The sequence below is a fragment of the Stenotrophomonas sp. YJH_SMC_21 genome, from assembly GCF_059369555.1.
In genome coordinates this window covers 1-110460 of sequence record NZ_JCAFSU010000008.1, presented here as the reverse complement: position 1 = coordinate 110460, position 110460 = coordinate 1, and the positions used below count along the sequence as shown (strand labels likewise).

108 protein-coding genes, 1 tRNA gene and 1 riboswitch (1 of these 110 only partly in view) are annotated in these 110460 nt (G+C 67.2%); of the genes, 51 read left to right on the top strand and 58 right to left on the bottom strand.

All coding sequences use genetic code 11. The features are described from left to right. Positions 1–189: the 3' portion of a hypothetical protein gene (locus AC5P67_RS12690; protein ID WP_227833029.1), read on the top strand. The gene continues 69 nt to the left of window position 1, outside the view; the window shows 189 of its 258 coding nt (coding positions 70–258); the start codon falls outside the window, past its left edge; it ends in the stop codon at positions 187–189. Positions 190–228: 39 nt separating this feature from the next. Here the strand turns inward: AC5P67_RS12690 and AC5P67_RS12685 are convergent, their stop codons facing one another. After that, positions 229–864, bottom strand: coding sequence for a LysE family translocator (locus tag AC5P67_RS12685; protein WP_005407671.1), 636 nt, complete (start codon positions 862–864; stop codon positions 229–231). 152 nt (positions 865–1016) lie between these two features. On the opposite strand from AC5P67_RS12685, the gene AC5P67_RS12680 reads away from it, so the two are divergent. From AC5P67_RS12680 to AC5P67_RS12670, 3 genes are all read left to right on the top strand, one after another. Further along, positions 1017–1418, top strand: a complete 402-nt coding sequence (locus tag AC5P67_RS12680; RefSeq protein ID WP_005407672.1) for an acyl-CoA thioesterase — start codon at positions 1017–1019, stop codon at positions 1416–1418. 55 nt (positions 1419–1473) lie between these two features. After that, positions 1474–2289, top strand: coding sequence for an NAD-dependent protein deacetylase (locus tag AC5P67_RS12675; protein ID WP_111193630.1), 816 nt, complete (start codon positions 1474–1476; stop codon positions 2287–2289). Between the two features lie 121 nt (positions 2290–2410). Further along, the gene (locus AC5P67_RS12670) at positions 2411–3511 is read left to right on the top strand and encodes an NADH:flavin oxidoreductase/NADH oxidase (RefSeq protein WP_080353069.1); all 1101 of its coding nucleotides are present in this window, start codon (positions 2411–2413) and stop codon (positions 3509–3511) included. A gap of 3 nt (positions 3512–3514) precedes the next feature. On the opposite strand, the gene AC5P67_RS12665 is transcribed toward AC5P67_RS12670, so the two are convergent. Further along, positions 3515–4426: a LysR family transcriptional regulator gene (locus AC5P67_RS12665; RefSeq protein ID WP_005407675.1), complete on the bottom strand. Its 912-nt coding sequence runs from the start codon at positions 4424–4426 to the stop codon at positions 3515–3517. 114 nt (positions 4427–4540) lie between these two features. On the opposite strand from AC5P67_RS12665, the gene purU reads away from it, so the two are divergent. Next, the gene (gene purU / locus AC5P67_RS12660; RefSeq protein ID WP_005411937.1) at positions 4541–5392 is read left to right on the top strand and encodes a formyltetrahydrofolate deformylase; all 852 of its coding nucleotides are present in this window, start codon (positions 4541–4543) and stop codon (positions 5390–5392) included. A 288-nt stretch (positions 5393–5680) separates the two neighbouring features. Here purU and pncA read toward each other — a convergent pair whose 3' ends face one another. From pncA to AC5P67_RS12640, 4 genes are all read right to left on the bottom strand, one after another. Then, complete coding sequence (gene pncA / locus AC5P67_RS12655; protein ID WP_495214745.1) at positions 5681–6307, bottom strand: bifunctional nicotinamidase/pyrazinamidase; 627 nt, start codon at positions 6305–6307, stop codon at positions 5681–5683. A 55-nt stretch (positions 6308–6362) separates the two neighbouring features. Next, complete coding sequence (locus AC5P67_RS12650) at positions 6363–7049, bottom strand: epoxyqueuosine reductase QueH (protein ID WP_005407678.1); 687 nt, start codon at positions 7047–7049, stop codon at positions 6363–6365. Positions 7050–7210: 161 nt separating this feature from the next. Then, positions 7211–7440, bottom strand: a riboswitch (cobalamin riboswitch). Between the two features lie 133 nt (positions 7441–7573). Further along, positions 7574–8983 (bottom strand): nicotinate phosphoribosyltransferase, encoded by a 1410-nt coding sequence (locus AC5P67_RS12645; RefSeq protein WP_060380900.1) that lies wholly within the window; start codon positions 8981–8983, stop codon positions 7574–7576. Between the two features lie 64 nt (positions 8984–9047). Next, on the bottom strand, positions 9048–10097 hold the full coding sequence (locus AC5P67_RS12640; protein ID WP_049403797.1) for a bifunctional nicotinamide-nucleotide adenylyltransferase/Nudix hydroxylase: 1050 nt from the start codon (positions 10095–10097) through the stop codon (positions 9048–9050). Between the two features lie 193 nt (positions 10098–10290). Here AC5P67_RS12640 and AC5P67_RS12635 point away from each other — a divergent pair, with 193 nt between their 5' ends. Further along, complete coding sequence (locus tag AC5P67_RS12635) at positions 10291–12183, top strand: patatin-like phospholipase family protein (protein ID WP_495214744.1); 1893 nt, start codon at positions 10291–10293, stop codon at positions 12181–12183. Here AC5P67_RS12635 and AC5P67_RS12630 read toward each other — a convergent pair. Next, positions 12177–12359, bottom strand: coding sequence for a hypothetical protein (locus AC5P67_RS12630; protein WP_495214743.1), 183 nt, complete (start codon positions 12357–12359; stop codon positions 12177–12179). The genes AC5P67_RS12635 and AC5P67_RS12630 overlap by 7 nt on opposite strands. A 219-nt stretch (positions 12360–12578) precedes the next feature. Next, on the bottom strand, positions 12579–13946 hold the full coding sequence (locus AC5P67_RS12625; RefSeq protein ID WP_049459385.1) for a helix-turn-helix domain-containing protein: 1368 nt from the start codon (positions 13944–13946) through the stop codon (positions 12579–12581). Positions 13947–14061: 115 nt separating this feature from the next. Here AC5P67_RS12625 and AC5P67_RS12620 point away from each other — a divergent pair, with 115 nt between their 5' ends. The 5 genes from AC5P67_RS12620 to mmsB are packed head-to-tail and all read left to right on the top strand — an operon-like array spanning position 14062 to position 19601. Then, the gene (locus tag AC5P67_RS12620; protein WP_012478809.1) at positions 14062–15567 is read left to right on the top strand and encodes a CoA-acylating methylmalonate-semialdehyde dehydrogenase; all 1506 of its coding nucleotides are present in this window, start codon (positions 14062–14064) and stop codon (positions 15565–15567) included. Positions 15568–15581: 14 nt separating this feature from the next. Further along, positions 15582–16748 (top strand): acyl-CoA dehydrogenase family protein, encoded by a 1167-nt coding sequence (locus AC5P67_RS12615; protein ID WP_111189346.1) that lies wholly within the window; start codon positions 15582–15584, stop codon positions 16746–16748. Next, positions 16745–17542: an enoyl-CoA hydratase gene (locus tag AC5P67_RS12610; RefSeq protein ID WP_005411946.1), complete on the top strand. Its 798-nt coding sequence runs from the start codon at positions 16745–16747 to the stop codon at positions 17540–17542. Before AC5P67_RS12615 ends, AC5P67_RS12610 begins: the two co-directional genes overlap by 4 nt. Continuing rightward, on the top strand, positions 17539–18714 hold the full coding sequence (locus AC5P67_RS12605) for an enoyl-CoA hydratase/isomerase family protein (protein ID WP_227416057.1): 1176 nt from the start codon (positions 17539–17541) through the stop codon (positions 18712–18714). Before AC5P67_RS12610 ends, AC5P67_RS12605 begins: the two co-directional genes overlap by 4 nt. After that, the gene (gene mmsB, locus AC5P67_RS12600; RefSeq protein ID WP_005407687.1) at positions 18711–19601 is read left to right on the top strand and encodes a 3-hydroxyisobutyrate dehydrogenase; all 891 of its coding nucleotides are present in this window, start codon (positions 18711–18713) and stop codon (positions 19599–19601) included. Before AC5P67_RS12605 ends, mmsB begins: the two co-directional genes overlap by 4 nt. Before the next feature lie 148 nt (positions 19602–19749). Here mmsB and AC5P67_RS12595 read toward each other — a convergent pair whose 3' ends face one another. Both AC5P67_RS12595 and AC5P67_RS12590 read right to left on the bottom strand, forming a co-directional pair. Further along, entirely contained in the window at positions 19750–20175 is a 426-nt protein-coding gene (locus AC5P67_RS12595) for an organic hydroperoxide resistance protein (RefSeq protein WP_004153735.1), read from the bottom strand. A 111-nt stretch (positions 20176–20286) separates the two neighbouring features. Continuing rightward, positions 20287–21267 carry a cation diffusion facilitator family transporter gene (locus AC5P67_RS12590; RefSeq protein WP_005407688.1) on the bottom strand — a complete coding sequence of 327 codons (981 nt, stop codon included), beginning with the start codon at positions 21265–21267 and terminating at the stop codon, positions 20287–20289. 104 nt (positions 21268–21371) lie between these two features. Here AC5P67_RS12590 and AC5P67_RS12585 point away from each other — a divergent pair, with 104 nt between their 5' ends. Next, on the top strand, positions 21372–21551 hold the full coding sequence (locus AC5P67_RS12585) for a sulfate transporter (RefSeq protein WP_099527615.1): 180 nt from the start codon (positions 21372–21374) through the stop codon (positions 21549–21551). Positions 21552–21844: 293 nt separating this feature from the next. Here the strand turns inward: AC5P67_RS12585 and AC5P67_RS12580 are convergent, their stop codons facing one another. Together AC5P67_RS12580 and AC5P67_RS12575 are read right to left on the bottom strand one after the other, a co-directional pair. Beyond that, complete coding sequence (locus AC5P67_RS12580) at positions 21845–23626, bottom strand: peptidoglycan-binding domain-containing protein (protein WP_049459382.1); 1782 nt, start codon at positions 23624–23626, stop codon at positions 21845–21847. Positions 23627–23668: 42 nt separating this feature from the next. Then, positions 23669–24088 (bottom strand): lysozyme inhibitor LprI family protein, encoded by a 420-nt coding sequence (locus AC5P67_RS12575; RefSeq protein WP_225792009.1) that lies wholly within the window; start codon positions 24086–24088, stop codon positions 23669–23671. A gap of 220 nt (positions 24089–24308) precedes the next feature. Here AC5P67_RS12575 and dusA point away from each other — a divergent pair, with 220 nt between their 5' ends. The 4 genes from dusA to AC5P67_RS12555 all read left to right on the top strand — a co-directional run bounded on the left by dusA (position 24309) and on the right by AC5P67_RS12555 (position 28135). Next, on the top strand, positions 24309–25340 hold the full coding sequence (dusA, locus tag AC5P67_RS12570) for a tRNA dihydrouridine(20/20a) synthase DusA (protein ID WP_111189349.1): 1032 nt from the start codon (positions 24309–24311) through the stop codon (positions 25338–25340). A gap of 213 nt (positions 25341–25553) precedes the next feature. After that, on the top strand, positions 25554–25928 hold the full coding sequence (locus AC5P67_RS12565) for a hypothetical protein (RefSeq protein WP_005407693.1): 375 nt from the start codon (positions 25554–25556) through the stop codon (positions 25926–25928). A 73-nt stretch (positions 25929–26001) separates the two neighbouring features. Continuing rightward, positions 26002–26685 carry a response regulator transcription factor gene (locus AC5P67_RS12560; protein WP_004136763.1) on the top strand — a complete coding sequence of 228 codons (684 nt, stop codon included), beginning with the start codon at positions 26002–26004 and terminating at the stop codon, positions 26683–26685. 25 nt (positions 26686–26710) lie between these two features. Beyond that, entirely contained in the window at positions 26711–28135 is a 1425-nt protein-coding gene (locus AC5P67_RS12555) for an ATP-binding protein (protein WP_032953760.1), read from the top strand. Positions 28136–29082: 947 nt separating this feature from the next. On the opposite strand, the gene AC5P67_RS12550 is transcribed toward AC5P67_RS12555, so the two are convergent. Then, on the bottom strand, positions 29083–29874 hold the full coding sequence (locus AC5P67_RS12550; RefSeq protein WP_181453215.1) for a M90 family metallopeptidase: 792 nt from the start codon (positions 29872–29874) through the stop codon (positions 29083–29085). Further along, complete coding sequence (locus tag AC5P67_RS12545) at positions 29841–30119, bottom strand: hypothetical protein (protein WP_005411956.1); 279 nt, start codon at positions 30117–30119, stop codon at positions 29841–29843. Before AC5P67_RS12545 ends, AC5P67_RS12550 begins: the two co-directional genes overlap by 34 nt. Before the next feature lie 144 nt (positions 30120–30263). Between AC5P67_RS12545 and birA the strand changes: the two genes are divergently transcribed. The 6 genes from birA (at position 30264) to AC5P67_RS12515 (ending at position 33777) form a co-directional block, all read left to right on the top strand. Next, entirely contained in the window at positions 30264–31229 is a 966-nt protein-coding gene (birA, locus tag AC5P67_RS12540; protein WP_043035430.1) for a bifunctional biotin--[acetyl-CoA-carboxylase] ligase/biotin operon repressor BirA, read from the top strand. After that, positions 31226–31957: a type III pantothenate kinase gene (locus tag AC5P67_RS12535; protein ID WP_005407698.1), complete on the top strand. Its 732-nt coding sequence runs from the start codon at positions 31226–31228 to the stop codon at positions 31955–31957. The genes birA and AC5P67_RS12535 overlap by 4 nt, the downstream gene beginning before the upstream one ends. Before the next feature lie 9 nt (positions 31958–31966). After that, complete coding sequence (locus AC5P67_RS12530) at positions 31967–32821, top strand: SPOR domain-containing protein (protein ID WP_005411958.1); 855 nt, start codon at positions 31967–31969, stop codon at positions 32819–32821. 40 nt (positions 32822–32861) lie between these two features. Further along, a tRNA-Thr gene (locus AC5P67_RS12525) sits at positions 32862–32937 on the top strand. Positions 32938–33128: 191 nt separating this feature from the next. Beyond that, positions 33129–33434, top strand: a complete 306-nt coding sequence (locus AC5P67_RS12520; protein ID WP_005407702.1) for a type II toxin-antitoxin system RelE/ParE family toxin — start codon at positions 33129–33131, stop codon at positions 33432–33434. A 40-nt stretch (positions 33435–33474) separates the two neighbouring features. Then, positions 33475–33777: an addiction module antidote protein gene (locus AC5P67_RS12515; RefSeq protein WP_005407703.1), complete on the top strand. Its 303-nt coding sequence runs from the start codon at positions 33475–33477 to the stop codon at positions 33775–33777. Between the two features lie 257 nt (positions 33778–34034). Here the strand turns inward: AC5P67_RS12515 and AC5P67_RS12510 are convergent, their stop codons facing one another. Continuing rightward, complete coding sequence (locus AC5P67_RS12510; protein WP_005407704.1) at positions 34035–34334, bottom strand: hypothetical protein; 300 nt, start codon at positions 34332–34334, stop codon at positions 34035–34037. An 80-nt stretch (positions 34335–34414) separates the two neighbouring features. Continuing rightward, complete coding sequence (locus AC5P67_RS12505) at positions 34415–34822, bottom strand: hypothetical protein (protein WP_005407705.1); 408 nt, start codon at positions 34820–34822, stop codon at positions 34415–34417. 594 nt (positions 34823–35416) lie between these two features. On the opposite strand from AC5P67_RS12505, the gene AC5P67_RS12500 reads away from it, so the two are divergent. Further along, positions 35417–36187 carry a DUF3011 domain-containing protein gene (locus AC5P67_RS12500; protein ID WP_005411960.1) on the top strand — a complete coding sequence of 257 codons (771 nt, stop codon included), beginning with the start codon at positions 35417–35419 and terminating at the stop codon, positions 36185–36187. A gap of 24 nt (positions 36188–36211) precedes the next feature. On the opposite strand, the gene AC5P67_RS12495 is transcribed toward AC5P67_RS12500, so the two are convergent. Next, positions 36212–36559, bottom strand: a complete 348-nt coding sequence (locus tag AC5P67_RS12495) for a hypothetical protein (protein WP_005411961.1) — start codon at positions 36557–36559, stop codon at positions 36212–36214. A 130-nt stretch (positions 36560–36689) separates the two neighbouring features. Here AC5P67_RS12495 and rocF point away from each other — a divergent pair, with 130 nt between their 5' ends. The 3 genes from rocF (at position 36690) to AC5P67_RS12480 (ending at position 38336) form a co-directional block, all read left to right on the top strand. Further along, on the top strand, positions 36690–37610 hold the full coding sequence (gene rocF / locus AC5P67_RS12490) for an arginase (protein WP_005407709.1): 921 nt from the start codon (positions 36690–36692) through the stop codon (positions 37608–37610). A 160-nt stretch (positions 37611–37770) separates the two neighbouring features. Next, a complete protein-coding gene (locus AC5P67_RS12485; protein WP_005407710.1) occupies positions 37771–37908 on the top strand; it encodes an entericidin A/B family lipoprotein in 138 nt (45 codons plus the stop codon). A gap of 206 nt (positions 37909–38114) precedes the next feature. Continuing rightward, positions 38115–38336 carry a CsbD family protein gene (locus AC5P67_RS12480; RefSeq protein ID WP_004153772.1) on the top strand — a complete coding sequence of 74 codons (222 nt, stop codon included), beginning with the start codon at positions 38115–38117 and terminating at the stop codon, positions 38334–38336. 73 nt (positions 38337–38409) lie between these two features. Here AC5P67_RS12480 and AC5P67_RS12475 read toward each other — a convergent pair whose 3' ends face one another. Further along, positions 38410–39219 (bottom strand): hypothetical protein, encoded by an 810-nt coding sequence (locus AC5P67_RS12475; protein ID WP_111118130.1) that lies wholly within the window; start codon positions 39217–39219, stop codon positions 38410–38412. Positions 39220–39327: 108 nt separating this feature from the next. Between AC5P67_RS12475 and AC5P67_RS12470 the strand changes: the two genes are divergently transcribed. From AC5P67_RS12470 to AC5P67_RS12455, 4 genes are all read left to right on the top strand, one after another. Then, positions 39328–40620, top strand: coding sequence for a tryptophan--tRNA ligase (locus AC5P67_RS12470; RefSeq protein WP_049395252.1), 1293 nt, complete (start codon positions 39328–39330; stop codon positions 40618–40620). 124 nt (positions 40621–40744) lie between these two features. Beyond that, positions 40745–41041 carry a hypothetical protein gene (locus AC5P67_RS12465; RefSeq protein WP_043035191.1) on the top strand — a complete coding sequence of 99 codons (297 nt, stop codon included), beginning with the start codon at positions 40745–40747 and terminating at the stop codon, positions 41039–41041. Positions 41042–41283: 242 nt separating this feature from the next. Further along, positions 41284–42216: an MBL fold metallo-hydrolase gene (locus tag AC5P67_RS12460; RefSeq protein WP_111118131.1), complete on the top strand. Its 933-nt coding sequence runs from the start codon at positions 41284–41286 to the stop codon at positions 42214–42216. A gap of 105 nt (positions 42217–42321) precedes the next feature. Then, a complete protein-coding gene (locus tag AC5P67_RS12455; protein ID WP_111193885.1) occupies positions 42322–43974 on the top strand; it encodes a M28 family metallopeptidase in 1653 nt (550 codons plus the stop codon). Between the two features lie 162 nt (positions 43975–44136). Here AC5P67_RS12455 and AC5P67_RS12450 read toward each other — a convergent pair whose 3' ends face one another. The 6 genes from AC5P67_RS12450 to AC5P67_RS12425 form a co-directional block, all read right to left on the bottom strand. Next, positions 44137–44436 carry a hypothetical protein gene (locus tag AC5P67_RS12450; RefSeq protein ID WP_109337525.1) on the bottom strand — a complete coding sequence of 100 codons (300 nt, stop codon included), beginning with the start codon at positions 44434–44436 and terminating at the stop codon, positions 44137–44139. 67 nt (positions 44437–44503) lie between these two features. Beyond that, entirely contained in the window at positions 44504–45838 is a 1335-nt protein-coding gene (locus AC5P67_RS12445) for an MFS transporter (RefSeq protein WP_099523346.1), read from the bottom strand. Positions 45839–46059: 221 nt separating this feature from the next. Next, entirely contained in the window at positions 46060–47166 is a 1107-nt protein-coding gene (locus AC5P67_RS12440) for an ABC transporter permease (protein ID WP_225792006.1), read from the bottom strand. Between the two features lie 11 nt (positions 47167–47177). After that, entirely contained in the window at positions 47178–47915 is a 738-nt protein-coding gene (locus tag AC5P67_RS12435; protein WP_024956154.1) for an ABC transporter ATP-binding protein, read from the bottom strand. Beyond that, the gene (locus AC5P67_RS12430; protein WP_111193883.1) at positions 47902–48828 is read right to left on the bottom strand and encodes a transposase; all 927 of its coding nucleotides are present in this window, start codon (positions 48826–48828) and stop codon (positions 47902–47904) included. Before AC5P67_RS12430 ends, AC5P67_RS12435 begins: the two co-directional genes overlap by 14 nt. 6 nt (positions 48829–48834) lie before the next feature. After that, entirely contained in the window at positions 48835–49785 is a 951-nt protein-coding gene (locus AC5P67_RS12425) for a HEAT repeat domain-containing protein (RefSeq protein ID WP_225792005.1), read from the bottom strand. A gap of 619 nt (positions 49786–50404) precedes the next feature. Here AC5P67_RS12425 and yedA point away from each other — a divergent pair. Both yedA and rarD read left to right on the top strand, forming a co-directional pair. Then, on the top strand, positions 50405–51310 hold the full coding sequence (gene yedA / locus AC5P67_RS12420; protein WP_005407723.1) for a drug/metabolite exporter YedA: 906 nt from the start codon (positions 50405–50407) through the stop codon (positions 51308–51310). After that, on the top strand, positions 51307–52203 hold the full coding sequence (gene rarD, locus AC5P67_RS12415; RefSeq protein ID WP_012478888.1) for an EamA family transporter RarD: 897 nt from the start codon (positions 51307–51309) through the stop codon (positions 52201–52203). Before yedA ends, rarD begins: the two co-directional genes overlap by 4 nt. Before the next feature lie 207 nt (positions 52204–52410). On the opposite strand, the gene AC5P67_RS12410 is transcribed toward rarD, so the two are convergent. The 5 genes from AC5P67_RS12410 to AC5P67_RS12390 form a co-directional block, all read right to left on the bottom strand. Beyond that, positions 52411–55269, bottom strand: coding sequence for a TonB-dependent receptor plug domain-containing protein (locus AC5P67_RS12410; RefSeq protein WP_005407725.1), 2859 nt, complete (start codon positions 55267–55269; stop codon positions 52411–52413). Between the two features lie 392 nt (positions 55270–55661). After that, positions 55662–56984, bottom strand: coding sequence for an ABC transporter permease (locus AC5P67_RS12405; RefSeq protein WP_088436368.1), 1323 nt, complete (start codon positions 56982–56984; stop codon positions 55662–55664). 13 nt (positions 56985–56997) lie between these two features. Next, a complete protein-coding gene (locus AC5P67_RS12400; RefSeq protein WP_005407727.1) occupies positions 56998–58155 on the bottom strand; it encodes an ABC transporter permease in 1158 nt (385 codons plus the stop codon). A gap of 14 nt (positions 58156–58169) precedes the next feature. Next, the gene (locus AC5P67_RS12395; RefSeq protein ID WP_004137569.1) at positions 58170–58859 is read right to left on the bottom strand and encodes an ABC transporter ATP-binding protein; all 690 of its coding nucleotides are present in this window, start codon (positions 58857–58859) and stop codon (positions 58170–58172) included. Positions 58860–58961: 102 nt separating this feature from the next. Continuing rightward, positions 58962–60215 carry an efflux RND transporter periplasmic adaptor subunit gene (locus AC5P67_RS12390; protein WP_062605999.1) on the bottom strand — a complete coding sequence of 418 codons (1254 nt, stop codon included), beginning with the start codon at positions 60213–60215 and terminating at the stop codon, positions 58962–58964. A gap of 202 nt (positions 60216–60417) precedes the next feature. On the opposite strand from AC5P67_RS12390, the gene AC5P67_RS12385 reads away from it, so the two are divergent. From AC5P67_RS12385 to AC5P67_RS12370, 4 genes are read left to right on the top strand one after another with little or no spacing between them, the layout of a single operon-like run. Continuing rightward, positions 60418–61314: an ABC transporter ATP-binding protein gene (locus AC5P67_RS12385; protein ID WP_111118135.1), complete on the top strand. Its 897-nt coding sequence runs from the start codon at positions 60418–60420 to the stop codon at positions 61312–61314. After that, positions 61311–62093 (top strand): ABC transporter permease, encoded by a 783-nt coding sequence (locus AC5P67_RS12380; protein ID WP_111118136.1) that lies wholly within the window; start codon positions 61311–61313, stop codon positions 62091–62093. The genes AC5P67_RS12385 and AC5P67_RS12380 overlap by 4 nt, the downstream gene beginning before the upstream one ends. A gap of 6 nt (positions 62094–62099) precedes the next feature. Continuing rightward, positions 62100–63314, top strand: coding sequence for a sensor histidine kinase (locus AC5P67_RS12375; RefSeq protein ID WP_111118137.1), 1215 nt, complete (start codon positions 62100–62102; stop codon positions 63312–63314). Continuing rightward, on the top strand, positions 63311–63913 hold the full coding sequence (locus AC5P67_RS12370) for a response regulator transcription factor (protein ID WP_005407733.1): 603 nt from the start codon (positions 63311–63313) through the stop codon (positions 63911–63913). The genes AC5P67_RS12375 and AC5P67_RS12370 overlap by 4 nt, the downstream gene beginning before the upstream one ends. A gap of 576 nt (positions 63914–64489) precedes the next feature. Here AC5P67_RS12370 and AC5P67_RS12365 read toward each other — a convergent pair. The 10 genes from AC5P67_RS12365 to AC5P67_RS12320 all read right to left on the bottom strand — a co-directional run bounded on the left by AC5P67_RS12365 (position 64490) and on the right by AC5P67_RS12320 (position 73001). After that, entirely contained in the window at positions 64490–65026 is a 537-nt protein-coding gene (locus tag AC5P67_RS12365; RefSeq protein WP_012478898.1) for a cytochrome b, read from the bottom strand. After that, the gene (locus tag AC5P67_RS12360) at positions 65023–66126 is read right to left on the bottom strand and encodes a catalase family peroxidase (RefSeq protein WP_012478899.1); all 1104 of its coding nucleotides are present in this window, start codon (positions 66124–66126) and stop codon (positions 65023–65025) included. The genes AC5P67_RS12365 and AC5P67_RS12360 overlap by 4 nt, the downstream gene beginning before the upstream one ends. A 136-nt stretch (positions 66127–66262) precedes the next feature. Beyond that, on the bottom strand, positions 66263–67630 hold the full coding sequence (locus tag AC5P67_RS12355) for a leucyl aminopeptidase family protein (RefSeq protein ID WP_495214742.1): 1368 nt from the start codon (positions 67628–67630) through the stop codon (positions 66263–66265). A 3-nt stretch (positions 67631–67633) separates the two neighbouring features. Next, positions 67634–68353: an HAD family hydrolase gene (locus tag AC5P67_RS12350; protein WP_414489571.1), complete on the bottom strand. Its 720-nt coding sequence runs from the start codon at positions 68351–68353 to the stop codon at positions 67634–67636. A gap of 74 nt (positions 68354–68427) precedes the next feature. Continuing rightward, positions 68428–68895, bottom strand: a complete 468-nt coding sequence (locus AC5P67_RS12345; protein ID WP_005407738.1) for a hypothetical protein — start codon at positions 68893–68895, stop codon at positions 68428–68430. A gap of 91 nt (positions 68896–68986) precedes the next feature. After that, a complete protein-coding gene (locus AC5P67_RS12340; RefSeq protein ID WP_076739067.1) occupies positions 68987–70096 on the bottom strand; it encodes an AI-2E family transporter in 1110 nt (369 codons plus the stop codon). A gap of 67 nt (positions 70097–70163) precedes the next feature. Then, the gene (locus tag AC5P67_RS12335; RefSeq protein WP_005411983.1) at positions 70164–70625 is read right to left on the bottom strand and encodes a hypothetical protein; all 462 of its coding nucleotides are present in this window, start codon (positions 70623–70625) and stop codon (positions 70164–70166) included. Then, on the bottom strand, positions 70622–71092 hold the full coding sequence (locus AC5P67_RS12330) for a phage holin family protein (protein ID WP_005407741.1): 471 nt from the start codon (positions 71090–71092) through the stop codon (positions 70622–70624). The genes AC5P67_RS12335 and AC5P67_RS12330 overlap by 4 nt, the downstream gene beginning before the upstream one ends. 8 nt (positions 71093–71100) lie before the next feature. Further along, entirely contained in the window at positions 71101–71466 is a 366-nt protein-coding gene (locus AC5P67_RS12325; protein WP_004153835.1) for a hypothetical protein, read from the bottom strand. 101 nt (positions 71467–71567) lie between these two features. After that, positions 71568–73001: a Do family serine endopeptidase gene (locus tag AC5P67_RS12320; protein WP_012478904.1), complete on the bottom strand. Its 1434-nt coding sequence runs from the start codon at positions 72999–73001 to the stop codon at positions 71568–71570. 491 nt (positions 73002–73492) lie between these two features. Between AC5P67_RS12320 and AC5P67_RS12315 the strand changes: the two genes are divergently transcribed. Next, positions 73493–74386, top strand: coding sequence for a hypothetical protein (locus AC5P67_RS12315; RefSeq protein ID WP_049450901.1), 894 nt, complete (start codon positions 73493–73495; stop codon positions 74384–74386). Between the two features lie 107 nt (positions 74387–74493). Next, on the top strand, positions 74494–75177 hold the full coding sequence (locus AC5P67_RS12310) for a hypothetical protein (RefSeq protein ID WP_005407744.1): 684 nt from the start codon (positions 74494–74496) through the stop codon (positions 75175–75177). Between the two features lie 15 nt (positions 75178–75192). On the opposite strand, the gene AC5P67_RS12305 is transcribed toward AC5P67_RS12310, so the two are convergent. Together AC5P67_RS12305 and AC5P67_RS12300 are read right to left on the bottom strand one after the other, a co-directional pair. Beyond that, the gene (locus AC5P67_RS12305) at positions 75193–75552 is read right to left on the bottom strand and encodes a DUF1428 domain-containing protein (RefSeq protein WP_005407745.1); all 360 of its coding nucleotides are present in this window, start codon (positions 75550–75552) and stop codon (positions 75193–75195) included. A 91-nt stretch (positions 75553–75643) separates the two neighbouring features. Beyond that, positions 75644–78046: a S9 family peptidase gene (locus AC5P67_RS12300; protein WP_495214739.1), complete on the bottom strand. Its 2403-nt coding sequence runs from the start codon at positions 78044–78046 to the stop codon at positions 75644–75646. 210 nt (positions 78047–78256) lie between these two features. Between AC5P67_RS12300 and AC5P67_RS12295 the strand changes: the two genes are divergently transcribed. Both AC5P67_RS12295 and AC5P67_RS12290 read left to right on the top strand, forming a co-directional pair. Then, positions 78257–78829 (top strand): OmpO family porin, encoded by a 573-nt coding sequence (locus AC5P67_RS12295; RefSeq protein WP_005407747.1) that lies wholly within the window; start codon positions 78257–78259, stop codon positions 78827–78829. 190 nt (positions 78830–79019) lie between these two features. Further along, the gene (locus AC5P67_RS12290; RefSeq protein WP_005407749.1) at positions 79020–79691 is read left to right on the top strand and encodes a response regulator transcription factor; all 672 of its coding nucleotides are present in this window, start codon (positions 79020–79022) and stop codon (positions 79689–79691) included. Between the two features lie 7 nt (positions 79692–79698). Here AC5P67_RS12290 and AC5P67_RS12285 read toward each other — a convergent pair whose 3' ends face one another. Further along, positions 79699–80136: a DUF6165 family protein gene (locus tag AC5P67_RS12285; RefSeq protein ID WP_043035177.1), complete on the bottom strand. Its 438-nt coding sequence runs from the start codon at positions 80134–80136 to the stop codon at positions 79699–79701. A 129-nt stretch (positions 80137–80265) separates the two neighbouring features. Here AC5P67_RS12285 and AC5P67_RS12280 point away from each other — a divergent pair, with 129 nt between their 5' ends. Next, on the top strand, positions 80266–80964 hold the full coding sequence (locus AC5P67_RS12280; protein WP_032967099.1) for a TorF family putative porin: 699 nt from the start codon (positions 80266–80268) through the stop codon (positions 80962–80964). Here AC5P67_RS12280 and AC5P67_RS12275 read toward each other — a convergent pair. Continuing rightward, positions 80961–82109 carry an MFS transporter gene (locus AC5P67_RS12275; protein WP_329762175.1) on the bottom strand — a complete coding sequence of 383 codons (1149 nt, stop codon included), beginning with the start codon at positions 82107–82109 and terminating at the stop codon, positions 80961–80963. The genes AC5P67_RS12280 and AC5P67_RS12275 overlap by 4 nt on opposite strands. Positions 82110–82252: 143 nt before the next feature. On the opposite strand from AC5P67_RS12275, the gene AC5P67_RS12270 reads away from it, so the two are divergent. After that, entirely contained in the window at positions 82253–83140 is an 888-nt protein-coding gene (locus AC5P67_RS12270; protein ID WP_005407753.1) for a LysR family transcriptional regulator, read from the top strand. Here the strand turns inward: AC5P67_RS12270 and AC5P67_RS12265 are convergent. Continuing rightward, positions 83109–83576, bottom strand: coding sequence for a YehS family protein (locus AC5P67_RS12265; RefSeq protein WP_005411992.1), 468 nt, complete (start codon positions 83574–83576; stop codon positions 83109–83111). The genes AC5P67_RS12270 and AC5P67_RS12265 overlap by 32 nt on opposite strands. An 83-nt stretch (positions 83577–83659) precedes the next feature. Here AC5P67_RS12265 and AC5P67_RS12260 point away from each other — a divergent pair, with 83 nt between their 5' ends. Next, positions 83660–84145, top strand: coding sequence for a hypothetical protein (locus AC5P67_RS12260; RefSeq protein ID WP_111118140.1), 486 nt, complete (start codon positions 83660–83662; stop codon positions 84143–84145). 87 nt (positions 84146–84232) lie between these two features. Next, positions 84233–84985: an SDR family NAD(P)-dependent oxidoreductase gene (locus AC5P67_RS12255; RefSeq protein ID WP_005411994.1), complete on the top strand. Its 753-nt coding sequence runs from the start codon at positions 84233–84235 to the stop codon at positions 84983–84985. A gap of 89 nt (positions 84986–85074) precedes the next feature. Here AC5P67_RS12255 and AC5P67_RS12250 read toward each other — a convergent pair whose 3' ends face one another. From AC5P67_RS12250 to AC5P67_RS12235, 4 genes are all read right to left on the bottom strand, one after another. Further along, positions 85075–85974 (bottom strand): SPOR domain-containing protein, encoded by a 900-nt coding sequence (locus AC5P67_RS12250; RefSeq protein ID WP_099523321.1) that lies wholly within the window; start codon positions 85972–85974, stop codon positions 85075–85077. 21 nt (positions 85975–85995) lie between these two features. Further along, positions 85996–87684, bottom strand: coding sequence for an arginine--tRNA ligase (gene argS / locus AC5P67_RS12245; RefSeq protein WP_005407758.1), 1689 nt, complete (start codon positions 87682–87684; stop codon positions 85996–85998). 113 nt (positions 87685–87797) lie between these two features. After that, positions 87798–88502, bottom strand: coding sequence for a RadC family protein (gene radC, locus AC5P67_RS12240; protein WP_005407759.1), 705 nt, complete (start codon positions 88500–88502; stop codon positions 87798–87800). A 69-nt stretch (positions 88503–88571) separates the two neighbouring features. After that, the gene (locus AC5P67_RS12235) at positions 88572–89198 is read right to left on the bottom strand and encodes a response regulator (RefSeq protein WP_033834997.1); all 627 of its coding nucleotides are present in this window, start codon (positions 89196–89198) and stop codon (positions 88572–88574) included. Between the two features lie 228 nt (positions 89199–89426). On the opposite strand from AC5P67_RS12235, the gene coaBC reads away from it, so the two are divergent. Genes coaBC through AC5P67_RS12220 form a run of 3 tightly spaced genes read left to right on the top strand, consistent with a single transcriptional unit; the run spans position 89427 to position 93514 of the window. Next, positions 89427–90689, top strand: a complete 1263-nt coding sequence (gene coaBC / locus AC5P67_RS12230) for a bifunctional phosphopantothenoylcysteine decarboxylase/phosphopantothenate--cysteine ligase CoaBC (protein WP_049449536.1) — start codon at positions 89427–89429, stop codon at positions 90687–90689. Then, positions 90686–91159, top strand: coding sequence for a dUTP diphosphatase (gene dut, locus AC5P67_RS12225; RefSeq protein ID WP_005407763.1), 474 nt, complete (start codon positions 90686–90688; stop codon positions 91157–91159). The genes coaBC and dut overlap by 4 nt, the downstream gene beginning before the upstream one ends. A 12-nt stretch (positions 91160–91171) precedes the next feature. Then, a complete protein-coding gene (locus AC5P67_RS12220) occupies positions 91172–93514 on the top strand; it encodes a phosphomannomutase/phosphoglucomutase (protein WP_049418412.1) in 2343 nt (780 codons plus the stop codon). A gap of 316 nt (positions 93515–93830) precedes the next feature. Here the strand turns inward: AC5P67_RS12220 and AC5P67_RS12215 are convergent, their stop codons facing one another. The 8 genes from AC5P67_RS12215 to pyrE all read right to left on the bottom strand — a co-directional run bounded on the left by AC5P67_RS12215 (position 93831) and on the right by pyrE (position 103270). Further along, entirely contained in the window at positions 93831–94544 is a 714-nt protein-coding gene (locus AC5P67_RS12215; protein WP_005412001.1) for a response regulator transcription factor, read from the bottom strand. Continuing rightward, positions 94525–97185 carry an ATP-binding protein gene (locus tag AC5P67_RS12210; RefSeq protein ID WP_012478919.1) on the bottom strand — a complete coding sequence of 887 codons (2661 nt, stop codon included), beginning with the start codon at positions 97183–97185 and terminating at the stop codon, positions 94525–94527. The genes AC5P67_RS12215 and AC5P67_RS12210 overlap by 20 nt, the downstream gene beginning before the upstream one ends. A 36-nt stretch (positions 97186–97221) precedes the next feature. Further along, a complete protein-coding gene (kdpC, locus tag AC5P67_RS12205) occupies positions 97222–97872 on the bottom strand; it encodes a potassium-transporting ATPase subunit KdpC (RefSeq protein ID WP_049459891.1) in 651 nt (216 codons plus the stop codon). Continuing rightward, positions 97869–99926 carry a potassium-transporting ATPase subunit KdpB gene (gene kdpB / locus AC5P67_RS12200; protein WP_005412004.1) on the bottom strand — a complete coding sequence of 686 codons (2058 nt, stop codon included), beginning with the start codon at positions 99924–99926 and terminating at the stop codon, positions 97869–97871. Before kdpB ends, kdpC begins: the two co-directional genes overlap by 4 nt. Before the next feature lie 10 nt (positions 99927–99936). Beyond that, positions 99937–101646 carry a potassium-transporting ATPase subunit KdpA gene (kdpA, locus tag AC5P67_RS12195; protein WP_012478921.1) on the bottom strand — a complete coding sequence of 570 codons (1710 nt, stop codon included), beginning with the start codon at positions 101644–101646 and terminating at the stop codon, positions 99937–99939. A 12-nt stretch (positions 101647–101658) separates the two neighbouring features. Continuing rightward, on the bottom strand, positions 101659–101751 hold the full coding sequence (locus AC5P67_RS12190) for a potassium-transporting ATPase subunit F (RefSeq protein ID WP_005407770.1): 93 nt from the start codon (positions 101749–101751) through the stop codon (positions 101659–101661). 174 nt (positions 101752–101925) lie between these two features. Further along, positions 101926–102591 carry a hypothetical protein gene (locus tag AC5P67_RS12185; RefSeq protein ID WP_049418611.1) on the bottom strand — a complete coding sequence of 222 codons (666 nt, stop codon included), beginning with the start codon at positions 102589–102591 and terminating at the stop codon, positions 101926–101928. A 19-nt stretch (positions 102592–102610) separates the two neighbouring features. Next, positions 102611–103270 carry an orotate phosphoribosyltransferase gene (pyrE, locus tag AC5P67_RS12180; RefSeq protein WP_005407772.1) on the bottom strand — a complete coding sequence of 220 codons (660 nt, stop codon included), beginning with the start codon at positions 103268–103270 and terminating at the stop codon, positions 102611–102613. 162 nt (positions 103271–103432) lie between these two features. Between pyrE and AC5P67_RS12175 the strand changes: the two genes are divergently transcribed. The 3 genes from AC5P67_RS12175 (at position 103433) to AC5P67_RS12165 (ending at position 105911) form a co-directional block, all read left to right on the top strand. Then, positions 103433–104233 carry an exodeoxyribonuclease III gene (locus AC5P67_RS12175; RefSeq protein WP_024956358.1) on the top strand — a complete coding sequence of 267 codons (801 nt, stop codon included), beginning with the start codon at positions 103433–103435 and terminating at the stop codon, positions 104231–104233. Then, entirely contained in the window at positions 104230–105603 is a 1374-nt protein-coding gene (locus AC5P67_RS12170; protein ID WP_043035169.1) for an AmpG family muropeptide MFS transporter, read from the top strand. Before AC5P67_RS12175 ends, AC5P67_RS12170 begins: the two co-directional genes overlap by 4 nt. A gap of 77 nt (positions 105604–105680) precedes the next feature. Then, a complete protein-coding gene (locus tag AC5P67_RS12165; RefSeq protein ID WP_005407775.1) occupies positions 105681–105911 on the top strand; it encodes a hypothetical protein in 231 nt (76 codons plus the stop codon). Positions 105912–105990: 79 nt separating this feature from the next. On the opposite strand, the gene AC5P67_RS12160 is transcribed toward AC5P67_RS12165, so the two are convergent. Continuing rightward, the gene (locus tag AC5P67_RS12160; RefSeq protein ID WP_235643448.1) at positions 105991–107118 is read right to left on the bottom strand and encodes an anhydro-N-acetylmuramic acid kinase; all 1128 of its coding nucleotides are present in this window, start codon (positions 107116–107118) and stop codon (positions 105991–105993) included. Between the two features lie 65 nt (positions 107119–107183). Further along, positions 107184–108656 (bottom strand): M23 family metallopeptidase, encoded by a 1473-nt coding sequence (locus tag AC5P67_RS12155; RefSeq protein ID WP_005407777.1) that lies wholly within the window; start codon positions 108654–108656, stop codon positions 107184–107186. A 167-nt stretch (positions 108657–108823) separates the two neighbouring features. Between AC5P67_RS12155 and tyrS the strand changes: the two genes are divergently transcribed. After that, the gene (tyrS, locus tag AC5P67_RS12150; protein WP_005407778.1) at positions 108824–110035 is read left to right on the top strand and encodes a tyrosine--tRNA ligase; all 1212 of its coding nucleotides are present in this window, start codon (positions 108824–108826) and stop codon (positions 110033–110035) included. The last annotated feature ends 425 nt before the right edge of the window (positions 110036–110460 follow it).

Sequence of the window (110460 nt, the reverse complement as noted above, 5' to 3'; positions counted from 1 at the left end):
GTCTGCAACATCGTCAGCAAAGGCGACTTCAGCATGCCGCCCGAGGTCTGCAAGGCAACCTACGCCATGCTGATGAGCGCGAAGGTCTCCGCCATGCCCATCCGCCTGTACTACACCAGCGTGCCGCAATGTGGCGATATCAAGGCCTGGTCGGCACAACCGAGCTTCTACCACGCTGAACTGTTCTGATTACGGGGCCGGGCGTATCGCCTGGAGGGCACGCCGCGATCAGCGCCGCCCTTCCACCGCCATGCGCACCGCCAGTCCGGCCAGCACCGTGCCCATCAACCAGCGCTGCACCATCTGCCAGGTCGGGCGTGCGGCCAGGAAGCCGGCGATGCTGCCGGCGGTCAGCGCGATCATGCCGTTCACGCTGACGCTGACCAGGATCTGGGTCGAGCCCAGCACGATCGACTGCATCAGCACGCTGCCTTCGCTGTCCGGGTGCAGGAACTGCGGCAGCAGCGACAGGTACATCACCGCCACTTTCGGGTTCAGCAGATTGGTCAGGAATCCCATCGTGAACAGCTTGCGCGGGCTGTCCTGCGGCAGTTCGCGCACCGCGAACGGCGAACGGCCACCGGGCTTGAGCGCCTGCCAGGCCAGGTACAGCAGGTACAGCGCGCCACCGATGCGCAGCGCGTCGTAGGCGAACGGTACCGTCATCAGCAGGGCGGTGATGCCCAATGCCGCGCACAGCATGTAGAACACGAAGCCCAGTGCCACCCCGCCCAGCGAGATCAGTCCCGCCATCGGCCCCTGGCAGATCGAGCGCGAGATGACGTAGATCATGTTCGGCCCGGGCGTGAGCACCATGGCCAGCGAAACCAGCGCAAAGGCCAGCAGGTCGGAAGTGGCGGGCATGGGAGGTCCTGGCAGTGGGCGTGGCGCAGTGTAACGCCTGCTGCAGGCGCGGCCTGCGCAGGCACCGCTGCCGGGTGACCGTTGCACGTGCATTCCGATGGCCGTCACGCCGGTCGCTTAGAATCCGCAGCACCCCACACCGAAGCTCCCCCATGACCCCGATCCCCGAGACCGTGCCGCCCATCGAAGTGCGCATGGCCGAAATCGTCTTCCCCAACCACACCAACCACCTCGGCACCCTGTTCGGTGGCCAGGCACTGGCGTGGATGGACAAGGCCGCGTTCCTGGCCGCCGCCCGCTACTCGCGCCGTACCGTGGTGACCGCGCGCAGCGACCAGGTCGACTTCAAGCTGCCGATCCGCATCGGCCAGATGGTGGAAACCATCGGCCGCATCGTTGAAGTCGGCCGCAGCTCGATGAAGGTGGAGGTGGAACTGGTCGCCGAAGACCTGCACAGCGGCGAGCGCAAGCTGTGCACCCGCGGCCACTTCGTGATGATCGCGCTGGACGAGGAAGGCCACCCGATCGCGGTGCCGCCGCTGCCGGCGGCCTGACCCGGACAACCGACCGGCGCTTGCGGGGGCGCTGCGGCGCCCCCATCTGGCAGCCATGACCCCGCCACTGACCGACTTCATCGACCGCGCCCAGCGCCTGTTCGTGCTGACCGGCGCCGGCTGCAGCACCGCCTCGGGCATTCCCGATTACCGCGACAGCGACGGCCAGTGGAAACGCACGCCACCGGTGACCTACCAGGCCTTCATGGGCGAGGCCGCTACCCGCCAGCGCTACTGGGCGCGCAGCCTGCTGGGCTGGCCGCGCTTCGGCCTGGCCCGGCCCAATGGTACCCACCAGGCCCTGGCCGCACTGGAAAGCCGTGGCAAGCTGCAGGTGCTGCTGACCCAGAACGTGGACGGCCTGCACCAGCGCGCCGGCAGCCGTAACGTGATCGACCTGCATGGCCGCCTGGATCGGGTGCGCTGCATGGGCTGCGAGCGCCGTAGCGGCCGCGAGGACTTCCAGCAGCGCCTGCTGGACGCCAACCCCGGCTGGGATGCGCTGGAGGCCGGCGTCGCGCCTGATGGCGACGCCGACCTGGAGACCGATTTCTCCAGCTTCGTGGTACCCGTGTGCCCGCACTGCGGCGGGGTGTTGAAGCCGGACGTGGTGTTTTTCGGCGAAAACGTGCCCCGCGAGCGGGTGGAGGCGGTGCACGAGCACCTGCAGCAGGCCGACGCCGTGCTGGTGGTGGGCTCGTCGCTGATGGTCTATTCCGGCTTCCGCTTCGTGCAGGCGGCGGCCAAAGCAGGACTGCCGGTGGCGGCGCTGAACCGTGGCCGCACCCGTGCCGACGACCTGCTGCAGTTCAAGGATGAACGCGATTGTGCTGAGGCGCTGGCGTCGGTTATCGAACCATCGGCCGGGTAGAGTCGACTGTCAGTCGACTCTACAGGCCACCCGCCGCCGCGAAACAGCGATCCATCCAGATGGTTGATCCCGGAGCCGTGCGGCGGTGCAATACGCATCCCCTACGTCGTCCATCACTGTCTTGAGCCAGCTGTTTTCGCCGATCTCGTTCGGCCCCCTGACCCTGTCCAACCGCATCGTCGTCGCGCCGATGTGCCAGTACTCCGCCGAAGACGGCCGCGCCAGCGACTGGCATGCCATGCACCTGGGCAACCTCGCGCAATCCGGCGCCGGCCTGCTGATCCTGGAAGCCACCGCGGTCGAGCCGCGTGGCCGCATCAGCTGGGCCGACCTGGGCCTTTGGGATGACGGCACCGAGGCCGCGTTGGCACAGGTACTGGCCAGCGTCCGCCGCTGGTCGCCGATGCCGCTGGGCATCCAGCTCGGCCATGCCGGTCGCAAGGCCTCGGTGAACCGCCCTTGGGACGGCGGTGGCCAGCTGCCGGCCGACGATGCGCGTGGCTGGGCCACCGTGGCGCCGTCGCCGCTGCCGTTCCACGCCGCCGATCCGGCACCGCAGGAACTGGACGAGGCCGGCATCGCCGAGGTCATCGCCGCCTTCGCCGCCAGTGCGGTGCGTGCCGAGCGCCTCGGCTTCGAGCTGATCGAGCTGCATGCCGCCCACGGCTACCTGCTGCACCAGTTCCTGTCGCCGCTGAGCAACCGTCGCACTGATGGCTACGGTGGCTCATTGCCGAACCGCCTGCGCCTGCTGGTGGAAGTGTTCGACGCCGTGCGTGCGGCGGTATCGGACAAGATCGCCGTGGGCGTGCGCATCTCCGCCAGCGACTGGGTCGATGGCGGCTGGGATCTGGTGCAGAGCGAAGCGCTGGCCCAGGTGCTGGACGCGCGCGGCTGCAATTTCCTGCATGTCTCCAGCGGTGGCCTGGACGAACGACAGAAGATCACCGTCGGTCCGGGCTACCAGGTGCCGTTCGCGGCAGCGATCAAGGCCAAGGTGCGCATGCCGGTCATCGCCGTGGGCATGATCACCGAGCCCGAGCAGGCCGAATCGATCCTGCGCCATCGCCACGCCGATGCCGTGGCCCTGGCGCGCGGCATCCTCTACGACCCGCGCTGGCCGTGGCATGCCGCTGCCGCATTGCGCGACAGCGTGGAACCGGCGCCACAGTACCTGCGCTGCGAGCCGCGCGATGCGCGCGGCGTGTTCAAGACGCGCTGAGGCTCACACCCGCCAGGCCGGCGCGATGCCGGCCTGAAGGTGTTCGAACAGCGCGCGGATCTTGGCGGTGAAATCGCGGCGGTCGCTGACGCAGAAGTAGACCTCCATCGGTTCCGGGCGCCACGCGGTGTCGGCGTCGAACACCGCCTGCAGGCGGCCCTCGCGCAGGTACGGCTCGGCCACGAATGCGGCCAGCCGGGTGATGCCGGCACCGGCCGCCGCCAGCGTCGCCAGCGCATCGATGTCATCGCAGACCATGCTCGGTGGCAGCGCGGCGTCCACGCGCTGGCCGTCCTTCAGCAGGCCCCAGCGCAATGGTCGGCCATCGGTGGGGAAGCGGTGCAGCAACCCGCGATGACCGCCCAGATCGGAAGGCTGTTGCGGGGTACCGTGCGCCTTCAGGTAGGCCGGCGAGGCACAGAACACGAACGGAACACGCGCCAGCTGCCGCGCGACCACGCCGTCCTCCAGCTGCGCCCCGATGCGGATGCTGGCATCCACCGCTTCCGGCCCATGCTGCACGGCGCGGTCGGTCAGGCGCAGCTCCAGCTGCAGTTGTGGGTAGCGCTGCTGCAGTGAAGGCAACAAGGGGGCAAGCACGTGGCGACCGAAGGCGCTGCTGCTGGCGATGCGCAGCGGTCCGGCCGGTTCGATGTCACCGGCGGTGACCATCGCCTGCGCGCGCGCCAGGTCGGCTTCGATGTGGCGCACCTGCGCCAGGTACAGCGCGCCGGCCTCGCTGAGGGCCAGCTGCCGCGTACTCCGGTTCAGCAACCGTACGCCCAGATGGGCCTCCAGCCGGTTGATGTTCTGGCCGACCGCGGTGGCGCTGATGCCAAGGATGCGGGCCGCGGCGGCAATGCTGCCGGTCTCTGCGGTGCGGGTGAAGCTGCGGATCAGTTGCAACAGGTTCATGACCGACCAGCTTGCCACGGGAAGGTCCAAGTATCGCTTGGTACTGAACCAAGCAGGTCGGTTGCACCCGTGATCATCCGGCCGCTGGGCAGGGCGCTGCCCTACACTGTAGCGATGCGCCCCGATTCCATTCTTACCCTGTCCTGCCCCGACCGCACCGGCATCGTCTACCGCGTGTCCGGCCTGCTGTTCGACCACGGCTGCAACATCCTCGACGCCCAGCAGTTCGGCGATGAGGAGAGTGGCCGCTTCTTCCTGCGCGTGCACTTCGACCGCGATGCCGGCCTGCCGCTGGAGACCGTGCACGCGGCCATGGCCACGCTTGCCGAAGGTTTCGGCATGGACTGGCAGCTGCACGATGGCCGACGCCGCGCGCGGCTGCTGGTGCTGGTCAGCAAACAGGGGCATTGCCTCAACGACCTGCTGTTCCGCGCCCACAGCGGCCAGCTGAAGGTGGACATCGCAGCAGTGGCGTCCAACCACGCCGACTTCGCGCCGCTGGCGGCGTCCTACCAGGTGCCGTTCCACCACCTGCCGGTGACCGCCGATACACGCGCGGTGCAGGAGCAGCAGATCATCGACCTGGTCGAGCGCGAACGCATCGACCTGGTGGTGCTGGCGCGCTACATGCAGATCCTGTCACCCACGCTGTGCCGCGCGCTGGCCGGCCGTGCGATCAACATCCACCACAGCTTCCTGCCCAGCTTCAAGGGCGCGCAGCCGTACCACCAGGCACACGCGCGTGGGGTCAAGATCATCGGCGCCACCGCGCACTATGTCACCGAGGACCTGGACGAAGGCCCGATCATCGAGCAGGACGTGGCCCGCGTGGACCATGCGATGGCACCGCGTGAACTGGTGCGGCTGGGCAGCGATACCGAATCGCTGGTACTGGCACGCGCGGTTCGCCGCCATGTGGAGCACCGCATCCTGCTCAATGGGCATCGCACGGTGGTGTTCCGGTAATCGCCCATCCCGCGTCCGCCGGGCATGGCCCGGCGCTACCACGGGTGCTATCCGGTAGTGCTGGCCGCTGGCCGGCAACTGCAGAGATCCCGAGGTTGCCGGCCAGCGGCCGGCACTACCGAATCCTGATTTCATCCAATGAAAAGCCCCCGGTTCGGCCGTCCCGCGATCTATAGGGGGGGCGTAGTTAGGGGGCTGGATGAATCGATTGTGTTGTTGTGGGCAGGAGCGCGCAAGCGGCATAAGCGGCGTGCGCGGTAGCGCCGGGCCATGCCCGGCGGTCACGCCTCAGACGATCGCAATCCCCGCCTTGCCCAGCGCCTCGCGCACCATCACGTCGTTGGCTTCGGTCACCGGCTTGGTCAGCTCCCACAGGAACTTCACCCGGAAGCCGGACTTCACCGCGTCCTGCGCGCTCCACAGCACGCAGTAGTCACGGGCCAGGCCGCATACGTGCACTTCGCGGATGCGGCGTTCATGCAGCCAGCCGGCCAGGCCGGTGGCCGGGCGCTCGCCATCGGGGCCGTGGTTCTCGCGGAAGGCGCTGTACGAATCCACCTGTTGGCGCGTGCCCTTGCGCAGGATCAGGTCGGCCACGGTCCAGTCCACGCCCGGGTGCAGGGCGGCACCGGCGCTGCCCTGCACGCAGTGGTCCGGCCACAGGGTCTGCGGCTGCGCGTGCAGCAGGATGGTCTCGAACGGGCGTTGGCCGGGGTGCTGGCTGGCGAACGAGGCATGGTCGGCCGGGTGCCAGTCCTGTGTTGCCACCACGGTGCGGTAGCGGCGCTGCACCAGCAGATCGGCAATGGGTGCCACCAGCGCATCGCCCTGGTCGCAGGCCAAGGCGCCACCGGGCATGAAGTCCGACTGCAGGTCGATCACCAGCAGGGCGACATCGGCGGGCAGGGCGGTCATGGCAGTTCCGGTACAACAGAAGGGGCGACCAGCGTGGCCGCCCCATGCCTGCACGTCAATCGTCCTGCGGCGTCCCAGCGTCCTGCCCGTAGTACAACAGGCCGATCTTGATCCGCTCGCGGCCATTCTCGCGGCGATGGCGGTTGGCATCGCGCAGCGAGTACACGCAGCCGCAGTATTCCTGCTGGTAGAACTGCTCGCGCTTGCTGATCTCGATCATGCGGCTGGCACCGCCACCCTTGCGCCAGTTGTAGTCCCAGTACTGCAGGCCTTCATAGCGCGAGGCGGCGCGGATGCCGCAGTCGTTGATCTGCGCCATGTTCTTCCAGCGCGAGATGCCCAGCGAAGAACTGATGGTGTCGTAGCCGTGCTCGTGCGCGTACAGCGCAGTGCGCTCGAAGCGCATGTCGAAGCACATCGTGCAGCGGATGCCGCGTTCGGGCTCGTTTTCCATGCCGCGTGCACGGCTGAACCAGTTGTCGGTGTCGTAGTCGCAGTCGATGAAAGGAATGCCGTGCTGCTCGGCGAAGCGGATGTTCTCCTGCTTGCGCAGCTCGTACTCTTTCACCGGGTGGATGTTGGGGTTGTAGAAGAAGATCGCGTAGTCGATCCCGGAGGCGGTGATCGCCTCCATCACTTCGCCGGAACAGGGCGCGCAGCACGAATGCAGCAGCAGGCGCTTGCCGTCGGCGGGCAGGGTCAGGGTGGGGCGTTGGAGCTCGGTCATCGTCAGGTACCGCATGGACCGCCGGCAACGGCGGTGGCCCATGCATCAGCGCGTGGGTGAACGGGTCTGGCCGGATACCGTGAACAGGACGCGCGCGGCCACACCGCCTGCACGCGCAGGACGACGACGGCCCCGGCAACCTCCCCGCGGAGATTCCAGGTCGAGTCAGGGAACGGTCGTGTCCCCCGGCCGGGGCCGGTATTCGGGCTGATGGACACGGGCCGCAGCCCACCTACTACCCGCCGCTTCCCAGGTGCGAGCCCAGTGCTGTTGGCAGGATTCGTTTCCATTCACCGCTGCGGGGCAGCTCCGGAATGGACGCGCGAGGCGCCTTCACCGGATTCCCGTTTAAATCCCTCCCCGCGCCGCAGCGATGGGAGGGATACCTTCGGCGTGTGCAAGGTGGACCTGTTGGTGGCGCCGGTCAAGAGCGCAGGGGTCAGAACCCGCTGCGCTGCAACGGGATCCGACCCCAGCGGAAGGAAGGGGTCGGATCCCGCTGCCACGCAGCGGGCTCTGACCCCGGTCGGGATGCACCTTCAATGCCCCACGGCCGCCCGCGTGCGGATGTCGTCCAGCCGCTGGTCGTACAGAAGATGGCCGTTCTCCCACACGGTCACCATTGCGTCCTCGAAGCCGTCCGGCAGGGTGTCGTCGCCGTTGGCCGGCAGTGGCACCGTATGCAGGCTGCCATCGTCCAGGTGGCGCAGCAGGCGCATGCGGCCGCGCTTGCTGGCCTTGCCGGCGTCGGTGACCGGATCCTTGTAGACGTCGATCCACTCGCCCTCGACCCGTGCGGCCGAGCACTTCAGCGCGAACTTCTGCGTATCGCGGTCCAGCCGCTGCAGCAGCGCACCGCCCATGCCGAAGGCCACGTTGTCGGCGGCGTAGCCGTCGTCGGTGATGCGCTGCAGGATCGCGCGGATGGTGTCCGGATTGATGCCATCGCCCTGGATCACCCGCACGTGGTTGAGCACGCGATAGCCCTTGCCGTTGATCGCGTGGCCGAAGGCTTCATCCAGCCGGCGCAGGCTTTCGGCCACCACCTCCACCGGGTCACCCGAGTCGGGACGGATGACCAGGGTGGCGCCCGACGCGATCACGTCATCGCGCAGGGTGGTGCCCCAGTGTTCGCTGATCGCGCGGTAGATGTCATAGCTGTCCGACACCACCGCCACGATCGAACCGGGCTTGCCGAACTGGCGCAGCATGTTGCGATAGGCGTCCACCTCGCGTTCGCGGCCCCAACTGGTGATGGTGCTGTGCTCGGCGGCCGGAATCGAATAGCCGGCCATCGGCGCGTGGTAGTGCGCGCGTGCCAGGCACAGCGCCGACACGGTATCGGTGCCGAGGAAGTTGACCAGGTGCGCGGCACCGCCCAACGCGGCCGATTCCAGGCTCGATACACCGCGCGCGCCGAAGTCGTGCAGCTTGAACGGCAGCTGCTCCTGCGGGTCGTCGCTGGTCTGCTGCAGGAACGCGGCGATGGTCTGCCGTGCGTGCCAGCTGATGGTGGCCACGGTGACCGGATACCACACGCGCAGCAGCAGCGTTTCCAGATACGACGGCACCCAGAACGCAGCCGGATCGGTCGACTCGATGGTCATCAGTGCCTGGTGGGTGGGCACCACGCTGCCCTCGGGAACGGCGCGGATGCGCACCGGCAGGTGGCCGCCAAGCCGGTCGACGATATCGCGCCAGCCGGCCTCGTTGAACGGTTCGCCGTGCGCGGCGAATACCGCAGCAGCGTCGTCGATGTCGGCGTGGGTGACCGGTCGTGCCAGCGCGTCCTTGAGGATCGCCTGCAGGCCGAAGAACACCGTGCGATCGTGCAGGCCGCCACGTGATTCGACGTAGAAGAACGTGGCATCGGTACCCGGCGGGTACTGCAGCCAATGGCTGGCCTTGTAGCTGTCGGTGTTGAGGAGAAGATTATCGAGGTAGTGCATGACGGAAGCTCCTTCGCGTCGAGTGACACCAGCGGTCTGTCCGCCAGTGGGGAGGCCGGGCCTGTCAGCCGCGGCCGAGGAAATACTCCAGGATGTGCAGGTGGTCTTCGAACAGCTGCGGGCCCATGTCCAGGGCTTCACTCACCGGTATCCAGCGCGCCTTGTCAGCGTCATCGCCGCCGCGCACCGGCGGCAGTTCACCGGCCGGGAATTCGAAGTGGAAACCGTGGGTGATGGTGCGGCCGCGCTGGCTGCGGTCGGGGTGGTCGAAGACCTGCTGGCCCTTCAGCGACCCCTTCAGCACCGGCAGCGGAATCTTCAGCCGGGTTTCCTCGCGTAGTTCGCGCAGGCAGCTGTCGAGCAGGCTCTGTTCCTGGCCGACGAAGCCGCCGGGCAGCGCCCACAGCCCCTTGCCGGGTTCCGAGCGGCGACGCACCAGCAGCACGTGGCCCGAATGCACCACCACCGCATCGGTGGTGACGAAGGTGGGCGCGTAGGGCGCATCCTTCCAGGCGGCCTTGTACTGTTCGATGAAGCGGTACTCGGCCACCAGCTGGCCATAGGCAGGCGCGCTTTTGCGGAACGCTTCAAGCATGTCGTACACCGGCGCCGGCACATTGCCACGCAGCATCAGCAGCGCACCGTGGAAGTCGACGTCGCCGGCTTCGAACAGGTAGCGCCGCAGCTCGGTGGCCGACAGGGTGGCGGTGTGCTGCACGTCCACCAGCGGCCACTGCGGGAACTCGCGCAGGTAGTAGCTGGACGCGTCCTTGTCCATGCCGATCAGGCCTACCTTCGCATCGGCGGCGGCGCCGTCGTTGCGCAGGGCTTCAGCCACCTGGCGCTGCACGTTGGCGATCCACTGCGCTTCGTTGTACAGGTGGTCACGCAGCGGGCGGATCAGCAGACGGTCGGTGTGGCCATCGAGGGCGGCCTGGATCATCACGGCGCGTTCGGCCACGGTCCAGGGATTGCGCAGGCTGCGGGGGGTATCGGCAGAGCCGACCAGGAAGATCAGCTTGCGGGCCCGGCTCAGGGCCAGGCGGGCAACGGCGGCGTGGCCGTTGTGGAAGGGCTCGAATCGCCCGATGAAGACGAGATAGTCGAATTCCATGAGAATCCCTCATGTCGTTGTGGCAGCCGCGGGTCTGTCCCTTGGCTTGCTGCAGATGCTACGCCGATGGCGGGGCGGGTCAAGCCTGCAGCCGTGCTTTCTGCTGAACGGCGCATCGCGTGCGCGGACTGCGCCGTTGTTCTCAGGCCCTGAGAAGCCCCTGCGCCATACTGGCACCCACGCGGCGGACGGCATGCTCGGGGGCAAGACAGTGGCGGACAAGTACTGCGATCTGGTCATGAAAGGCGGCATCACCAGCGGCATCGTGTACCCCAATGCGGTACTGGCGCTGGCGCGCGAGTATCGCTTCAAGAGCATCGGCGGCACTTCGGCCGGCGCCATCGCCGCCGCCGTGGCGGCTGCGGCGGCCTGCGGTGATCGTCGCCAGCAGGCCGGCGAGCACCTGCCCGGCGATGCCGGCTATGGCGGGTTGTCGGCGGTGTCGGCGCAGCTGTCGCGGCGCGGCTTCATCTACAGCCTGTTCCAGCCCGCACGCGGGGCACGCGCGGCCTATCGCCTGCTGGTGGTGCTGACCGGCAATGCAAGCCTGCCGCACAAACTGCTGTGCCTGGCCGTTGCCGTGTTCGAGATCGCGCCGCTGGAAGTGCTGGTGTCGCTGGCGCTGCTGCTCGGCGTGGGCTGGTGGGGCGGTGGTTGGAGCGGGGTGGCGGCCACGCTGCTGCCGTCGCTGCTGTGTGCGTACGGTGCGGGTGTGGCCGGTGCCGCGCTTCGTGTGGCACGCGTGGCGCGACGCAATCTGCTGGGCCTGTGCAGCGGCCTCGGCCGCGATGCACGCACACCGGCACTGACCGAGTGGCTGCACGAATGCCTGCAGCAGTTGTCCGGCAAGCCGCTGGATGCACCGCTCACCTTCGCCGACCTGCACGACGCGCCGCGCTATGCCGGCGAGCCAGACAGCCCGCATGCGATCAGCCTGCAGATGATCACCACCTGCGTGTCGCACAACGAGCCGCGCACGCTGCCGCTGGGCGGCGCGCAGTTCTGGTTCCTGCGCGAGGAATTCGAGCAGCTGTTCCCGGCCAGCGTGGTGCAGTGGCTGGTGACGCAGGTCGGCCCGCCGCTGGAGGTGGAAGGTCGGCAGTACTACCACCTGCCGCCGGGCCCGAAGCTGCCGGTGCTGGTGGCCACGCGCATGAGCCTGAGCTTCCCGCTGCTGATCAGCGCGGTGCCGCTGCATGAACCCTCACGCCGCGAACGACGCTGCGAGCCGACCGCGCCGGCGGCCGACCCCGAGCACAACGTGGCCGACAGCATGGAAGGGCTGACCAGCGCCGGGCAGGCTTGCGGCCCGGTGATCACCGCCTTCCGCATCTGCTGGTTCTCCGATGGTGGCATCAGCAGCAATTTCCCGATCCATCTGTTCGATGCCGCGTTGCCGCGCTGGCCGACCTTCGCCATCAATCTGGTCTACCCGCAGCACGCCGAAGAGGTGAACCACGGCAGCAGTGGCCGCCAGTCGCTGGAGCACGCGGTGTTCCTGCCCACCGAGAACCGGCACGGCTGGCAGCGCACCTACCAGTCGATCGCCACACCGCTGGCGGCCGCCGAGCTGGGCCGCTTCCTGTTCGCGGTGGTGGCGACCATGCAGAACTGGCGCGATCTGCTGCAGGCGCGCGCGCCGGGTTACCGCGACCGCATCGTGCACGTCAGCCTGCAGGGCGACGAGGGCGGCATGAACCTGGACATGCCGCAGGAGGTGCTGACCCGCATCGCCGACAAGGGCAGCCTCGCCGGTGCGCGCTTCTGTTCGTTCTCGTTCGAGAACCACTACTGGATCCGCTGGCGCAACCTGGCCTCGGCCTACCAGCGCTACACGCTGGAAGTGGCACGCACCGATGATCCGGCGCAGCAGGTACTGGCCTACCGCGCGGCGTACGCGATGGTTGCCCGCGGGGAACCGGCACCGCCGTCGTACAGGCTGGGCTCGGAAGACAAGCGGCTGGCCTCGCAGCAGTTGTGGGGGTTGATGGTCGAGCAGGGGCGTACCTGGGAAGACCTCGGCCCGGACCTTACCGACGGCGCACCGCGTCCGCTGCCGCAGATGAAGGTCACGCCGATCTACTGAGCCGGCAGTAGATCCACGCCATGCGTGGATGCATTTCGCGCAGGGCGAGAGCGTGCCGACCAACGGTCGGCACCCACCATCAGCATCAGCATCAGCATCAGCATCACCATCAGCATCACCATCAGCATCACCATCAGCATCACCATCACCATCAGCATCAGCATCAGCATCAGCATCAGGTTCCAGCAGCAGGAGGAAACTGTCGAAGGCGGGGTGGTGTCGGATTGCGGGGTGTCCGCGGCATGGATGCCGGGGGGCACTTCAGGGACGGGTTCACGGCGTCCCCGCAATCCGACACCACCCCGCCATCCCACGGAAAGCCCGCTGTTGCTTTTGAGGTTGCCGGCCAGCGGCCGGCACTACCGCAGGTGCAGGGCGCAGCCCTGCAGAACCCCCTACCGCCCCGGCAACTGCGCGAACGCGCGCTGCATGCAGTCCTCGCGCGGGCACACCCGGCAACCCGGCCCGATCGACACCGAGTTCCCCGGGCTCTGCACATCCAGCCCCAGCGAATACACCAGCCGCTCGGCATGCTGCAGATCGCAGCCCAACGCCACCGCGAACGTCTTGCGTGGCTGGCCATGGCCCACCGGCCCGCTGCTGACCTGCCGCGCCAGCCAGAAGTGGCGCCGCCCATCGGGCATGCGCGCGGTCTGGGTGAGGATGCGGCCGGGCTGGTTGAACGCCTCGTAGACGATCCACAGCGGGCACGACCCTCCCACCTGCGAGAAATGGAAATCGGTGGCCGAATGGCGCTTGGAGACGTTGCCGGCGCGATCCACGCGGATGAAAAAGAACGGCAGGCCGGGCGCGCTGCGCCGTGCCAACGTGCTCAGCCGATGGCAGACCGCTTCGAAGCCCACGCCGAACTGGTGCGCCAGCAGCTCGATGTCGTAACTGCTGGTCTCGGCCGCACGCAGGAAACGCATGTACGGCATCACCAACGCACCGGCGAAGTAATTCGACAAGCCAATCCGCGCCTGCGCGATGCGTGCCTCATCGGTAAAGCCAGCGCGCGCCACTACCGCATCGATCTGCGGCAGATAGCCGTGAAGGGCCAGCTCGGCCGCCATCTGGAACGCCTGCTGGCCGGGCTCCAGGTAATCGGGCAGCCACAGCCGCCGCGCACCGGCATCGTATTGCCGTTTCTCGCGCCCGGCCTGCAGTGCGGCCACTTCCACCAGCACGCCATGGCGGTCGGCCAGCAGCTGGCGCAGCCGCGGTGCCACATGCCCGGGCGACAGCCCCCATTCGGCGAACAGCTGCTCGGCCAGCTCGTCCAGTTCGGGGATGTGGTTGTGCATGCGGTTGAAGAACTCGCGCACCTGGTCACCGGCGGGCAGGGTGCTGCCGGCACCGGGCTCGCCCAGCTGGAACTCCAGCGCGGCGGCATGCTCGCGCAGCGCCAGGTGGCGGCGGTGCAGGTCCAGCAGTGCGCGGCTGACCTGCGGCAGGTTGCCGGCCAGGGCGCGCAGCTCGGTCGCGCTGACTTCGGCCAAGCCGAGGTCGCGCAGGGTCTCGCCCAGGGCTTCCTGCAGGGCAGCGGGCTCATCTTCGTCGAACAGTGAGGAAACATCGCCCAATACCTCGCCCAGCTTCTTCTGCACGGCCGGGGTGAGTGGGCGTTTGTTGCGCTCGATCTGGTTCAGGTAACTGGCCGACAGGCCCAAGGCGCGGGCCAGGTCCACTTGGCTGTAGCCGCGCTGCTCGCGCAGCCGTAGCAAGCGCAGGCCAAGCTGCCGCTGGGTGGCTGAATAATTCACAGAATTAACATGAATCGTCTGGCGTGTTGGCCAGATTAAGCGGATTCAGCCCGGAAATCGAGACGGGTGCTGTGAATAATGCCAAGCATCTTTCGCACCCCGTGGGATTGTCGTCATGACTGTTGCAGCGCCCCGTATCCGCATGCTGATCGATGGCCAGTTCGTTGAATCGGCCACCTCCCACTGGCAGGACGTGATCAATCCGGCCACCCAGGACGTGCTGGCCAAGGTGCCGTTCGCCACCACCGGCGAAGTGGACGCCGCCGTCGCCGCCGCCAAGGAAGCCTTCAAGACCTGGCGCAAGACCCCGATCGGCACCCGCGCGCGCATCTTCCTGAAGTACCAGCAGCTGATCCGCGAGAACATGAGCGAGCTGGCCCACATCCTCACCGCCGAACAGGGCAAGACCCTGCCGGATGCCGAAGGCGATGTGTTCCGTGGCCTGGAAGTGGTCGAGCACGCCGCCGCCATCGGCAACCTGCAGCTGGGCGAGCTGGCCAACAACGTGGCCAATGGCGTGGACACCTACACGATCATGCAGCCGCTGGGCGTGTGCGCCGGCATCACCCCGTTCAACTTCCCGGCGATGATCCCGCTGTGGATGTTCCCGATGGCGATTGCAACGGGCAACACCTTCATCCTCAAGCCGTCCGAGCAGGACCCGATGGTCACCATGCGCCTGGTCGAGCTTGCCCTGGAAGCCGGCATTCCGAAGGGCGTGCTGAACGTCGTCCACGGCGGCGAGGAAGTGGTCAACGCGATCTGCGACCACCCGGACATCAAGGCCGTGTCGTTCGTCGGTTCCACCCGCGTCGGCACCCACGTCTACAATCGTGCCTCGCTGGCCGGCAAGCGCGTGCAGTGCATGATGGGCGCCAAGAACCACGCCGTGGTGCTGCCGGACGCCAACAAGGAACAGACCCTCAACGCGATGGTCGGTGCCGCCTTTGGTGCTGCGGGCCAGCGCTGCATGGCCGCTTCCACCCTGGTGCTGGTCGGTGAGGCGCGCAACTGGGTGCAGGACCTGGTCGAAAAGGCCAAGACGTTGAAGGTCAGCGCCGGCACCGTGTCCGGTACCGACGTCGGCCCGGTCATTTCCTGCAGCGCCCGCGAGCGCGTGGAAGGCCTGATCGCCTCGGGCGTGGAGCAGGGCGCCAAGCTGGTGCTGGATGGCCGCAAGCCGCAGGTCGATGGTTTCGAGAAGGGCAACTTCGTCGGCCCGACCATCTTTGCCGGTGTCACCACCGACATGCGCATCTACCAGGAAGAAATCTTCGGGCCGGTGCTGGTCATCCTCGAAGCAGAAACGCTGGAAGACGCCATCGCGATGGTCAACAGCAACCCGAACGGCAACGGCACCGCACTGTTCACCCAGTCCGGCGCGGCCGCGCGCAAGTTCCAGGAAGACATCGACGTCGGCCAGGTCGGCATCAACGTGCCGATCCCGGTGCCGGTGCCGCTGTTCTCGTTCACCGGTTCGCGCGCCTCCAAGCTGGGTGACCTGGGCCCGTATGGCAAGCAGGTGGTGCTGTTCTACACCCAGACCAAGACGGTCACCGCGCGCTGGTTCGATGACGAGACGCTGAGCCACGGCGTCAACACCACGATCAGCCTGAAGTAACGGCAGGAGCAGCCATGAGCCACTCGATGACGACGGAACTGGAAGAAGCGCAGCAGGCGTACCGCGAGGCGGCGCGCGACTTCGCACAGGCCGAACTGGCGCCGCACGCCGCGCGATGGGATGCGGAGGGCATCTTTCCGCGCGAGGCGATCGCCAAGGCCGGTGAACTGGGCTTCTGCGGCCTGTACATGGACCCGGAAGTGGGCGGCAGCGGCCTGAGCCGACTGGACGCCGCCGTCGTCATCGAGGAGCTCGCCAACGTCGATCCGTCGACCGCGGCGTACATCAGCATCCACAACATGGCCTCGTGGATGGTGTCCAAGTGGGGCCAGCCGGCCCTGCGCGATGCGTGGGGCGCCGATCTGTCCTCGGGCAGCAAGCTGGCCTCGTACTGCCTGACCGAACCGGGTGCGGGTTCCGATGCGGCGTCGCTGAAGACCACCGCCGTGCGCGATGGCGACTTCTATGTGCTGAATGGCTCCAAGGCCTTCATTTCCGGCGCCGGTGCCACCGAGCTGCTGGTGGTGATGGCGCGCACCGGTGGCCCCGGTGCCGGCGGTGTCAGCGCCATTGCGGTGCCGTCGGACCTGCCGGGCATCAGCTTCGGCCGCAAGGAAGAGAAGATGGGCTGGAACAGCCAGCCCACCCGTGGCATCACCTTCGAAAACGTCCGCGTGCCGGTCAGCCACCTTCTGGGAGAGGAAGGCGGCGGCTTCAGGCTGGCGATGAAGGGTCTGGACGGCGGCCGCATCAACATCGCCGCCTGCTCGCTGGGTGCCGCGCAGGGTGCGCTGGATGCCGCACGCCGCTACATGGGCGAGCGCCGCCAGTTCGGCAAGGCGCTGGCCGAGTTCCAGGCGCTGCAGTTCAAGCTGGCCGACATGGTCACCCAGCTGGTCGCCGCCCGGCAGATGGTGCACACCGCCGCGCGCAAGCTCGATGCCGGTGCCAGCGACGCCAACGTGTGGTGCGCGATGGCCAAGCGCTTCGCCACCGATGCCGGTTTCAACGTCTGCAACGAAGCGCTGCAGATCCACGGCGGCTACGGCTACATCCGCGAGTACCCGATCGAGCGCCTGCTGCGTGACTGCCGCGTGCACCAGATCCTGGAAGGCACCAACGAGATCATGCGGGTGATCGTTGCCCGTCACCTGCTCAACACCGAAGAGGAACTGCGATGAAGGATTGGCGTACCCAGGAGCACGTGGGCCTGAAGGTGGAGGTCGATGGCCACACCGCCGTGGTCACCCTGAACAACCCGCCGGCGCACACCTGGACCGTGCACAGCCTGTCGGCGCTGCGCGACCTGGTGGGCGCGCTCAACGCAGACCGCGACATCTACGCGCTGGTGATCACCGGTGACGGCGAGAAGTTCTTCTCCGCCGGTGCCGACCTCAACCAGTTCGCCTCCGGCGACAAGGCCGCTGCACGCGAGGCCGCGCGCCGCTTCGGTGAAGCCTTCGAAGCGCTGTCCGGTTTCCGTGGCGTGTCGATCGCCGCGATCAACGGCTACGCCATGGGCGGTGGCCTGGAATGCGCACTGGCCTGCGACCTGCGCATCATTGAAGACCACGCCCAGGTCGCGCTGCCGGAGGCCACCGTCGGCCTGCTGCCGTGTGCCGGTGGCACCCAGAACCTGCCGCGCCTGGTCGGCGAGGGCTGGGCCAAGCGCATGATCCTGCTGGGCGAGCGCATCAATGCCGAGACCGCACTGCGCATTGGCCTGGCCGAAGAAAAGGTCGGCAAGGGCGAAGCCAAGGCACTGGCCCTGGAATGGGCGAAGAAGGCCGGCAAGCAGAGCCCGACCAGCATCGCCGCCTGCAAGACCCTGGTGCAGTCCACCCGCACCGGCACCCACGCCTCGGCGCTGGTGGCCGAGCGTGAAGCCTTCGTCGACCTGTTCGACACCGCCGACCAGGTCGAGGGCGTGACCGCCTTTCTGGAAAAGCGCACCGCGCAGTGGAAGAACGCATGAGCATCGACACCGTTGCCGACGACGCACCGGTGCTGTTCGAGGAGCGCGTGGCCGGCAACGGCACGCGCATCGGCATCGCCACGCTCAACGCGCCGCGCACGCTCAATGGTTTCTCGCTGCCGATGGCGCACCTGCTGCTGAAGCAGCTGAATGCCTGGGCCGATGACGACGGCATCGCCATGGTGGTGCTGCAGGGTGCCGGTGAGAAGGCGTTCTGCGCCGGCGGCGACCTGCACAGCCTGTACAAGAGCATGGTCGCCTTCCGCGAGGCCGGCTGCAGCGACATCCGCGAGAACGACTACGCCGCCGAGTTCTTCGACGTTGAATACCGCGTCGATCATCTCATCCACACCTACGCCAAGCCGATCCTGTGCTGGGGCCATGGCATCGTGATGGGCGGCGGCATCGGCCTGATGTCCGGCGCCAGCCACCGCGTGGTCAGCGAGCGCTCCAAGCTGGCCTTCCCGGAAATCACCGTTGGCCTGTTCCCCGATGTCGGTGGCAGCTGGCTGCTGCCGCGCGTACCGGGCAAGGGCGGCCTGTTCCTGGCGCTGACCGGCGCGCTGCTCAACCCGGGCGACGCCATCTACGCCGGCCTGGCCGACGTGCACGTGGCCGAAGAACGCCGCAGCGCGGTGTTCGATGCGCTGCTGCAGGTGGCCTGGTCCAGCGATGCCGCACACAACCACGAACGCCTGACCCATCTGCTGCAGTCGCATGCCAGCGATGCCGCCACCGGCCCGCTGCTGGCCAATGCCGCGCAGGTCGAGGCGCTGTGCGAGGGCGATGACCTGCCCGCGATCATCGATCGCATCAGCACGCTGCAGACCGACGATGCCTGGCTGCAGGCGGCACAGAAGACCCTGGCTGCCGGCGCACCGGGTTCGGCACGGTTGGCATACGAACTGCAGCGCCGCAGTGCCGGCCAGGACCTGGCCGCGATCTATCGCCTGGAGTACATCGTCGCCCTGCACTGCGCCGCCCACGGTGATTTCGCCGAAGGCATCCGCGCGCTGCTGATCGACAAGGACCGCAATCCGCAGTGGAACCCGGCCACCCTGGCCGAGGCCACCGGCGCGTGGGCCGACACCTTCTTCGCTTCCCCCTGGGCCGATGCCGCGCATCCGCTGGCCGACCTGGGCACTCCCCTTGTTGAAAGGAGCCTTGCATGAGCCGCATTGCATTCATCGGGTTGGGCAACATGGGTGGCCCGATGGCCGCCAATCTGGTCAAGAACGGCCACAGCGTGCGCGTGTTCGATCTGGTCCCGGCCGCGGTGCAGGCCGCCGTTGACGCCGGTGCCAGCGCTGCGTCGTCGGCACGCGACACCCTGGCCGATGCCGAAGTGGTGATCTCGATGCTGCCGGCCAGCCGCCATGTCGAAGGCGTGTACCTGGGCGACGACGGCATCCTTGCCGCGATTCCGGCCGGTGCGCTGGTCATCGACTGCAGCACGATCGCCCCGGCCAGCGCCCGCAAGGTCTCCGAAGCCGCTGCCGCGCGTGGCCTGCAGATGATCGACGCACCGGTGTCCGGCGGTACCGCCGGTGCCCAGGCCGGCACCCTGACCTTCATCGTCGGTGGCGAAGAGGATGCGCTGGAGCGCGCCCGTCCGGTGCTGCAGGCGATGGGCAAGAACATCTTCCATGTCGGCGCCAGCGGCGCCGGCCAGGTCGCCAAGCTGTGCAACAACATGGCGCTGGGCGTGATCATGGCGGTGACCGGTGAAGCCATCGCGCTGGGCGTGGCGCACGGCCTGGACCCGAAGGTGCTGTCGCAGATGATGGCGGTCAGCACCGGCCGCAGCTGGGCCACTGAAGTGTGCAACCCGTGGCCGGGCGTGCTGGAAAACGCGCCGGCCTCGCGCGGCTACAGCGGCGGTTTCGGCAGCGATCTGATGCTGAAGGACATGGGCCTGGCGGTGGAAGCGGCGATGAGTGTCGGTGCCTCGATTCCGCTGGGCGAAGTGGCCCGCAACCTGTACTCGATGAACCACCAGGCCGGCCGCGGCAAGCTGGATTTCTCCAGCGTCGTGCAGCTCATCACGAGCGAGAAGTGACCTGGTAGTGCCGGCCGCTGGCCGGCAACCTCATGCCCCCCTGTGGGACAACGAAGGTGGGATGGGCGGATGTTCGGTTTCGACCGGCATCCGCCCATTTTTTTGCTCTTCACGTTGGTAGTGCCGGCCGCTGGCCGGCAGCACCCCATCAGGCAACGATCAGCGTCACGTCGATGTTGCCGCGGGTGGCATTCGAGTACGGGCACACGATGTGCGCCTTCTGCACAAGCTCTTCGACCTGCTCGCGCGGCACGCCCGGCACGTTGATGGTCAGCTCGGCTTCGATGCCGAAGCCGGTCGGGATCTGGCCGATGCCGACCTTGCCGGTGACGGTGGTGTCGGCCGGCAGCGCGACCTTGGCCTGGCCGGCCACGAACTTCAGCGCGCCCAGGAAGCAGGCCGAGTAGCCGGCGGCGAACAGCTGTTCCGGGTTGGTGCCCGGGCCACCGGCGCCGCCCAGCTCGCGCGGGGTCGACAGCTGGATGTCCAGCACGTTGTCGGAGGAGACGGAACGGCCTTCACGGCCGCCGGTGGAGGTGGCCTGGGCGGTGTACAGAACCTTTTCGATGGACATCGGGATGCTCCTGGTCGGTGGGTGGGTGGTGCGTTGGAGCCTACTTTGCCCGCTTTCCGGGTACGTTGGGTTGCAGGGCGTACGAAAAACTTGATCGATCGTCCTGCTGGCCTAGATCGTCCACTCGCGGTCGGTGGTGAACATGATGGTCAACCAGCGGTCCGGCGAGGCCTCGCCCAGCGCGTCGCCGATCTCGTCGCGCAGCTGGTCCCATTCCACCAGCGGCCGCGGTGGGTCGTTTTCCGGCACCACGAAGAACAGCTCGATCTGCTCGCCTCGCCCCACCTGCGCCACGTAGCTGCGGTGCTCGACGAAGCCATGCTTGGCCACGATCGCGCGTGCCACGGCATCCACGTGCGCCTGCAGCTCCGGCGGGGTGACCAGCAGGATGCCGGCCAGCGCCCGGCGCACGGTGCCGAGCGGGGCGATCATCACCAGCACGCAGACGAAGGCAAGGATGGCCGGGTCGATGTACGGCCCGACCCAGGCCCAGGACGTGCCCTGCACCAGCACGCCGCCGAGGAAGGCCAGCAGGTAGCAGGCCGACATGCTGGCCGCGATCACCCAGTTCTTCGCATCCAGTGCGATGAACTCCGAGCCGATGCGGCGGTTGGCGCGCAGGATGAACCAGGCCAGTGCGCCTTCGCCGACGATGGACAGCCCGGCGAAGGCAATGGCCGGGCCCAGCGCAATGTGGCGGCCCCCGGACATCAGTGCATCCACCGCATTGACCAGGGCATACAGTGCCGCACCGATCATCAGCGTGCCGCTGACCCCCAGCACGATCGGCTCAAGGTGCCAGAATCCCATGGTGAAGCGCTGGTTGAGCCTCGACTGCAACGCATCGGTCTGGGTGGACAGCGCGATCAGGCGTGCCACCAGCAGCGACAGCCAGGTCATGACCACATCGATCAGGCCGTAGATGCCGTCGAATATGATCAGCGAGGAATTGGCCAGCAGGCCGAATACCACTGCGGCGGCGGCCAGCAGCAGCGAGGCGGCGATCGACAGGCGCAGCACGCCCTGTTCGGTGGCGGGGTCGAAGAACTGCGGGCGGTGGGTGGCCATGGCCCGATTGTAGAGCGGCGGCATGCCTCGCTGCCTTTCGCTGTCCGGCATCGTCGCAGAACGTCGAGGACATCGCCGAGACGCCCAGCGAGCGTGACCGCGAATGCGTCGCCCAGGGCGTGGCCAACATGGTCATCGAATTCCTCGGCCGCGTGCTGGATATGCAGCGCTACGATGCCGGTGACACGCAGGTCTACCGCGTGCGTGGGCAGGTGTTCCTTGCCTCGGCCGGCCATCTGGGTGCGGTGTTCGATTACCAGCACGTGACGCCGAAGGTACAGATTGATCTGCGCGACGCCCACCTGTGAGACCTGACCGCCTGAGGCGGCAGTGTTTCAAGAAGCAGACCGCCTATGGATGGCGGGTACTGACCACTTGGGGAAAGCTACGGACGGACTTATCTGTCGTCAAAACGTCGACGCGATCAAACCGGATCGGCTACACCGCGAGGCCGACTCCCTCGAAGCGTGGGCACGCTCCGGGGCGCAAGACCTCGCATTTGCGACAATCCTCGACGCACCTCAACCAACGCCCTCGTCGGCCTCAAGCCGACGAGGGGTGAGCAAGGCAATGGCACTCGCAGGCCCGTGGGCCCGCTCTCTTACGCCATCATGGCCCGCGGGCCGTGCTGCTGGGTCTGCTGGTCGATCTTCTGCTGCTCGCGCTGCTGATCGCTCACCTGCAATGCCCGCTCGCTGTTTTCCTGCACGCTCTGGCGCATCGCGTCCGCCGTCGATACCGGCGCGGTATTGCGGTTCAACGCGCTTTCGTCGTGCAGTGCATTGGCCTGCACCGCGCGCGCCATCGAGCCATCCTGGTTCAGTTCAACGCGATCAACCCGGTACAGGCCGGCACGTGCAGCTTCCACGGTAAGCGCAGCGGCCAGCTTCTCGCTATGCTCGCCGGAGGGCAGGCCACGCGCTTCCTCGGCGAACTTCACCTGCACCAGGGTCTCGGTGTACAGCCAGTTCTGCGGGCTGCGCGGGTCGGACATCGGGTACACCGTCTCGCGCGCAGGCTCGGCCGCGGCCTGCTGCCCCGGGGTGTTGCCCTGTGCCTGCGCACGCTGCTGCACTTCATTGGCCAGCGCCTGGCGGGTTTCCGCATCGGCAATGCCGGTCGCGGGCAGGCCATGCTGCTGCTGGAAAGCGTTGATCGCATGGCGGCTGCCGCCGCCCAGATAGCCATCGCTGCCGATGGTCTGGCCCTTGGCGTCGGTCAGCCCCAGCGCGGCCAGGTTGCCTTGGAGTTCGCGCGCGTCGCGGTCGATCGCGGCCAGCGTGGCTGGCCCGGCCTTGCCGTCCACCGGGTCCAGGTTGTGTGCGCGCTGGAAGTCTTCCACCGCCTTGCGGGTGGTGGCATCGAAGCGCCGGTCCGGATTCAGCGTCTGCTGGCCGCCAGCACTGGCATAGCCCAGCGTGACCAGATTGCTTTCCAGCTTCAGCACGTCACGGCCGCTGGACCCTTCCTTCAACGTCTGCGAACCGGCTTGCTGGCGCGGTGCGCCGATCTGGTCCAGCGCCACCTTGATGTCCGCATCGTTGTGCTCACCGGCGGGCGAGTAGTCGCGGCTGCTGACCTTGGCATGGGCGCGGTCCATTGCGTCCTTGTTGTTGGCGTAGGCATCTTCGTAGCGCACGGCGATGTCGCCGGCCTTGGGCGCGTCGAAGTACTGGTAGGTCTCGCGGATCTGCCCGGCCTTCGCGCGCAGCGCCTCGTAGTCACCGCCTTCTTCCAGCACCTTCTGCAGCTTGGGCAGCTGGCTGGGCAACTGGTTGGCGGTCTTGGCGATCAGGCTGATCGCTTCGAAGCGGTTTTCCTCGGCGATGCCGCTGCCGTGTGCGTCCACCATCGCCATGCCGATCCGGGTGGCGTTGCGCACCTGCGGGTAGTCGATGTTCGCGTGGATCCACTGCTTGCCCTCGGCCGAACCGGCCCAGGCGTTGATGCTGTCGCGCGTGTTGGTATCGATGAACTGGATCGAGCTGCGCCCGCTCAGGCCATTGCCGTGGCTGAGCAGGTCGCGGCGCAGGTCGGCGTGGTCCTGGGTGAAGGGCAGGTTGTGCGCCTTGGCATAGGTGCTGGCCTGATCGATCACGGCGTCGACATAGGTCGTCTCGCCCGCCTTCAGTGCGTGGCCGTCGATGGCGCCCAGCGCCCACTCGCCGCGCTGGCCGAAGTCGACCTGGATCGCGCCCAGGCTGTAACCGCTGTTCTGCGCGACTTTGTTCACCGTGCCCCAGTGCGGTTCGGTCACGCCCTGGGTGATGCCGGCGATGGCCAGATGGTAGGAGGCGGGACCCCCTTCGGTACCACGGCCGACGGCGAAATACACGGCGCCGGAGGTGGCATCGAGATCATGGGTATCGATGTTGGTTGGCATGTCTTACATCCTTGTGCAGTCAGAGGGTCTGCCCCTCAAGGGTCAGTCCAGCAGCTGCAGATACTTCTGCAGCTGGTCGGCACGCGCGCTCAGGCGCATCACATCGTTCAGCTCGCCCTGCAGGTTGCCGGGCTGCGAATCGTCGTACAGCGCGGTATCCAGTTCGCCATCGCGGCTGCGCGACTGCAGCCACGCGCGCTGGGCATTCACCAGCTTGGTCTTCTTTGCGCCACTCAGCTTTGCCTGCAGCTGGCGGTAGGCCTGGTTCAGGCGCTGGTCCTGGCGTGCGCTTTCCGAGGTCAGGCAGGCGGCCTGCTCGATCGCACCCTGTGCCTTGTCACGGCAGGTGGTGAAGGTCGGGCTCAGCCCGGTGGCAGCCGGTGCTGCGGTTGCCGTGCCGATGGCCAGTACGGCAACCGCCAGCGCGGTGGCGAGGGTCCTGCTCAAACGCTTGTGCTGCATCATCTGCTCCACACGTCCAATCCATTGCGAGCGACGGACTATAACGGCGTCAATATTTCGTCGTCGTCAACGAATCGCGACAACTGTGACCGGTTGCCCGTCATTGTGGGTTGGCGCCGTCCCGCCTGCGGACCGCCCTCGGGCCCGGGCGCCCCAGCGCTGTCCGGGCGCCAGCCGCCGCCATTCAGCCGAGCGGTGTAAACTATTGATCTCACTGGCAATGCCAGTCTCCACGATCAACACCCCGATGACGTCCGCCACCGCCCGTTACGCTGATTCCCTGCGCCTGTCCGTTGCCCCGATGATGGACTGGACCGACCGCCATTGCCGCGTGTTCCATCGCGTGCTGGCGCCGGGTGCACGCCTGTACACGGAGATGGTGCACGCCAACGCGGTCATCCACGGCGACCGCGAGCGCCTGCTCGGCTTCGACCGCAGCGAACAGCCGCTGGCGCTGCAGCTGGGCGGCAGCGATCCTGCCCTGCTGGCGCAGGCTGCGCGCATTGCCGCCGAGTGGGGATACGACGAGGTCAACCTCAACTGCGGCTGCCCGTCCGACCGCGTGCAGGCCGGGCGTTTCGGCGCCTGCCTGATGCGCGAGCCGGTACTGGTGGCCGAGTGCGTGGCGGCCATGGTCGATGCGGTCGACATCCCGGTAACGGTGAAGTGCCGCCTGGGCGTGGACGAGGACAACGACTACGACGTGTTTGCCAGCTTCGTCGACCGCCAGGTCGCCGCTGGTGCGGCGATGGTGGTGGTGCATGCGCGCAACGCGTGGCTGAAGGGCCTGTCGCCGAAGGAGAACCGCGAGGTTCCGCCGCTGAAGTACGACTGGGCCTACCGCCTGAAGCAGGAGCGCCCGGCACTGCCGGTGGTGATCAACGGTGGCCTGGCCAGCATCGAGGCGGTACAGGCGCAGGCCGCGCACGTCGATGGCGTGATGCTGGGCCGGGCGGCCTATCACGACCCCTATCTGCTGCATCAGCTGGAGGCGCTGCACACCGGCGCCCCGCCACAGGCACGTGGTGACCTGCTGCGCGCGATGCGCCCCTACATCGAGGCGCGGCTGGGCGAAGGCCTGGCGCTGAAGCACATCACCCGCCACCTGCTCGGCCTGTTCCATGGCCAGCCCGGTGGTCGCGCATTTCGCCAGGTGCTGAGCGAGGGCGCACACCGCCCGGGCGCCGGCTGGAGCCTGATCGAACAGGCCTTGGCGGTCACCGAACGCGAAGCTGATCGCGCCGCAGCGTGACGTCGGTCACGGTCCTGACTTGACAAGGGGCGGCGATTCGTCCCGAATGTTCACCTAGATGAACGACGCGAGCGCAGGGCCGGAAAAGTTCAGACCGGATTCACTGCCCCAAACCAAGAATTTGCAAAGGATTTGTAAAGCGCCGGGTCCCGAACCCGGCTCCCGGATTTACGACTTTTGAACGAATCGCCGTGCTCGGCTAGGATCGCATCGATGTCTTCCGCTCCCTTCCATCGCCGCATTGCCCTGGCCACCTGCGTGGTGCTGGCGGCTGCGCCGCTGTCTTCGGCGCTGGCGCAACAGCCGCCGCGTGGCGATCAGGGGCGCGCGGAGATGATGGAGCGGGGCGAGCGCGGTGGCCGTGGCGACGAGCGCTCGCTGTCCGATGCCGTGCGCCGCGTGCAGCGCACCACCGGCGGCCACATCCTCGGCGCCGAGCGCGTGCCGTTCGATGGGCGTGACATCAACCGGGTGAAGTACATGGACGACCGGGGCCGGGTCCGCTACATGGACGACCCCGCACCGTCGCGTTCACAGCCGCGCACGCCGCGGTCGGATATGTCATCACTACGCGGCGATAACCCCTGAACAGGGATAGTTGTCGCTATCAACCCGTACCCCACAGGCCTCCGGGCCACACCCAGGACACTAGGGAGAGTTCATGCGTATCCTTCTGGTCGAAGACGAAGCCCCGCTGCGTGAGACCCTGGCAGCCCGGCTCAAGCGCGAAGGCTTTGCCGTCGATGCTGCGCAGGACGGCGAGGAAGGCCTCTACATGGGGCGCGAAGTTCCGTTCGATGTCGGCATCATCGACCTCGGCCTGCCCAAGATGTCGGGCATGGAGCTGATCAAGGCCCTGCGTGACGAAGGCAAGAAGTTCCCGGTGCTGATCCTGACCGCGCGTTCGAGCTGGCAGGACAAGGTCGAAGGCCTGAAGCAGGGCGCCGACGACTACCTGGTCAAGCCGTTCCACGTCGAAGAGCTGCTGGCCCGCGTCAACGCGCTGCTGCGCCGCGCTGCCGGCTGGAGCAAGCCGACCCTGGAATGCGGCCCGGTCGCCCTTGACCTGGCTGCGCAGACCGTCAGCGTGGCCGGCAGCAATGTCGACCTGACCAGCTACGAATACAAGGTGCTGGAGTACCTGATGATGCACGCCGGTGAACTGGTCTCCAAGGCCGACCTCACCGAGCACATCTACCAGCAGGACTTCGACCGCGACTCGAACGTGCTGGAGGTCTTCATCGGCCGCCTGCGCAAGAAGCTGGACCCGGATGGCGAACTGAAGCCGATCGAGACCGTGCGCGGCCGCGGCTACCGTTTCGCGATTCCGCGCAACGAGGGCTGAGCCGGCTCAGCCTGGCGAGACCATGATGTCCGGCCGTCTGTGGTTCTTCCGACGCTGGCGGCCGCGCTCCCTGCAGGCGCGCCAGATGCTTGCCGCGTCCGTGGGCTTGGTCGCGTTCCTGGCCCTGGCCGGTTACGCACTCGACGCCGCCTTCGCCGATACGGCGAAGGCGAACCTGCGTGAGCGCCTGAAGAACTACGCCACCGCGTACGCGGCCGGCATCGACTTCACCCGCGACCGCTCGCTGTACATCCGCGAGCAGCCGCCGGATTCGCGCTTCGACGTGCCGGGCAGTGGCCTGTACCTGCAGGTAGTGATGCCGCACGGCAAGGGCAATTCGATGTCCGCCGAAGGCCCGATGCTGCCCACCGTCGGCGGCGGCCTGCTGGCGCCACGCCAGGAAGTGTTCGAAGGCCCGCTGCCGATGATCCAGATCGACGGCAGCCAGGGTTCGGTGTACCGCTATGGCCTGGGCCTGGTGTGGGACGCCGACGCCGACCCGGCCACCGAATTCCCGTACACCATCTATGTGATGGAAGACTCGCGCGCGCTGGGCGCGCAGCTGCGCGTGTTCCGTGGCCGTGTCTGGTTCTACCTGGGCGGCATCGGCCTGATCCTGCTGCTGCTGCAGACCGTCATCCTGCAGTGGAGCCTGCGTCCGCTGCGTCGCGTGATCACCGAGCTGACCAAGGTGCAGCGCGGCGAGACCGAGCGCATGAGCGAGCGCCACCCGCGCGAGCTGGAACCGCTGACCGACAGCATCAACGCCTTCATTGAAAGCGAGCGCGAGAACCTCGAGCGCCAGCGCAACACCCTGGCCGACCTGGCACACAGCCTGAAGACGCCCATTGCGGTGCTGCGCACGCAGATGGACAGCGGCGCGGGCGATGGCGCGCTGCGCGAAGAGCTGGACGTGCAGCTGCAGCGCATGAACAACCTGGTTTCGTACCAGCTGGCACGTGCTGCGTCGTCGGGCCACAAGCTGTTCTCCGCGCCGCTTCCGATCGAGTCCAACGCCGAGGAAATCGTACGTGGCCTGGAGAAGGTCTACGCCTCCAAGGGCGTGCTGTGCGAGTTCGACATCGATCCGGCCGCGCGCTTCCACGGCGAACCGGGCGACCTGCAGGAACTGCTCGGCAACCTGCTGGAAAACGCCTTCAAGTGGGCCAACCGCCGCGTGCTGCTGACCGCGCAGCCGCTGCCGGCACCGAACGCGCGCCGCGCAGGCCTGCTGCTGGCGGTGGACGACGATGGCCCGGGCATTGCCCCGGACGACATCGGCAAGGTGCTGCAGCGTGGTGTGCGTGGCGACGAGCGCGTGCAGGGCCACGGCATCGGCCTGTCGATCGTGCAGGACCTGATCAAGGATTACCGCGGCGAACTGGCCGTCGGCCGTTCCAGCGAACTGGGCGGCGCCCGTTTCGAAGTGCGTTTGCCGCCGGGGCCGTAAACCTTCGCAATCGGTAGTGCTGGCCGCTGGCCGGCAACTTCATGATCTTCGGTGGCATTACCGGGTTGCCGGCCAGCGGCCGGCACTACCGTGTTTCGATCTTCGGCGGCTCGCCGTAGAACCGCCGCAGCCACGCGTTCCCGTCCGCCGGGCATCGCCTGACGCAACAGCGCGTGGTGTTCCGGTAGTGCCGGCCGCTGGCCGGCACCCTCATGCTCTTCGGTGGCATTACCGGGTTGCCGGCCAGCGGCGGGCACTACCGTGTTTCGATCGTCGGCGGCTCGCCATGGAACCGCCGCAGCCGCGCGTTCCCGCCCGTCCGCCGGGCATCGCCTGGCGCAACAACGCAGGGTGTTCCGGTAGTGCCGGCCGCTGGCCGGCAACCTCATGATCTTCGGTGGCATTGCCAGGGTGCCGGCCAGCGGCCGGCACTACCGTGTTTCGATCGTCGGCGGCTCGCCGTGGAACCGCCGCAGCCACGCGTTCCCGTCCGCCGGACATCGCCTGGCGCAACAACGCGTGCGTAGTCCGGTAGTGCCGGCCGCTGGCCGGCACCCTCATGATCTTCGGTGGCATTGCCAGGTTGCCGGCAAGCGGCTGGCACTACCGTGTTTCGATCGTCAGCGGCTCGCCATGGAACCGCCGCGGCTGCGCGTTCCCGTCCGCCGGGCGTCGCCTGACGCAATAACGCGTGCGTAATCCGGTAGTGCCGGCCGCTGGCCGGCACCCTCATGATCTTCGGTGGCATTGCCAGGTTGCCGGCCAGCGGCCGGCACTACCGTGTTTCGACCTTTGGCGGCTCGCCGTAGCACCGCCGCAGCCACGCGTTCCCGTCCGCCGGGCATCGCCTGACGCAACAGCGCGTGCGCAATCCGGTAGTGCCGGCCGCTGGCCGGCACCCTCATGATCTTCGGTGGCATTGCCAGGTTGCCGGCCAGCGGCCGGCACTACCGTGTTTCGATCCTTGGCGGCTCGCCATAGAACCGCTGCAGCTGCGCGGCCACCTCCGGCAACGCCTGCTGCAGCAGATCCGGTGCCGAGAAGTGATACTCGCTGGCCACCGCGAAGAACTCCTCCGGTGCCTCGGCCGCGTACGGGTCGATCAGCGTTTCCTCACCCGCATCCACCTGCGCGCAGAAGGCGTCGTAGGAACGCTGGAAGGTGGCTGCCCACTCGCGCTGCCACTCGCGCGGCAGTGGCGGCGTGCCGTCCATCGCACCATCCAGCGCATCCAGCTTGTGCACCATCTCGTGCACCGCCACGCAGTAGCCCTCGTGCGGCGTCGCCAGGTCGGCCTGCACATCGGCCCACGACAGGATCAACGGACCGCTGTCCCACGACTCGCCAATCAGTTCGTCATCCCACTCATGCAGTACGCCGGCCGCATCCATGTGGCTGCGATGTACGCGGAATGCATCGGGGTAGACGATCAGCTGCGACCAGCCTTCCAGACCCACCTCGCCGAACTCCAGCAGCGGCAGGCAGCACAGTGCCGCCAGCAGCACGCCATCGCCGGCATGCAGCTGCAGCTCGCCGATCGGCGTGATGGTCTTCTCGTGCAGGAAGCGCGTGGCCAGCAGGCGCAATCGCGCGCGGCGTTCGTCGTCCAGACCGTGCAGCCAGGCGGCGCGGCGGCAGGCCTCATTCCACAGTATATCGTCGATCGGCCGCGGCGCAGGCCGCAGCCACTGCAGCAACGACTTGATCAGCGGAACATTCCCGGCAGGTAGCTGTGCCACTTCGGTGCGCGGATGCGCTGCAGCACGTCGTCATCGCTGCCACCGCCGCCCGTGCTGGTGTTGGCTGCCGGGCGGACCGGTGCCGGCTTGGTGGTGGCGGCCGAAGCGGTCGCGGTCGGTGCACGCTGCGAAGCGGCATCGCCGTTGGAGGACACGCAGGCGCCGCGGCTGTCGTCCAGCGCTGCCGTCGCAGACGCCGCGAAGGGCATCGTCAGCAGGATCAGGCAATGGGCATAACGGCGCATTGACGACATCCACGTTAAGGGAAGGTGAGTTCCCGATTCTAGCCCGAACCCGGCGCCCCGTTGGAAGCCCCCGCGGAACCCAGCGTGGCGGGCGCCGCTGGCGGCTTTCCCGCATAATTCCTTCCTGACTTCGTGGAAGCTGCCGTGGACGACCGCCAATTGCTGGCCAAACTCGCTGCCGGTCGCCTCTCCGGCGACGCCCTGGCCCGTGAGCTGGGCCAGACCCGGGCGGCCATTTGGAAGCGTATTCAAGGACTTAGAGCCGCCGGTGTAGACATCGAGGGGCGTGCAGGTGAGGGCTATGGCCTGACCCGCCCGGTCGACCTACTGGACCCGGACGCGATCCGTGCCGGCCTGCCTGCCGGCGTCCAAGCCCTGCTGCACGACCTGCAGGTCGCCTGGACAGTGGACTCGACCAACGCCGAATTGCTGCGTTGCAGCGCGCCCCAGCGCGGGGTGAGCGTCCTGCTGGCCGAGCGCCAGACCGGCGGCCGCGGCCGTCGCGGCCGTACGTGGGCGTCGCCGCTGGCCGCGCATATCTACCTGTCGGTGCTGCGGCTGTTTTCCGGTGGCCTCGGTCGCCTGGCCGGGCTGAGCCTGGTGGCCGGCATCGCCGTGGCCGAAGCGCTGCACGACCTGGGCTACACCCAGGCGCAGCTGAAGTGGCCGAACGACCTGCTGGTCGATGGCCGCAAGCTGGTCGGCCTGCTCGCAGAAGGCGGTGGCGAATACGCCGGCCCGGCGCGCGCGGTGATCGGCATCGGCATCAACACGCACATGCCGCCGTCCTTCGCCGAGCAGATCACCCAGCCGTGGGTGGACCTGGACACGCTGGCCGGCAAGCCGGTGGACCGCAACGTGGTGGTTGCTGCCGTGCTGGCGCGCCTGCTGCCGGCACTGGAAGAATTCGATCGCGAAGGCCTCGCTCCCTTCCTGCCGCGCTACGCCGCGTTCGACATGCTGGCCGGTCGCGAAGTACGGGTGGAACTGGAAGGGCAGTGGCAGCATGGCACCGCACTCGGCCTGGCTGATGACGGCGCCTTGCGCGTGCGCATCGATGGCCGTGAGCGCCTGCTGCACGCCGGCGAAGTCAGCGTGAGGGCGGCATGAGCGATTGGTTGTTCGACCTCGGCAACTCGCGCTTCAAGTTCGCGCCGTTGCAGGGTGACCGTGCCGGTGACGTGCAGGCCTGGGCGCATGGCGCCGAAGGCATGGCCGGACAGCCGCCGCACAGCCTGCCCAGCGGCACCACCGCGTTCGTGGCCAGCGTGGCCGCACCGTCGCTGACCAGCGCGATGCTGGACCAGCTGCAGCGTCGCTTCGAGCACGTGCACGTGGTGCGTACCAGCGCCGAATGCGCCGGTGTGCGCATTGCCTATGCCAAGCCCGAAAAATTCGGTGTGGACCGCTTCCTGGCCCTGCTGGCCGCGGCCAAGGCGCAGCGCCCGGTGCTGGTGGTCGGGGTGGGCACCGCACTGACGATTGATCTGCTCGACGCCGACGGCCAGCACCACGGTGGCCGCATTTCCGCATCGCCCACCACCATGCGCGAAGCACTGCATGCCCGCGCGGTGCAGCTGCCGGCTACCGGCGGTGACTACAGCGAATTCGCCAACGACACCGCCGACGCGCTCGCCTCCGGCTGCGATGGTGCGGCCGTGGCACTGATCGAACGCAGCGCACAGCAGGCGCACACGCTGCTGGGCGTTGCGCCCTCGCTGCTGGTGCATGGTGGCGGCGCACCGGCGCTGATGCCGTTGCTGCCTGGCGCCGACTACCACCCCTCGCTGGTGCTGGATGGCCTCGCCCGCTGGGCGGTGCACCAGCCCGCAGGCTAGTATCCGCGCATGCTGACCCGTGCCCTGATCGTCGTACTGGCCATCCTCAATCTTGGCGTCGCCTGCTGGTGGCTGCTGCGCGATGCACCGCAGAAGCCTGCGCCGCCGCCGCAACCCGCCGGCGTGGCCGAGCTGCGCTGGGTGCCCGGTGGCGTGGATGCCGCTGCGGCCGCCGAAGCCACGGCCGCCGCGCCGACCGCGCCGTTGATGGAGCGCGAACCGGCGGAGAAGACGGCCGTGGCTGTAACGCCGGCGCCCGCCGCCCCGGCCAAGCCGGAGATTGCCAAGCCGCAGGCGGCTGAGGCTACGCCGGTTGCTGCCGCTGCCAAGCCGGCAACACCGCCTGCACCGACCCCGACCCCGGCACCGGAGAAGCCCGCAACCCCGCCCGCGGCCGCCGAGCCGCCGCGCTGCGTCGCGCTGGGCCCGTTCGCCGACCGCGCCGCCGCTACCAGTGCGCAGGGCAAGGCCAGCACGCTGCTCAGCCAGGTGCGCCTGCGCGAACAGCCTGCTGCCAGCGGCAGTGCCCGTTACCGGGTGATGCTGCCGGCCGCCGCCAACCGCGAAGAAGCCCAGGCCACCGTGAAACGCATCGTCGCCGCTGGCCTGAGCGACTACTACATCATCAGCCAAGGCGAGGAGGCCAACGCCGTGGCGCTGGGCCAGTACCGCAACCGCGAAGGCGCCGAGCGGCGCATGGCGGCGGTGCAGGCCGCCGGCTTCCAGCCGCGCCTTGTCGCCAGCGGCGACGCCGGGCAGTGGTGGCTGGAAGGGCAGCTGGCGGCAGGCACGCAACCGGCCCAGGCCCAGCAGCGCAGCGGGGCGGCACAGAGCCGGTCGCTGGAATGCGCAAGGTTGCGCTAGAATCCCCGGACCGCGGCGCTGCCGCCGGTGATCCACCCATGCCGCTTTAGCTCAGTTGGTAGAGCAACTGTCTTGTAAACAGTAGGTCATCCGTTCGATTCGGATAAGCGGCACCAATGGGCATCTGCCAATCTCTTTTTGCAGCGGCTGCGCGTTGGCCAGTCGGGCGCCGATCCCGCCCCCCCTCCTTCCTTCTCCGCTGTTCTCCCTCGCGGCGTGTGATGCGTCGCTCTGCACTTCCCTGCGCGCGATCCTGATTGTTGAACCTGATTGTTGAAAGTATGTAGCCAGTAGGCTACATTTCTCCATGAAGATCCAGCGTACCCGTCAGTTCGCGACATGGATTGACGCTCTCAAGGACGTAACCGCACGCGCTCGCATCCTGGCCCGTATCGGTCGGCTCGCTGAAGGCCATCCTGGTGATCACCGCTATCTGGCGGATGGCGTTTCTGAATTGCGTATCGATGCAGGACCCGGTTACCGCGTGTACTACACCCAGCGGGGCAGGCAGTTGGTGATTCTTCTGGTCGGAGGCGACAAGGGTTCGCAACAGCGCGATATAGAGAAGGCCAAGGAGATTGCGCGTGCCCTGCGAGCATCGAACTGGTTGTAGGCGAAACGACTCAATACCGAAGTACTGGAGCTGTCCCATCATGGCTATCAAGAAGAAAGTTGAACTCGAAGCATTTGATGTGGCCGAACACCTTCATACACCGAAGGAAATGGCGGCCTATCTCGATGCATGCATCGAAGAAAGCGACGGCGATTCGGCATTCATCGCCAAGGCGCTGGGCGATATCGCGCGTGCCCAAGGGATGAGCAAGGTCGCACGTGCGGCGGGCCTGTCGCGGGAGAGTCTGTATCGTGCCCTGTCTGGCGAGCGCAGCCCTGATTTCTCGACCATCCTGAAGGTGACTCGTGCCCTGGGTGTGCGCCTGCATGCCAGCGCTGCATGAGCGTACGTGCGGACCTTGATGCGTTGGCACGTCGCTGGACGTAAAGCGCACGGAAAAGCATGAAAAAACCGCCTTTCGGCGGTTTTTTCGTCCCAAGCCGGTGAGTCAACTCAATGACGCGGCAAAGGAGGAGTCGTTTGGCCATTCTGGCTCGAAGCAGCTTGTGTGCCACGCTGCGCATTGATGCCTCACGCGTCTGCCGTTGCCAGATCAAGGCATTCGGCGCGAACAGGTTCAATCAAACCGGATGATGCGGATCAACCCTTTGTTGATGATCCGTCTCCGAAGGCGGCCAACGTGCCACAAGTGAACACCTCCTTCGCACCTTCGTAATTGATGAATGAGATTGTGCAATTCGCCCGCGTTCCAGGACGGATCCGGGCGATGGCTCTGTCATTCAGCACGAAGCTGTACCACATGAGTTCAGGGCTTATGGACAGCGCCATGGGGCGCGCGGTGGAGGCGATCATCTCGGCAACAGCGCCGCCGCGCGAATCCACTTCGTCCAGCCGCAGCTCAACGAGGACAGGTTTCAGGTTTGGGTAGGGTGTGCTCATTCCAGCAGCGGGTCTGCCTGATTCGTTCGTCGGGGTTGCGGCGTGTTGAATCTGTGCGTTGGAGACGCCAATGTTCCGCATTATTGAGCCCCGCCCACCTGCAACGCCACATACTCCGCCAGCCCCCGACAGGCCAGCATCAGCCCTTCGCGCGTGCCATCGCCGATATCGTCCTTCTCTTCCCCGTCCACGCGCACGCGCTCTGCGGCGTGATACAGCTCCAACAACGACACCAGGCCGACTGCGGCGCGATCCCGGCGTGCGGCGGCCACGGCCTGGCCGGGTGTGCTGGCGGGCCCCGTCCACGGCTGTCCGTCGGCGGCATCACCGGCGCGGATGCGCTGCAGGCATCCGGGCAGGTTGATCGGCGCAGGGGCCTCGTTGGCGGCGGCGAAAGCGGCTTCCAACGGCTGCGCCAGTTCGGGCGGCAGGCGCAGGGCAGCCTCGCCCAGGGTGGCGGTCAGGTACGGGTGATGGGCCTTGGGCATGCGGGCATCCTCGTCGGGAACAGAGGTGCCACCCGAGGAGGGTGGCGGGCGATGCGTGGCTTCCAAGACCGGGTCAACGAATCGGCGGGCACGAGGCCCCCACGCACCGCCCGCCGTCGATCGGCTAACGGATTGCCAGCCGGCGCCGTACTTGGGAGGACGACGCCGGCTGGCAAGCGTATACATCGTTGACAACACGGGCTTGGAAGTCCCGGCCACCCTCGCAGGTGGCGATTCATCATGCGCACGTGAAATCACCGCCTGCCAGTCGTTTGTTTCGATGGCATCGGGTGATCTGAAAGGAAAAATGAATTATCGCGTTTGGCCCGTTTCGAGCATTGCAATGCCAGAAGCGACATTTCGCGCGGGGCTGCAACCAACGATGAATCCTGGTGCGTCATTGCTGTCGCAGGGCCTTTCATCGCCCAGGAAGTAAAGCTGGCTTAACTTCCCCGGCAGGGCTTCCAGAACACCTTACCAGACATGAATCCCCACGCGCGCTACCCGGAAATTGATATTCCTCACGGACAGCCCGCAGCGCTCCACCGCATACTGCCGCCACACGCCCATCCTGGGCCCCTTCGGGATCCGCACATGCGTCGCCATGCCCTGTCGCTCACCGTCGCACTGGTATCCACCGCCTTCGTGGTCCCAGCCATGGCCGCGGTACCGTTCTTCAACGCCAGCTGCCCGGGCGGCATCGATGTGCACGCCGACGAAGGCGGTCCGGTCTACGTGCAAGGCCGCGAGACGGCGTTGAAACGTTTCAACGACCGCTATTTCGAAGCACGCGATGCCAACAGCGGCATCACCCTGTCGATCAGCCGCAACGATGACGGCTCGCCGCAGGTCAGCTACACCGGCCGAGGCGGCGCCACTGGCATCTGCCAGGTCAGCAGCCGTGGTGCGCCCGCGCCCGCCACAAACAGCGCCCGCCCTGGCGACGCTGCCACCGGGGATGCCGCGCTACCGCGCGAAGTCACTTGCGAATCCACCGGCCAGCAGCAGGTGTCGTGCGATCTGAATACCCGTGGCAATGTGGAGATCGTGCGCCAGCTCAGCCGCACCCGCTGCGAGGAAGGCAAGAACTGGGGCCTGTCGCGGCACTCGGTGTGGGTCAATGGCGGCTGCCGCGCGGTGTTCCGCAATGTGTCTTCGGTGACCACCCCGGCGCCGTCAGGCGATACCGCACTGGGGGCCTGCAATGTGCGCAAGGGCGCGCAGGGCGCCCTGGTCACCCAGATGCCGGTGGGCAGCGATTACCAGGAACTGATCATCGATTATCCCGACGGCCGCTTCCTGTGCATGATGCGCAACAACGGCCAGGTGCAGAGCCTGACGCCGGTTCGCCGCCGCGGACGCTGAGCGCGCAGCGGGTTGGGGCAGGCTTCAGCCGCAGGACTTATACAGCAACACCCACGCCAGCATCAGGGTGAACATGCCAACGAAGGTCAGGCCGAACCATAGCGCCGCCAGCTTCACGTTGCCGATCAATGCCGTCGCCACACGGGGCAGCTCGCTTTTCAGAATCGGGTGTTCGGCGTGTGCTTTGCGCAGACGCTGCCAACCCAACCCGAGGAATACCAGGGTCGAGAGCGGCACCAGCAGGAGCGTCGCCTGCATCAGCCAGCGGTACGGCGATGCATCGATCGAGCTGCTCAACAGAACCGCAAAAGCGGCGATGGGCAGCGCGCCCATGAAGAAGCGTGGCCAGGCGGTGTTGATGAAGGGCGACATCGCAATCTTCCATGAAAGGTGGTCGGGACCGCGCGGCATCATGCCATGCAATGGCCCTGCTGCACCGCCGCGAGTGGTGTCACACAGCTCTGGCTAGACTGTGCTTCTTTTTCCCCCGCAGGAGGCACCCATGGCCCATCCCATTTCCGTATCGCTGATTGGCGTTCCCACCGATGTGGGTGCGGGCCATCGCGGTGCACGGCTGGGGCCGGAAGCGCTGCGCGTGGCTGGGCTGCCGGAAGCGCTCGAGGCGCGCGGCGTGGATGTGCGCGACCTGGGCAACCTGGATGGTCCGCGCAATCCGTGGACCGCGCCGGTGGAAGGCTACCGCCACCTGGATGAAGTGGTGGCGTGGAACCACGCGCTGATGGAAGCCAGCTATGCCGAACTGCAGGCCGGCCGCATGCCGATCATGCTCGGCGGCGACCACTGCCTGGGCATCGGTTCGATCACTGCCGTGGCACGCTGGTGCCGCGAGCAGGGCAAGACCCTGCGCGTGCTGTGGCTGGATGCGCATTCGGACTTCAACACCAGCGATGTCACTCCATCGGGCAACATCCACGGCATGCCGGTGGCCTGCCTGTGCGGCCTCGGCCCGAAGGCGCTGACCCACCTCGGCGGCAGCGCACCGGCGATCACCCCCATCCAGGTGCACCAGATCGGCATCCGTTCGGTGGACCCGGAAGAGAAGCGCCTGATCAAGACCCACAAGGTGGATGTCTACGACATGCGCTACATCGACGAGAACGGCATGAAGCGCGCGGTCGAGGCAGCACTGGCGGGCATCGACGAGAACACCCACCTGCATGTCAGCTTCGATGTGGATTTCCTCGACCCGAGCATCGCACCGGGCGTCGGCACCACCGTGCCGGGCGGGGTGAACTACCGCGAGGCGCAGCTGGTGATGGAGATGATTGCCGACACCGGGCGCATGGGTTCGCTGGACATCGTCGAGCTCAACCCCTTGCTGGACAAGCAGAATGCCACCGCCGAACTGGCCGTGGACCTGGTCGAAAGCCTGTTCGGCAAGTCCACCCTGATGCGCGACTGAGCTCTCCGCCTGAACGGATCGATGATCCGTTCACACGCGCTCCACGCCCCTGCCGCCAGATTGCACATCACGCGGCGGCAGTGGCATTGGCTCCTTCCGCCGAGCGACCGAACCCCATCCGCGAATGAAGCGGTATAGCGGCGAACCCAAGGAGAAGCCCATGAAGCGCGTAGTTGCCCTGATGCTGTTGTCGATGTTCTCGGTGGCCCTGCTGGCCGGTTGCAACACCGTTGCCGGTGCCGGCAAGGACGTGCAGAAGGCTGGCGAAAAGGTTGAGGATGCCGCCAAGGGCCGTTGAGCCTGAAGTGGACGGAAAGCAAAAAGGCCGGGGGGACCTCCCCGGCCTTTTTTCTTGCGCGTTTTTCTGCAGCGTACGTGTCGAAGCGTAGTGAACCATTCAAGCAGGTGAGCAGTGCTTTCATGGTCGGTTGACCGGCGCTCAACAGCCGCTGCGCGAAGCTGTAGCCACGGTAAGAACGCCGTTGCAACCAAGGACTCCCAGCAATGAACAAAGACATCATTTCCGGCAAGTGGTCGCAGCTGAAGGGCAAGGCCCAGGCCAAGTGGGGCGATCTGACCAACGACGACTTCGATGTGGCTGAAGGCAATGCCGAGTATCTGGCCGGCCGCCTGCAGGAACGTTATGGCTGGGCCAAGGATCGCGCTGAGAAGGAAGTCCGTGAGTTCCAGGATGCCGTGAGCAAGGACTACCCGGACTACAAGTAAGCGCTACGGTTTTCCCCCACGGCACAACGCCCGCACCGAGAGGTTGCGGGCGTTGTGCTGTCTGGGCGGCCGATCAGCGCGCCGGCGGGTCCGGCACATAGCGGTTGGGGAACGCCTGCGGTTCGCGCGGCAGGCGCGACGGCGGTGTATCGACCAGGATGCCGCGCGCGCGCAGATTGCGGGCGCTGTCGTAGCGCAGCTGCAGAACCTGCGCCGGGCTGCGGCTGGCGCGTTCGAAGTCGGTATCGCGTACCGACGACTGCTCGCGTGCGCCGTGGCCGGTGCCCAGCGCAGGGGCCTGTGACTTGCTGGCATAACCCTCGATGCGGCTGTTGCTGGCGCTGGCATCGGCCGCCGCTTCGGCCGTCGGGGCCGGTGCCGGCAGCGGCAGGCTGCGGCGCAGGATCGGATCCGGACGCCAGCGGCGCGCTTCCTCGAACACCGCCACGCCGACCACGCCGATGTTGTCCGGGCGACCGGTGCGGATGGCATAGCTGCCGCTGGGGCTGCTGAACACGAACTGGGCCACTTCATCCTGGCTCTTGCGCCAGCCGGTGATGTCGGCGCGCTGGCCGGGGTTGAGCACGTAGCCGGTCTGCGAGGGATCGGCATCCTCGCCGGAGATGGCGTTGACGCCGTCTACCGACAGCACCACCAGCACCCGGCGCGGGCTGTCGTTGTACAGGCGCACGGCGTAGCGGTGGCCGCGCTCGCCGGCCACCCAGCGCTGGCCCTCGGCAGGGTAGCTGCGCAATTCGGTGCCGCGGTCGCGGTCGACCAGAGACATGCGCACGGGGCCGCCCTCGTAGGCCGGCGGCGGCATCGGGGCGGGGCGGAAGCCGGCCAGGGGCAGGATCAGCAGCAGGGGCAGCAGGCGTTTCATCGGGCGTCTCCAGCGGGGTTGCGTGAATGAACGCGCCGCAGGCCCTGACGGGGTTGGTGGCGTGCAAGGTAAACTGGCCCCGTTCATCGAAGGTTACCCCACGCAGTCATGACCACCCGAGTCCTTACTGGCATCACCCCCTCCGGCACGCCCCACCTGGGCAACTACGTTGGCGCCATCCGTCCGGCCATCGCGGCCAGCCGCGCGCCGGGGATCGAGAGCTTCTTCTTCCTGGCCGACCTGCACAGCCTGATCAAGTCCCAGGACCCGCAGCGCACCCAGCGCGCGACCCTGGAGATCGCGGCCAGCTGGCTGGCCTGTGGCCTGGACCCGGAACACGTGTGGTTCTACCGCCAGAGCGACATCCGCGAGACCACCGAGCTGATGTGGTTCCTGACCGCGATCGCCAGCAAGGGCATCCTCAACCGCGCGCACGCCTACAAGGCGGCGGTGGACAAGAACCGCGAGGAAGGCGTGGACGAGGACGCAGGCGTCAGCGCCGGCCTGTTCATGTACCCGGTGCTGATGGCCGCCGACATCCTCATCTTCAAGGCCAACCAGGTGCCGGTGGGCCGTGACCAGATCCAGCACATCGAGATGGCGCGCGACTTCGCCCAGCGCTTCAACCACGTGTACGGCAAGGAGTACTTCCCGCTGCCGGACGTGGTGATCGACGAGCAGGTGGCGACGCTGGCGGGCCTGGATGGCCGCAAGATGAGCAAGAGCTACCACAACACCATTCCGCTGTTCGTGCCGCGCGAGGAGCTGAAGAAGCTGGTGTTCTCGATCCTGACCGACTCGCGCGCACCCGGCGAGCCGAAGGACACCGAGGGCTCGGCGCTGTTCCAGATGTACCAGGCCTTCGCCACCCCGGAACAGACCGCCGAATTCGCCAAGGCGTTCGCCGCCGGCATCAGCTGGGGTGACGCCAAGCAGCAGCTGTTCGAGCGCATCGACAGCGAACTGTCGCCGCTGCGCGAGCGCTACAACGCGCTGATGGCCGAGCCGGAGAAGATCGAGGCGCTGCTCAAGCGCCGTGGCCAGCAGCTGCGCGAGCAGCTGGCGGCACCGCTGCTGGACGAGCTGCGCCATGCGGTGGGCCTGCGTGACCTGTCCAGCGCAGGCGATATCGCCAGCGAGGACGCCGGCGTGGCCCGCGTGGCACCGCCACTGTTCAAGCAGTACCGCGAGAAGGACGGCCGCTTCTACTTCAAGCTGACCGCCGGTGACGGCACGCTGCTGATCCAGAGCGAAGGCTTCGATTCGCCGCGCGACGCGGGGCAGTTGATTGCCGTGATCAAGCAGGCGGAGCAGGGTGACCAGCTGCAGAGCGAACTGTTCAAGCTGGAAGCCGAAGTGGACGCCGTGCTGGCGGCCCTGGCCATGCTGCGCGAAGCGTAAGGGTAGGGCCGGCCGCTGGCCGGCAACTGCATAGGAAAACGCCGGCCAGCGACCGGCACTACCCGCGAACGAAGGTCATGGCATGATGTCCGCGCGCCTCCGGCGCGATGACATGGAGTCTGCGATGGCCTGGTTGTCGCTGCTGCTGTTCCTGCCCTGGTTCCTGCTGCTGGGCAGCCTGTACTGGCTGTTCCCGCGCCAGCCGCGCACCCCGCGGCGGCGCCTGTTCGATGGCACCACCCTGCTGCTGGCCTTCGCCCTGAGCATCGCCTCGATGCTGTGGGGGTATCGACTTGGCATGGCACAGCCCGGCGCCGGCCCGATCTGGCCGCAGGTACTGGCGGTGCTGTACGCCTACGGCGCATTCCTGGCGGTGCTGGTGCTGGCCCTGCTGCTGCGGCCGCGGTTCGCATTGCGCTGAACCTGCCCTTGCGCACCCGATGGACCTGCGGTTGGTTGGCCTGCGCTTGCCTGCGCTTGCCCTTGGTAGAGTCGACTGTGAGTCGACTGCTCTTCTGGAAGCCCGCGCTGCGCGCGACAGTCGACTGACAGTCGACTCTACCCGGCCACAACCCGGCACCACCCGACCAAAGCCACATCGAACCCGGACCGCCCGCGCGCCTACCATGGGCGTCTGTTCCCGATCCTGCCAGGTGCGTGCCGATGATCGCCGACCCCAGCATCCACACCATCGATACCGGCTTCCAGCGTCCCGACTTCGACGCGGCCTATCTGATCGTTGAAAACGACCGCGCCGCGTTCGTCGACTGTGGCACCGGCCTGTCGGTGCCGGCGATGCTGCAGGCGCTGGCCAACGCGGGTCTGGCCGTTGATGCGGTGGACTGGCTGCTGCTCACGCACGTGCACCTGGACCACGCCGGCGGCGCCGGCCTGCTGATGCAGCGGCTGCCCAACGCAAAGGCAGTGCTGCACCCGCGCGGTGCGCCGCACATGATCGACCCGACCCGGCTGATTGCCGGTGCCACGGCGGTGTACGGTGCCGAGGAAATCGCGCGCAGCTATGGTCGTATCGAGGCCATTCCCGAACATCGTGTGGTGGTGGCCGAGGACGGCCACCGTATCGACCTGGCCGGCCGCGAGCTGGTGCTGCTGCACACCCCGGGCCACGCACTGCACCATTACTGCGTGTGGGATGCGCGCAGCCGCAGCTGGTTCACCGGCGATACCTTCGGCATTTCCTACCGCGAGCTGGACAGTGCGCAGGGGGCCTTCATCTTCCCGACCTCGTCGCCGGTGCAGTTCGATCCGGAGGCGATGAAGGCCTCGATCCAGCGCATGCTGGGCTATGGCCCGCAGGCGATGTACCTGACCCACTACGGCCGCGTGGAGCAGGTGCAGAAACTGGCCAACGACCTGTTCGAACAGATCGATGCGATGGCCACCATCGGCCGCCAGTGCGATGGCCGCCCCGACCGCCACCGCTGCCTGCTGGCCGCGCTGCAGGCGCTGTACCTGGAACGTGCACAGCTGCATGGCTGTGCGCTGGACGATGCGGCGGTGATCGCTGTTCTGGCGATGGACATCGAACTCAACGCGCAGGGCCTGGCCTGCTGGCTGGACCGCATCAGCAGGTAGACCCACGCCATGCGTGGATGACGTGGGCCCAGGCTGCGCCGTGATGTCACGACCACGTTACACTCTGGTGACTTCCAAGCTAGCCGTGGTACTGCCGTGAATCCGATGCGCGTGTTGCTGCTGTCGTCCTGCCTGTTTGTCGGTGGCCTGGCCCATGCGGCCAACGACCTCCCGGGTGGCGGCATCGATCCGCAGGCTCTGTCGCGGCACGTGCGTGTGCTGGCATCGGATGAATTCGAGGGTCGCGCGCCGGCCACCGAGGGCGAAGAGCGCACGGTGCAGTACCTGATCGAGCAGTTCCGCAGCTACGGCCTGCAGCCGGGTGGCGTGGATGGCAGCTGGGTGCAGCCGGTGCCGCTGGTGCGCGCGCAGCTGGACGGGCCGGCCAAGGCCAGCCTGTCGCTGAAGCAGGGCAAGCGCGCGCTGGCCAACGGCGTGGACGTGACCCTGCAGAGCCTGCAGCCGCGCAAGCGCGTGCAGATCAAGGACGCGCCACTGGTGTTCGTCGGCTATGGCATCGACGCACCGGAACGCCGCTGGAACGATTACAAGGACGTGGACCTGCACGGCAAGATCGCCGTGGTGCTGATCAACGACGCCGATTTCGAGGCCGATGCACCGGGCGCGTTCGATGGCAAGGCGGTGACCTATTACGGACGCTGGACCTACAAGTTCGAGGAAGCCGCGCGCCGTGGTGCCGAAGGCGTGCTGATCGTGCACGAAACCGCGCCGGCCGCCTATGGCTGGGCCACGGTGAAGAGCTCGGGCACCTCGCCGCTGTTCGACATCGAACGCGGCCAGGCCGAGGCGATGGCGCAGCACACGCCGCTGCGTGGCTGGATGCAGCGCGAACTTGCCGAGGCGATCTTCGCCGACGCCGGCCTCGACTTCGATGCCGAGAAGCGCAAGGCGATGCGTGCCGACTTCCGCCCGGTGGCACTGGACAACGCGAAGCTGAGCGTGGATTTCGCGCTCAAGCGCGAGCAGGTGGTGACCCGCAACGTGGTGGCCAAGCTGCCCGGTGGTGAACACGCCGACGAGGCCGTGATCTTCTCCGCGCACTGGGATGCCTTCGGTATCGGCCAAGCCGACGCCAAGGGCGACCGCATCCGCCGTGGTGCGATCGACAACGCCACCGGCGTGGCCACGGTGCTGGAACTGGGCCGCGTGTTCGCCGCCGGCCCGCAGCCGCAGCGCACGCTGTACTTCGTGGCCCTCACCGCCGAAGAGAAGGGCCTGCTGGGCGCCAGCTACTACGCCGCGCATCCGCTGGCGCCGCTGGACAAGACCGCTGCAGTGCTGAACATCGAGATGTTCAGCCCGGATGGCGCGACCCGCGACATCGCTTCGTGGGGCAAGGGCCGGGTGTCGCTGGAAGGCGACCTGGAACGCGTGGCCAAGGCCCGCGGTCGCAGCTACAGCCCGGACCCGAACCTGGAGGCCGGCTTCTTCTACCGCGCCGACCACTTCGCCTTTGCCCGCCTGGGCGTGCCGGCGATCACCATCGGCCCGGGCCTGGACAAGCTGGACGGCGGTGTTGAAGCCGGCCGCGCGCTGCGCGAGAAGTATTTCGCCGACTGCTACCACCAGGCCTGCGATGCCTGGACCCCGAGCTGGGATCCGAGCGGCCACGCGGCTGACACTCTGCTGGTCTACGACCTGGGTGCCGAGCTGGCCAACAGCCGCCGCTGGCCGACGTGGGAGAAGGAATCGGAGTTCCGCGGCGCGCGCGACAAGAGCGAAGCGGCCCGCCGCTGAGGCTCGGGACCGGCGGGGTGTCATGTCATTTCGCCGGGGGTAGAGTCGACTGCCAGTCGACTATCGCGCGCAGCGCGGGTTTTCCGGTGCCGACAGAGAGAGCAGTCGACTAACAGTCGACTCTACCGATTGCGGATTGCTATTGCCGGCCAGCGGCCGGCACTACCTGCGCCGGCGCAGCAGCGTCCATGCGCCCCAGCCGCCGGCCGCGAGCGCTGCCAGATAGCACGCCACCATCGTGCGCAGGCCAACCGGCGACCCTGCATTGATGCCGCGATGCAGGCGCAGTTGCAGCGAGCTGTGGCCGCTGCCCAGGTCCACCGCCAGCTGCAGCGCCAGCGCGGCGCAGAACACCAGCAGGGCGACCCCGAACCCGGTGCGTGGCCACGCGACCTGTGCGCTGGGGCGGCGCAGCAGCCAGGCCAGTGCCGTGGCTGCGGCCAGCGCCGCCGCGATCCACATCAGTGGCGTGGCGGGAGATGCAGCGGCCACCGGCAGTGCACCGGCGGCCGCGATCACGGCAACGCGCTTACTTGCGGGTGCCGTCGAGCCAGTTCGGGCCCTTGTTGGTGAGGAAGAACACATAGACCACCAACGATACCGCGATTGTTGCGGTCACGTAGATGGCGAACCAGTCGACGTGGCCGGTCTTCAGCGCGCCCTGGTACAGCAGCGGGGCGGTGCCGCCGAACAGCGAGTTGGCCAGCGCGTAACCCAGGCCTACGCCCAGCGCACGCACGTGGGTGGGGAACAGCTCGGCCTTTACCACGGCATTGATCGAGGTGTAGCCGGTGAGGATGACGAAGGCCAGTGCCAGGGTCAGGAACGCCAGCGTGGCGTCGTGCTGGTGCGGCAGCTGGGTGATCAGGTACCAGCTGTACAGCACGCCGCCGACACCGAAGAACACCAGCAGGGTCTTGCGGCCGATGATGTCCGACAGCCAGCCGCCGACCGGCTGCAGCACCATCAGGAACGCCAGCACGCCCAGGTTGATCAGGGTGCCGGTCATCGGGTCGTTGCCCGCGAATGCGCTCTGGATCATTTTCGGGCCGTTCACCGAGTAGGTGTAGAAGGCCACGGTGCCACCGGCGGTGATCAGGAAGCACAGCAGCAGCGGCCGCCACTGGTGCACGAACAGCTCGTACATGGAGCCGGACTTCTGCGCCTTGCCCACGCGCGCAGCTTCGATCGACGACTCCGACAGCGATTCGTCCATGCCGCGGCGCAGCCAGAACACCACCACCGCGGCGATGCCACCGATGCCGAAGGCGATGCGCCAGCCCCACTCGGAGATCTCCGGCTTGCCCCAGAAGGTCAGCATCAGCAGCAGGGTCAGCTGGGCCAGCACATGGCCGCCGACCAGGGTGACGTAGTGGAAGGAGGACAGGAAGCCGCGACGGCCGGGAATGGCGGCCTCTGACATGTAGGTGGCGCTGGCGCCGTACTCGCCGCCGGTGGCGAAGCCCTGCAGCAGGCGCGCGAACAACAGGATGACTGCGGCCCAGATGCCGATGCTGGCGGCGGTGGGGGTGATGGCGATCAGGAACGAGCACAGCGCCATCAGCGTGACCGAGACAGTCAGCGCCAACCGACGGCCGTGGCGGTCGGCGAAGCGGCCGAAGAACCAGGCACCGATCGGGCGCATCAGGAACGTGGCGGCGAAGATCGCCCACACGTACATCGTGGAGTTCTTGTCGTCCGGCGAGAAGAACTGCGATTCGAAGTACACGGCGAACACCGAGTACACGTAGACGTCATACCACTCCACCAGGTTGCCGGCGGAGCCTTTGAGGGTATTGGAGATCGACCGGCGCAGCGCGGCGCCGTCGGTGCGGGTGACAGCGGATTGGGACGTGGTGCTCATCCGGGTGGGAATCCTCGATGCGGCGCTTCCGTGCGGGAAAGATCGGTGCCAGCCGCGCGCGGGGCGCTGACGGCCAGCCTCCTAGGTACTGCATCCCACGTCAACGCCGGGTGCCGGAGGGGCGGGGCAGGGCATGGGACCGCACAGGGTGACAGCGCAGGGGGGCAGGGACCATAGCTAATACGTCGTAAGGAGAGCCGTTGCAGCCCTTCTCGGCAGCCTCAATCAGACGATGTATGCGTTGGTTCAACCGGGGAAACGATGGCAGTCCTGAAGTTGCTGCGGGCCCACTTCCGCAAAAGTGCTGCCGTGAAGGCCAGAAGCGACAGGGACAGCGCGATCTCCCAGATCGGCACATTCACGTACAGAAGCCGAACCGGCATTGCAGCCATTGACGTGAAAGGAAAAAGGGACATTACGTGCATGAATGCACCGTCGGGCGTCCGCAGGCCAGCAAATCCAATCATGATCATCGTCAGTGGGAAAGCCGGGAGCGTGTTGCGGAAAGCTGAATGCGGTGATCGAATCGCGGTAGCGCACGCGGCGAAAAACCAGTTCCACAGCATGAGCCCCAGAAGGCAGAACACGAGCAGGCCGAGCATCACCTTCCAACTGCCTTCGGCAAAGGTTGCATCCCCACTCGCCGAACCGGACATCAGCGTCCAACCGATTGCACCGTAGACCCCATACACTGCCACCGTCTTCAATCCATGAAGGATGGACGCGGCAACTTTGCAGTCGAGCCAGAGCCCAGGTGGCGCTGCACTCAGGATCATTTCTGTAGCATGACCAAAGCGCTCTCCCAGCAGGCCCTGAAAAATCATGCCAAGGCAGCCAAGTATGGCGAGTGTCGTCAGTACCACCATTGCGATTGAAACAGCGGTCAAGGATGTGTCCGCGAAGACCGCGGTGCCCCGAGAGTCAATGACGCGTAGCGAGACTGGTGAGTCCACCTTCCGAAGCTGGTCACGGGTTACACCGAGCAGTGATAGAGAATGTTGACGGTGGAGCGTGTCCAGGCTGCGTTGCAGTTCCCCAAGCCAGCCCGGCGGCTGCTCGGTGTGGAGAATATAGTCTCCGGCCACCGAGGACAGAATTGGTGGATCGCCTGATACCCCATCTCCCAGCGCGTCACTGAAGTGGAAGCGCCCCTCGCTCAGGCCCGCTACTGGAGTGCCTCGCGCATCCAAGTGGACGACGGCTGCAGATTCCCGAGCAAGAATGGCGTCTCCACCCAACTTCACCAATGCGATCACTGCGAGCAATAGAAGACCTGCAACTTCGCCACGAATGTCCAGGTGCCTTCTGAATTCGAACAGGCTGATCATGAAGAACGGGCTCACTCGCATAAGCTTTTCTCCGGTCGAAGGTCATGCGGGGAGGACTCGCAATGCAGAGGATGAGAGAGCGCCACGATGCGGGTAGGGTGAAGGTCCTGCGACGTGGCGGGATGAAGCTGTCCATCCCTCAGCATGAGAATCCTTCTGGCGAGGCGCTGAAGCAACTCAATGTGGTGGGCGGAAAGCACAACGGCTGTGCCTTGGCGTGCTGCACGATTGATGAGGTCGGCAACGGCAATCTGGTTTACAGGGTCCAGTCCCGAGAACGGCTCATCAAGGATCAGGACGCCCGGGTCGTGAAGCATGCAGGCGGCGAGCTGCAGCTTCTGCAGGTTGCCCTTGGAGAGGCTGGATACTCGATTTGAGGCGCGCGCCAGCAGCCCTATTTCTTCAAGCCATACATCGCGTGCCTTCACCGCCTGCTTTCCTGACATCCCTCTCAGTCGCGCCCAGAACTCCAGCGTCCTTCCAACGGTGACTTCGGAGAAGAGACTGCGCGATTCGGGCAGATAGCCAATATCCACGTACGGTACGCTGGCGGTGTCGGCTTCGGTTCCAAAAGCTACCGTTCCGGAATCGGCAGGAATGAGATGGCAGAGGATACGGAAGAGCGTCGTCTTGCCAACGCCATTGGCACCGATGATGCCAACGATCTCCCCTGGAGGTACGCAAAGATCGAGGTCCCGCAGCACGACCCTCTCGCCAAACCGCTTGCAGACCTGCTCAGCGAGAAGCATGGCGGGACCTCTCTTCAAAACCGTCAGCCAATTGGCGGGCTCTGGATCGCATGAACAGGCTGTGCCTGGACTGGACCATGGTGGTCAACTGAAGGGCGGCTTCGGGGGTTGGCGAGTTCGCAATCAGGGCTTCCAGTGCAGCCATGCGCACTCGGTCCATCGGGTGGCTCCTGAAAATATCGCGAAGCAGTTGCTGCGACTCCCCATCTTCCGTCGCAGCCGCGATCATGAAAATGGCCGCAGCGCTGGAGCGGTTGATGATCTGCGAAATCGTGCCGGTTCCAGGTTCGAACTCGTACTGGTCCATGGTTACACTTCTCAGTGAGTGCTCCATGATGTTGATGCTTACCGAGAAGCTTTCTGGTGCCATTTGTTGGTGGACATCCTGGAATGCCCTGTACAGCAGCATGCTTCCCTTGTTGAGCTGGGATCGTTCCATGAACCTGAGATCGACACTTTCTCCGGGAACTCCGCAAACAGACGCGTAGTCGTACTCGAAGTAGTCACTTATGTACCCCGGTCCCTGATATCCGATGGTCAGGAAATTGAAGTTGTGGTCGTGCGGAATGCCATAGAAAAACGTGCTGTGCCCACTTGCGGAAAGGATCTCGTCCTCATGGCCAGGCCAGAAGCATGCGCGGATGAAGTAGCTCTGGCCCGAGACCTGTGGGGCATGGAGCATCAGGACCTGGGGTGTGTAGTCGTTATCGACCTGAATGCTTTTCGAATCCTTGAGTTCCTTGCAGATGATCTCGCTCAGGAATGTCTGGTTGTTGCCCAGCTTCCTCAGCACGGGGGCCACTGAGATCATCGACTCCTGGTCGCGGGGATCGAACGCCGAATCGTGTAGGTAGTCCACGAGTTCCATCAGGCCGATCGAATCCTGGGACGTGTCTTCAATGCGGATTGGCATGGTTGCTCATCCTTGTTCCAGTGAGCGGGTCGCAAGCTTCCTGATCTCTTCGTTCACATCGTTCTCCCTCATTTCCTTGAGTCGCTCGGATGCCGCTGCCGGGTCAACGCGGTAGAGCGATCTCAGCGCGTTCCAGCGAACGAATGTCGTCGGATGGCGCGACATGTCCAGCAAGGCTCCGGTGTTGTCGCTCCCCCGCAGGTAGGACAATGCTGTCGCGATGATCTGGAGCCGGGAGTCGGTTACGCTTGTCGCCGTGCAGCCGACGAGCTTTCCGGACTGCAGGGAGAAGTGCTGAGTGACCTCGGACCTTGATCTGGACGAGAGGCAGACAATCATCGACGTCGGACTGGAGCCATGTAGAAGGTGCATTCCCTGCCTGCCGCCCTCAAGGAACAGATGGTCACCAGAAGCCGACTGCCCTCGACTAGGCGGGCCCAGCCGCGGGTCGGATTCGTCACCGGTGTGGACCGGGTATACCTGATACTCGACGCCGGGCGTATCCGTGAAGAACACCAGTGAGTCCGTGCCGTTGATGGTGATTCCGGTTTCGACACCGGCCTGGAATGCTGCAGCTGCCTGAAGTGGCGAGCTCTGCATGTAGTGCACGTCCACGAACTCGTCCTTGTATATGACCATTCCCGCCAGTGGCGGCTTGACGAAGAATTTCCCCGGCGTCGCATACAGTGGACTGCCCATGTGGCTCCGGCACTCATCGTGGAAGAAGTCGCGCAGGATTACCTGATCGAACTCACGGCATATCGAAAGCATGGATTGACGGTTTGTCGAGGTGTCCCCACTTCCATTGATCAGCGATCCCCATTGGCGAATACGTGCCGCACGTCCAGTGGCCTCGAGCACGCCCAAGAGCGACGATCTCCTTCCGAATATCTCCGTCAGTGCAGACAGTTCTGCAGGATCATCCGCGAGTTCCAACATTCGAGCTGGATCTTTCATATTGTCTCCGGAGGGTGGGTCGGATGATCCGACCCACCCGAGTGGGATATCACTTCGGATGGATGCCCCGGTTGATGAGAATGCCGACAACGATGCCGACAGCTGCGCAGCCTGCTCCGGTTGTCTCAATCAAGATGCACGAACCGTGCATCCCTACCGATCTGGCCTGCTTGGGTAGTGCTTTCGGTTCCACGGGATGCTCCTCAGATGGGCAGGACGGCAATGACGATTGCAACGGCAATCAGGACCGGTTCAATGGGTGAGCACAGCAATGAAGCACCAGCAACTCCCACCGGCATTGCGAGTGGAGGCGGTATGCAGGTCATGGTGGTTCTCCTGTTCAGGTCATTGGCCCAACACCTGCTGGGCAAGTCCGTTCTCAGTGATCGGAGCAATCCTTTCCTTGATCGGCATCTCACTTGTGTTCGGCGGGGTGCGATACGTCAGCTTGGATGACACTGCCACCCGCCTGGCGGCGCAACAGACGTCGGGGTTTGTCTCAACCCTGTCGAGGGAAAACCCGGCGCCTTTGTAGGTGCAAATCAGCGTGCCCGGAACCGGGGTTATTTCCGTCAGCCGAACGATCTAGAATCCGTTTTTCCCCGCCCGCTGGTGCGTCATGTCGGCTTCCCCTGTTCCCTTTGCGGCTGCCCCCCGGGGTGGCCTTGTCGCGCTGGCATTGCTGCTGGTCTACGTGGTCTGGGGCTCGACCTACCTGGGCATCGCCAAGGCCCTGCACGGCGGCGCGCTGCCGCTGACGATGGTTTCCGGCAGCCGGTTCATCATTGCCGGTGGCCTGATGTTCCTGGCCTTGCGCCTGTTCTGGAAGATGCCGAACCCGACCCTGCGGCAGTGGCGCAACCTGGTGGTGATGGGCGTGACCATGCTGGTGCTGGGCAACGGCATGGTGGTGCTGGCCGAGCGTGAGGTGTCCTCGGGCCTGGCCGCGACAGCGGTGGCCTCGGTGCCGCTGTGGATGGCGCTGTTCTCGGCGCTGCGCGGGCAGCATGCCAGCCGCGGTGAGTGGCTGGGCATCGCCATCGGCTTCCTCGGCGTAGTCTGGCTCAACGCCGGCAGCAGCCTGACGGCCTCGCCGACCGGGCTGGTGCTGCTGCTGATCGCGCCGATCGGCTGGGCCTTCGGTTCGGTGTGGGCGCGCGGCCTGGACCTGCCGGGCCCGTTCATGACCGCCGCCGGGCAGATGATCTGCGGTGGCGTGCTGCTGGTGCTGATCGGCCTGGCGGTCGGCGAGCGCCCGACCACGCTGCCCGATACCGGTGGCCTGCTGGCGATGGCCTACCTGTGCGTGTTCGGTTCCATCGTTGCGTTCACCGCCTACGTCTGGCTGCTGCAGAACGTGCGGCCGGCGCTGGCCGGCAGCTATGCGTACGTCAATCCGGTGATCGCGGTGCTGCTGGGCGCGCTGCTCAACGGCGAGCGCTTCGGCTGGCGCGACCTGCTGGCGATGGCGGTGATTCTCCTGGGTGTGGTGGTGCTGACAATGGCAAGGACGAGAAAGAAGTGAGCATGGACGAGAAAGAACAACGCCGGGGCCTGCTGGTTACCGCATCCACCTTCGTGATCTGGGGCCTGGTGCCGGTCTATTGGCACCTGCTCAACGAGGTACCCTCGTTCCAGATCATCGCCCACCGCATCATCTGGAGCACCGTGATGGTGCTGGGCTGGCTCTTGATCAGCTCGCGCCTGGGCTGGTGGCAGAAGATCGCCGCGCAGCCGCGCGCGCTGCCGATCCTGCTGGTGTCGAGCCTGACCATCGCCTTCAACTGGGGCCTGTACATCTGGGCGGTCAACGCCGGCCATGTGATCGAGACCAGCCTGGGCTACTTCATCAACCCGCTGGTGAACGTGCTGCTGGGCGTGCTGGTGCTGAAGGAGCGGCTGCGGCGCCTGCAGTGGGTGGCGGTGGCGATGGCGGCGGTGGGCGTGGCCTGGCTGACCATCGACGCGGGTACGCCGCCGTGGATCGCGCTGGGCCTGGCCTGTTCGTTCGGCCTGTATGGCCTGCTGCGCAAGCTGGTCTCGGTCGATCCGGTGGCCGGCCTGGGCGTGGAGAGCATGTACCTGTTCCTGCCGGCGCTGGCCTTCGCGATCTGGGCGGAAAACGGCCATGGCGGCGCGTTCTTCCATGGCTGGGGCTGGCGCAATGACCTGCTGCTGGTCTTCGGTGGCGCAGTGACCGCAGTGCCGCTGATCGGTTTCGCCTACGGCGTGAAGCGCATCCCGCTGTCGCTGGTCGGCATCCTGCAGTACATCGCGCCGAGCCTGCAGCTGCTGCTGGGCGTGTTCTTCTTCCACGAAGGGTTCGATACTGCCAAGGCGATCGGCTTCGCCGCGATCTGGGCCGGCCTGATCCTGTTCGTCGGTGACAACATCCGCACGATGCGCGCCAAGCGCTAGCGCCGGCGGGGCTGCGGGGTCGGATCCCTCCGCAACGCGGAGGGCTCTGACCCTGTTCTATCCGTCGCGTGGGGTCAGAGCCCTTCGCAGGGCGAAGGGATCCGACCCGCTTCCACCCAAAAAAGAACGGCGCCCCGAAGGGCGCCGTTCTGCTTCCATCCACCGCCAGGAGAGAGAGATGGCGGTGGCGGGAACGCGGTTGCAGGCTTAGAAGCGCTGCTGGTACTTCATGTACATGAAACGACCGATGTCGAAGCCACCGTAGTAGGTGAAGCTGCTGTTCGGCTGGCTGTACATGATCGGACCCTGGTGGTCGAAGACGTTGTTCACGCCCAGCGACACGGTGCCGTCCCACGGCAGGCTGTAACGCACCTGCAGGTCGTGGAAGGTGTTGGAGCCCACCTTGCGGCTCGGCTGCGCATCGGTGTACGGCGAGACGAAGCCGGCCATGTTGCAGTCCGGGCCACCGGCCAGGTCATACGAGCAGGCTTCCTTCATGCCCGAGTAGTAGCGGGCGGTCCAGCCGATGCCCAGGTCGCCGTACTGCCAATCCAGGTTGAAGGTCGAACGCACGCGGAAGTTGCCCTGCCAGCCGGTCTTCTGCTCCACCGGCGTGGTGGCGGCGCTGTCGTTGCGCTGCTCCAGGTAGTCGGTGTAGGTGGTGTTCCAGGTGGCGGCAAAGCGGCCGAACGCGGTTTCCGGCAGGCGGTAACGCAGGCTGAAGTCGTAGCCGGCGGTTTCGCGGTAGCCCGCATTGACCAGCGAGCGGTCCAGCGACGTCACCTGACCCAGCGTCTTGGCGCTGGTGGAACGGGTGAAGCGGCCGCACGCCGAATCCACGCCCTGCACGTAGCACTGGTTGAGGATGTCGGTGGCCGACTCACCCACGATCGCGTTGTCGATGCGGATCTTCCACCAGTCCAGGCTGACGTCCAGGCCCGGCACGAACTCGGGGCTGTACACCAGGCCCACGGTCCAGGTCTTGGCGGTTTCCGGCTTCAGGTTCGCATTGGAACCGGAGTCGAAATCGGCGATGCCCTGCTGGCCCGGACGGTTGGCGACGTTGCCTTCCGACGCGGTCTGCTGGCGGAAGTCCGCCGGCACCTTCAGCGCCTGGCAGCGTGCGGCCACGGTCGCGCTGCTGGCAGCGATGCCGAACGAGGTATCGCACGGATCGGTGAACGAATCACGGCTCTTCACCGCACCGCCGTACAGGTCGTCCACAGTCGGCGCACGGAAGCCGGTGCCATAGGTCGCGCGTACCAGCAGGCTGTCGATCGGCTTCCACTTCAGGCCGAACTTGCTGTTGGTGGTCGAACCGAAGGTGTTGTAGTCGGTGTAGCGGCCGGCCAGGTCCAGCGACAGTTCACGCGCGAACGGCATGTCGGCCAGCAGCGGTACCTGCAGCTCCAGGTAGACCTCGTTGAGCGAGTAGTCGCCACGGGTCGGCTGGCCGGTGGTGCCGGCAATCTGGCCCTTCTGCACCATCAGGTCCGGGGTGTAGCTGGCTTCTTCGTTGCGGTGCTCGAAGCCCATCGCGGCCATCACGTCGCCGGCCGGCAGGGTGAACACCGAACCGGAGATGTTGGCGCTGGCGACCTTCGTGGTGCTCTTCATCTTGTCGACGAAGCGGGTGAACAGGTAGTCCTGCACGTCCTGGTTGCTCAGCGAGCCCGGGCCTGCATAGCCCATCGGCGCGGCCGGGTTCCACGGCACGCAGCCGGCGATCACTGCACCCGGGCTGCCGCAGCGTGCCACGGTGCCATCCATGAAGGATGGGCCGACCGCCAGGTCGACATGCGGCTGGTACATGCTGCCGGTACCGATGCGCTCGCCTTCATTGCGGTTGTACATGTAGCTGACGTTCCAGTCCCAGTAACGCGAACCGGTTTCAAAGCTGCCTTCCAGGCCGATGCTGGCGCGCTTGGTGTCCAGGTTGTTCTCGGTCGCACGCGGCATTTCTTCGGTGCGGTGCGAGAACAGCACGTCCTGGCCCCAGTGGTTGAACGCACTGTCCTTGGACAGGGCAGCACGGGAACCGTTGCGCGCCTGTGCGGTGGACACCGAGTAGGGGTAGCCGGCCAGGTGCTTGGTCGACTCGCGCTTGCTGTACAGCGCGTCGGCCACGATGCGCAGGTCATCGGTGATCGAGAAGCCACCGTTGGCGAACACCGAAGTGCGCTCCAGGCCGCTCAGCAGGCTCATGTTGGTCTTGGTGTTGGCACCATCGGCCGGATTGGGCGTGTGGAAATTGCCCTTCTGGCTCGGGTCGCCGCCCGGGCCCACGGTCAGCGACTTGCCGTCGACGGTGACGCTGCCCCACTGCGTGGTCTGGTTCAGTGCCTTGACGTCGTCGGGATGGCGCGGGCCACCCGGGTAACGGCTGAACTCGCGCTCGCTGCCGAGGATCTCGTCTTCCTTGGTGCGCTCGGCCCCAACGCTGAACCAGCCGCGGTCGAAGGTCTTGCCGAAGGTGGCGCTGTAGGAGCGCTTCTGGCCGTCACCTTCACCGTACTGGCCGACGTAGACGCTGGCTTCGCCACCGTCGAAGTTCTTGCGGGTGATGATGTTGACCACACCGGCGATGGCGTCCGAGCCGTACAGCGCGGACGCGCCATCGGTGAGCACTTCCACCCGCTCGACAATCGCGGAGGGAATCGAAGCCAGGTCGGAGTAGCCACCGGCGCTGACGCCCATGCGGCGGCCGTCGATCAGCACCAGGCTGCGCTCCGGGCCGAGGTTGCGCAGGCTGACGTACGTGCCGCCGAAGTCGCGCGAAGAACTCAGCGACGACGAGCGGCTCAGGCTCGGTGCGCCCGCGGCGGTGACGTCCTGCAGGATGTCGGCGACGTTGATGTAACCCTTCTTCTCGATCTCGGCGCGGCTGAGCGCGACGACCGGCTGTGCGGTCTCGACACTGGCCTGGCGGATGCGCGAGCCGGTGATTTCGATGCGATCGAGGTTGGTCGGGGTATCGCCGGCGCTCTGTGCGAAGGCGGGGGTGGTGCAGCTGGCGGCCAGCGCGATGACGATCGCGTTGCGCAGCGGATTGGTTTTCAGGGACATCCGTGAAATCTCGTGTTTCAGGAAAAACAAGCGCCCGTTCTATGGACGCGTGGGGTGCTGCAAACCAACGTGGGGGGGCGATTCTAGAATGTTTCCATTCGTAACTGTTTGCCTCTGCGCTGCGGATGTGCGCGAAAATGAATCGCAACCAACAATCCACAGATGGGATGTGCGCAACGTCACGCGCGTTGCGCTTTCGATGGGCAGAGGCATCGATAGCGGCGTATTTCCCGCAATCTGTAGCCGTGCGCGTGCGCCGGCATCCATCCACGCATGGCGTGGATCTACTGGACGTCCTGGCTCACCACCAAGCGTGGATGACGCGCAAAATAAAAGGGACGGAGCCTTCGCTCCGTCCCCTGCGTGATGCGCAGTCCACCGCTGCGTGATGCTCAGGTTTCTCGCAACGCCGTGGTGATCGGCAAACGGGCCGCGCGCAGCGCCGGGAACAGGCCGCCGACCAGGCCGATGCCCAGCGCCCATTTCAGTCCGGTCCACAGCAGTTCCGGCGACACATGGAACTTGAACACTACCGCGCTGAAGTTGCTGCCTATGGTGGACACGCTGTAGCCATTGAACAGCAGCCACGCCACCGCACACCCCAGAAGGCCACCCAGCAACGCCAGCAGCATGGTCTCCAGCATCACCGCCGTCACCACCGGCAGGCCGCGGAAGCCGATCGCGCGCATGGTGGCGATCTCGCGCGCACGGGTGGCCACGGCCGCGTACATGGTGTTGAGTGCGCCGAACACTGCACCCACCGCCATGATCGTGCCGATCACCTTGCCGAGGATGTCGATCAGCTTGGTCAGCCCGCCGCCCTGCTTGCTGTAGTAGACACGGGTGGTTTCCACGTCCAGTTTCAGGCGCGGGTCGGCGGCGACCGCTGCCTTGAACTGCTCGAAGCCGGCCTTGCCATCGGTACGCACGCTGATCGACTGCCAGGCGCTGCGCTGGTAGGTGGTGGCCAGCGTATCGGCGTCGGTCCACAGCTCCGAATCGTGCGCATCGCCGGTGGCGAACACGCCGACCACGGTCCAGGTCTGGTTGCCCAGGGTCAGCGTCCTGCCCACGTCCATGTCGCGGAACTGGCCCTTGGCACCCTGGCCGACCACGATCTCGCGCAGGCCGGCTGCGAACTTGCGGCCTTCGATGATCTTGACCTTGTCATGCACGGCCCAGGCCTGCGGACCAACGCCGCGGAACTGCGCGTTGACGTCGGTGCCGTCGGACTTCGACACCAGGTTGACCACCTGCGACAGCTCCGGCGACAGCAGCGGCCGGCCTTCGCCATCGCGGCTGATGCCGGGCAGGGTGGACAACGTCGGCACCTGCTCGCGGGTGATCACCGAGTTGGTCTCGGCCTGCGAGCCGCCGCGCAGCACGATGGCGGTGGTGTCGTCGCCGGTGTTGTTGAGCGTGGCCTGGAAGCCTTCGCCCATCGCCAGCATCGCCACCAGCACGCCGACCACGCCGGCGATGCCGACCACGATCACCGAGGACGCGCCCCAGCGCTGCGGCAGGCTGGCCACGCCGATGCGGGTGGCGGCCAGCGCCAACCGTCCGCCACGGGTCAGCAGCAGCCACAGTGCCACCAGCACGGCCACGGCCAGCACGCCGACCCACGGCAGGCTGATCCACAGCACCAGGCCGATCACCAGCAGCAGCACCGTCAGGCCGTTGCCCAGCCATTTCTTGAGTTTGCTCTTGAACATGTCGGTGTCCTCCTCAGCGGCCGGCCAGTGCGTCGACGATCTTCAGGCGCTTGGCACGCAGCGCCGGCAACAACCCGACGATGATGCCGATCACCACGATCAGGCCCAGCCCCATCAGCCAGGTCGGCGTCGGTACGTGTGGCGGCAGCATGCCCATGCTCTTCGGGCCGATCGCCGGCAGGATCAGTGCGGCCAGGCCCATGCCGATCAGGCCGCCCAGGCCGATCAGCAGCACCGACTCCACCATCACCAGGGTCAGCACGGTGCTGTCCTTGAAGCCCAGCGTCTTCAGCGTGGCCAGCTCCGGCACGCGCTCGCGCACCGCCTGCGCCATGGTGTTGCCGGTCAGCAGCAGCAGGGTGAAGAACACCGCGCCCATGATTGAAGTGACGATCATGCCGATGTCGGCGAACTGCTTGACGAAGGCCTGCTGGAACGCCGACTCGGTCTGGGTCTTGGTCTCGTGGTCGGAGTTGGCCGAGATTGCATCAATGGCCTGCGCTACCCGCGAGGAATGATCCGGGTTGTCCAGCGTCACCGTGTACCAGCTCACCTGGTTCTTGATGTAGTCGTTGGATTCATCGAAGTACTTCCAGTTCATCATCAACTGGCGTTCTTCGTTGGCCGCCAGCGCTCGGTCCTTGGAACGGTAGATGCCCTTCAGTTCCAGCGGCCAGTCGTTGCTGCCGCCGCGCGGGAAGATCGTGGCCTGTAACGGGATGGTGTCGCCGATCTTCCAGCCGAACTGCTTGGCCAGCGATTCGCCGACGATGGCGCCGGTGCGGGTCTGCTTCCAGTCCTCCAGCTGGGCCGGATCGATCTGCAGTTCGCGGTAGACATCGAAGTAGTTGGGCGACACCGAGAAGTTCGGGAAGAAGTTCTTTGGATCCTGGTAGATGCCGCCGAACCACATGCCGTAGGCCACGTCGCGCACGCCGGCCACCTGGCGGATCTGGGTTTCCAGGCGGATCGGCAGCGACTGGGTGATCGACAGCCGCGAGGCCACCACCAGGCGGTTGGCGCCTTCCACGCTGCCGCCGGACGAGAACGCCACGCGCACCGAGTCGAGCATGCCGAACAGCAGGAACGCGGCCACCACCGACAGCAGGGTCAACAGGGTGCGCGTGCGGCTGCGGAACAGCTGCGCCCACACCAACGAGAAGTATTTCATCGCCGTGGCCTCCGTCAGTGGGCCAGCGGCGCGTCGGCCAGCTCGCCCTTGTCCAGGTGCACCGTGTGCGTGGCGTACTCGGCGGCCTTCGGGTCATGGGTGACCATGATGATGGTCTTGCCGTGTTCGCGGTTGAGCTGCTGCAGCAGGCCGAGGATCTCCTCGGCGGACTGGCGGTCGAGGTCGCCGGTGGGTTCGTCGCAGATCAGGAAGGTCGGGTCGGAGACGATCGCCCGCGCGATCGCCACGCGCTGCTGCTGGCCGCCGGACAGTTCATTGGGGCGATGGCTGCGGCGGTCGGCCAGGCCGACCAGGGTCAGCGCGATCTCGGCATTGCGGCGGCGCTGCGCGGCATTGAGATGGGTCAGCAGCAGCGGCAGCTCCACGTTCTTCTGCGCGGTCAGCATCGGCATCAGGTTGTAGAACTGGAACACGAAGCCGACGTGGTGGCTGCGCCAGGTCGACAGCTGGCCGCCGCTCATCTGGTCGATGCGCTCGCCTTCGATGCTGATCTCGCCGCCGCTGGGGTTGTCCAGGCCGCCGATCAGGTTGAGCAGGGTGGTCTTGCCCGAGCCGGACGGGCCCATCAGCGCGACGAAGTCGCCGCTGGCGATGTCCAGGTCGATGCCGTGCAGCACCTGCACTTTCTCGGGGCCACGCTGGTAGGTCTTGGTGATGTTGCGCAGTGAAACCAGGGTCGACATGGGTGGTTCTCCACGGAAGGCGGGAAACGGGGAAGCGCACCAGCGGTGGCCGCAGGCGTGCGTCGAGCGGTGTTGCCGGCGGCGCCCATGGGCGCCAGGCCGTTACTGCGCTTGTTTCTGTTGCACCTTGGCGCCATCGCGCAGGGTGTCCGGCGGGTTCACCACCACCGACTCACCCGCGCTGACGCCCTTGAGGATCTGGCGGTCCTTGCCCATCGCCTGGCCGGCCTCGACCGTGCGCTGCTGCACGCGGCTCTGGTCGCCCAGTACGAAGGCCACCGAGGCGCCCTCGCGCTGGACCACCGCGCCAGCCGGCACGCGCACGCCCTGCGGTTTGGCGGCCGCCTGCGGCTGCGCCTGCTCCAGGAAGCTGACCCGCACGCCCATCTCCGGCACGATGCGCGGGTCCTTCACCTTCAGCGCCACGCGCACCTTCACCGTGGCCTTGCCGCGGTCGGCAGTGGGGATGATGGCGATGACCTCGCCCGGAATCTTCCACTCCGGATAGGCGTTGAGCGTGGCTTCCACCGGCATCTTCGGTTGCACGCGGCCGATGAAGGCCTCGCCGACCTCGACTTCGATCTCCAGCGAGTCCATGTCGACAATGGTGCCGATGCCGGTACGGGTGAAACCACCGCCCGCCGACAGCGGCGAAACGATTTCGCCCGGCTGCGCGGCCTTGGCGGTGACCACGCCGGAGAACGGCGCGCGCACGATGTTGTTGTCCACGCCCAGATCGGCAATGGCCAGCTGGTCGTTGGCGACCTTGACGTTGCGCTGGGCCGTTTCCAGCTGCGCACGCAGGCTGTCACGCTGGGCCACGGCCTGGTCGTACTGCGAACGTGACACCAGTTGCTGGCCGACCAGCGCCTGCAGGCGGCTGGCTTCGGCGGCGGCCTGCTTCTGCTGTGCCTCCAGCCCGGCCACCTGGCTGCGCGCGGCCTGCAACTGCGAGGCATACAGGCTGCGCTGCGCATCGGCATCGATCGGATCCAGGGTGGCCATCACCTGGCCGGCTTCGACCCGCATGCCTTCCTCGATCATCACCTCGCGCACCTTGCCGGTGATCTTGGCCGAGACCGTGGCCATGCGCCGGGCGACCACGTAGCCACTGGCATCGAGCACCGAACTGCTGGCGCTGCCCTGCTGGATGGCCACTGCGGGCGCGGTTTCCACTTCCACGGCCGGCGCGCGGCCGAGCAGGAAGGCCACGGCAGCGGCGATCAGCAGCACGACCACGATGATCGCGATCCACAGCCAACGACGGCCACCGCCATTGCTGCCACCACCGGAGGCGGGCGGCGGCGACTTGCGGTCGATACGGAGTTCCTTCAACAGCTCGGCAGAAGCGTTCATTCGTTCCATCACAGGCGTTCGGGCGGGTGTGGCCGGAAGCGCGGACGGCGGCGGTTCCGGCGGTGGAGCGTGCGGCACAGCATGAAGGCAGGCACAGCGATGACGGCAGTGACAGCTGTCATCCGATGACACTGACGGCGGCAACTGCGAAATGTGACCACGGCGGCACAGGATGGCAACGTCCCCGCTACCGGTACCGCCCATGGATCCGATCGCCCCGTCGCTGGCTCGCCTGCAGCAGGTGCAGGTGCGCTACCGCGACCATACCGCCCTGCAGGGCATCGACCTGCAGGTCCGCGCTGGCCAGGTGCTGGCATTGCTGGGCCGCAACGGTGCCGGCAAGAGTACCGCGATCAGCGTGCTGTTGGGCCTGCGCCGCGCCGATGCCGGTCAGGTCGAGCTGCTCGGCGGTGACCCGCAGCAGCGCAGCAGCCGCCTCGGCCTGGGTGTGATGCTGCAGAGCACCAGCCTGCCACCAATGCTGCAGGTGGACGAACTGGTGGCGCAGGCGAGCGCCTGCTATCCGGACCCGATGCCGTTGCAGGAGGTGCTGCAGCGCGCAGGCCTGCAGGCACTGGCAGGCCGTCGCTACGGTCAGCTGTCCGGTGGCCAGCAGCGCGCGGTGCAGTTCGCCATCGCGCTGTGTGGCCGCCCGCGCGTGCTGTTCCTGGACGAGCCCACCACCGGCCTGGACATCCAGGCGCGGCAGGCGATGTGGCAGGCAATCCGGCAGCTGGTGGCCGAAGGCTGCGGCGTGCTGCTGACCACCCACTATCTGGAAGAGGCCGAAGCGCTGGCGCAGCAGGTGCTGGTGCTGGAGCAGGGCCGGGTGCTGGCCGACGCACCGTTGAGCGAGCTGCGCCTGGCCGATCGGCCGCGCCGCATCCGCTGCCGCAGCGTGTTGACTGTTGAAGATGTACAGCAGTGGCCGGGCGTGCAGCAGGTGCAGCGTGATGGCGAGCACCTGCAGTTGATGGCAAGCCCGGCCGAGCCGGTGGTGGCGCGCCTGCTGGCCGCCGATGCACAGCTGCGTGAGCTGGAAGTACAGGGCGCGGCACTGGCCGACGCTTTCCTCGACATGACCCGGGAGGCCGCATGAACACGATGACCCGTACCGGCACTACACCCGCGCCGGTATCGGCGTGGCGCCAGGCCTTGCGCCCGTACGGCGCTGAACTGGTGGCCGAGCTGCGCCGCGCCTGGCGTACACCCGCCTTCGCGGTGCCTTCGCTGCTGTTCCCGGTGCTGTTCTACCTGTTGTTCGGCGTGCTGTTGGGCCGCGGCCATGCACCGCTCTACCTGCTGGCCACCTACTGCGTGTTCGGTGCGATGGCCCCGGCCCTGTTCGGCTTCGGCGTGCAGCTGGCGCTGGACCGTGAAGGCGGCCTGCTGACCCTCAAGCGAGCGCTGCCGATGCCGGCGGCGGCACCGTTGCTGGCGCGACTGGCGATGGCCGTGATGTTCGCGTTGCTGGTAGCCGCCCTGTTGATCGGGGTGGCGCGCGCGCTGGGTGGCGTGCAGCTGCAGGCAGTGCAGATGCTGCAGCTGCTGGCGGTGGCGGGCCTGGCAGCGCTGCCGCTGGGGGCGATCGGCCTGCTGATCGGCAGTCATGTCAGTGCCGGCGCGGCGCCGGCGATGGTCAACCTGGTCTACCTGCCGCTGGCCCTGCTGTCGGGCCTGTGGCTGCCGTTGTCGGCGCTGCCCAAGGTGTTCTCGATGATGGCACCGCTGTGGCCAACCTGGCATCTGGCGCAGCTGGCGCTGCCGGTGGTCGGGCTGCCGTCGGTGGGCAGCATGGCTGGCCACCTGCTGGTGCTGCTGGCGGTCACGGTGGTGGCGCTGCTGTTGGCACGGCGTCGCCTGCGCCGGATCGGCTGAACTGGCATGATCGGCAGCGATCATTCCTGCCTGGATTCTTCCGTGTCGTCGAGCTGGCTTGCGTCCCTGCTGCGCCCCGCGCCGGACTCGGCGGTGGCCGACCTGCTGCGGCGTGGCAAGTCGCCCTGGAGCGGTGCGATCCACCTGCTGTGGTCGGTCTGGATCTTCCTCACCCCGGTGCTTGGCAATGGCTTCACGGTGCGCTGGCTGCTGCTGACCGTGGCCAGCTATCCGCTGTTCCTGCTGCTCTATGCGAAGGTGATGCTGGCGCCACGGCACCACGCATGGCGCTATGCGCTGGGCATGATCCTGATGGCCCTGGTGCTGCTGCCGTGGTATCCGTCGGGACTGAGCTACTTCGTGTTCGGTTGCGTGATGATCCGCATGAGCAGCCGTGGCGGCTGGTGGGTGTACCTGTTGCAGCTCACCGGCCTGAACCTGTTGTTCTGCGGCGCTGCGCTCTACGTCGGCTATCCGTGGCAAGCCATGGTGTGGATGCCGGCCGTGTCGTTCATCGTCGGCCTGGTGGTGAACGTGGAGGCCTTGAGCCATCAACGGGACGTTGCCCTGCAGCTGTCCCAGGACGAGGTGCGGCGGCTGGCCACTACCGCCGAGCGCGAGCGCATCGGCCGCGATCTGCATGACCTGCTGGGCCACACGCTGTCGCTGATCACGCTGAAGCTGGAACTGGCGCGCAAGCTGTACGACCGTGATGGCGCGCGCGCGCGGCAGGAGATCGGCGAAGCCGAAGCGATCGCCCGCGAGGCGCTGGCCCAGGTGCGCAGTGCGGTGACCGGCATCCGCGCCAGCGACCTGGCCGGCGAGCTGGCCTCGGCGCGCCTGCTGCTGGAATGCCAGCAGGTACACCTGCAGTACACACCGCCGCCGCCGATGCCGGTCGACGTGGAACGTGGGCTGGCGCTGGTGCTGCGCGAGGCTGCGACCAACATCGTGCGCCACGCGCAGGCGACCCGGGTGCAGGTGGATTTCATGCTTGAGGAACGACAGTTGGTGATGCAGATACGCGATGACGGCCGCGGTGGCGTACAGGCCGAGGGCAACGGATTGTGTGGCATGCGCGAACGGGCGATGGCGCTGGGCGGCCAGTTGTCACTGCAGTCGCCGCGCGGAGAAGGCACGGTAGTGACCGTGCGCGTGCCACTGGTGGCCGCGACCACGGCGCTGTCGCCAGCGTCATTGGCGCAGGATGGTGCCGCATGATCCGCATCCTGCTGGCCGAAGACCAGGCGATGGTGCGCGGTGCATTGTCGGCGCTGCTGGGCCTGGAGCCGGACATCGAGGTGCTGGGCAGCGCTGCTGACGGCGAGGCGGCGTGGCGCATGCTGCAGCAGCTGCAGCCGGACATTCTGGTCACTGACATCGAAATGCCTGGCCTGTCCGGGCTGGAACTGGCCCAGCGCATCGCCCGCCACGAGCTGCCGATCAAGGTCGTGATCGTGACCACCTTCGCCCGTGCCGGCTTCCTGCGCCGCGCGCTGGAAGCGGGCGTGCTGGGCTACCTGCTGAAGGACGCACCGGCCGAGAACCTTGCCGATGCCCTGCGCAAGGTGAAGCAGGGCATCCGCGCGATCGACCCGCAGCTGGCGCTGGATGCGTGGTCGCAGGCCGACCCGCTGACCGACCGCGAACGCCGCGTGCTGCGGCTGGCGGGCGAGGGCCGTACCGCCAGCGAGATTGCCGAGCAGCTGGGGTTGTCGCATGGCACGGTGCGCAATTACCTGTCCGAGTGCATCGGCAAGCTGGGCGTGGCCAACCGGATCGAGGCGTACCGGCTGGCGCGGCAGAAGGGATGGTTGTAGGGGCGTGCGCCGACGCACTGGTAGCGCCGGGCGCTGCCCGGCGGATTGTTACCGCGCCTGCGGAGAGGTGTCACTTTCTTTGCTCGTGCAAAGAAAGTAACCAAAGAAACACGCCGCCAGAGCGCGAGCCGTCGCTACGCGACGGTTCCCTGCGCTTCTCGGGGAATCAGGGGACGGCGCCGAACTCGCTTCGCTCAAACACCGGCGCCTCTACGCCCCTGATTCCCCTGCGATGCTCGGCTCGCTAGAAGGCGGACCCAACGTCAAAAGCCACAGCTGCACCCAGTAGATCCACGCCATGCGTGGATGCTGTTGCTCTTGATCTTGACCTTCCAGTCCGCCTTCAAGCGAGCCGAGCACCGGAGGTCCGGCGAGGGCGAAGAGGTGCGGGTGTCTGAGCGCAGCGAGTTCCCGCGCCGTCCCTCGACGGGCCGAGGAGCGCAGGGTACCGGCGTGCGAAGCACGTCGGCTCGCGGCCGGCGGAGCGTTTCTTTGGTTACTTTCTTTGCGCGCAAAGAAAGTGACACCCCTCCGCAGTCGCGGAAACAATCCGCCGGGAACACCCGGCGACCCCCATCAATCCTTCCCGCGCGCCATCGCCTGGAACACGCCATCCCGCCGCACCCACAAATGGAACAGCGCCGCCCCCACATGCATCAGCACCGTGGCGAACAACACATACGCCAGCAGGCTGTGCGCATTGCGCAGCGCGGCATACAACGCCGGGGTGTGCGGCACGATCGGCGGCAGGTGCAGGCCGCCCCACAGCACGATCGGGTAACCGCCGGCCGACAGCATCGCCCAGCCGATCAACGGCATCGCCAGCATCAGCGCATACAGCATCCAGTGCGAGGCCTTGGCCGCCATCACCTGCCACACCGGCAGGTCGGCCGGCAGTGGCGGCGGGCGGTGGCGCAGGCGGTTGTACAGGCGCAGCAGCACCAGCAGCAGGATCGCGATGCCCAGTGGTCGGTGCAGGTCGATCAGCAGTGGCCGCAGGTGCAGCGAGGCGACCATGGTCACGCCGATGAACAGCATGGCGATGATCATCAGCGCCATGGTCCAGTGCAGCACCCGCGCCAGCAGGTTGAAGTGGCCGTTATGGGTGTTCATCGCGCGGCCTCCTTCGGTTGCTCGACGTTGCCGCTGGCGCGCTCGCGCTCGCGGCGGTTGAAGGACTGCGAATACACCGCCGAGCGGGCCGCCAGGATCGGATCGTCACTGCCGCGCACGCCGCTGGGCAGAATCAGCGGATCGAAGTTGATCTGGCCGCACGCGCCTTTTTCCTGCGACTGCATGCGGTCCAGGCTGAGTACGCCGGCCACCACCTGATCACGCGACTCGGGCCACGGCACCGATGGATCATCGATGGCATCGCCGGGCGCGGCGGTAGTGACGACCAGGTTCCAGCGCACCGGGCCGCTGGCCAGGCGCTGCTGCAGTTCCTGGCTGAGGAAATCGACACTGGCCTGCTTGCGCGTTTCCGCATCCATCTCCACCACCGGCGCCTGCGGCTGCCAGCGCCAGCGCACCGCACGCTTCTGGCCCTGCGCGTTGGTGAACCAGAAGCTGTTGACGCTGTTGAAGGTGGTGTCGGCCCAGCTGCTGGTCCACGGCGCCGTCTTGGCCCACTGCTGGAACGCCTGTGCGCTGGGGTATTTCGCCAGCACCGCGGCCATCTTCTGCGGGTCGGGCTTGCCGGTGGTCGGGTCGGGAATGGAGGCGCGCGTCTGCTCGTAGAACGCCTCGGCATCGGGCACGGCGAAGAACGGGAAGCTGTTCATCGCCATGCGCCATTCCTGGCCATCATCGCTGACCATCTGCACCGCCAGGCTGCGTACGCGCGCGGTGTTGTCGGCACCGTAGGGATCACCACCGCCGATCGACAGGCGGCCCATCACCGGCACGCGGCGCTGCGAGAACACCCGTGCACTGGACAGGGTAGGGGCCTGTGCACTGGGTTCGAACCAGCCGCTCACGCAGATGCCCTTGCTGTGCGCCCGGCGGAACCCGGGATGTGCCGGGCCGGTGGCTTCGATGGTGTCGGTGAAGCGCTGCGCGGTCAGGCGGCCGCCAATCCAGCCGGCCAGCCAGGCGAAGGCCAGCGCGACCGCACCCAGAATGAGTGCGATCAGTGCGATCCAGAGCAGGGGTGAATGCTTGCGTGGCGCGCCAGGCGTCTGGCCAGCGCGGGTGTAGCGGAAGAGCGACATGGCCGGAGTCCTGCCTTCACGGAGCGTGTGGGTGGTCGACCCACACATCCTCGCAGAACCCGGCCGGGGCCGAAATTCAATTTTTCGTCAGATTTTCCGGGGACGGGGTGCCGACCAACGGTCGGCACCCACCCGATCAGCTGTAGCGCTGCTTCAGCATCGCCCACGCCGAGCGCAGCGCCAGCGCTTCGCCACCGGCCGGACGGCCCGGGCGCTCGCCGTCGTTCCAGGCATACACGTCCAGATGCGCCCAGCGCTGGCCGTCTTCCAGGAAGCGTTCCAGGTACAGCGCGGCGGTAACCGAGCCGGCCATGCGCGAACCGGCGTTCGCCAGGTCGGCGATGCCGCTGCTCAGGTAGCGCAGGTAGGGGCGCCACAGCGGCATGTGCCAGACCGGGTCGCGGGTCGCGTCACCGGCCTGCAGCCACTGCTGGGCCACCGTGTCGTCGTTGCTGAACAGCGCCGGCAGGTCCGGGCCCAGGGCGATGCGCGCGGCACCGGTGAGGGTGGCGAAGTCCAGCACCAGGTCCGGTTTCTGCTCACCGGCGAAGGTCAATGCGTCGCACAGGATCACGCGGCCCTCGGCGTCGGTGTTGTCGATCTCCACGCTCAGGCCCTTGCGGGTGGCGATGACCTCGCCCGGACGGAACGCATCGGGGCCGATCGCGTTTTCCACTGCCGGCACCAGCAGGGTCAGGCGCACCGGCAGCCCGCGCGCCATCACCAGGCCGGCCAGGGCCAGTGCGTGCGCGGCGCCGCCCATGTCCTTCTTCATGTTGCGCATGCCGTCGGCCGGCTTGATGTCCAGCCCGCCGGTATCGAAGCACACGCCCTTGCCCACCAGCACCAGCGCCGGGTCGGTTTCCCTGCCCCAGCGCAGCACGACCAGGCGCGGCGCACGATGCGAAGCGCGGCCCACGGCGTGGATGGCCGGGAAATTCTGCTTCAGCAGTTCGTCGCCGGTAATCGCCTCGACCTGCGCACCATGTGCATCGGCCAGCGCGCGCGCGGCGTCTTCCAGCTGCTGCGGGCCCATGTCTTCGGTCGGGGTGTTGACCCAGTCGCGCACGCGCAGGCTGGCGGCGATCAGGTCGGCCACTTCGCCGGTCGGCGAGGCCACCAGCTGCGCCGGTGCGCGGTTGCGCTTGCGATAGCGGTCAAAGCGGTAGCTGCCCAGGCCCCAGCCCAGCTGCAGCAGCGCCAGTTCGGCGGCCGGCAGTTCATTGGCCAGCTGCCAGACGCTGCCTTCCGGCAGCGCGTGCGGCGCATGCGCATAGCTGTAGGCATCGGCACGATCACCCACGCCCATCAAGGCACCGGCCAGGCCATCGGCGCCCGGCAGCAGTGCCACGCTGTGGGCGCCGGCGTTGAAGCCCTGCGATGCCAACCACGCCTGGGTGGCAGCCGGCTGGCTGTCCTTCCAGGCGGCGAACTGCTCGCGGTCCAGCACGTACAACGGCAGCGCCGCAGCGGTGTCGGCGGTGAAACCAGTGATCTCGCTCATGCGTCAGGTACTCCGGGGTGCGGCGGCGTCGAGGTTGGCATCCAACCAGTCGGCCAGGCCGGTAAGGGTGTCGAACTGCAGGTCCGGCTGCAGCTGCGGATGGGTCCAGGAGGCTGCGTCGCGGTTGATCCAGCAGCCGCGCAGGCCGGCGGCAATCGCCCCGGCCACGTCCATGTCGGCATGATCGCCGACGTGCAGCACCTGTGCCGGTGCCACACCCAGGCGGGTGCACGCGGCATGGAAGATGCTGGCTTCGGGCTTGGCCGCGCCGTGTTCGCGCGAACCCAGCTGGAAGGCGAAATGATGGGCCAGGCCGATCCGCTCCAGGTCTGCGTTGCCGTTGCTCAGCGCCGCCACCGGTACCCGTGCGGCAATGCGCGCCAGCGCGTCGATCGCATCGGGATAGCACTCCACCTGGTTGCGCGCGGCGTAGAACACTTCATACGCAGGCTCCAGCAGATCGAGGCTTGCACCGCTGGTGTGCAGTGCTTCGTGCAGGGTCAGCCGGCGCAGCGCACTCAGGTCGTGGTGGAGGTGCGGATGGGCGTGGTACAGCCGCTCGCGCAGTTCGCGCATCGCCTCCACCGGATACATCGCGGCGGTAGCGGGGCTGTGTTCGCACATCCAGGCGTGCAGGACCTGTTCGATGCGGGCGCCGATCGGAGCGAACGGCCACAGCGTGTCGTCAAGGTCGAGGGTGATGGCTTGGACGGGGAAATTCACCCCGCCATTCTACCCCTGCCCGCGCGGGCTTTCATGCGACGCGGCGGGCGGGTGGGCACTGTGGCTGGGCCGGGTCAGCGCAGGTTGTACGAGCAGGCGATGGTGGTCTGGCCGTCGAACTGCTGCACGTCCAGGTTGTGCCGCCCAACTTCCTTCGTGTAGGTGCCTGCTACCGGGTCGGACATCTTCGCCAGTGCCGCGACCTGTTCCACACTGGCCGAGCTGAAGTACGCGGTGAAACTGTCGATGCCATCCTCGCCGCTGTCGCCGTCATAGGACTGCAGCCGGTTCACGGGCTGGCCCAGCACCATCAAGGGCGTGGTCAGCCGGAACTCGCCGCTGGATTCGCCGTCCTGCACCCTTGCCGGGGCCGGTGTCAGCATCCGGGCCATGGCGTCGAACTGTATGGGCGTGAGGTGCCGCTTGCAGGTAACCGCCTCAGCAAGCTGGGTGCGCGCCTGATCGGCAGTCGGCGGTGTCGCGGCGAACGCGGGAGCGGCAATGCAGGCCAAGGCAAGGCAACGCGTGGCGAGAGAGTTCATCCGAGCGGATCCATCCGGGTAGGGCGCCATAGTCTGCCACTTCGTCCCTGTTTCTGGTTCCGCCACCTGCGTCCATCCGTTGTTGATGCCGTCACTCCAGCAGGCGTGCCCAGCCCTGCATGCCATCCAGGCGTGCCAGCACCAGCTTGATGCACACCAGCAGCGGCACCGCCAGCAGCAGCCCGATCATGCCCCAGGCCCAGCCGAACACCATCAGCGCCAGGATCAGCACCAGCGGCGACAGCTTCATCCGACGGCCCAGCACGATCGGGGTCACCATCTGCCCTTCCAGGGTGTGCAGGCCCAGGTAGGCGGCCGCTGGCAGCAGGGGCTGCAGCGGGTCGCGGAACTCGACGAAGCCCATCAACAGCATCAGCGCCACGCCGATCAGCGGACCCACATACGGCGCAAAATTCAGCAGCGCGGCCACCGTGCCCCACAGCAGCGCTTCCTGCAGGCCGATACCGAGCAGCATCAGCACGCCGGCGAACACCAGCCCGACCAGAGTGTTGATCACGCTGATGGTCAGCACGTAACGCGAGACCTCGCGTTCGATCGAACGCAGGATGTCCGTAGTGAAGCGCTGCTGCTGGCGGTTGGGGAACAGGGCGATCGCCGCGCGCTGCAGGCTCTGCCCGTAGATCATGAAGAACAGCGTCAGCAGCACGACGGCCAACACCGAGGCAGCCAGCCGCGGTGCACGGGTCAGCATGCGGTACGGGTCGTCCAGCTGGGTACGGATCACCTGCACCTTGTGGTTGCTGTCACCACCGGCCACACGGGCGAAGTTTTCCGCCGCCTGGTTGGCCTGCTGCACCGGCTTGGTCAGGTCCTGCACCTGGCGGGCGACCTTGCGCAGCTGCTGTGGGGCTTCCTGCGCCCATTCCATCGCCGGGCCGATCAGCTGCACGGCGAGCGAACCGGTCACGCCCAGGCCGGCGCCGAGGATCAACAGTGCGCCCAGCGCGCGCGGAATCCACAGCTTCTGCAGCAGGCGCAGGATCGGGTTGCCGACCAGGGCGAAGAACATCGCCAGCAGCACCGGCAGGATGATGTCCTGCGCGGCCCACAGCGTGTAGCCCACCGCCAGGGTCGCCAGCACCACCAGCGACATGGGCCCGCGCGGGCGCGACGGTGGTGGCAGCGCGGCCTCTGGCTCGTCGGGGCCGGCCGGTGGCGGGGACAGGAGGGACTCGCTCATCGACGCATCAACCGGAAAGGGGAGCGCATTATCCGCCGGCCGCGATCGGCGCGGCGGATTCCATGGATCAACGTTCGGACAGCTCGGTGGCCGCTTCGGCCGGACGCGGTCCGCGCAGGTCCGGTTCTGGCTCCGGCACGGAGCGTGGCGCCGGTGCCGGCCGTGCTCCGGCAGCGGAGGCCGCTGCCTGTGCCTGCTCGCTGGCATCGTCGGCTTCTTCGGCCGCATCGTCGGCGGTGGCCGCGGCCTGCGCCGCCATCGCCGTGGCGAACGCCGCCTGCGCACTGGCGAACAGGTTCGAGACCGAACCGACCATCTGCAGCCAGCGGGCACCGTTGACCTTGCCCGGCACCTCCAGCTTGCCGGCGATGAAGCCACCGGCCAGGCCGACCACCACGATGCGCAACGGCGACCAGCCCTGTCGCCATACCTGGCCGAGGGTGGACCAGTGGTCCTGTGTCTCGCCCAGACGCACGGTCACCACTTGTTCGCAGCGCTTTACCCGCCGCTGCAGCGCGCCGAACTTCATGGCTTGCCCTCGGGCAGCTGCACGCCGGCATCAGGGTCGTCTTCGCTGGGTTCGTCAAACAGGCCCAGGCGTGACAGCTGACGCCGGGTGGCGTGCATGCCGGTGTGGTGGAAGAAGTAGGACACCCGCCAGATCGCATAGCCGGTGACGGCCAGGCTCAGCAGCGAGGTGATCAGCAGGGCCTGCAGCCAACTCAGGCCCCAGCTCTGCAGCAGCGCGATGAGGGTGGCGGCCATCAGCAGCCACGCCGATGCACCAAACACGATCGCCACGCCGGCCCAGGCCAGCGCACGACCGAATGCGCTGCGCGCCAGCGCGAAGTCGGCCGAGGCCAGCCGGCGCAGTGAACGCAGCGTGTGCTTGGCCGAATCGGCAGCGGCACGACCGGCCGCGCCGACCTGGCGGATGCTCTCATCCAGCGGCGGGGTGGCCGCCGGATCAGGCGCTTGCGTGTTGTCTTCGCTCACGCTGCGGCTTACTTGTCGCTGCTGCCGCGGGCCAGCTTGGCGATGATCCAGCCGGCTGCGAAGGCAACGCCGAACGAGGCCAGCGGACGTTCGCGGATCAGTTCGGCGGCGCTGTCGATCAGGTCCTTGCCCTTGTCCATCAGCGCATCGACCTGTTCCTTGGCGGCGGCACCGCCGAACTCGGCGGCGGCCAGGCCGGACAGTGCACTGTCGGACAATTCAGCCTTGACGTTGGCCTTGCCGATGCGAAGCTCGTCGGTCGCTGCACCGGTTGCACCCTTGATCGCACCGCCGGCGGCCGTAGCGGCCTGCTTCAGGTGGGAACCGGCTTCACCCAGGTGTTCCTTCAGGTTCTCGGTATTGGTGGGGCTCATCGAATCACTCCTGTTGCGATGGGGGAACGGGAGTCGGCGGTGCCGACCTGGACTGACAGCAATAGCATTGCCGGGGTATAGGGGGTGTTACGGCAGGGCGATCAGCGCATCACGAGCTGGCCCTGCTGCTGGCCATTGTTGCGCAGCACGCGCAGCACCAGCGTCGGCGGGCGCTGCTGGAAGTTGGCGCGCCAGCTGGCCAGGTCGGCGAATTCACCGACGGTGGCATCGGTGATGATGTCGCCCTGCTGCAGGCCGTTGCTGGCGGCGCGGCTGCCGCGCTTGACCTCGCTGACCAGCACGCCGCTGGCGCCTGACTGGCGCAGCGACTCGGGCAGGTCGACGAAGGTGGCCCCGCCCAGGCGCGGGTCCAGGCTGTCGCCGGTGACCGCGCGTGCCTGTTCCTTCAGCGTCGCCTTGATCTGCAGCGGCTTGCCTTCGCGGCGTACGTCCAGCGTCATCGGGCTGCCGACCGCCGCCAGGCCTTCCACGTTGTGCAGGGCTTCGGCGCTGTCCACGCGCTGGCCATTGGCCGACACCACCACGTCGCCCGGCTTCAGGCCGGCGGCGGCCGCCGCCGAACCGGCCAGCACGCGGGTGATCAGCGCACCGCGGGTTTCGCCCAGGCCCAGGCCCTGCGCGATCTGCGCGGTCAGGTTCTGGCTTTCCACGCCCAGCGTGCCGCGCACCACCACGCCGTGCTTGACCAGCTGGTCGACCACGCTGCGCGCCAGGTTCGAGGGAATCGCCAGGCCCAGGCCGATGTTGCCGGCCATGCTGCCCTGCGGGTTGAAGCTGGCAGTGTTGATGCCGACCAGCTGGCCCTGCAGGTCGACCAGCGCGCCACCCGAGTTGCCCGGGTTGATCGACGCGTCGGTCTGGATGAAGTTCTGGTAGCCCAGCCCGCGGATGCCGCTGCGGCCCACCGCCGAGACGATGCCCGAAGTGACCGTCTGGCTGAAGCCGAACGGATTGCCGATGGCCACCACGAAGTCGCCCACCCGCAGCTGGTCGCTGTTGCCGAGCTTGATGTCGGTCAGGTTCTGCGCCGGAATACGGATCAGCGCGATGTCGGTATCGCGGTCCGAGCCGAGGAATTCGGCCTTGACCGTGCGCCCGTCGGCCAGTGTCACCTGTACGTCATCGGCGTTGTCGATGACATGGTGGTTGGTCAGCACCAGGCCCTCCCTGGCGTCGATGATCACGCCCGAGCCCAGCGATTCGTTGATGCGTTCCTGCGGGATGTCCGGGAACAGGCGGCGGAAGAACGGGTCGTTGAAGAAGGGATTGCGTACGCGCACCACCTGCTTGGTGTTGACGCTGACCACGGCCGGCATCGCCTTCTCCAGCATCGGTGCCAGTGACGGAACCTGCTGCCCGGCCACTGCGGCTGGCAGTGCCGCCATGGTCGGCACCACCGCTGGAAGCGGAGCGGCATCGGCACGGTTGTCCAGGTGGGCGTTGATGCCGGTGGCAACGAAGCCACCGAAGGCGGCGGCGATTGCGAGCGTGAGCAGGGTAGGTAGCGGTCGCATGGGAGTCGGTTCGCTGGCGGGAATGGGGGCGGTTCGGCTCTACGGTAAAACAAGCTGAATGAGTGTGTCGCGATCTGGATAAATGCGCCATGAAAACCGCGCGCCGGGAACGCGGATCGCGACGACCAGTGCTGGGGCGGTGACGACAGCGGCGGCGGCGCCCGGCAGTGTACGGACGTCAGCCGCAGGTCGCGCGGATACAGGACGATACTTGCGCAGTTCTGCGCATCCCGGTGCCGCGACGCGCCATATTGCATGCCTTCCGAGGCATCCGGGCGGGAGCACACAACCAATGCCTGTCACGACGCGGATCATGCGGCGCAGCACTGAAAAAAAGGGGTTTCCTGTAAACACGGTGTGCCTGCAGGGATGGTCGACTACACCATCGCCGTCGCAGCAGATGCGATTGGTGGCGCATGCCCCGTTCCACGATCGTCAATGTCGGTATAGCATCGCCCCGTTTTGATACTTAAGGCCCCCAGGAGGGCAACATGAGCAACGGTAATGGTGTGTCGGTCGTGACCGACGCTGTCGAGAACGTCAAAGAAACCGCCACCAACGTTGGCGAGACCATCGCCCACGCTGCCGAAGACGCAGTGAAGTCGGTCAAGAAGACCGTCAAGCGCGCCACCAAGGCTGCCGGTACCCGCGTTGCCAAGGCCAAGAAGGCCGTGGCCAAGGTCGAGAAGACCGTTGCCAAGAAGGCCGAAAAGGCTGCCAAGTCGGTCGGCAAGACTGTTGCCAACGCCAAGAAGAAGCTGGAAGCGGCCAAGAAGAACGCCAAGGCCGAAGCCGCTGCCCTGAAGAAGGAAGTGGCCAAGAAGAAGGCCGCTGCAGGCAAGGCTGTGACCAAGAAGGCCGCCGCTGCCAAGAAGACCACCAAGGCCGCCACCAAGGCTGCCGGCAAGAAGGTCGCCACCGTGAAGAAGGCTGCCACCAAGAAGGCCGCCGTCGCCAAGAAGACCGTTGCCAAGAAGACCGCGGCCGCCAAGAAGGTGGTCGGCAAGAAGGTCGCCACCGCCAAGAAGGCTGTGGCCAAGAAGACCGTCGCCGCCAAGAAGGTTGCTGGCAAGAAGGCCGTGGCTGCGAAGAAGGTTGTCGGCAAGAAGGTTGCCGCCACCAGGAAGGTCGCCACCAAGAAGACCGCCGCGGCCAAGAAGGTTGTCGGCAAGAAGGCTGCCGTCGCCAAGAAGGCCGTCGGCAAGAAGACCGCTGCTGCCAGGAAGGTTGTCGGCAAGAAGACCGCCGTTGCCAAGAAGGCAGTTGGCAAGAAGGTTGCCGCTACCCGCAAGACGGTTGCCAAGAAGGCTGCCCCGCTGAAGAAGGTCGCCGCCAAGAAGGCTCCGGCCAAGAAGGCCGTGCGCAAGACCGCCAAGCGCAAGTAATCGCGCCGTGACCAAAGGCCCTGCCACCCACCGGGTGGTGGGGCCTTTCGCGTTTCCGGGACACTGTCCGGGGCAAGATGCAGGTTCTTTCCGCTGGAGCCCCGGGCATGCGCGGTATCGACTTCAGTTCCTGGCAGGGCGTGCTGTCCACCTTGGCCGGCCTGGTCCTGATCACCCTGCTGGGCGTGGGCATCCGCCTGCTGGTGATGCAGACCCTGCAACAGCGCCGCGAGCGCGAGAACCGGCAGATCAACGAACGGCTGCGCACGCTGATGGCGGCCTACAAGACCCTGGGCGGTTCGTTCACCGGCGAACTGGGCGTGGATCCCAGCCATCGCCGCGACCTGCGCCAGCGCGAAGATGCCGAAGGCATCGCCGAACCCCGCTCGGATCGCGCGCGCCGCATCCGCGATGCCGTTGAAGCGGCGCTGTCGGACATCCTGCTGCTGGGCACCGACGAACAGGTGCGGTTGGCTGCGCGCGCTGCCAACGATCTTGCACAGGGGCGACCGGTGCATACCCACGAACTGGTGGTCTCGCTGCGCGACTTCGTGCGCGAAGCGCTGGACCTGGCGCCGATTCCGGCCGACCTGCAGATACCGCCGCAGGGGCCGACCCGGCCGGGCGGTGCCAGTGGCAAGGGCCGCAACGACGGCGATGCCAAGGGCGGTCGTGCGGGTGGAGGCGGCGGTGGCGGAATGGGGGCCGGCATGGGCGGTGTGGGCCTCGGCGCCGGCGCCGCACTGGGCGCCGGCCATGCCTCCGCCAGCGATGAAACGGACGCGCGCTGAGCACGTCCGCCCGGTTCAGCGGGTCAGTTCGTAGATCGGCACGAAGCCACCGTAGATCATCCGCGCGCCGTCGAACGGCATCGGATTCGTCGCCGGATCAAACCTTGGGTCTTCCATCATCTTCTTCATGCCGGCGTCGCGGGTCGGCTTGTCCGGCCATTCGATCCAGGAAAACACCACCGTCTCGTCCGGCGTGGCTTTCACCGCGCCGAAAAAGTCGGTGGTCTTGCCGTGCGGCACGTCGTCACCCCAGCACTCGACCACGCGCAGCGCGCCGTACTCGATGAAAACGGGATCCCCTGTGCGTGCATGGGCGAGGAACTTCTCTTTGTTGGCGGTGGGCACCGCCAGGACGAAACCATCGATGTAGCTCATTGCCTGCCTCCGGATGGACCGTGCCGCATGCACGGCCTTCAAGTACACGACGAACCAGGGCGTCGGGGATCGACATCCTCTGGCCGCCCGTTCAGCCCGGGCCACCGGGCAGTGGTGCCAGCACCGTATCCGGTGGCTGCTGGCCGGCCAGGTGGCGCACGAAGTAGTCCCACATGCGGTGCGTGTAGGTGGCGTCGTTGCGGAACAGCTCGTGGTCCTGCCGGGCCAGGTACAGCAGGTCGTAGCGGCGCTGGGCCTTGTTCAAGGCGGCGGCCAGCTGCAGGGTCAGCGCCGGCGGTGCGTTTTCGTCCAGCTCGCCATAGACCAGCATCAGATGCCCGCGCAGGTTGTCGGCCAGCGCTGCGTTGTCGAGCCCGGCAAAGGGCGCCGGCACGCCATCGGTCATGGCCGTGGCTGGCAGCACGCCACCGAACAGCCGGTCCATGCCGTGCAGGGCGCCGCCGTACATGCCCTGGAAATTGTGACTGCCGGCCGAGGCCACGCCCACCTTGTAGAACGCCGGGTAGCGCAGCAATGCCCGCGCCGCGCTGTAACCGCCGAACGAATGCCCGTAGATGCCGACCCGCTGCAGGTCGATGCCCGGGTAGCGTTCGCCCAGCTGGCGCAGCGCGGCCACGTGGTCATCCAGCTGCACATCGGCGCCGTGCAGGAAGCTGCTGTCATGGAAGGCCTTGTCGCGGCCGCCGGTGCCGCGCGCATCGATGCTGACCACCACGAAGCCAAGCTCGGCCAGGCTGGCGCGTGACACCGGATTCAGCGCGGACACCGCTTCGGCGTAGGTCACCGGGGCATTGCTGATGAAGGCGCCGCCGTACATCGCATCGATCACCGGGAAGCTGCCGTCATCGCGATAGTCGCGGGGCAGGTAGACGGTGGCGAAGATCGGCGTGCGCCCGTCGGCGGCCAGCAGACGTTCGCGCTGCGGTGGGCGCCACCCCGCAGCAAGCACTGCCCGGTTGTCCGCCGCTTCCAGCAACAGCAGCTCGCGACCGTCATCGCTGGCCCGCAGCACGGTGCGTGGTGGCTGGTCGAGACGGGAAACGGTATCCACCAGATAGCCACCGCCAGGCGACAGCGCCTGGGGGGCGCGCCCGCCGAACAACGCGCCGCTGCCGGCATCGGCCAGATGGTCGTTGCCATCGGCGGCCAGGCGCTGGACCGGTCCACCCTGCAGCGATACACGGTACAGGCCGCGTACGTAGGGGTCGCCACCGTCGACGCCGCCGGCGCTGAAGTACGCCCAGCCACCGGCAGCGTCCACACCCAGCAGGTCGCGCACCGCCCAGTGGCCGCGGGTGAGCTGGCGCAGCACTTTGCCGTCGGACAGGCGCACCCGGTACAGATGGCCCCAACCATCGCGCTGCGAGAACCACACGGCGGTGTCCTGCCCGGGCAGGATGGCCACCGCTGGCCGGTTGTAGGAATACACGTTGAGCTGCAGGCGAGTGTCGCTGGCTTCTTCCAGAACCGTGCGCAATGCACCGCTGTTGCCATCGATCTCCACCAGGCGCAGCCTGCGCGGCGTGCCGAAGTGCGCGATCACGGCATACAACCGATCGCCGTCCCAACCCAGGATGCCGGCCTCACTGAGCGTGTTCCAGCCCTCGGGCAGCGCGATGTCATGCTGCCTGCCGCTGCGGGTATCCACCACAAACAGGGTGTCGCGCACCTGCTGTGCATCGCCCAGCACCCCCAGCTTCACGGTATGCACGCGCGGCCGCGCGCTGTGGGTCGGGCTGCTTTCCAGATAGGGGTAGTCCTGCAGCGCGCGTTCGTCGTAGCGGATGCCGGCCACGTAGCGCCCGTCCGCAGACCAGCCAACCGCGAACGGCCGCACCGGCATTCGGCCCTGACGGCGTGGAATACCGCGCAGGGCGAAGTCCGGCAGCACGCCATAGCCATTACCGGCTTCTCCGCTGTGGGTCAGTGCCCGTGGCGCCGTGCCAGGCGACTGCAGCCACAGGTTGTTGTCGCGCACCTGCAGCCACGCATCGCCGACGGGCGAAGGCAGTGCATCGGCCGGCGGCCGCGCATCCGGCGAACGTGCGCATTGCCAGCGCGGCCATTGGCAATCGACGGGCACTTCTCCGCTGAACCGCAGGCGCAGGCCATCGTCCGCCTGCTGCACGCTGGCCAGGCGCAGGCGTGGCCCGCTGGCACCGAGCGGCGCAACCGCAGCGTCCAGCGCAGTGGGTTCGAACAGGGTCTGGCGTGTCGCCTGGACGGGATCGACCAGTACCGCCTGGCGCCGGCCCTGAGTGTCTTCGCGCTCATACCAGAATCGTCCATCGGCCAGCCAGTGGGGCAGGACCGAAGCATTGCGCAGCGCACCGCGCAGATGACTGTCATGCACGCGTTCGGCGCGCTGGTAGTCGGTCGCCTGCAGCGCACGTGCAGTGTGTGGCGACAAGAGGGCAATGCAGGCAAAGACAGCGGCGCGGACACACGTCCGCAGCGGATCGGAAACGAGCAAGGCAACCTCCTGTTGCAATCGTCGAAGGATTACAGATGCACGCGCGCCGCGCGCGTATGCCAGACGGAGCCTGAATCAAGCCCAAAAATTCAGCAATGCGAAGACCACTGTTTTCAGGGAGCGTTGTGGCGAATAACGGAGAATTTACATTCCCGATGCGATGGCGCCCTGGCGCTGCTGCACACCATAAGAAAGTAAAGGTGTACCCCCATGAAGAATTCGCTGATTGCTCTGGCCCTGGCCGCTGCCCTGCCGTTCACCGCTTCGGCTGCTGAGAACCTGTCGTACAACTACGCTGAGGCCGACTACGCCAAGACCGACGTCGATGGCATCAAGGCTGACGGCTGGGGCGTCAAGGGTTCCTACGGCTTCCTGCCGAACTTCCACGCGTTCGGTGAATACAGCCGTCAGGAAGTCGACCACACCAACATCAAGGTTGACCAGTGGAAGGTCGGTGCCGGCTACAACGTCGAAATCGCTCCGTCGACCGACTTCGTTGCCCGCGTTGCCTACCAGAAGTTCGATCGCAAGCACGGCCTGGACTTCAACGGCTACAGCGCTGAAGCCGGTATCCGTACCGCCTTCGGTGCCCACGCCGAGGTCTACGGCATGGTCGGCTACGAAGACTACGCCAAGAAGCACGGCGTCGACATCGACGGCCAGTGGTACGGCCGCCTGGGTGGTCAGGTCAAGCTGAACCAGAACTGGGGCCTGAACGGCGAGCTGAAGATGAACCGCCACGGCGACAAGGAATACACCGTCGGCCCGCGCTTCAGCTGGTAATTGCTTCCTCGGCGCGCCTGCGCGCTGAAGATGCCTCGACAGGCCCGGCCCATGCCGGGCCTGTTGCGTTTCCGGCTGGGCAAACGCTACCTGACCGTGTCGCGGTGGAAGGGCGGCATTGCAACGAATTGGATTCCGCAGGTGTCGGCTGCGCCCTAGGGTGAGTGGCCTGTCCTGCAGGAATGCAACGATGCCCCCGTTTCCCTCGCCCCGCGATTCTCCCTGCCGCTTGTTGCTGCTGGATCCGCATCCACTGTTGCGGCATGGCGTGCAGGAACTGCTGGCCCGGCAGACGGGCCTGCAGGTCGATGGAAGCTACGGCCGCAGCGGTGATCTGCTGCAGCGCCTGCAGCAGCAGGCAGCTGCGATCGATCTGCTGCTGGTTGACGCCTTGCCGATCGGTGACAGCGGGGAAGGCCTGGAACTGCTGCGGCACGTATCACGACATTGGCCGGCAGTGCCGATCCTGGTGCTGTCCGCACACTGCAACGCGGGTGTCGTGTCCTTGGCCCTGCAGGCCGGTGCGCGCGGATTCCTGTCCAAGGCCTGCGCGCCGCAGATGCTGCTGCGCGCGGTGAGCGTGGTTGCCCGCGGCGGGCGCTTCGTGCCGCCGGAGCTGCGTGCACAGTTGAACCAGTCCCGCCGGCAGCGCCAGCAGTCCATGCGTTCACCACGGTTGAGTACGCGCGAGCGCGCTGTCCTGCAGTGGGTGCTGCGTGGCTGCAGCACCGGCGAGATGGCACGCCGCAGCGGGCGTGCGGCCAGCACCATCAGCACGCAGAAACGAGCGGCCTACCGCAAGCTGGGCATCCGCAACGATGGCGAGCTGTTCCGCTTCCGCCATCTGATCGACGCTGATTGAGGCGGGGTTACTCGCCCTGGTACTGCTTTTCTTCGACCAGGGCCGAACCGGCCACGCGGTTGATCTCGTTCTTCACCTGCACGCGCTCGCCATTGGTGCCATAGACACCGCGTGCCAGCTGGATGAAGGCATCGTCGAACACCTGGGCCGCTTCCTTGTCGCGCAGCTGGTCCTGGATGTCCCACATGCGCTCGTTGATCACCTTCAGCTGCTGCTTCAGCGCGGCCAGTGCCGGTTGTGCGTGCAGCAGCTGCTGCAGCAACGGCAGCAGGCCGTCCAGCTCGGTGCGGACGTTGGCCAGCTTGGCGGCATCGTCGATGCGCTCGGCCTTGATCTCGAGAATGGTGATCTTGTCGATCAGCTCGCCGATCGATACCGGAGTCAGGATGGCGTCCACGCGGTTGGTTCCTGGAAACAGGGCGCCATGATACCGCGCTGCTGGCATTGGCCGCAGTCCACGGGATTTACGCCGAATTTGCGCCACGGGCCCGGCAGCACCCTCGATCCGTTACGGCCCTCGCCTCGACACTGCGTTCCCGGCGGCGTGACCGCCTTCGACGAGGAACACAGTGCAGTGAACAGCAAGGGGATGATGGCGGCGCTGGTGGCCGCCCTGGCAGGGCTGCTCGGGATCGGCAGCGCGCAGGCACAGGTGCAGGTCAGTGGCAGTGCGGCGTTGACCAGTGACTACGTATGGCGCGGCAGCTCGCAGAGCGACGGCGACCCGGCGGTGCAGGCCGGCGCGAAGGTCTCGATCCCAGCGGGCTGGTACGCCAGCGTGTGGGGGTCCAACGTTTCGTTCAAGCCGGACAATGGCGCGCGCAGCGAGTTCGACCTGGTGGCGGGCTGGTCCGGCGCACTGGCACCGGACTGGAGCCTGGATGCCAACCTGACCCGTTACGTGTACCCGGGCACCGGCCGCGCGCTGGACTGGACCGAGCTCAACACCACGGTGACCTGGAAGCAGCGCGCCTGGCTGCAGGTCGCCCATTCCAACGATGCGTTGGCCGGTGGCCATCGCGGTACCTATGCCCAGCTGGGTGTGCGTGTGCCGTTGCACGAACGCCTCCGCCTGGAAGCAGCGGTGGGCCAGTACTGGCTGGCCACCGCCCAGGGCCCGGACTACCTGCATGGGCAGCTCAGTGCCATCGCCTCGCTGACCCCGGCATGGGAACTGCGCGCCACCGTGCATGACACGGACAACGCAGCCAAGCGCCTGTTCCCCGGCAACGCCGGTGGGCGATGGGAGCTGGCGCTGCAGGGCAGCTTCTAGTCGGGCAGCGACGCCTGGCGCGCGCGCAGCGCGCCGGGCAGCCACAGCAGCAGGGCCAGCGCAGCCACGGCAGCGCCGGCCACGCAGACGCCGGTCCAGCCGAAGCGCTGGTAGACCTGCGCAGACAGCAGCGAACCCAGCGAACCGCCGATGAAATAGCCGGTCATGTAGCCGGCATTGAGGCGGTTGCGTGCCGCCGGTTGCAGTGCGTAGATCAGGTTCTGGTTGCTGACGTGCAACAGCTGCGCGGCCAGGTCCAGCACCACCACGCCCACCAGCAGCGCCAGCAGCGAGTGTGCCGACAGCCCCAATGGCAGCCACGACAGCAGCAACAGCAGCAGTGCAATGGCGGTGGCGCGCCCGGTCTGGCCACGGTCGGACATGCGGCCAGCCAGGCCGGCCGCCAGCGTGCCGGCCGCGCCGACCAGCCCGAACAGCCCGATGGTGGCGTCGCTGTAGGCATACGGCGGCTGTGCCAGCAGGAACGCGAGCGGGGTCCAGAAGATCGCGAACATGGCGAAGCTGCAGGCGCCCAGCAGCGTACGCTGGCGCAGCACCGGTTCCTGCACGAACAGCACGCCGATCGAGCGCAGCAATGCGAAATAGCCCAAGCCGGCGCTGTGGTGGAACCGCGGCAGACCGCGCTGCAATGCCAGTGCGGTCAGCACCAGGGTGGCAGCGGCGATCGCATACACCAGGCGCCAGTCGCCCAGGCTGGAAAGCAGGCCGGCCACGGTGCGCGCCAGCAGGATGCCCAGCAGCAGGCCACTCATCAGCGTGCCGACCACGCGACCGCGATGTTCCGGCGCGGCCAGCGTAGCGGCGAACGGCACCAGCACCTGTGCCACCACCGAGAACAGGCCGGTGATCGCGGTGCCGACCAGCAACCAGGTCAGCGACGGTGCACAGGCGCTGATCACCAGCCCGCCGGCCGACAGCAGGCTCATCACCACGATCAGGCGGCGGCGTTCGAACAGGTCTCCCAGCGGCACCAGCAGGATCAGTCCGGCGGCATAGCTCAGCTGTGCCGCAGTGACCACCATGCCGACCTGGCCGAACGGTACGCCGAAGGCGTCGGCGATGGTGTGCAGCAGTGGCTGCGCATAGTAGTTGCTGGCCACGGCCACGCCGGTAGCCACGGACATCAGCAGCACCTGCCAGCGGTGCAGAGGGGGGAGGGACGGGCTCACGCGGTGTTCCAGGAAGCGGGGGGCACAGTGTCCACCTGCTGCGGCCATGATGGAAATGAATCATCATCATCCTTGCCATCTGTAAACGAGATAGTTGGATGAATCTCAAGCAGCTCGAGTTTGCCGTTGCCCTGGCCGAGGAGGGCAATTTCACCCGTGCCGCCGAACGCTGCCATGTGGTGCAGTCCGCGTTGAGCCACCAGATTGCCTACCTGGAGCAGGAACTGGGCACGCCGCTGTTCGAGCGCCTGCCGCGGCAGGTGCGGGCGACGGCAGCGGGTGAGGCGCTGCTGGTGCACGCACGCCAGGTGCTGGTCAGCCTGCGCCACCTGCGCGCCGACGTGGCCGCGGTCAGTGGCGAGGTGCGCGGGCTGCTGGCGATCGGGCAGATCTCCTCGCTGACCGATATCGATGTGGTGGCGATGCTGGCCGCGTTCCAGCAGGCGCACCCGCAGGTGGAATTCCAGTTGCGGGTGGACAAGAGCGAGGACCTGATCGCGCAGGTGCAGTCGCGTGACCTGGATGTTGCACTGGTGGGGTTGGCGCCCTCGGCCGGCCTTGACGGGGTCTGCCACCAGATGCTGCAGGAAGAAGACCTGGTGGCGGTGCTGGCCCCCTCGCATCGGCTGGCTAGGCGCAAGCGGCTGCCATTGACCGAATTGCAGGACGAGGCGCTGGTCGACTTCCCGCGCGGCACCGGTGCGCGGCGGCAGACCGACGATGCTTTCGTTGCCGCTGGCCTGCCGCACACGGTGCGTTTCGAGGTCAACCTGATGGAACTGGTGGAGCGCTTCGTCCGCCATGGTCTGGCGGTTGGCATCGTGCCGGCGCTGATCGCCGAAGGCTTCCAGGGCGTGGTGCGGATTCCGCTGCAGCCAACCCCGACCCGCCGCGTGCACCTGGTCTGGCAGCGGCTGCCGACACCGGCGGCGCGGGCGTTCGTCGAGGCCGTGCTCAGCCGCGCAGGCGCAGGCTCAGGCCCTTGAGGAAGTTGCGCAGCATCTGGTCCAGGCAACGCCGGTAGTTGGTGTGCCCGGGCTGGCGGAACAGCGCACCGACTTCCGACTTGGAGACGTTGAAACCGGCGCTGGCGAAGATCTCCATCAGATCGACGTCGCGCAGCTGGAACGCCACGCGCAGCTTCTTCAGCACCAGGTTGTTGTCGATGCGGGTTTCCACCGCGCGCTGCGGCTGGCTCTCGTCGCGACCGCGCAGGTGCACGATCAGGCCATCGAGGAAGTGCGCCAGCGCGCTGTCGCTCATCGCTTCGAAACCGGCTTCGTCCTCGCGGCGCAGCCAGGCCTTCACCTGTTCGGGATCCACGGCGAAGGCCGGGTCGGCCATCTGGCACAGGGTCACCACGTGGTGGTCGCCCAGGTCCAGGGAATAGCGCACGCTGCGCAGGACATCGTTGTTGATCATGGCCCATTGTACCGGCCCCTGGCGTGTCACCGGACTGTCATCGAACTGCAGCATCGTGGGCACTCGTTCGCTGAGACCCTTGCATGCGCCGGTATCTGTTTTCCGCACTGCTGCTCGCCAGCAGCTTCGCTGCCTTCGCCCAGGACCGCTTCGTACCCGTCGAGCGCCGCCTGAGTGCATCCCAACTGGCCGAGGTCGGGCTCAGTCCAACGCAGTTGCAGGCGCTGAACCGGGTACTGCGCGAGGCAGAGCGCGCGGCCACCGGGCCGGCAGCGGTGGCCCCCGCCGCTGCGCCGCTGCCTGCCAATGTGCCGGCACCGGCAGCAATGCATCTGGGCCTGGAAGAAGGACCGGTCAATGCACGCGTGGTCGGAGAGGTCGCAGGCTGGCAGCCCGGCACGCTGTTCACCCTTGATAACGGCCAGCAATGGCAGGTGATGAAGGGGCAGATGAAGCTGCGCAAGGTGCTGCAGTCGCCGCAGATTGCCGTTGTTCCAGGAATTGCCGGGCGCTGGTTCCTGCAGGTCGACGAAGACCTGCCCAAGGCCAGAGTGTTTCGCGTGCGTTGAGCCGGGGGGACGGCAGGACGGCGGGCAACTCAGGACGGGCCGGGAATGCCAGAATGGGCGTCCGGTTTTTCCCCCTGGAGTTGCCTGATGACCCGCACTGTCCTGATTACCGGCGCCACGTCCGGCTTCGGCGCCGCCGCCGTCCACCGCTTCGCCCAGGCCGGCTGGAAAGTGATCGCCACGGGCCGCCGCGGCGAACGCCTGCAGCCGCTGGTCGATCGCTACGGCAAGGACGTGGTGCATGCCGCCGCCTTCGACATCCGCGATCCGGTTGCGATGGAAGCGGCGCTGCTGGCACTGCCGCCCGCCTTTGGCGAGATCGATCTGCTGGTCAACAACGCCGGCCTGGCGCAGGGCACCGCGCCGGCACAGAGCGCCAAGTTGTCGGACTGGACCACGATGATCGACACCAACATCACCGCGCTGGTGACCCTGACCCACCGCCTGCTGCCGCAGCTGGTGGAGCGCAAGGGCGCGATCATCAACATCTCGTCGGTGGCCGGCGTCTACCCGTACCCGGGTGGCAACGCCTACGGTGGCACCAAGGCTTTCGTCAGCCAGTTCTCGCTGGGCCTGCGTTCGGACCTGCACGGTACCGGCGTGCGCGTGACCACGATCGAGCCAGGCATGGCTGAAACCGAGTTCACCGTGGTGCGTACCCACGGCGACCAGGCGGCGTCGGACAAGCTCTACAACGGCGCCAACCCGATGACCGCCGAAGACATCGCCGAACAGATCTTCTGGGTGGCCAGCCTGCCGCCGCACCTGAACATCAATCGCCTGGAACTGATGCCGGTGAGCCAGTCCTTCGCCGGTTTCCAGGTCGCCCGCGAAGGCTGACCGCCGTTTGTAGAGTCGAGCATGGCTCGACTCTGCAGAAACAAGAAAAAGCCGGGCAATGCCCGGCTTTTTCATTCACAGCGGCAGGCTTACTGGGCCTTGATCGCCATCGCCTGCAGGCCGGTGCCATCCAGCTTCTGCTTGGCTTCGGACAGTTCACCGGCGCTGCCATACGGCCCCATGCGCACGCGGTACACGGTCTTGCCGTTGATCTGTGCTGACTCCACGCGCGCCGCAAGTCCCATCATCGCCAGCTTGGCCTTGGTTGCTTCGGCATCGCCGGAGGCGCCGAAGGCGCCTGCCTGCAGGATATAGCGGGCGTTGTCGGCGGCCGCCGGTGCGGCAGTGGCCGGGGTACCCGCCGTTGCCGTTGCGGTTCCCGCGCGCGCCGCCGGCGTGGCGGCGGCGGTGCTGGTCGAGGCCGTGCTGGCCGGCGGCGTTGCCGCAGCCGGACGTTCACTCAGCGGTGCCGGCAGCGGACGGCTGGTGGCGGTCACCTGCGCGGTGCTGGACACGCTGGCGGTGGCCGCCGGTGCCGGTGCGGTCGTGGTCGCCGGCGGAACCGGCTTGCCTTCCAGTGCCGCCTGCGCGCGCTGCGCTTCGGCCTTGGCCCGGCGCTGGTCTTCGGCACGCGCACTGGCGGCCAGTTCGGCGTCGGACATCTCGACTTCCTTGCCCGGCAGCAGGGTGTAGAAGTCGTACTGGGTGGCGGCCGGCTTTTCCGGTTCGGCCTGCTTCGGCGCAACCGGCTGCGCGGCCGGCTGGGTACCGACATCGCTGTCGGCATCGGCGACCGGGGCCGGCTGCGCGTTCGGGTTCGGCTGCGGACCGGCGCGCAGGAAGCCATCGCCCTCGCCCTTGAACAGGTTCGGCGCCGCCAGGAACACCACGGCCGCGATCGCTACACCGGCCACCAGCCACACCCATCCGGGGGTGCCCTGGCTGCCGCTGTTGCGTCGTGCCTGGCTTTTGCCGCGTCGTGCTGCCATGTGTACTGCGTCTCCTGATGCTTACATTTTTTCCGGGGCGCTGACGCCCAGGAGTTCGAGGCCATTGGCCAGTACCTGGCGCGCCGCGCAGGCCAGGGTCAGTTTGGCGTTGCGATCGGCGGCATCTTCCACCAGCACCGGCGTCCCGTGATACCACGTGTGGAACGCGTGCGCCAATTCACGCAGGTACTGCGCCACCAGATGTGGTTCCAGCGCCACGCCGGCCGCTTCCACCACTTCCGGATAGCGCGAGATCTCGTTCATCAGCAGCAGCGAGGCGTCGTCGGCCAGGCGGCCGAGGTTGGCCAGGCCGTTGCCCTGCTCGTACACCAGGCCCTTCTCCTGCGCCTGGCGCAGCAGGCTGCAGACGCGGGCATGCGCGTACTGCACGTAGAACACCGGGTTGTCGTTGCTCTGCTGGCGGGCCAGGTCGATGTCGAAGGTCAGCTGCGAATCGGGCTTGCGCGCGATCAGGAACCAGCGGGTGGCATCGCGGCCGGCTTCCTCGATCAGGTCGCGCAGGGTGAAGTAGCTGCCGGCACGCTTGGACAGCTTCACTTCCTCGCCGCCGCGCATGACGGTGACCATCTGGTGCAGCACGTATTCCGGCCAGCCCTGCGGGATGCCCACTTCCATCGCCTGCAGGCCGGCGCGCACGCGGGCCAGCGAGCCGTGGTGGTCGGCGCCCAGCTCGGTGATCGCGCGCTCGTAGCCGCGCTGCCACTTGGACAGGTGGTAGGCCACGTCGGGCACGAAGTAGGTGAAGGTGCCGTCGGACTTGCGCATCACGCGGTCCTTGTCGTCACCGAAGTCGGTGCTGCGCAGCCACAGCGCGCCACCTTCTTCATAGGTATGACCCGACGCCTGCAGCTTGGCCACCGCTTCGGCTACCTTGCCGTCGGCGTACAGCGAGCTTTCCAGGAAATAGATGTCGAAGTCGACGCCGAACGCGGCCAGGTCCAGGTTCTGCTCGTTGCGCAGGTAGGCCACGGCGAAGCGGCGGATCGCCTGCATGTCGTCCGGGTCCTTGGCGCCGACCACGGTGCTGCCTTCCAGGTCGACGCTGGCGCCGGCCATGTAGGCGCGTGCGACGTCGACGATGTACTCGCCGCGGTAGCCACCTTCCGGCCAGCCGTCCTGGTCCGGCGCGATGCCCTTGATCCGTGCCTGGGTGGACAGCGCCAGGTTCTCGATCTGCACGCCGGCGTCGTTGTAGTAGAACTCACGCTTGGCGTTCCAGCCGTTGGCATCGAGCACGCGCGCCACGCAGTCGCCGATCGCCGCCGCGCGGCCATGGCCGACATGCAGCGGGCCGGTCGGGTTGGCCGACACGTACTCCACGCCCACCGTGCGGCCATTGCCGGACAGGTTGCGGCCGTAGTCGTGGGCTTCCTTGATGACCGACGCGGCTTCGCGCTGGTACGCGGCCGGGGCCAGGTGGAAGTTGATGAAGCCGGGGCCGGCGATCTCGACCTTGCTCACGTCCTCGCTGCGCGGCAGCGCCTCGACCAGCGCCTGCGCCAGTGCGCGCGGATTGCTGCGCGCGGCCTTGGCCAGCAGCATCGCGGCGTTGGTGGCGAAGTCGCCGTGGTCGCGGGTCTTCGGGCGCTCGACCACGAAGTCCGGCGGCAGGGAGTCGGCGGGCAGGGTGCCATTGGCGCGCAAGGCTTCGATGCCTTGGCTGATCAGGGCGCGGAGGAGATTTTTCACGAGGCCTGCTGTGAGAATGAGCGGCGGAATCGCCCATTTTAGCGCAGATACCCGCGCCCACGCTGACCAGAACATGCCTGTGGGGGCGACAGAAGGCGCCTGAAGGGCCGCGCTCAGCCGAACAGCCGCGGCTGGGGCGGGGACAGCAGGCCCCGTTCAGCAAATGAAACGGGACGGCCCTCGCCGACCACGAAGTGGTCCAGCAGGCGCACGTCCACCATCGCCAGCGCCTGCTGCAGTTCGTCGGTGATGCGGGTATCGGCGCTGGAGGGTTCCGGGTCGCCGGAAGGGTGGTTGTGGCTGAGGATCACCGCCGCCGCGTTGTGCAGCAGGGCGCGCCGCACCACTTCGCGGGGGTAGACCGGTGCGGCGTTGATGGTGCCGTGGAACAGCTCTTCACAGGCGATCAGGCGGTGGCGGTTGTCCAGGAACAGGGCCATGAAGACCTCGCGGGCCTGGCCACGCAGCCGGTGCTGCAGGTAGCGGCCGACCGCCGCCGGATTGTTGCCAACCGCCTCGCCGTGCTCCAGCTCGGCCGCCAGGTAGCGATGGGCCAGTTCCAGCCCGGCAGCAAGCGTGCAACTGCGTGCCGGGCCGAGCCCGGGCAGGCGGGCGAGCTCGGCGGCGGGGCGGTCGAGCAGTACCCGCAACGGGCCGTGCGCCTGCAGCAGGTCGCGCGCGGTCTGCACGGCATCGCGGCCACCGAACCCGGAGCCGAGAAACAGGGCCAGCAGTTCGGCGTCGGAAAGTGCCGTGGGCCCGCGCGCGATCAGCTTCTCGCGGGGGCGTTCCTGTTCGGGCCAGTCATGGATGGGCATGGCCCATCATCGCCAGACCTTGCGGTGGCTCCCATCGGGTCATGCCGCGGACTGGGGTCGGAGGTTGCCTCAGCCGCGCCGGGTCTGCAGGTAGTCGAACAGTTCCTGGTTGTTCTGCAGGCCCAGCTTGCGCTTGGCTTCGGCCTTCTGCCGGCTGATGGTCTTCGGGCTGCGCCCGCAGCGCTCGGCGACTTCGTTCACGCTGAGGCCGGCTGCCAGCAGCTCCAGCACTTCCTGTTCGCGTGCCGACAACGGCGCCGGCTGACGCGGAAACAGCAGGTCGCGCGCCTGCAGGTGGTGGCGCAGCTGCTGGGAGACGAATACCTGCCCGGCCAGCGCGGCGTTCAGCGCGTGGGGCAGTTCGGCGAAATCGGCGCACTTGTCGACCAGGCCGCTGATACCCTCCCGCAGCAGGCTGTCCAGCAGGCCGGGATGGCGGGCGCCGGTCAGCACCACCACCGGCAGGCCAGGGCGGCGCATGCGCAGCGCGTCGATCAGCTCCGGACCGTCCGGACCGGCACCCGGCATCGACAGGTCGGTCAGCACCGCATCGCAGTCGTGGTGATCCACCAGCTCCAGCAGCTGGGCGCCGTCGCGCGCACTGCCGACGATGTCCATCAGGTAGGTCTGCAGCACGATACGGATGCCATGCAGGACCACGGGATGGTCGTCGGCGATGATGATGCGCGGATGCACGCGGCTCCTCGAAGGTCGGACAGGCCACGGCGGGCGGCAGCCAATGCCTGATTCTGCAAAAGCGCAGACCCGTAGAGGTATAGGAAAGGTCCGAAACTGATACCGGGTGAATCCCGGGTCAACGGAGACGGACTCCATCTGCTGATAGCCGCCCGCTATGTGCGCCCTGCACCGGGACATTACCGACCATCGGGTAAGCTAGCGCCCTCGTTTGCACAGGAATTCCAGGTGGCTGACTCCCCCAACGCTTCCCCCGCGCCGGCCCGCGCGCTGGAAGGTCAGAAACTGCTGTTGTGCGTCGGAGGCGGGATCGCGGCCTACAAGGCCCTGGAACTGGTGCGGCGCCTGCGCGACGCCGGTGCCCAGGTGCAGGTGGCGATGACCGCCGGAGCACAGCAGTTCGTCACTCCGCTCAGTTTCCAGGCCCTGTCCGGGCAGCCCACCCGCACCACGCTGTGGGACAGCGCCGCCGAACAGGCCATGGGCCACATCGAGCTGGCCCGCTGGGCCGACCGCATCGTGGTCGCCCCGGGTACCGCCGATCTGCTGGCCCGGCTGGCCCAGGGCCACGCCGATGATCTGGTCAGCACCCTGTGCCTGGCCAGTACCGCGCCGCTGACGATCTGCCCGGCGATGAACCACCGCATGTGGCTGCATCCGGCCACCCAGGCCAACATCGCCCTGCTGCGCCAGCGCGGCGCTCAGGTGGTCGGCCCGGTCGACGGTCCGCTGGCCGAAGGCGAATCCGGTCCCGGCCGTCTGGCCGAACCGGGCGACATCGTTGCCGCGCTGGCTGCCAATGGCAGTGCTGCAGCGGCGGTTGTCGCACCGGAAACCCGCGCGCTGCAGGGCCTTCGGCTGCTGATCAGCGCCGGCCCGACCTATGAAGACATCGATCCGGTGCGCTACGTCGGCAACCGCAGCAGCGGCAAGATGGGCTTTGCCCTGGCCGCGGCCGCCGCGACGATGGGCGCCCAGGTGGTGCTGGTCAGCGGCCCGGTACAGCTGCCGACGCCAGCCGGCGTGCAGCGCGTGGACGTGCGCTCGGCCGCGCAGATGCGCGATGCCGTGCTGAAGTCGTTGCCGGCCGACATCTATATCGGTGCCGCCGCGGTGTCCGACTACACGCCACGCCAGGTCGCGCCGCAGAAGCTGAAGAAGACCGCCGACAGCCAGTCGCTGGTGATCGAGCTGGTGCGCACGCCGGACATCCTCGCCGAAGTCGCTGCACAGACGCAGTCGCTGAAGCTGGTGGTCGGCTTCGCCGCCGAGACCCACGACGTGGAGAAATATGCGCGTGGCAAGCTGGTCGACAAGCGCCTGGACCTGGTGATCGCCAACCAGGTCGGCATCAGCGGTGGTGGATTCGAGAGTGACAACAACGCCGCCACGGCCTTCTGGCAGGACGGTGAACAGGTATTCCCGGCCACCTCCAAGCGCGAGCTGGCCGAACAACTGCTGGCGCTGATCGCGCGGAGACTCCAGGCATGACCCAGGCTTCCACTTCCCAACCGCTGCAGGTCAAGCTGCTTGATCCGCGTTTCGGCGACAGCTGGCCACTGCCCGCCTACGCCACCGAAGCCAGCGCCGGCATGGACCTGCGCGCGGCGCTGGATACCGCGCTGACCCTGCAGCCGGGCGACACCGCGCTGGTGCCCAGCGGCCTGGCCATCCATATCGCTGATCCGCACCTGTGCGCGGTGATCCTGCCGCGTTCCGGGCTGGGCCACCGCCACGGCATCGTGCTCGGCAACGGCACCGGCCTGATCGACGCCGATTACCAGGGCCCGTTGCTGATCAGCGTCTGGAACCGTGGCCGCGAGGCCTTCACCATCGAGCCGGGCGATCGCATCGCGCAGCTGGTGGTCGTGCCGATTGCCCGCGTCAGCCTGCAGGTGGTGGATACTTTCACCGACAGCGTGCGGGGAACGGGTGGATTCGGCCATACCGGGGTGCGTTGACGGGGGACATCGATGAGCGGCATCGGGGAAGGGCAGCGGGAACGGTCGTTGGGACGCAGTGCGCCACTACTGGGGGTGCTGCTGGTCCTGCTGGCCGGCTGGTTCGGATGGAGCGCGGTGCAGCAATGGCGGCAGGAGGCCAACGGCCAGGCGCTGGAAGAAGCGCGTGACCAGGCCGTGCAGGGCTTGCAGGAGGCGGCAGCCGGCCAGCTGACGCAGCTGCAGCAGCAGTTGAAGAACGAACGCGTGCAGCAGGCACTGCAGGCCGGTGACGCCGCGGCAGCGGCGCTGGCCGTGCGCGAGAGCTGGACCGGCGTGGAGCAGGCTGACGTGCTGACCGCCGATCTGGCCACGGCCTATGCCGACCCGGCCACCTTCGGCTACGCACGCCTGGCCCTGCTGGAACAAGCGCTGGCCGAGGGCAAGCCTGGCCTGCGCGTGGTGCGCGATGCAGGTGGCAATCGCCTGGGTCTGGCGGCTCCGGTGCAGCTGGGCAGCCTTGGCCCGGCAGTGCTCTACGTGCGCCAGCCATTGCTGCGGCTGACCTCGCCGCTGGACCAGGTGAGCGCCCCGTCCACCGGCTTCCTCGGCCTGCGCCAAGGCACGCATGACCTCGTTGCCCAGGGCGACGCCGGCCTGGCCGAGAGCGCCGAAGCGCTGGCGCGCCCGGTTCCGGGCACGCCGTTGCGGCTGGTGGCCGCCGTACCGAATGTCGAAGCCGGTCCTCTGGGCCTGGGTTCGCTGGCCAGTGCCATCGTCGCGCTGCTGCTGGCGTTCATCGCCGTGCTGCTGGTCGTGGGTCGCGGCCGGCTGCCGAAGTCGCTGCCGTTGCCGCGCCGTGCGGCCGTGGCGGAAGCGGATCATGGCCCGACCCTGAGCGAGAGCCTGCAGATGGCGCCGCCACCGGTGGCCGCCGCCAGCGCCGCGGACACTGCGCCGCCGCCGCCACCGGTCCCTGCCGGGGAACTGGCCGCCGGCATCTTCCGCGCCTACGACATCCGTGGCGTGGTCGGCAGCGAACTGACGCCGAAGACCGCCGCGCTGATCGGCCAGGCCATCGGTACCGTGGCGCTGGAACAGGGCCTGCGCGAGGTGGTAATCGGCCGTGATGGCCGCCTGTCCGGCCCGGAACTGGCTGCGGGATTGGCCGAAGGCCTGCGTCGCACCGGTTGCGCGGTGATCGACATCGGCCTGGCACCGACGCCGGTCGTCTATTACGCCGCCTTCCACCTGCGCACCGGCACCTGCGTGGCGGTCACCGGCAGTCATAACCCGCCCGAGTACAACGGCTTCAAGGTGGTCATCGGCGGCGAGACGCTGTCAGGCGATGCCATCACCGATCTCTACCAGCGCATCGTCGAGGGGCGCCTGGCGCAGGCGGCCGAGCCGGGCGATTACCAGCAGCGCGATGTCAGTGCCGACTACATCCAGCGCATCGCCGACGACGTGCAGCTGGACCGCCCGTTGAAGGTCGTGGCCGATGCCGGCAACGGCGTCGCCGGTGCGCTTGCACCACAGCTGCTGGAAGCCATCGGCGCCGAAGTCATCCCGCTGTACTGCGATGTCGACGGTACCTTCCCCAACCATCATCCCGACCCGAGCGAGCCGGCCAACCTGGAAGACCTGGTGCAGACGGTCAAGCGCTTCGGCGCCGACCTCGGCGTCGCCTTCGATGGCGACGGAGACCGGTTGGGCGTGGTCACCGGCGAAGGCAGGATCATCTATGCCGACCGCCTGCTGATGCTGTTTGCCGCCGATGTGCTGATGCGCAACCCCGGCGCGATGGTGATCTACGACGTGAAGTGCACCGGCAAGCTGTCCGATCACGTGCTGCGCAATGGTGGCAGCCCGTTGATGTGGAAGACCGGGCACTCGCTGATGAAGGCGAAGATGCGCGAGACCGATGCCGAGCTGGCCGGCGAGATGAGCGGCCACTTCTTCTTCAAGGAGCGCTGGTTCGGTTTCGACGATGGCCTGTATGCCGCCGCGCGACTGCTGGAGATCCTGGCGCAGCGCGAGGAAACCCCGGACGAGGTGCTGGCCGAGCTGCCGGAGATGGTGGCCACGCCGGAACTGAAGGTGCCGGTGGCCGAAGGCACGCCTCATGCGCTGGTGGCGATGCTGGTGGCGGCGGCACAGTCGCCGGACAACCCGTATGTGGGCGGCCGCCTGTCGACCATCGACGGCCTGCGCGTGGACTTCCCCGATGGCTGGGGGCTGGTGCGTGCTTCCAATACCACGCCGGTGCTGGTGCTGCGCTTCGAGGGCAACGACGAGGCGGCACTGGAACGCATCCAGGCGTTGTTCCGCAGCCAGCTGCAGCCGGTGCTGGGCGACACCCCGCTGGGGTTCTGAGGTGAGGCCGGGCTGCGCCCGGCACCCGCCGAATCAACGTCAACGTCAACGTCAAAGGCCGGCTATCCGAGGGATGCGGGGTGGGTCCGGTTACGGGGGACGCTGCAAGTACGTCCATGTAAGCTCGGTCGCCGCATCCATGCGGCTCACGCCCCCGCAACCGGACCCACCCCGCCTTCGACAGATTTCCGCGATCTGTCGGAACGGCATGGACCGCTGCTGGTGGGTGTCGACCTTGGTCGACACGGTAGATCCACGCCATGCGTGGATGCTCTTCCGGCTTCGATGATGTCCATCCACGCATGGCGTGGATCTATTACCCCTTGAAACGCAAGCCCACGCCCGGCTCGGTGAACAGGTAGCGTGAATCCAGCGCTGAATCGCCCAGCTTGTGCCGCAGCTTGCCGACCAGGATGCGCAGGTAATGGGTGTCGTGCTGGTGGGTCGGGCCCCAGATTTCCTGGAGGATCTGCGGCTGGGTCACCACCCGCCCGGCATTGCGCAGCAGCAGCGACAGCAGCGCGTACTCCTTGCGGGTCAGTGCCACCGGCTCGCCATCGAGTGCCACTTCACGGCGCACCAGATCCACATGCAGATGGCCGTCGTCGAACACCGGCGGTGTGCCGTCGCTGGGCACACTGCGCGTGCGCAGCAGCGCACGTACCCGTGCCATCAGTTCCTGCGTGCCAAACGGCTTGGTCACGTAGTCATTGGCGCCGGTGTCCAGCGCCCGCACCTTCTCGGCCTCGCCGGCGCGCACGGTCAGCATGATCACCGGCACCTGGCTCCACTGCCGCAGCTGCTCCAGCACCTCGTGGCCTTCCATGTCCGGCAGGCCGATGTCCAGGATCACCAGGTCCATGTCCTCGCTGGCCGCCAGCTGCAGGCCTTCCTGGCCGGTGGCCGCCTGCCGCACCTGGTAGCCCTGCGCGCGCAGGCTGATGTCCAGGAACCGGCGGATCTGGGTTTCATCATCGATCACCAGCACGCGCGGGGCCGGCGCGCTGGCGTCAATCGGAGTCGGGCTCATCGTGGGAGGCTGGCTTGAGCAGGGGCAGGGTGATGCGGATCAGGGTACCGCGACCGTCGCGTCCGGGCAGCGCCTGCACGCTGCCGCCATGCGCACCGACCATGCCCTGGCAGATGGTCAGGCCCAGGCCGGTGCCGTGGCGGCCACGGTCGCCGCGCTCGACGCTGTAGAACATGTCGAAGATGCGCGCGCGCTCGTCATCGGGAATGCCGGGGCCGGCATCGATCACATCGATGCGCAGCTGTCCGTCCAGTTCGCGCGCCTGCACCTGCACGGCGGCATCGGGTGGCGAGAACTTGGCCGCGTTTTCCATCACGTTGAACACCGCCTGTTCAACCAGCGCCGGGTGTACCCAGATCGGCGCGAGCGTGGCCGGAATATCCAGCTCCAGCCGCACCTTGGGCTGGTAGCGCTGCAGGCGCCGCGCCGCCGAGCCGATCAGCTCGTCCACGCCGATCCAGTCGCGGTTGATCTTCAACCCTTCGTGGCCGAGCCGGGTCATGTCCAGCAGGTTCTGGATGTAGCGGTCCAGCCGCTCGCCTTCGACCAGAATGGTGTCCAGCAGGGCACGGCGATCAGCCGTATCCATCGCCGCACCGTAGCTGGCCAGGCTGTCGGCCGAACCGATCATCGCCGCCAGCGGCGAGCGCAGGTCGTGTGACACCGAAGAGAGCAGGGCCGAGCGCAGCCGCTCGGTCTCGTTGCTGACGTGGGCCTGCTCCAGTTCGGCCACCAGCCGCGTGCGCAGCGCGGCCTGGGCGATGTCATCGACCATCGCCTCGGCCAGCTGCCGCTGCTCGGGCAGCAGGCGCGCCTGTGCGCCGGGCAGGTAAAGGCCCGCCACGCCGATGGCGCGGTCTTCGCCATCCAGCAGCGGCAGGAACCACCATTGCGCACCGGCCAGGGTGTCGGTGAAGCGCCCGCTCGGCTGGCCGTGGCGCAGTGCCCAATCGGCGGCGGCCAAGTCGGTATCGCCCGGCTGGCTGCGGCCACCGGTTGCGGTATCGGCGCCGATCCGTAGCCACGCTGGAACGTCCATGGCCTGTTCCAGTGCATGCCGACCCGCCTGCGCCACCTCGCCGTTGCCGGCCGCGCTGGCCAGCTGCCGTCCCAGCTGCTGGCGCGCACGCGCATGTCGATTCGCCGCACGCAGCGCAATCACCTGCATGCGCAGGCGCGAGGCCAGGCGTCCGGCCACCAGCGCGGCGGCCAGGAACAGGAACACGGTGATCACGCCCTGGCGCGCGCCGATGGCGAAGGTGAAGCGCGGCGCGATGAACAGGAAGTTGTAGGCGAGGAAGCACAGGATCGCCGCCATCACCGCCACGCTGGCGCGCGTGCGTGCGGCCACCAGCACCACCGCCACGATGAACACCATCGACAGGTCGGCCATGCCGACCCAGCGTTCGGCCAGCCATGCCACCGCACAGGCCAGCGCGGTGGCGATCAGCGCCTGCACCGGTTCGTAGCTGATGCCGCGCATCGGCGGCAGCAGGCCCTCGCGGCGCGAGCGCGCACGTGCCTGTGGGGTGCTGATGATGGTGATCTCGTAATGCGCGCCGCGCTGGATCAGCTGCTGGGTCAGGGTGCGGTTGAACATCCGCGCCAGTGGACGTTCGCGGGTCCGGCCGAGCACCAGGGTCGACACGCCGTTGTGCGCGGCATGGTCGAGCAGGGCATCGGCGATGCTTGATCCGTGCAGCAGTTCGGCGTCGCCGCCGAGGCGGCGTGCCAGGGCGAACGCAGCATCGATCTCGCGCCGGGTCGCCTCGTCCTGGCGTCGGCCCTGCACGGTCACCACCGTCCACGGCGCATCGCGGCGTTCGGCGATGCGCCGCGCCACCCGCACCAAGTATTCGCTCTGACCGCCGCCATCAATGGCCACCAGCACGCCACGACGCAGTGGCAGGTTGCTCTCGCCGCGCGCGGCGCGCGCTTCACGCAGGCTGCTGTCGACGCGGTCGGCGGCCTCCTGCATGGCCAGCTCGCGCAGTGCGGTGAGGTTGGCCGGCGAGAAGAACGCCTGCAGCGCCTGCGCGGCCTGTTCGGGCACATAGACCTTGCCCTGCTGCAGGCGCGCGATCAGCTCGCGCGGCGGCAGGTCGACCAGCACGATGTCATGCAGGCGGTCGAGCACCCCATCCGGCACGGTCTCGCTGACCCGCACACCGGTGATGCGCATCACCACGTCATTGAGGCTTTCCAGATGCTGGATGTTGACCGTGGTCCAGACGTCGATGCCGGCGTCCAGCAGCTCCATCACATCCTGCCAGCGCCGCTCGTGGCGGCTGCCGGGTGCATTGCGATGGGCCAGTTCGTCCACCAGCACCAAGGCCGGATGCCGTGCGAGCACGGCATCCAGGTCCATCTCCTGCAGGGCATGGCCGTGGTAGGCCACGTCCTTCAGCGGCAGCTGTGGCAGCCCCTCCAGCAGCGCCTGGGTATCGGCACGGCCATGGGTTTCCACCAACCCGACCACCAGGTCGACGCCGCGACGCAGCTGTTCCTGCGCGCGGGTCAGCATGGCGTAGGTCTTGCCCACGCCCGGCGCCGCGCCGAGGAACACGGTCAGCTTGCCGCCGGCTTCGCGTTGCAGGCCTTCGACCAGGGCATCGGCCTGGCGGGTACGCGCATCAGTCATGGGTGCCATTGTGCGCGCAGCCGGTGCAGGCCGGCATCACGGCGCCTTGGGCGCGTGGTCCAGCGCGAAGTTCAGCGTCACCACGTTCACCCGCGGCTGGCCGAACAGGCCCCACTGGCGACCTTCGGTATGCGCCTGCACCAGTGCCTGCACGCGTTCCACAGGCAGGCCACGGGCACGCGCCACGCGGGCCACCTGCAGCTGCGCCGCGGCCGGCGACAGTTGCGGATCCAGGCCGCCGGCGGACTGCGTGACCAGGTCCGCCGGTACCTGCGCCGCGGTGACGCCTTCGCGCGCGGCCACCGCCGCGGTGCTGGCGGCGACGCGCTCGGCCAGCGCCGGGTTGCTGCGCGCCATGTTGGAACCGGCTGCCGCCATCGGGTCGTAGTTGGCCGCCGACGGACGTGCCTGGAAGTAGCCGTCACCGGTGAACGGCTGCGACAGCCACGCCGAGCCGCGCACCTGGCCATTGCCATCGCGCAGCAGGCTGCCCTCGGCCTGGGTCGGGTAGGCCAGGCCGGCGAAACCGGTGGCGATGCCGGCGTAGACCGCACCGGCCAGCAGCAGGGTGGCCAGGCCCAGGCCGATCACCGGGCGCCAGCTGGCGCCATCCTGCAGGCTGGCCACGCGGGCCTCGGCCTTCGGTTCGCGCGACAGGGAAGTGGAGGTGGAAGCAGAACGGTTCATGCGCCGAATACCAGGACAAGAAGGAGGTCGATCGCCTTGATCGCTGCGAACGGCAGCAGCACGCCGCCGAGGCCGTACACCAGCATGTTCCGGCGCAGCAGCGCCGTTGCGGTGGCCGGGCGGAAGCGCACGCCACGCAGGGCGAGCGGGATCAGGGCGGGAATCACCAGGGCGTTGAAGATCAGCGCCGCCAGCACCGCGTTGCGCGGGCTCGACAGCTGCATCACGTTCAGTGCGGCCATGGTCGGAACGGCCGCGGCGAACAGCGCCGGCAGGATCGCGAAGTACTTGGACACGTCGTTGGCCAGCGAGAAGGTGGTCAGCGCGCCGCGGGTGATCAGCTGCTGCTTGCCTACTTCCACCACTGCCAGCAGCTTGGCCGGGTCCGAATCGAGGTCGACCATGTTGCCGGCCTCCTTCGCCGCCTGCGTACCGGAGTTCATCGCCAGGCCGATGTCGGCCTGGGCCAGTGCCGGGGCGTCGTTGGTACCGTCACCGACCATCGCCACCAGACGGCCACCGGCCTGCTCCTGGCGGATGCGCGCCAGCTTGTCTTCCGGTCGCGCCTCGGCGATGTAGTCGTCGACACCGGCTTCGGCAGCGATCGCGGCGGCGGTCAGCGGATTGTCACCGGTGATCATCACCGTGCGGATGCCCATCGCCCGCAGCTGCGCGAACTTCTCGCGCATGCCGTGCTTGACCACGTCCGACAGTTCGATCACGCCCAGCACGTGGCGGCCCTCGGCCACCACCAGCGGGGTGGCACCGTTGCGTGCGACCTGCTCGACGCGGCCGGCCAGTTCAGCCGGTACATTGCCGCCCAGCGCCTGTACGTGGGCACGGATCGCATCGGCGGCACCCTTGCGGATCTGCCGCCCATGTTCAAGATCCACGCCGGACATGCGGGTCTGCGCACTGAACGCCAGGTACTCGGCGTGGTCCGGTTCAGCGGTGGCGCAGCCCTGTTCGCGCGCCAGGCGCACGATCGACTTGCCTTCCGGGGTCGGGTCGGCCAGCGAGGACAACAGCGCCGCTTCACGCAGCTGGCTGGCATCGATACCGGCCAACGGATGGAAGTGGCTGGCCTGGCGGTCGCCGTAGGTGATGGTGCCGGTCTTGTCCAGCAGCAGCACGTCCACGTCTCCCGCGACTTCCACCGCCTTGCCCGACTTGGCCAGCACGTTGGCGGCCAGCGCGCGGTTCATGCCGGCGATGCCGATGGCCGGCAGCAGGCCGCCGATGGTGGTCGGGATCAGGCAGACCAGAAGCGCGATCAGCAGCAGCGGGTCAACCTGCACGCCTACCGCCGCGCCAATGGCCGGCAGCGTCGCCACCACCACCAGGAAGGTCAGCGTCATCGCCGCCAGCAGCAGGGTCAGTGCGATCTCGTTCGGCGTCTTCTGCCGGTTGGCGCCTTCCACCAGCGCGATCATCCGGTCCAGGAAGCTGTGGCCCGGCTCGGCGGTCACCCGCACGATGATCTGGTCGGACAGCACCTTGGTTCCGCCGATCACACCGGATCGGTCGGTACCGGCCTCGCGCAGCACCGGTGCCGATTCGCCGGTCACCGCTGCTTCGTTGATGGTGGCCAGGCCCTGCACGATCTCGCCATCGGCCGGTACCAGCTCACCGGCACTGACGATCACATGGTCGCCCGGGCGCAGCTCGGCGGCTGGCAGCTGGGTTTCCGCGGCACCCGGCTGCGGTGCGGCCAGGCGGCGCGCCACCAGGTCCTGGCGGGCGCGGCGCAGCGATGCGGCCTGGCCACGGCCACGTGCTTCGGCCACGGCTTCGGCAAAATTGCCGAACAGCACGGTCACCAGCAGGATCGCGGTCACCGCCAGGCCAAAGCCCAGCGGCGCATTGCCGGTCAGGGTGACGATCGCGGCCACGATCGTGCCGGCCATCACCACCGCCATCACCGGGCTGCGCACCAGATGCATCGGCGACAGCTTGCGCACTGCCTCGACCAGTGCGCGGCGCAGGCCTGCGCCATCCAGCAGGGCAGGGCGCGGTGCGAGGGAACTACGGGTTGAACTTGCGTGGGTACTCATTGCGATGTCCTCAGTGCAGTCCCAGGCTCAGGTGGTCGGCGATCGGGCCGAGTACCAGCGCCGGCATGAACTGCAGCACGGTCAGGATGACGATCACCGAGACCAGGGTCAGGGCGAAGGTCGGCGTTTCGATCTGCAGGCTGCCGGCAGACTCCGGCGCCTGGCGCTTGGCAGCCAGCTGTGCGGCCACCACCAGCGGGATGATCAGCAGCGGGAAGCGGCCGAGCAGCAGCACCAGCGAGCAACTCAGGTTCCACCACAGCGTGGCGTCACCCAGCCCTTCGAAGCCCGAACCGTTGTTGGCATAGGCCGAGACATACTCGTAGAACACCTGGCTGATGCCATGGAAGCCGGGATTGGAGGTGCCGGCCAGGCCGGGTACGGCCAGGGTGATCGCGGTGAACACCAGCAGGGTGATCGGCTGCAGCAGCACCAGCAGGGCCAGCAGGCGTACCTGTGGCGTCTCCAGCTTGCGGCCGAACAGTTCCGGCGTACGCCCGGTCATCAACCCGGCCAGGAACACGCCCAGCAGCAGGTACACGATGAACTGCTGCAGGCCGCAGCCGATACCGCCCCAGATCGCGCTGACCAGCATGTTGACCATCGCGATGCCGCCACTGAGCGGCGCCAGCGAATCGTGCATGCCGTTGACCGAGCCGTTGGAGACCTGGGTGGTCACCGCCGCCCACAGCGCAGTGCCGTCGGCGCCGAAGCGCACTTCCTTGCCTTCCATCAGCAGCGGGGTGGCGGCGCTGGCGCTATGCCCTTCGCTCCACATCATCGCGCCGGTGGACAGCAGCGACATGCCCAGCATGCAGCTGAACACCAGGGCGCCGAAGCGGCGCCGGCCGGTGAACGCGCCGATCATGAAGATCACCGCCATCGGCACCAGCAGGATGCCGACGATCTCCAGCGCGTTCGACAGCGGGGTCGGGTTCTCCAGCGGGAAGCTGCTGTTCGGGCCATACCAGCCGCCGCCGTTGGCGCCCAGCTGCTTGGCCGCGACCATCGCCGCGACCGGGCCCAGCGGAAGTTTCTGTTCGGCCATGCCAGCGCTGGCATCGATCGGCGTAGCCTGTGGCCCACCGGCGATCGTCGACGGCACGCCCTGACTGGTCAGCACCAGCGTCCACACCAGGCACAGCGGCAGCAGGAAGCGCACGCACAGGCGCACCACGTCCACGTAGTAGTTGCCCACCGCCACCTGGCGGTCATCGCCGGCCCCGGTGGTCGCCGCAGCCTGCGGCGCACGCGAGAACAACGCGCGCAGCGTCGCCACCGCCAGCGCCAGGCCCATCATCGGCGTCACCACCTGCAGGCCGGTGATGCCGGTCATCTGCGAGAAGTAGGACAGCTGCGCCTGGCCCGAATAGTGCTGCTGGTTGGTGTTGGTCAGGAACGAGATCATCGTGTGCAGCGCGGTGTCCCAGCGCATGTTCGGGATCTGGTCCGGGTTCAACGGCAACCAGGCCTGGGTCATGAACACCGCCTGGGTCAGCACCGCGACCACCACGTTGCTCAGCACGAAGGCCAGCACATAGCCGCGCCAGGACATGGCGCGCGATGGATCTACGCCGAGCACCTTGTACAGCGGCTTCTCTATCCAATGGAACAGCACGTCGACCTTCATCGGCGTGCCGCGCATCACGCGCGCCAGGTACAGGCCCAGCGGCCACGCCAGCAGCAGGCTGGCGGCAATAATCACAAGCATCTCAGTCATGGCCGGCTCCGCTCAGAACGACTCGGGCCGCAGCACGACATAAAGGAGATAGGCGGCGGCAACCAGCACCAGCACGCCACACAACAACGACAGCCAGGGGGACATTGCAATAGCGTCCTGGTGGAACCCCTCCACCTCAGGCCGCCATCGTCGTCCTACCCCCCATAAACGCACTACGCGCCGGACCGGGCCGACGCGTAAAGAGTGCATAAATTCCGTGGGCCAACCCGTAACCAGGCCCGGGGTAGCGCCGGGCCATGCCCGGCGGAGGCAGCGCCGTCAGCCCGCCGGAGTGTCCGCCGGCACCAGCCCCTTCAGCTCGCGATAGCGCTGCAGGGTGCTGTCGATCTCGGCCTTCAACGCCTGCTGCTGCTGCACCAGCCCGGCCTGCAAGCGCTGCTGCGCCTGCAGCTGCGCATGCCGCTTGCGGATCGCCTCGGCCTGCTTGTCGGCCACCTTGGCGCCGGCCAGCTCGCGGTCTCCCGCCGCCGACAGCAGCGCCACCAGCGACTCACGCAGGCTGGTGACGTTGTACTCGGCGGTCTTCAGGTTGTTGTCCAGCACTTCCTGGCGCTCGGCAAACACCCGGCGCAGGTCGGCCTCGCTGCCGTAGGTGGACAACATGGCCTGCTCGGTGCGCTGGCGGGTCTGCTCGGCCATCAGGTCCAGCTGTTGCTGCTGCGCAGCCGTGCTGGCAGCGGCACGCTCCTCGTCGGTCAACGCGCGCTGGACCTGCGCATTGCGCAGGCCCGTGCTCGCATTGAATTCCTCGCGGGCATGGTTGACCGCGTCGGCCGGCAGCGAATCACTGCAGATCCGCTCCTTGCCCTCGTTCCAGCAGTACAGCTTCTTTTCCGCCTTGCCGCTGTCGCGCGACTGCGCCGGTACGGTGAACGGCACGACCAGCAGCAGGCCGGCGAAGAGGACAGCAGGAACTCGGGACATGACCTTTCCCCTGGGTCGGTCAGCGGATCGAACGAACGCCGTACTGGGCCCGGTAGGCTTCCAGCGGCTGCCGGTAACCCACAAGTTCCGGGTTGCCGGAGGCGAAATCAAGCAGATCGGCCAGCGATGCCACGGCGATCACCGGGATACCGGCTTCTTCGGCCACCGACTGCGCGGCAGAACGGCGGTCGGTCTCCGAAGCGATCTCCTGGCGGTCCAGTGCCACCACGATGCCGGCCGGGGTGCCACCGGCGGCGCGGATGATGCCCAGCGCTTCGCGGATCGCCGTACCGGCGGTGATCACGTCGTCGACGATCAGCACGCGCTTGCCCTGCATGTCGGCGCCGATCAGCTGGCCACCCTCGCCATGGTCCTTGGCTTCCTTGCGGTTGAACGACAGCGGCAGGTCGCGGCCGCGCTGGGCCAGCTCGCAGGCCATCGCGGTGGCCAGCGGGATGCCCTTGTAGGCCGGGCCGAACACCACGTCGTACTTGATCCCGCTGGCATCGATGGCATCGGCATAGCACGCGCCGAGCTGGGACAGCAGCGAGCCGGAGTCGAAGCGCCCGGCGTTGAAGAAATAGGGGCTCAGCCGGCCGGACTTGAGGGTGAACTGGCCGAAGCGAAGGGCGTCGGCGGTCAGGGCCAACTGCAGGAAACGGTGGCGGTGGTCGCTCATCAAAACTCGATTCATCTTCATTTGGAGCACAAATCCTAATCCAGCTGGGCGTTTCGCGCTCGTCCGGCCCCGTGTGAAGGCGCTGGCGGGCCCACCCGGCGGACTGCGCAGCCCTGCAGTCAACCGGTATGCTTGCCCGGTTTCCCGCCGTAGGTCTTCCGCATGCGCATCATCAGTTTCAACGCCAATGGCATCCGTTCCGCCGCGACCAAGGGCTTCCTCGACTGGTTCCGTGCCCAGGATGCCGATGTCCTGTGCATCCAGGAAACCAAGGCCCAGGAAGACCAGCTGAGCGACCCGATGTTCCGCCCGGACGGCCACCACTGCTTCTACCGCGACGCCATTACCAAGAAGGGCTACAGCGGCGTGGCGATCTACAGCAAGCGCGAGCCGGACCAGGTCATCACGTCGCTGGGCTGGGCCCCGTTCGACGACGAAGGCCGCTACATCGAGGCACGCTACGGCAACCTCAGCGTGGTCTCCTTCTATATCCCGTCCGGCAGCTCGGGCGACCTGCGCCAGGGCTTCAAGTTCGAAGTGATGGAATGGCTGCGGCCGATCCTGGAGGAGTGGGCGCGCAGCGGCCGCGACTACGTGCTGTGCGGCGACTGGAACATCGTGCGTTCGGCGCTGGACATCAAGAACTGGAAGTCCAACCAGAAGAATTCCGGCTGCCTGCCGGAGGAACGCGACTGGCTCAACGCCCTCTGCGCCGACCACGGCCAGGCCACCGATGTCGCCGCCGGTCGCGGCTGGGCCGATGCCTACCGCCTGCTCAACCCCACCGGAGAGGACTACACCTGGTGGAGCAACCGTGGCGCCGCCCGTGCCAACAATGTCGGTTGGCGCATCGACTACCAGTTCATCACCCCGGGCCTGCGTGACCGCCTGCGAAGCTGCTCGATCTACCGCGACGAGCGCTTCTCCGACCACGCCCCGTTCACCGTGGACTACGACCTGTGACCGAGGCTGCCAAGCCGCGCCGACCGTGGCAGCAGGTGTTGTCCAACCTGAGCCAGCGCAAGGTGCTGGCGATGCTGCTGCTCGGCTTCAGTTCCGGCCTGCCGATCTATCTGGTGGGCAACACGCTCGGCTTCTGGATGCGCAAGGAAGGCATCGAGCTGAGTACGATCGGCTTCCTGTCATGGGTCGGGCTGGCCTACACCATGAAGTTCCTGTGGGCACCGATCGTCGACAAGACCGACGTGCCTCTGTTCGGCCGCTTTGGCCGCCGCCGTGGCTGGATGCTGCTGTCGCAGCTGGTCGTGGTGGTGGGCCTGGTCGGCATGGCGCTGGTCCAGCCCAAGGGGGGCCAGATCCAGTTCCTGGGTATCGCCTGGCAGCACATCGTCGTGTTCGGCGTGATGGCCGTGATCGTAGCGTTTGCTTCGGCCACCCAGGACATCGTCATCGATGCCTGGCGCATTGAAAGTGCTGACAACAGCGAGCAGCTTGGACTGCTGACCTCATCCTCGGCACTGGGCTACCGCACTGCATTGCTGGTCACCGATGCGCTGATCCTGATCATCGCGGCCCGTGTCGGCTGGCAGGTTTCCTACGAGATCATGGCCGTGCTGATGGCGCTTGGCGTGGTGGCTGTGGTGATGGCCCGCGAACCCGCGCGGGAAGTGGCTGCCGTGCAGGCGCAGGCGACCTCGCTGTGGACACCGCGCGGATTGTTCGACGCCGTAGCGGGACCGTTCATCGCCTTCGTCCGCGAGCATCGCAGCGGCGCGATCCTGATCCTGGTGGCCATCAGCGTCTATCGCATGGCCGACTTCGTCATGGGACCGATGGCCAACCCGTTCTACGTCGATCTCGGCCTGGACGAAGATACCGTGGGCGCGGTGCGTGGTTCGGTCGGGCTGGTCGCGACCTTCGTCGGTATTGCCGCAGCGGGCCTGGTCTCGGTCCGCTGGGGGGTGCTGGCGGCGCTGATGGTAGGCGCCGTGCTGGGGCCGGCCTCCAACCTGGCGTTTGCCTGGCTGGCCTATTCCGGCCCGGACACAACCCATTTCGCCGTGGCCATGGCAATCGACAACTTCGCCAGCGGCTTCGCCGGTACGGCGCTGATCGCCTACATGTCGAGCCTGACCAGCATTGGATACACCGCAACCCAGTACGCACTGCTGAGCTCGTTCTACGCGATGCCCGGCAAGGCGCTCAAGGGGCTCTCGGGGTGGTCGGTACAGACGCTCGCACAGGGCCGGACGCTGCTGGAAGGCTACGCGCTGTTCTTCGTCGGTACCGCGCTGGTGGCGATCCCGGTGGTGATCCTCTGCGCCCTGCTGATCCTGCAGCAGCGCCGTCGCCAGACCGCCGGCTCGACCTGATTGCCTGCCCGCCCGGTCTGCGGGATCATCGCCCCGACGCGCCGAGGGGGCGGTGCCTTGCGAACGGGGAAGTGAGCATGGCCGACGTTGTGCTGCGGGACCTGGACCCGCTGCTGCTGGAACGTATCAAACGCGTCGCGGTCGCCCGCGGCTGGACCCACGAACAGACCTGTGCCGCCTTGCTGGAGCAGGGCCTGTTCAGCAGTGAACTGGAAGTCCGCTCCGGCTTCGGCGATCCGGAAGTGGATGCCCTGTCCGATGCCATTGCCGCCCTGCAGGCCTTGCCCGCAGGGCAGGGCTTCGATTAGCGGCCGCGCCGCAATGCTGTAGAGACGAGCCCACGTCCGGCTGCCCGGTAGATCCATGCCACGCGTGGATGGCGCCACCTCACGCCAGGTGGATCGCCCCCAGGATCCGCGGGCCCTTAGCTCCGGTCACGCTTGGCAGGTTGCCGGCCAGCCCGTCCATCGTCCGCTGCGCCAGCCATGCGAAGCCCATTGCCTCCACGTACTCCGGGTCCAGCCCGTGCACGGCGCTGGATTCCACCTGCACGTCCGGCAGCCAGGCCGCGAGGCGCTTCATCAGCTGCCGGTTGCGTACCCCGCCGCCACAGACCAGCAGGCGGCGGGTCTGCGGCTGCTGCGCCAGCAGCGCGTCGGCCACCGTTGCCACGGTCAGCTCCAGCAGGGTTGCCTGCACGTCGGCCGCCGCGTACTGGCCCTCGGCCATGTGCGCCTCGGCCCAGGCCAGGTGGAACTGCTCACGGCCGGTGCTCTTCGGCGGCGGCAGCGCGAACCACGGGTCCGAGCGCCAGCCCGCCAGCAGGCCCTCGTCCGCCGCGCCGCTGGCGGCGTACGCGCCGTCGGCATCAAAGGTGCGGCCGGTGTGGCGCTGGCACCAGGCATCCATCAGCGCATTGGCCGGGCCGGTATCGAAGCCACGTACCGCACCTTCGCGCGGAATCAGGGTCAGGTTGGCGATACCGCCCAGATTGAGCACGGCGCGGTCTTCGTCGGCCGTGCCCAGCATGGCCAGGTGGAAGGCCGGCATCAGTGGCGCACCATGGCCCCCGGCCGCCACGTCGCGGCGGCGGAAGTCGGAGACCGTGGTGATCCCGGTCAACTCTGCGATGCGGTTGCCGTCGCCCAGCTGCACGGTGAAGGCGGGGTCGGCCAACGGCCGGTGACGCACGGTCTGCCCATGCGAGCCGATCGCACGCACCTGGCTGCGGTCCACGCCAGCCTCGGCCAGCAGCTGGTTGGCGGCCCCGGCGAAGCTGATCGCGATCCGGGCGTCCAGCTCGCCCAGCTCCTCCAGCGAATCCAGTGGACCACCTTCGCCCAGCGCCACCAGCCGTGCACGCAGCACCGGCTCCCAGCGGGCGGTCAGGCCGTGCACGAAGCGGCAGCCTCCGCCGGCAGGAAACTGCACCAGCGCGGCATCGATGCCGTCGGCACTGGTGCCCGACATCAGGCCAAGGTACAGGGGGGCGTCAGTGTCGGCAGTCGTGTTCATGGCGGGCATAAAAAAAGGACGCGGCAAGCTTGTGCTGCCGCGTCCTTCTTCGTCAACGCAGGGGCTCAGCCGCGCTTGCGGCCGGTGCTGCTCTTGTCCTTGGCGCTGGCCACCTCGGGGGCGGCCTCGTCGCGGCTGGTCGGTGCCGGGCTGGCATCGGCGTAGATCAGCTTCTCCATGCCCTGGATGCGGGCCATCGCCGGCGCGGTCTGCGCGCGGAAGGCGACCAGCTCGGCGCCCTTCAGCGGCTCCGGCGGCGGCATGGTCACGGTCAGCGGGTTGCGGTGCTCGCCGTTGACGCGGAATTCGTAGTGCAGGTGCGGGCCGGTGGCCAGGCCGGTCGAGCCGACATAACCGATCACCGTGCCCTGGGCCACCCGCTGGCCGGTCTTGATGTTCGCAAAGCGCGACATGTGCCCATACAGGGTGGTGTGGCCACGGCCGTGGTCGAGGATCACCACGTTGCCGTAACCGCGCTGCACGCCGGCGAACTGCACGCGGGCGTCGCCGGCGGCCATGATCGGGGTGCCGGTGCGCGCGGCGTAGTCCACGCCCTTGTGCATGCGCATCTTGCCCAGCACGGGGTGCTTGCGCGCACCGAAGGTCGAGCTCAGCCGCGCGAACGGGATCGGCATGCGGATGAAGCTCTTCTTCAGCGAACGGCCGTTGATGTCGTAGTACTCGGACTTGCCGTTGCGGTCGAAGCGGAAGCCGGAATAGGTCTTGCCACCGGTGGTGAAAGTCGCCGCCAGAATCTTGCTGGTGTCCACCTTCTCGCCTTCGCGCCAGGTTTCATCCATCACCACGCTGAAGCGGTCGCCCGGCTGCAGGTCCTTCGAGAAGTCGATGTCGTACTTGAAGATGTCGTCGGTCATCGTCGCGATCGCCGACGGCGACAGCCCGGCGCGGCGGGCCGCGGCATACAGCGAGCTGGTGATCTCGCCACTGGTGACCACCGTGCGCGTGGAGGTCTCGCGCTTGGTCACCTTCTCCTTGATGTCGTCACCGGCCAGGCTCAGCTCCACCCGGTTGTCGGCATCGCGGTCGAAGCGGATGCTGCGCAGGTCGCCGGACAGGGGCATGTCGAAGGCGATCTCGGCGCCCGGGCGAAGCTTGGTCAGCGCCTCGCGCGCCCCCGGGTGGTCCAGTACCCGGTGCAGGGTGGTCGCCGGGATACCGGCCTTGTCGAACAGATCGCTCAGGGTCTGGCCGCGTTCCACGCGCAGCACCTGCCAGCTGTCACCGGGCACCTGCTGCTGGCGGGCCATGGCCAGCGGCGGCAACGGCAGTGCCAGGCTGGTATGGCTGTCGGCAAAGGGGGCGTCGATGGTGTGCGAGAAGCCCGGCACGATCGTCGCCACCAGGGCGCCGATGGTCGCGAACAGGCTGGCATGCATCCAGTGGCGCCGGGTCCAGCGCTCGTTGAAGGCGGCGGGAAGATGTTGCCTGAGCTTCCGATGCAGGGCGTTGTCGTGCAGGACGTGGAGGCGTTCCTGGAAGCGCTGCTTGCGTGCGCGCCCTTGTTCGGAATTGTGCATCGGCGGTTTTTTCCTGGTGGCCCGGGAGCGGGGGCCTGATCGCCGGTTACCATAGACACCTGAGAAAACCGCGTCAAACCCTTGTGCCCATTGGCTTTTGTGAAGCCAATCGGGTTAACTTTGCTTTAACACCCCACACAAGAATCGGCGTTGCCGGGAGTAGTCACGTGTCCTCGATTGAAGAAGCCCTTGCCCAGATCGGCCGTGGTGCCGACGAGATCCTCAAGCTCGAGGATCTGCGTGCGCGCCTGCAGGAGGGCCGCCCGCTGCGGATCAAGGCCGGCTTCGACCCCACCGCGCCCGACCTGCACCTGGGCCACACGGTGCTGCTGAACAAGATGCGCCAGTTCCAGGACCTCGGCCACCAGGTCATTTTCCTGATCGGCGACTTCACCGGCATGATCGGCGACCCGTCCGGCAAGAGCCTCACCCGCAAGCCGCTCAGCCGCGAGGACGTGCTGGCCAACGCCCGTACCTATGAGGAGCAGGTGTTCAAGGTGCTGGACCGCAGCCGTACCGAAGTCCGCTTCAACTCGGAGTGGTTCGGCAAGATGGGCGCGGCCGACATGATCCGCCTGGCCGGCCAGCACACCGTGGCACGCATGCTCGAGCGCGACGACTTCGCCAAGCGCTACGCCGCCCAGCAGTCCATCGCCATCCATGAGTTCCTGTACCCGCTGGTGCAGGGCTACGACTCCGTGGCCCTGGAGGCCGACGTGGAGCTGGGCGGTACCGACCAGAAGTTCAACCTGCTGATGGGCCGTGGCCTGCAGGAGCACCACGGCCAGAAGCCGCAGGTGGTGCTGACCATGCCGCTGCTGGAGGGCCTGGACGGCGTCAACAAGATGTCCAAGTCGCTGGGCAACTACATTGGCATCAGCGAACCGGCCATCGACATCGTCACCAAGACCATGAAGGTGGACGACACCCTGATGTGGCGCTGGATCGAGCTGCTGTCCTTCGACATCAGCCAGGCCGAAGCCGTGCAGCTGCGCGAGCAGGTGGCCAATGGCGGCCTGAACCCGCGCGTGGTCAAGCTGCGCCTGGCGCGTGAACTGGCGACCCGCTTCCACGACGCCGCAGCGGCCGAGCAGGCGATCGCCGGCTGGGAAGCGGCGGTGACCGGGCAGGGCGACATCACCCAGCTGCCGCTGCAGGACGTGGCGATCCCGGTCGAAGGCCTGCGTATCGCTGCGCTGCTGACCGCGGCCGGCCTGACCCCGAGCAACTCCGAAGCCAACCGCAAGCTCAAGGAGCGCGCGGTCAAGGTGGACGGTGAGGTGGTCGAGGACGGCCAGCAGGTGCTGCAGCCGGGCTTCGAAGGCCTGCTGCAGGTCGGCAAGCGCACCTTCGCCCGCGTACGCCTGGTCGCTGCCTGAGACAAAGGAAGGGCCGGCGCAGCCGGCCCTTCCTTATGCTCTTGTAGAGCCAAGCCCACGCTTGGCTGCTCTTCGGGCGGTCCTCCCGCAGCGCGACGGATGAACGGATGCAACATCCGGTGAAAAAAATCGCCACACCCCCTTCACAAACGATGGGAATAGGGACATACTTCTCCTCCCCCGTCGCAGGGGTCGCCACCAAGGGGCTTCAGCGACAACAGGGCGCCCACCACCGCCGAACGAGATGATCGAACGAAGGTGTTGACGGACTGAAAAAGTCTGGCATAATGGGCGGCTCGCTACGAAGGAAACTTCGCAGCACACGGGAACGGCGCTGAGGCCACTTCCCCGGATCTTTGAAAGTATGCGCAGGTATCTTGTGAAGGCGCCTGCAGGAAGGATGATTGTCCATCTTGCAGACGTTT

Coding starts and splice junctions, on each gene's coding strand:
- yedA (WP_005407723.1), top strand. CDS start 50,405: ATGTCGGCTTCCCCTGTTCCCTTTGCGGCTGCCCCCCGGGGTGGCCTT.
- AC5P67_RS12310 (WP_005407744.1), top strand. CDS start 74,494: ATGCGCGGTATCGACTTCAGTTCCTGGCAGGGCGTGCTGTCCACCTTG.
- AC5P67_RS12425 (WP_225792005.1), bottom strand. CDS start 49,785: ATGAAAGATCCAGCTCGAATGTTGGAACTCGCGGATGATCCTGCAGAA.
- AC5P67_RS12190 (WP_005407770.1), bottom strand. CDS start 101,751: ATGTCCCCCTGGCTGTCGTTGTTGTGTGGCGTGCTGGTGCTGGTTGCC.
- AC5P67_RS12615 (WP_111189346.1), top strand. CDS start 15,582: ATGAGCCACTCGATGACGACGGAACTGGAAGAAGCGCAGCAGGCGTAC.
- AC5P67_RS12325 (WP_004153835.1), bottom strand. CDS start 71,466: ATGAGCCCCACCAATACCGAGAACCTGAAGGAACACCTGGGTGAAGCC.
- AC5P67_RS12260 (WP_111118140.1), top strand. CDS start 83,660: ATGCGCCGGTATCTGTTTTCCGCACTGCTGCTCGCCAGCAGCTTCGCT.
- dut (WP_005407763.1), top strand. CDS start 90,686: ATGACCCAGGCTTCCACTTCCCAACCGCTGCAGGTCAAGCTGCTTGAT.
- AC5P67_RS12345 (WP_005407738.1), bottom strand. CDS start 68,895: ATGAACTCTCTCGCCACGCGTTGCCTTGCCTTGGCCTGCATTGCCGCT.
- kdpC (WP_049459891.1), bottom strand. CDS start 97,872: ATGAACCGTTCTGCTTCCACCTCCACTTCCCTGTCGCGCGAACCGAAG.
- AC5P67_RS12220 (WP_049418412.1), top strand. CDS start 91,172: ATGAGCGGCATCGGGGAAGGGCAGCGGGAACGGTCGTTGGGACGCAGT.
- pyrE (WP_005407772.1), bottom strand. CDS start 103,270: ATGAGCGACCACCGCCACCGTTTCCTGCAGTTGGCCCTGACCGCCGAC.
- AC5P67_RS12430 (WP_111193883.1), bottom strand. CDS start 48,828: ATGCCAATCCGCATTGAAGACACGTCCCAGGATTCGATCGGCCTGATG.
- AC5P67_RS12575 (WP_225792009.1), bottom strand. CDS start 24,088: ATGCAGCACAAGCGTTTGAGCAGGACCCTCGCCACCGCGCTGGCGGTT.
- AC5P67_RS12375 (WP_111118137.1), top strand. CDS start 62,100: ATGATCGGCAGCGATCATTCCTGCCTGGATTCTTCCGTGTCGTCGAGC.
- AC5P67_RS12465 (WP_043035191.1), top strand. CDS start 40,745: ATGGCCTGGTTGTCGCTGCTGCTGTTCCTGCCCTGGTTCCTGCTGCTG.
- AC5P67_RS12365 (WP_012478898.1), bottom strand. CDS start 65,026: ATGAACACCCATAACGGCCACTTCAACCTGCTGGCGCGGGTGCTGCAC.
- AC5P67_RS12635 (WP_495214744.1), top strand. CDS start 10,291: ATGCTCGGGGGCAAGACAGTGGCGGACAAGTACTGCGATCTGGTCATG.
- AC5P67_RS12380 (WP_111118136.1), top strand. CDS start 61,311: ATGAACACGATGACCCGTACCGGCACTACACCCGCGCCGGTATCGGCG.
- AC5P67_RS12455 (WP_111193885.1), top strand. CDS start 42,322: ATGCGCGTGTTGCTGCTGTCGTCCTGCCTGTTTGTCGGTGGCCTGGCC.
- AC5P67_RS12640 (WP_049403797.1), bottom strand. CDS start 10,097: ATGGAATTCGACTATCTCGTCTTCATCGGGCGATTCGAGCCCTTCCAC.
- AC5P67_RS12565 (WP_005407693.1), top strand. CDS start 25,554: ATGTCTTCCGCTCCCTTCCATCGCCGCATTGCCCTGGCCACCTGCGTG.
- mmsB (WP_005407687.1), top strand. CDS start 18,711: ATGAGCCGCATTGCATTCATCGGGTTGGGCAACATGGGTGGCCCGATG.
- AC5P67_RS12405 (WP_088436368.1), bottom strand. CDS start 56,984: ATGTTCAAGAGCAAACTCAAGAAATGGCTGGGCAACGGCCTGACGGTG.
- AC5P67_RS12510 (WP_005407704.1), bottom strand. CDS start 34,334: ATGAGCACACCCTACCCAAACCTGAAACCTGTCCTCGTTGAGCTGCGG.
- AC5P67_RS12265 (WP_005411992.1), bottom strand. CDS start 83,576: ATGATCAACAACGATGTCCTGCGCAGCGTGCGCTATTCCCTGGACCTG.
- AC5P67_RS12500 (WP_005411960.1), top strand. CDS start 35,417: ATGCGTCGCCATGCCCTGTCGCTCACCGTCGCACTGGTATCCACCGCC.
- AC5P67_RS12460 (WP_111118131.1), top strand. CDS start 41,284: ATGATCGCCGACCCCAGCATCCACACCATCGATACCGGCTTCCAGCGT.
- AC5P67_RS12290 (WP_005407749.1), top strand. CDS start 79,020: ATGCCCCCGTTTCCCTCGCCCCGCGATTCTCCCTGCCGCTTGTTGCTG.
- AC5P67_RS12555 (WP_032953760.1), top strand. CDS start 26,711: ATGTCCGGCCGTCTGTGGTTCTTCCGACGCTGGCGGCCGCGCTCCCTG.
- AC5P67_RS12515 (WP_005407703.1), top strand. CDS start 33,475: ATGGCTATCAAGAAGAAAGTTGAACTCGAAGCATTTGATGTGGCCGAA.
- kdpA (WP_012478921.1), bottom strand. CDS start 101,646: ATGACTGAGATGCTTGTGATTATTGCCGCCAGCCTGCTGCTGGCGTGG.
- AC5P67_RS12475 (WP_111118130.1), bottom strand. CDS start 39,219: ATGAAACGCCTGCTGCCCCTGCTGCTGATCCTGCCCCTGGCCGGCTTC.
- AC5P67_RS12370 (WP_005407733.1), top strand. CDS start 63,311: ATGATCCGCATCCTGCTGGCCGAAGACCAGGCGATGGTGCGCGGTGCA.
- AC5P67_RS12580 (WP_049459382.1), bottom strand. CDS start 23,626: ATGCCAACCAACATCGATACCCATGATCTCGATGCCACCTCCGGCGCC.
- AC5P67_RS12530 (WP_005411958.1), top strand. CDS start 31,967: ATGCTGACCCGTGCCCTGATCGTCGTACTGGCCATCCTCAATCTTGGC.
- pncA (WP_495214745.1), bottom strand. CDS start 6,307: ATGACCGCCCTGCCCGCCGATGTCGCCCTGCTGGTGATCGACCTGCAG.
- AC5P67_RS12535 (WP_005407698.1), top strand. CDS start 31,226: ATGAGCGATTGGTTGTTCGACCTCGGCAACTCGCGCTTCAAGTTCGCG.
- AC5P67_RS12605 (WP_227416057.1), top strand. CDS start 17,539: ATGAGCATCGACACCGTTGCCGACGACGCACCGGTGCTGTTCGAGGAG.
- AC5P67_RS12270 (WP_005407753.1), top strand. CDS start 82,253: ATGAATCTCAAGCAGCTCGAGTTTGCCGTTGCCCTGGCCGAGGAGGGC.
- AC5P67_RS12160 (WP_235643448.1), bottom strand. CDS start 107,118: ATGAACACGACTGCCGACACTGACGCCCCCCTGTACCTTGGCCTGATG.
- AC5P67_RS12175 (WP_024956358.1), top strand. CDS start 103,433: ATGCGCATCATCAGTTTCAACGCCAATGGCATCCGTTCCGCCGCGACC.
- AC5P67_RS12560 (WP_004136763.1), top strand. CDS start 26,002: ATGCGTATCCTTCTGGTCGAAGACGAAGCCCCGCTGCGTGAGACCCTG.
- kdpB (WP_005412004.1), bottom strand. CDS start 99,926: ATGAGTACCCACGCAAGTTCAACCCGTAGTTCCCTCGCACCGCGCCCT.
- AC5P67_RS12210 (WP_012478919.1), bottom strand. CDS start 97,185: ATGACTGATGCGCGTACCCGCCAGGCCGATGCCCTGGTCGAAGGCCTG.
- AC5P67_RS12495 (WP_005411961.1), bottom strand. CDS start 36,559: ATGTCGCCCTTCATCAACACCGCCTGGCCACGCTTCTTCATGGGCGCG.
- AC5P67_RS12590 (WP_005407688.1), bottom strand. CDS start 21,267: ATGCCGCCGCTCTACAATCGGGCCATGGCCACCCACCGCCCGCAGTTC.
- AC5P67_RS12610 (WP_005411946.1), top strand. CDS start 16,745: ATGAAGGATTGGCGTACCCAGGAGCACGTGGGCCTGAAGGTGGAGGTC.
- AC5P67_RS12275 (WP_329762175.1), bottom strand. CDS start 82,109: ATGTCCGTGGCTACCGGCGTGGCCGTGGCCAGCAACTACTATGCGCAG.
- AC5P67_RS12410 (WP_005407725.1), bottom strand. CDS start 55,269: ATGTCCCTGAAAACCAATCCGCTGCGCAACGCGATCGTCATCGCGCTG.
- AC5P67_RS12335 (WP_005411983.1), bottom strand. CDS start 70,625: ATGAAGTTCGGCGCGCTGCAGCGGCGGGTAAAGCGCTGCGAACAAGTG.
- radC (WP_005407759.1), bottom strand. CDS start 88,502: ATGCCCATCCATGACTGGCCCGAACAGGAACGCCCCCGCGAGAAGCTG.
- AC5P67_RS12440 (WP_225792006.1), bottom strand. CDS start 47,166: ATGATCAGCCTGTTCGAATTCAGAAGGCACCTGGACATTCGTGGCGAA.
- AC5P67_RS12355 (WP_495214742.1), bottom strand. CDS start 67,630: ATGAGCGAGATCACTGGTTTCACCGCCGACACCGCTGCGGCGCTGCCG.
- AC5P67_RS12390 (WP_062605999.1), bottom strand. CDS start 60,215: ATGAACGCTTCTGCCGAGCTGTTGAAGGAACTCCGTATCGACCGCAAG.
- AC5P67_RS12400 (WP_005407727.1), bottom strand. CDS start 58,155: ATGAAATACTTCTCGTTGGTGTGGGCGCAGCTGTTCCGCAGCCGCACG.
- AC5P67_RS12645 (WP_060380900.1), bottom strand. CDS start 8,983: ATGCACTACCTCGATAATCTTCTCCTCAACACCGACAGCTACAAGGCC.
- AC5P67_RS12155 (WP_005407777.1), bottom strand. CDS start 108,656: ATGCACAATTCCGAACAAGGGCGCGCACGCAAGCAGCGCTTCCAGGAA.
- AC5P67_RS12215 (WP_005412001.1), bottom strand. CDS start 94,544: ATGAGCCCGACTCCGATTGACGCCAGCGCGCCGGCCCCGCGCGTGCTG.
- AC5P67_RS12185 (WP_049418611.1), bottom strand. CDS start 102,591: ATGTCCCGAGTTCCTGCTGTCCTCTTCGCCGGCCTGCTGCTGGTCGTG.
- AC5P67_RS12385 (WP_111118135.1), top strand. CDS start 60,418: ATGGATCCGATCGCCCCGTCGCTGGCTCGCCTGCAGCAGGTGCAGGTG.
- AC5P67_RS12485 (WP_005407710.1), top strand. CDS start 37,771: ATGAAGCGCGTAGTTGCCCTGATGCTGTTGTCGATGTTCTCGGTGGCC.
- AC5P67_RS12295 (WP_005407747.1), top strand. CDS start 78,257: ATGAAGAATTCGCTGATTGCTCTGGCCCTGGCCGCTGCCCTGCCGTTC.
- AC5P67_RS12470 (WP_049395252.1), top strand. CDS start 39,328: ATGACCACCCGAGTCCTTACTGGCATCACCCCCTCCGGCACGCCCCAC.
- AC5P67_RS12680 (WP_005407672.1), top strand. CDS start 1,017: ATGACCCCGATCCCCGAGACCGTGCCGCCCATCGAAGTGCGCATGGCC.
- AC5P67_RS12320 (WP_012478904.1), bottom strand. CDS start 73,001: ATGCGACCGCTACCTACCCTGCTCACGCTCGCAATCGCCGCCGCCTTC.
- AC5P67_RS12545 (WP_005411956.1), bottom strand. CDS start 30,119: ATGCGCCGTTATGCCCATTGCCTGATCCTGCTGACGATGCCCTTCGCG.
- dusA (WP_111189349.1), top strand. CDS start 24,309: ATGCCAGTCTCCACGATCAACACCCCGATGACGTCCGCCACCGCCCGT.
- rocF (WP_005407709.1), top strand. CDS start 36,690: ATGGCCCATCCCATTTCCGTATCGCTGATTGGCGTTCCCACCGATGTG.
- AC5P67_RS12620 (WP_012478809.1), top strand. CDS start 14,062: ATGACTGTTGCAGCGCCCCGTATCCGCATGCTGATCGATGGCCAGTTC.
- AC5P67_RS12360 (WP_012478899.1), bottom strand. CDS start 66,126: ATGTCGCTCTTCCGCTACACCCGCGCTGGCCAGACGCCTGGCGCGCCA.
- AC5P67_RS12665 (WP_005407675.1), bottom strand. CDS start 4,426: ATGAACCTGTTGCAACTGATCCGCAGCTTCACCCGCACCGCAGAGACC.
- AC5P67_RS12285 (WP_043035177.1), bottom strand. CDS start 80,136: ATGCCAGCAGCGCGGTATCATGGCGCCCTGTTTCCAGGAACCAACCGC.
- AC5P67_RS12395 (WP_004137569.1), bottom strand. CDS start 58,859: ATGTCGACCCTGGTTTCACTGCGCAACATCACCAAGACCTACCAGCGT.
- AC5P67_RS12445 (WP_099523346.1), bottom strand. CDS start 45,838: ATGAGCACCACGTCCCAATCCGCTGTCACCCGCACCGACGGCGCCGCG.
- AC5P67_RS12650 (WP_005407678.1), bottom strand. CDS start 7,049: ATGCGGTACCTGACGATGACCGAGCTCCAACGCCCCACCCTGACCCTG.
- purU (WP_005411937.1), top strand. CDS start 4,541: ATGCGCCCCGATTCCATTCTTACCCTGTCCTGCCCCGACCGCACCGGC.
- AC5P67_RS12480 (WP_004153772.1), top strand. CDS start 38,115: ATGAACAAAGACATCATTTCCGGCAAGTGGTCGCAGCTGAAGGGCAAG.
- AC5P67_RS12450 (WP_109337525.1), bottom strand. CDS start 44,436: ATGTGGATCGCGGCGGCGCTGGCCGCAGCCACGGCACTGGCCTGGCTG.
- AC5P67_RS12505 (WP_005407705.1), bottom strand. CDS start 34,822: ATGCCCAAGGCCCATCACCCGTACCTGACCGCCACCCTGGGCGAGGCT.
- AC5P67_RS12630 (WP_495214743.1), bottom strand. CDS start 12,359: ATGCTGATGCTGATGCTGATGCTGATGGTGATGGTGATGCTGATGGTG.
- AC5P67_RS12305 (WP_005407745.1), bottom strand. CDS start 75,552: ATGAGCTACATCGATGGTTTCGTCCTGGCGGTGCCCACCGCCAACAAA.
- AC5P67_RS12685 (WP_005407671.1), bottom strand. CDS start 864: ATGCCCGCCACTTCCGACCTGCTGGCCTTTGCGCTGGTTTCGCTGGCC.
- AC5P67_RS12165 (WP_005407775.1), top strand. CDS start 105,681: ATGGCCGACGTTGTGCTGCGGGACCTGGACCCGCTGCTGCTGGAACGT.
- AC5P67_RS12340 (WP_076739067.1), bottom strand. CDS start 70,096: ATGAGCGAGTCCCTCCTGTCCCCGCCACCGGCCGGCCCCGACGAGCCA.
- AC5P67_RS12435 (WP_024956154.1), bottom strand. CDS start 47,915: ATGCTTCTCGCTGAGCAGGTCTGCAAGCGGTTTGGCGAGAGGGTCGTG.
- AC5P67_RS12255 (WP_005411994.1), top strand. CDS start 84,233: ATGACCCGCACTGTCCTGATTACCGGCGCCACGTCCGGCTTCGGCGCC.
- AC5P67_RS12585 (WP_099527615.1), top strand. CDS start 21,372: ATGGTCATCGAATTCCTCGGCCGCGTGCTGGATATGCAGCGCTACGAT.
- AC5P67_RS12595 (WP_004153735.1), bottom strand. CDS start 20,175: ATGTCCATCGAAAAGGTTCTGTACACCGCCCAGGCCACCTCCACCGGC.
- AC5P67_RS12520 (WP_005407702.1), top strand. CDS start 33,129: ATGAAGATCCAGCGTACCCGTCAGTTCGCGACATGGATTGACGCTCTC.
- AC5P67_RS12675 (WP_111193630.1), top strand. CDS start 1,474: ATGACCCCGCCACTGACCGACTTCATCGACCGCGCCCAGCGCCTGTTC.
- AC5P67_RS12315 (WP_049450901.1), top strand. CDS start 73,493: ATGAGCAACGGTAATGGTGTGTCGGTCGTGACCGACGCTGTCGAGAAC.
- AC5P67_RS12250 (WP_099523321.1), bottom strand. CDS start 85,974: ATGGCAGCACGACGCGGCAAAAGCCAGGCACGACGCAACAGCGGCAGC.